This is a genomic window from Microbacterium sp. NPDC090003, assembly GCF_044748385.1.
Classification (GTDB): Bacteria; Actinomycetota; Actinomycetes; order Actinomycetales; family Microbacteriaceae; genus Microbacterium.
Window position 1 is genome coordinate 1,920,450 of the sequence record NZ_JBIVFW010000001.1, and the last position, 111,860, is coordinate 2,032,309.

A 111,860-nucleotide genomic window follows, 5' to 3' on the forward strand; every position below is an offset into this window, starting at 1 on the left:
CCGATCATCGCGAGGGCGGTCAGTTCGAAGGGCCGGTGCGCGCCCTCGGAGCGTTCCCAGTCGGCGGGCCCCCAGTTCTTCGCGCGGATGCCGGTGGGCGGCGTGATGTCGCGACGGGCCACCCCGACGCGCAGCGCGCTACGCGGGATGCGGATGCGGTCGCCCAGAACGGTGGTCATCGACGATGCTCCCGTCGTTCGGCCGGCGCACCGGCAGATGCCATAGCATCGGTGCGAGCGTGCGATCTCGGAGACCCGGCCTCCGCCGACCGCCGCCCGTTCGGAAGGACTCCCCCGATGCGCACCGTGTCAGACCAGAACATCGCCGAGCAGGTCGCCGACGAGCTGCGCGCCGCGATCCACTCCGGCGAGCTCGCCCCCGGAGAGCGCCTGGTCGAGCGCAGGCTCGCCGACCGCCTCGGCGTCAGCCACATCCCCGTGCGCGAAGCCCTCACGCGGCTCGCCGAGGAGCGGCTCATCGTGCGCGAACCCCGCCGGGGTGCACGGGTCGCGGAGTTGACGGCATCCGATCTCGACGACATCTCGAGCCTGCGCATCGTGCTCGAGCAGTTCATGGCGATCCGAGTGCAGGAACGGTGGACCGCGGATGCCGCGGCCCGCCTCGAGGCGATCGTCGCCGCGATGGGCGCTGCGGCCCCGGGCGATGTCGATGAAGTGCTGCGGCAGGACCGACTGTTCCACGAGACGCTCGCTGATCTGGCGGAGCACCGCTTCCTCGACGAGGTGAGCGCGCAGCTGCGCGGACGCATCGCCGGGTTCATCCGCGCCGCGAACGCCGCCCTCGACGTCGACGAGAAGGAGCAGCACGTGCGCAGCCACCAGGAGATCGTCGACGCGCTCGCGAGCGGCGACCCCGAACGGGTGCGCACGGTCGTCGCCGGGCACATCACCCGCGCGGTCGAGCGCATCACACCCACGACAGGAGCAGACGCATGACCGGCAGAACGATCGTCCTCACCGGGGCATCCGACGGCATCGGCGCGGCCGCCGCTCGCCAGTTGGCCGCGACCGACCACCGGCTGATCCTCGTCGGACGCTCCCCCGAGAAGACGAAGGCCGTCGCCGACGACACCGGCGCCGAGTACTTCTTCGCCGACTTCGCCCGCCTCGACGACGTGCGCGAACTGGCCGGGAAGCTGACGGATGCCGTGGGCGCCGACGGCATCCACGTGCTGGCGAACAACGCCGGCGGCATCTTCGGCGACCGCACTCCCACCGTCGACGGCTTCGAGAAGACCATCCAGGTCAACCATCTCGCGCCGTTCCTGCTGACGAACCTGCTGCTGCCCACGCTGCTGGCGTCGAAGGCGGCGGTGATCAACACGTCGAGCGTGGGGCACCGCCTCTTCGGACACATCGACGTGGACGATCTCGACAACTCGAAGAAGTTCAGCGCCAACAAGGCCTACGGCGACGCCAAGCTCGCGAACGTGCTCTTCACGAAGAGCCTGCACACGAAGTTCCACCCCGACGGACTGAGCTCGGTCGCCTTCCACCCCGGCACCGTGCAGACGAACTTCGCCTCGGACTCGTCGAGCATCATGCGGCTGATCTACCGGAGCTTCCTCGGAAAGCTGATGCTCACGAGCACCGAGGAGGGCGGCGCGATCCTGCGCTGGTTCATCGAGGGCACCCCCGACGAGACCTGGTTCTCGGGTGCGTACTACGACGAGCGCACACTGTCGTCGAAGACGAACCCGCAGGTCGACGACGCCGCCCTCGCCGAGGCCCTCTGGCAGCGCAGCGCCGAGCTCGTCGGACTGTAGGGGTCGCGCAGGCCAGAGCCCTTCGACGAGCTCAGGGACCCCGTGGCTGGACCCGCCGACGAGCTCAGGTACCCCGTGGCTGTGCCGAGAAACTGGGTCGCTGAGCCGAGAAACTGGGTCGCTGAGCCTGTCGAAGCGCCCCCCACACGCGGCAGGAGGAGAACTCCGCGTTGGGCGGAAGCATCCGCCCAAAATCTCCGCCCCACGACGAGAACTCCGCCCGACACGGTGCCCGGGATCGGACCCTTCGACAAGCTCAGGGACCCAGTGGCTGAGCCGAGAAACCGGGCCGCTGAGCCGAGAAACTGGGTCGCTGAGCCTGTCGAAGCGCCCCTCGCCCGCACGCTCCGCTAACCTTCCGGAATGCCTCTCGCACTCGTCACCGGAGCCGCACGGTCGAACAGCATCGCCGCGGGGATCGTGCCGCGCCTCCGCGCCGACGGCTGGACCGTCGTCACCAGCGACCTCGACAGCGGCGACCACCCCGCCGACCTCTCCGATCCGACCGCGCCCGATGCCCTGATCGAGCGCGTGCGTCGCGAACACGGCGAGCTCTCGGCGCTCGTCCTGAGCCATGCCCACGACGTGGAGTCGGGCATCCTCGACACGACCGCCGAGAGTTTCGACCGGCACGTCGCGGTCAACGCGCGCGCGAGCCTGCTGCTCATCGCGGCCTTCGCGCGTCAGATCGGTGCCGACGGCGGTGCGGTCGTGGCGTTCACCAGCGACCACACCACCGGCAACCTCCCCTACGGCGCGTCGAAGGGGGCGCTCGACCGCATCGTGATCTCGGCGGCGCGCGAGCTCGGCCCGCGGGGCATCTCGGCGAACGTCGTCAACCCGGGGCCGATCGACACCGGATGGATGGACGACGAGATCCGCGATGCGCTGACCCCGATGCATCCGCTCGGCCGTGCGGGCACGCCGCGAGACATCGCCGGCATCACCGCCTTCCTGCTCTCGCCCGAGGGCCGCTGGATCACCGGGCAGCTCCTGCACACCGACGGCGGCTTCTCGGCCCGCTACTGACGCGGATGCCACGGGGCGGGGCCCCTCGACAAGCTCAGGGACCCAGTCGCGAGAAACTGGGCCGCTGAGCCAAGAATCTGGGTCGCTGAGCCAAGAAACTGGGTCGCTGAGCCTGTCGAAGCGCCCCCCACGCACGACGGGAGGAGAACTCCGCGTGGGGCGGAAGCATCCGCTCGAAATCTCCGCCCAACGAGGAGAACTCCGCCCGACACGGTGAGCGGGGCGGGGCCCTTCGACAAGCTCAGGGACCCAGTGACAAGAAACTGGGTCGCTGAGGCTGTCGAAGCGTCCCCCGCGCACACGCTCCGCAGGAGAACACGCCCTCTGCAGGAGCGGATGCTGCATCCGCTCCTCCGCAGCGAGAGATCTCCTTCGCACCGTGCGCCCCTCAGACCGCGACGTTCGCGGTGTCGACGACGCGAGCGCCCGCCGCCGGGAACGCCGTGCGGGTCACGCCCGTCTCGACGTTGGCGGTGTGCACGAGTGTGGAACTCGACCCGAAGGCGCCGTCACCCAGCTCGATCGACCCGCCCTCGAACCGGTTGCCCACCGCGCGGTAGTGCGTGGCGCCGGTCGTGATCGACACGTGCGTCGCCGCCCCCTCGGCGCGGAACGTGCTGTCGGACAGCGCCACGTGCAGCTCGCCGGCCCCGGTACGGGCGAGGCCCGTGCCGCCGACGTTCACGACCTCCGACCCCGACACCTCGACGGTCTGCCGCTCGCCCCGCGCCGCCGCGATCCGGGCGTTGCGCAGGGTCGACCCCTCGAACCGCAGCCGCTGCGACTGCGACACGATCGGCGCGGCATCATCGGCCCCGATCAGCGTCGACCCGCGGAACGTGACCGCCCCCGGACCCGTGATCTTCAGCCCACCGACCCCGTTCAGCACGGTGTCGACGAAGGTGACCGGGGTGGTGACGGCCGCACTCGTGAGCTCCCCGCCGGCCGCGACGAACGTGAAGTGCGAGCCCTCGATGAGATTCGGCCGCGACGAGGCATCCGACTGCTGGGTGATGATGAGCGTGTCGGATGCCGTGCACCCGCGCAGCTGCGCCCCGTCGGCGTTGATCCACAGCATTCCGGAGCCGGCGAGCGAGGGCTTGCCGATCACCTGCACGTCCTCGAGCGTGAGGTCGGTGATGCGCACCCGTGCCACGAACCACGAGCACACGTGCTTGCGCACCGTGATGCGCTTGGCCGCCGATCCCCAGGCCGCCCCCGAGTTCGCGAACGTCATCAGCCCCGAGTTGCCCGTGTAGGTGAGGTCGTGCTCGTACTGGCCGTGGGTCACGAACGGGCCCTGGTCGTCGCCGTCGCCGTGGCAGTTCTCGACCAGGCAGTAGGCGCTCGCGGTGAAGTCGTTGAGATGCCGCGCATTGGCGGTGTGGCAGTTGGCGACGTAGCCGTAGAGGCAGTAGATCTGCTGCGTGAGGTAGCCGGCGCCGCCCCACGTCACCGAGGTCGGGTTCTTGAGCGTGCAGCTCACCGTCGAGTAGTAGGTGTTCCAGCGCCTCTGGATCAGCGGCCAGAACGTGCCGGTGCCGTCGATGTGGTCGACGTCGCAGCGCACCGCGTACTCGAAGGCGAGGGGGTGCGACCCGGTGTACTCGTCGGTCCCCGTGCCGAGGAATTTCAGATTCGACACCGTGACGTCCTGCACCGGCAGCACGTGACGCCACGTCATCGTGCGATCGGCGCCGAGCGGCCAGCCGTTCTTGTAGTTGATGCGGATGTGCGTGCCGTCGACGATCTGCGTCACCTGCACCAATCGCTGCAGCTCGCGCTCCCAGCGGCCAGCGAGCGCGTTCACCTCGGCCGCGTACCAGTCGCCCACCGTGAAGAACGACGAATCGGCGACCGGGAAGACGTCGCCGAGGTCGGGCACCGGCTCGTTCAGGCGCGCCTCCTGCACGGCATCCGTCACCTCGCCCTGGAAGAACATCACGGCGGCGAACGGGTCGTCCTTGCCGGCGTTCTCGATGCCCACGGTCGTCATCAGGTGGCTGCCGAAGTCGAAGGCGATGCCCGAACGGCGGAAGATGTGCCGACGCACGAAGTTGAGGTCGCTGTGCGCCTCGATCCGGCGGATGCTCGGATCGTTCACCATCGCATCGAGCGCGTCGTCGGCGTTCACGCTCGCGTCCATGATCCCGAACGCGCGGAAGTCGACGACGCCGTGGTGCACGAGCACCCAGACCCCTTCCTTGCGCGCGGCGAGGACGGTGCCGCCGTTCACGGCCGGGGCGTCCTTCTTCACGTAGCGGTAGAGCCCGTGTCCGCCGTCACCCGGCGCCGCATACCCGCTCGTGCGCACGAGGTCGCCCGTCTTGCCCTTGAGCGAGGGCAGGTCGGTCCCGAGACCGGCGTTGCCGACGTCCTTCGAACCCGCCGAGGCCATCGGCGCCACCGGCCCGGCGGCCTGCGCGGGTGTCTGCACCGCGACCGCCGCCACACCGCCGAGGGCGGCGGCGCCGAACCCGGCGAGCAGCATGCGCCTGCTGCGCAGCGCGGCGGTCGAGGTGGTGCTGTCGGTGTCGTGCGTGATCGTCATGTCGTACCTCCTTGCGGCAGCGTGGCCGCGGTCGGGCGTGCGGCCTGATGGTCGTCACGCAACATCCGGTTCAGTCCCCAGATCCCCCAGAGGTCTTCGGTGTCATGCCATCGACGCCAGGTGCGCGCGGTCGATGGCGTGTGCGAGCGGTCGGCCTGCGGCGAACTCGTCGAGTTCGTCGGCCACGATGCGCCCCTGACGCAACCGGCCCTCGGTCGTGCCGGCCGCGCGGTGCGGCGTGAGCAGCACTCCGGGCAGGGAACGCAGGGGATGCTCGGCCCCGAACGGCTCTTCGTCGAACACGTCGACCGCCGCGCTGAGCCGCCCCGCACGCACCTCGTCGATGAGCGCCCGCTCGTCGACGAGCCACGAGCGCGCGGTGTTGACGAGCCCCGCGCCGTCGGGCATCCGGGCGAGTTCGCGACGACCGATCAGGTGGTGGGTCTCGGGCAGCGTCGGCGCGTGCACGGCGACGATCCGCGCACGCGCGAGCGCATCGTCGAGCGCGACGAGTTCGGCGCCCAGAGCGGATGCCGCGGCCCGATCGAGCGTGGGGTCGACGAGCAGTGGACGAGCCCCGAGCACCCGGATCAGTTCGAGGTAGGCGCGGCCCGTGCGCGAGGCCCCGATCACGGCGATCGGTGCATCGAGGATCTCGTGCTGCGCGCCCACCGCCGGGGCGTACCACCCGCCGTCGCGCAGACCGTTGTGCAGCTCGGGCACGCGGTGCAGCAGCGCGAGCGTGAAGGCCAGCGACACCTCCGCGACGGATCGCGCCATGCCCGCCCCCGCCTGCGTGACGGCGACGCCCCGGTCGAACAGCTCCGCGGTCGCGAACGCCTTGATCGAGGCACCCGTGTGCGCGACGAGCTCGAGCCGCGGCATCCGTTCGAGCACGGCGGCGTCGAAAGGCTCGATGCCCCAGCTCGTGATCACGACGCGCACATCGTCGAGCGGAGCGTCCGTCAGACGGTCCACCCGCGCGAACGAGCCGCCGAGCCGCTCGGCCGCCGCCGCGAGGCGTCCCGCGTCGGCGGGCGAGAAGAACTCCGCGAACAGCGCCTCGGGCACCACCGCGATCACGACCGGACGCACGCTCATCGCAACCAGTCCTCCCGGTGGTCGGCGATGAAGGCGTCGTCGTTCAGTGCCGGATACGCCCGGCGCACCCGCTCGATCTCCTCGGCCTGCCCCGGCGAGAGCCCCTCGGCGGGGTCGAGGCACCAGGTGCCCTCGAGCAGACCCTGCTGGCGCAGCATCTCGTGCACTCCCGCGATCACACCGTGGAAGTCGTTGCCCGGGTCGAACACCGCCTGGTTGACGTCGACCATGTCGGAGGCGAGCAGGCTCAGCTCGCGGTAGGCCGCGGCATCGCCCGCCATCGCCCGGTGCGCCTTCTCGAGGAGCGCCACCGCGGCGCGCGTGCCGACCGCCCACTGCCCCAGCAGTCCGCCGACGAAGCGCAGCGTGCGCGGGCCGTCGGGCGACTCGACGTGGAACTCCGCGAGCAGGTCGGCGACGATCGCATCGTCGTTGCCGGTGTACAGCGCGATCTCGTCGGCACGACCGGATGCCGCGACCCCGCGCACCAGTTCGAGCGTGCGATAGCGATCGAAGGGCGCCGCCTTCACGGCCACGACCGCGGGGATCGCCGCGAATTCGCGCCAGAAGTCGCGGTCGAGCACCGGACCGCCGATCGCGGTCTGCAGGTAGAAGCCCACGAGCGGCAGCACCTCGCCCACGGCGCGTGCACGGTCGAGCAGTGCGCGCTCGTCGGCACCCGCCACGCGCGGGCTGATGAGCACGGCGTCGTAGCCGAGCGAGCGGGCGAGCTCGGCCTCGGCCACCGCCTGCGCGGTGTCGCCGGCCACGCCCGCGATGCGCACGAGACTCGGGTCGTTCCGGGCATCCATCTCCTCGGCCGCGAGCGCGAGCACCGGCTCGAAAAGGGCGTGCTCGGGGTCGCGGATCTCGAACTGCGTCGTGTGCACTCCGACGGCGAGGCCCCCGGCCCCGGCGTCGAGGTAGTAGCGCGAGAGGGCGCGCTGGCGGCGCTCGTCGAGCGCGCGATCCGCAGTCAGGGCGAGCGGATGCGCGGGGATCACCGCGCCGCGGGCGAGAGTGGCCGCGGCTTCGGGACGCAGCGACGGCACGGTCGCGGTGCGCGCAGAGGACGACACCATCAGAACTTCCCGTCCCGCACGGCCCACTTGGTGGGCTTGGCGATCATCGGCAGTCCGCCCGCGATCCAGTCGGCCTGCATGCCGATGAGCGTCTCGGCCGAGACGCTCGGGTAGCCGAACAGCGCCATGCAGCGACGTGCATCGCTGAGCAGCGCGGTCGGCTGGGGCTCGTCGACGAGGTCGACCTCGCGGTCGAACAGCGCTCCGAAGCGGCGGGCGATCGACTCGACGCTCAGCAGCTCGGGGCCGGTGAGGTTGATCGTGAACGGGTCGGTGGAGGCGTGGTTCAGACTGCGCAGCACCACCTCGTTCGCGTACCCCTGCCAGATCACGTTGACGTTGGCGGTGGCGACCGACACCGGCTCGCCCGCGTTCACCGCGCTGCCGATGTCGGCGAGCACGCCGTAGCGCAGATCGACGGCGTAGTTGAGGCGGATGATCGCGACCTTCGTCCCGCGCTCCTGCGCACCGAACTCGAACACCCGCTCGCGTCCGAGGCACGACTGCGCGTACTCGCCGATCGGTGCGGGAGCGAGCTCTTCCGATGCTCCGCCCGACGACGCCGGCACGAACGGGTAGACGTTACCCGTCGACAGCACCGAGATCGCGCTGTCGCGGTAACGGCGGGCGACCCGATCGGGGAGCGCCGCGTTGACCTCCCAGGCCCACGAGGCGTTGGTCGCGGCGCCGAACTTCGCGCCCACCATGAACACCACGTTCGGGGCATCCGGGAGCGACGAGAAGTCGTCCTCCTCGATGAGGTCGAAGGGCACGACCTTCACGCCTGCGCTCTCGAGACGCTCACGGATCGCGGCGTCTCCGAAGCGCGAGACGGCGTAGACGGCATCCGCCTGGCGACCCGCGGCGTCCATCCCCCGCCGGGCGAGCATCGCGAGCGTCGGACCCATCTTGCCGCCGGCTCCGAGGATGACGAGGTCGCCCGAGCCGCTCGCGAGGTCGTCGACGAGCGCGTCGCTCGGTGTCGCGAGGGCCTCCTCGAGGTCGGCCTCGGAGGTGAAGTGACGCTGAGGCATGTGGTGCTTTCCCTTCTTCTCAGCTGGTTTTCGTCTCGGCGGGCTCTAGCCCTTGATGCCGGTGCCCGTCACGCCCTCCTGCACGTAGCGCTGAGCGATCAGGTACGCGAGGAAGATGGGCAGCAGCGCGACGACCGACCCCGCGAGCATGGTGCTCAGCGGAACGTTCTGCTGCTGCAGCGACGAGATGCCGACGGTGAGGGTGAACATCGAGTTCGATTTGGCGATGATGAGCGGCCACAGGAAGTCGTTCCAGTGCCACAGGAACACGAAGATGCCGAGGGTCGCGAGGATCGGCTTGCACAGCGGCAGCACGATGCGCAGGAAGATACGGAACTCGCCCGCGCCGTCGATGCGCGCGGCCTCGAACAGCTCATCGGGCAGTCCCTGGATGAACTGGCGCATGAGGAAAACGGCCTGCGCGTTCGCGAGCGTCGGCAGGATGAGGCCCCAGTAGGTGTCGATGCCGCCGAGGTTCGCCATCAGGATGAACGTCGGGATGAGGGTGACGTGGAACGGCACCATCACCATCGCCAGGAACGACCAGAACATCACCTCCTTACCGCGGAAGCGCTTCTTGGCGAACGCGTACCCGGCGAGCGCCGACAGGAACAGCACCGCGACGACCGACACGAGCGAGTAGACGAGCGTGTTGAACAGCCAGCCGAGGATGTTCTGCCCGCCGAGCACCTGCTCGTACGACTCGAACGAGATGTCGGTCCAGGGGATCAGCGAGCCGGGCAGATCGACCACCATGCCGGGCTTGAGGCTCAGCACGACCATCGCGTAGAAGGGGAAGAAGCTCAGGATGCCGGCGAGGCTCAGCCAGATCCACCGCACGACCACGCCCATGCGGGTGGGTTCGAGGGCGCGGAACGAGCGGTGGCGACGCGGGGCGGCCGGCTTCTGCGGCGGCGCCGACACCGGCGTCTGCGTGGGCGGCTGGATCAGGGCGGTCATTTCTGCTTTCCGATCACGAGGCGCTGGATGAGGGCGACCACGAGGGTCATGACGAAGAGGGCGACGCCGACCGCGGCCGCGTAGCCGTAGTCGAAGTACCGGAAGCCCTGGTCGTAGAGCAGGTAGACGAGCGAATAGCTGGCGTTCGCCGGCCCGCCCTGGGTCATCACGTAGATGACGTCGAACACCTGGAAGGCGGCGGTCGTCTCGATCACCGCGAGGAAGAAGAACGTCGGGCGCAGGTACGGCAGCACGATGTAGCGGAAGCGTTTCCATGCCCCGGCCCCGTCGACCAGCGCCGCCTCCTCGAGCTCGCGGGGGACGTCCTGCAGGGCCGCGATGATGATCATCATCCCGTAGCCGAACCGCGACCAGACGCCCACGACGACGATCGCCGGGATGACGAGCACGGTGCTGCCGAGCCACGAGCCGCCGAGCCCGAGCGGGGCCATGAGCTGCGACCAGGGCCCGTTGCTCGAGAAGATCCAGACGAAGATGCTGCCCGCGAGCACGAGCGAGGTGATGACGGGGAGGAAGAAGATCGACCGGAAGAACCGCGCCCCGCGGAACGCGCGTCGCACCCCCAGCGCCATGATCGTCGACAGCGCCAGCGAGATCGGCACGGCGAAGACCGTGTAGATGAGCGTCGTGCCCATCGCCCGCCAGAAGAGCGGATCGGCGACGAGCCGCTGGAAATGGTCGAGACCCCGCCACGCGATCTCGCCCGAGATGTCGTAGTCGAAGAAGCTTAGCGCGACGCCGGCGATGCTGGGGCCGAAGCGGAACGCGATGAAGAGCAGGAAGGCGGGGAGCACGAAGAGGAACGCCACCCGCGCTTCGCGCCGGGCGAGCAGGCGGGTCACCGTGCCCTGCGGCTTCTTCGGCATGGTTGCCGTCGTCATGAGAACCTCACGTCGGGTCGGGAAGCGGCGGGGGTGCGCAGCGGATGCCGCGGCGCACCCCCGTGGTCACTACTTGATGAGCGGGGCCGCAGCGGTCGCGGCATCCTTCAGCGCGTCGGCCGGGGACTTCTGCCCCAGCAGCGCCGCCTGGATCTCGGGCGCGAGCACGCCCATGAGCGCGCGCGAGCTCTCGTTCAGCTCGCCCACCGTCGTGTCGGGCACGTACTTCTCGACCTCGCCGAGGAGCGGGTCGTCGGCGTACAGCGGCTCGGTGGTGCTGAGCGCCGAGAAGTAGCCGGCGGCGGTGAGGTAGGGCTCGACGACCTCGGCACTGGTGGCGTACTCGGCGAACTTCGCCGCGGCATCCTGCGCCTTCGATCCCTTGAGCACCGACAGCGACCCGACCGTGCCGTAGGCCACCGACTCCTCGTCGGTGAGGGGAGCGAGCACGGTGACGTTCTCCTCGCCCCAGAACGGAGCGACCTCGGTCACGCCGTTGTTCCAGGTGCAGGCGACCTTGCCCTGCGCGATCGCGGTCTGCTCGAGCGGCACGTTGGTGGTGAGTGCCTCGGGGTCGAGCGCCCCCGCCTCGGCCAGATCGGTGATGAAGGTGAGCGCCTCTTCGCCGGCCTTGCTGTCGAAGCCGACCTCGCCGTCGTCGTAGACCTGTCCACCGGCCTGCCAGAGCAGCGGGTAGAAGGTGAGGTTGAGGGTGTTCTCGGCCGATGCCGGGTAGTTCAGCACGTACATGTCGGCCGCCGTGAACTTCGGCGCGATGTCGATGATGTCGTCCCACGTCTCGGGGTACTCGGTCACGCCCGCGGCCTCGAAGGCGGCGGCGTTGCAGATGAGCGGCTGGGCGCTGGTGAGGATCGGAGCACCGAGGATGTCGCCGTCGATGGTGACGGATTCCTTGACGTTGGGGAGCAGGTCGTCCTGACGCTGCTCGCTGAGCAGGTCGTTGAGCGGGGCGATCGACGACTGGTACGCCGAGAGCTGGTCGGGGATGAGGTACACGACGTCCGGACCCTTGCCCGCGGCGATCGCCGTCTGCAGGGACTCGTCGCGGTTGGCCCACGGGAAGATCTCGTAGTTCACGTCGATGCCGTCGTTCTCGGCTTCGAAGGCCTCGATCGTCGAATCCCAGAAGTCCTTGTGCACCGCCTCGTCGGCGATGACCGGGTAGAGCCAGACCGTGATGCTCTGGTCTCCTTCAGCGGTGCTTGCTCCGCCGGCCGAACATCCGGCCAACAGGGTGGCGGTCGCGACTCCCGCGACGACGCCGATGGTCTTGCTGACGCGCATGGTGCTCCTTTGCTTGAACCGTGCTGAGTACGGTTCATTATGACACTGGGCTGGGATAATTCGTCAAGGACAAGTTCTCAGACAGTTGTTTCCGCCGTGTTTCCGGCTCGATAACGTCCGAGCCTGATCTGCGAATCGGGTGTGCTAACTTGTTCGCACACCGACGCCGTCGATGAGAGAGGACCGCACATGGGCGTGTCAGGCCAGCTGTCGATCGTCGCGCGATCCGCGCTGCAGCTCCGCGACGGAGGCCCCTCGACGGTCAACGACCTCTCGCGGTCGCTCGAGATCTCGCGCACCTCGGTCGAGAACGCCGTGGCCGTGCTGAGCGATTCCGGTCTGATCGTGGATGCTCCCGTCGCGAGCGTCGGCGGAGCCGGCCGCCCCGCACGGCACTACTCCTTCCACGCCGAGGCGGGCGCCGTCGTCGGCGTCGACATCGGTGTCGCGAGCGTGCGCGTCCTCCTCTCCGACCTCGCCGGCCGGGTGATCGCCCAGCGCACCTTCCCCGGTGTCGAGGCGCACTCCGACGGGGCCGCCAAGCTCACGGCCGTGATCGACGACGTGCGGCAGACGCTGGGCGGAGCATCCGTCGCCCCCTCCCGCGTGCGGGCCATCGGCGTCTCGCTGCCCGGCCTCGTCGACGACGCCGGACGCGTCGTGCTCTCGGTCGTGATCCCGGAATGGTCGGGAGCCGACATCGGCGCGCAGCTGCGTCAGGCGTTCGGCTGCCCCGTCTCGGTCGACAACGGCGTGCGGCTCGCCGCGGTCGCCGAGCACCACCTCGGAGTCGCGCAACTCGTCGACGACGTCATCTACCTCTCGGTCGGCAACCGCATCTCGATGGGCCTCATCCTCGGCGGGCGCCCACGGCGCGGGATCCACAACGCGGCCGGCGACATCGGCCGCCTCGCCTTCCGCGGTCTCAACACCGAGACCGGGCAGATCTCGTGGCGCACCGCCCCGACGGCCGCGGAGGTGTTCGCCGCCGCGCGGACCGGGGACCGCGCGGCGCAGGACGAGCTGGATGCCTTCATCGACGAACTCGCGCACGGCATCGCGACCCTCACGATGACCGTCGACCCCGCCATGATCGTGATCGGCGGCGGCCTCTCGGCGGCGCACGAACAGCTGCTCGATCCGCTGCGCCAGGCGCTCCCCCGCCATCTCGGGTTGCCGTTCCAAGTGCCCCTCGCCGAAGCACGCCTGGGTGGCGAGGCCGCAGCTCACGGCGCGGTCGTGCACGCCTTCCAACGGCACGCCGCCGACATCTACGGCATCGACGACATGCCTGTCCCGCCCATCACCCCGCTGCCGCACGATACGGCCATCCCCGAGGAGACGAAGTGAGCACCCTGAAGGTCGGACTCATCGGAGCCGGCGGCATCTCGCGCGTGCACGCCGACGCCTGGCGGGCGCTGGGTGTGCGGGGTCACGTGACCTCGCTGGCGGGTGCCGAGGAGATCGCCGAGGAGTACGGGTTCGAACTCATCTCCGATGTCGACGAGCTGATCGGCCGAGTCGATCTCGTCGACATCGTGACCCCCAGCAGCACGCACGCCGACTTCGCGCTCCGCGCCATCGCCGCCGGCCGCGACGTCGTCTGCGAGAAGCCCCTGGCGGCGACGTCGATCGACGCCGCCCGGGTGGCGGATGCCGCGGCCGCCGCGGGCGTGCGCCTCTTCCCCGCGCACGTCGTGAGGTACATGGGCGAGTACGCGCAGATCAAGGCCGCCATCGACGCCGGGCGCATCGGAACGGTCGCCGTGCAGCGGTTCAGCCGGGCCGGTGCCGCACCGCAGTCGCCGTGGTTCTTCTCCGAGAGCGCGGGAGGCGGGCTGATCCGCGACCTCATGATCCACGACATCGACCAGGCCCTGTGGTTCGCCGGCGACGTCTCGCAGGTGTTCGCGGTGCAGAACCCGCCGACGGTCGACGACCGCGTGCCCGCTCCCGTCACCTCGCACATCGTGCTCACCCACGCGAACGGGGTCATCAGCCATATCCACGGCAGCTGGGTCGCCCCCGGCATCCCGTTCCGGACGAGCGTCGAGGTCGCGGGGTCGGACGGACGCCTGCGCTACGACAGCGCCGAGGACCGCACGCTGCGCACGGATGCCGTCGCCGACCCCGGTGCCACCGATTACCTGCCGCCGATGTCGCCGCAGGACAGCCCCTACTACGCCGAGATCGCCGACTTCGTGGCTGCGCTGAGCGAAGGGCGCGAGGCGCGGGTCACGCCGGGAGACGGCATCCGCGCGGTCGCCGTCGCCGAGGCCGCGATGGCGTCGATCACCGCCGGGACGCCCGTCTCCCCCGTTCCCTCGCATGCCCAGGAGGTCGCCCGATGACTACTCCCCTGCGGATCGCCGTGCTGTCTTTTGCGCACACGCACGCCCTCAGCTACGTGCACGCGCTGTCGGCCATGCCCGATGTCGAGCTGATCGCGACCGACCCCGACGGGGCGGCGGCGACGGATGACGCCCCGCGCGGGGCCGCGCTGGCCGCCGAGCTGGGCGTCGCGTACGTCGAGACCTACGACGAGGCGTTCGCCTGGAAGCCGGATGCCGTCGTCGTCGCGGCCGAGAACTCCCGGCACCGGGCCCTGGTCGAGCGCGCCGCCACCGAGGGGGTGCACGTGCTGTGCGAGAAGCCGCTCGCGACGACGGTCGAGGATGCCGTGGCGATGCGCGATGCGTGCGATGCAGCCGGAGTGATCCTCATGGTCGCCTACCCGGTGCGCTTCGCGCCCGCCGTGCGCGATGCGATCGCCGAGCTGCGCAGCGGGCGCCTCGGCCGGGTGCTCGGTGTCACCGGCATCAACAACGGCAAGCTGCCGCAGGATCGCGCATGGTTCACCGACCCGTCGTCGGCCGGCGGCGGGGCTCTCGTCGACCACGTCGTGCACTGCGCCGACCTGCTCGACGACCTCTTGGGCGAGCGCGCCGCGTCGGTGCGGGCCGTGTCGAACGGCATCCTGCACGGCCAGCGCGACCTCGCCGTCGAGACCGGAGGTCTCGTGACGCTGCAGTACCCGAGCGGCGTGATCGCGACGATCGACTGCTCATGGAGCTGGCCGATGAGTTCGGCGACCTGGGGCGGACTCACCCTGCAGGTCGTCGCCGAGCGCGGCACCGTCACCGTCAGCCCTTTCGCGAAGGGGGTGGCCGGTCACGACGCGGCGGGCGAGACCTGGGACCCCATCGGCGCCGACCTCGACGCCCTTCTGCTCGAGGAGTTCGTCGCGGCCGTGCGCGCGGGGCGCCAGCCGCAGCCCGACGCCGGTGTCGGCATCCGCACCGTCGAGATCGTGAAGGCCGCCCAGGCGTCGGCTCTGCGCGGTGGCGAGGTCGTCGCGCTGTAGTCACTGGCGGCTGGGATGCTTCGACAAGCTCAGCAACCCAGACTTCCTTAGCCCCCGCACTGGGTCCCTGAGCCTGTCGAAGGGCCCCACCCCGAGACACCCCAACGGAGGAGATCTCACACAACACAGCAGCCCAGAGTTGCGCTGGCCCCCTGAGCCTGTCGACGGGTCCCATCCCCGCAGAAACCTGCCAGATCCGAGGAGTAAGCTCTCTCCGTGGGTCGAGTGACCCGAAGAGTCCCGAAAGGCGGTGATGGCGATGTCCGACGATAGTAACGACGCCGCCCTCGCTGCGTCGCGACTCCCTGCGCTCGCGCGTTGAGCATCCGCTCCGCGTCCGCACGTCGGTCTCCGCAGTCCAGGGTGGCGTCCTCCGCATCCTGACGAACCCGCGCACCCGGCCCCGGTCGGTGTGCGCCTGCGAGAGAAGAAGCACTCCCATGGCCCTGATCGACAACGGCGTGTACGTCCACGGACGTCGCGTGGAGACCCCCCAGAACCTCGACGAGACCTACCGCATCCTCGACTCCGTCGGCGGCATCGCGTGGATCGGCCTCTACCGACCGAGCCCGGAAGAGGTCGCCTCGGTCGCGCGCGAGTTCGACCTGCATCCGCTCGCCGTCGAAGACGCGCTCTCGGGCCACCAGCGCTCCAAGGTCGAGCGCTACGGCGACACGCTCTTCGCCGTGCTGCGGCCGGCGCGCTACCGCGACGAGCAGGAGTCGGTGGAGTTCGGCGAGCTGCACCTGTTCGTCGGACCCGACTTCGTCGTGACGATCCGGCACGCCGAGTCGCCCAACCTCGCGGCGGTGCGGCGGCGGATGGAGGCGAACCCAGAGCTGCTCGCGATGGGGCCCGAGGCGGTGCTCTACGCGATCCTCGACGAGGTCGTCGACGAGTACGAGCCGATCGTCGCCGGGCTCGAGAACGACATCGACGAGATCGAGGACCAGCTCTTCGGCGACAGCGACGACGACGCGCTCTCCCGGCGCATCTACGAGCTCTCGCGCGAGGTGATCAACTTCCAGCGAGCGGTGCACCCGCTGACCGGCATGCTCGAGTGGCTGCGCCGTGGGTCCGACAAGTACCGCATCGACGAGGAGCTGCAGCGGTCGCTGCGCGACGTGCTCGACCACACGATCCGTGTGAACGAGCGGGTCGACTCGTTCCGCGCGATCCTCGAGAACGCCCTGCGCGTGCACTCCGCCCTCGTCGCCCGCCGTCAGACCGACACGAGCATCGCGCAGAACGACGAGATCAAGAAGATCTCCTCGTGGGCGGCGATCATCTTCGCCCCCACCCTCGTCGGCACCGTCTACGGCATGAACTTCGACGTCATGCCCGAGCTGCACTGGGCGTTCGGCTACCCGCTCGCTCTCGGCGCGATGGCCGCGTTCGCGGTCGGTCTCTTCGGGGTCTTCAAGTACAAGCGCTGGCTCTGAGCGCGGCGGGACTGGCTACGGGCCGGACGAGGGACCCGGCGATAGGGTCGGAGGCGTGTCCGACACCACCACCCCCAGCGCCGCATCCGATCTCGCCCGTCTCGCCGACCTGCTCGCGGGAGCCGACCCGCTCAACTGGGTGATCACCGGAGACTCGATCACCCACGGCCTCGTCTTCACGCAGGGCGGCCGCAGCTACGCCGAGCACCTGCACGAGCTGATCCGCGGCGAACTCGAGCGGGTGCGCGACATCGTCGTGAACTCGGCGATCAGCGGACACCGGATCGTCGACATCCTCGGAGACTTCGACCGCCGGGTGTCGTCCTGGCGCCCCCACGTCGTGACCCTCATGATCGGCACGAACGACCTGTCGACGGGTGGGCCGCAGCCGGTCATCACGCCCGCGGAGTACGCCGCATCGCTGCGCGAGTTCGTCACCCGCGTGCGGGCGCTCGGCGCGATCGCGGTACTGCAGACCCCGCCGCCGATCGACGTCGCCAACGCTCCGGAGCGTGCGCGGGTCGCGGAGTTCGCGGATGCCGTGCGACAGGTCGCCGCGAGCGAAGACGTCATCCTCGTGGATCAGTACACCCGGCTCATCGAGCTCGGCGCGGGCGGCGTCCCGTGGGGGCTCATGGGCGATCCGTTCCACCCGAACGCGGCCGGGCACGCCGCCCTCGCGCTGGAGCTCGCGACGGTGCTCGGCCTCCGCCCGCGCCCCGAGCGGTCGCGCACTCTGCCCCTGCTCGAGGCTCAGGTCGGCGCGGCGCGCATCTACAGCTGACCGGTCGCGCGAGGCGGGACCCTTCGACAAGCTCAGGGACCCAGCAGGCACGACGGGGGACCCTTCGACGAGCTCAGGGACCCGGTCACTGGGTCGCTGAGCCTGTCGAAGCGCCCCCGGACCGGGCTCAGGCGTCGTCGCGGCTGATGTGGTCGAGCAGTGCGTCGGCCGAGGCGAAGGACTTCGTCTCGACCCCGTCGTCTTCGGCGACCTCGACGCCGTCGACCTCGAGGTCTTCGTCGAGCTGCACGAGGATGCGCGAGTCGGGGAACTGCCGCGGCGCATCGAACGACACCAGCACGGCATCCTCGAAGACCACGACCGACGCGGCCTCCATGTCGTCGCGCAGATCGATGCGCTCACTGACCTCGGACTCGCCGACCGCCTCCTCGATGTCGGTCGCGGCCTCGTCGACGATCGCGCGCCAGCGCTTCTCGGTGATCGTGAGGATGCGGGCGACGCCCGCGATCAGCTCCTCGACGTCGGCCTCGGCATCCGCATCGCCGTCTTCGATCTCGGGGTCGATGTTGACGGTCACGTCGGTGCCGGCGGCTTCGAGGTGGGCGCGGCCGTGCACGATGCCGTCCTCGGCGACCGGTTCGTCGAGGTGGCCACTCTCGATGACGGCGGCCAGGAGTTCGTCGAGTGCAGTGGTCATGTTCCCATCCTCGCCGACAACTCCTCGCTGCGGTCTGGCTATGATTAATTCATGTCGTCAAGTAACCCCGTTCCGGACAGCGTCGTTCCGGAAGCCACGCACCTGCGCAACGGAGGCGTGAGCCTCGTCGTCACGACCGACCTGTTCGGCGCCCCGACCATCGCGCACTGGGGTGCACCGCTGACGGATGCCGACATGCCCGGCCTCCTCGCGACCGCCACCCCGGCCGTGATGAACAGCTCGCTCGACATCGCCCGCTCGTTCTCGATCGCGCCCGGCCGCGCGCACGGATGGTCGGGCACCCCGGCGATCGAGGCGACAGCGGCGGATGCCGTGATCGACGGGTTCACGCTGACGCGGACGGTGCAGACGGATGCCGCGAGCGCGAGCTTCGTGCTGGTGGACGCCCGCGCCACCGTCGAGGCGACGTTCACATTCTCGATCGACGAGGCCGGCGTGCTGCACTCCTCGGTGATCCTCGAGAACATCGGCGCCGAGCATCCGGTCGACGTCGCCGCCGTGCGCTCGCTGCTGCCGCTGCCCGCCCGCGCCGCCGAGGTCGTCGACTTCACGGGCCGCTGGACGAACGAGAAGGTGTCGCAGCGCGCCGCGATCCACGACGGCACGTGGCTGCGGTCGTCGCGCCGAGGACGACCCGGCCACGACTCCTCGTTCCTGACCCTCACCGGCACCGAGGGCTTCCGCTTCCGTTCGGGGGAGGTCTGGGCCGCGCACCTCGCGTGGGGCGGCAACCAGGAGATGCTGGTCGAGCGGCTGCCCGAGGGTGCCGGCGCCCACCGCTCGGTGCTCGGAGGCGGCGAGCTCGTCGATGCGGGCGAGGTGCGTCTGCAGCCCGGCGAGACGTACGGCTCGCCCGAGCTGCTCTCGGCCTGGAGCGACGAGGGGATCGACGGCGTGACCGCCCGCTTCCACGCGTCGATCCGGTCGCGCCCGAGCCACCCGACGACTCCGCGGCCGCTCCTGCTCAACACGTGGGAGGCGGTGTACTTCGACCACGACCTCGACACCCTCACCGCGCTCGCGACGACCGCCGCCGAGCTGGGCGTGGAGCGCTTCGTGCTCGACGACGGCTGGTTCCGCGGACGACGCGACGACCACGCGGGCCTCGGCGACTGGTTCATCGACGACGACGTGTGGCCCGACGGGCTCGCACCGCTGTCGGCGCGCGTGCACGATCTCGGCCTCGAGTTCGGCCTGTGGTTCGAGCCCGAGATGGTGAACCCCGACTCCGACCTGGCGCGACAGCATCCGGACTGGTTGCTCGGCGAGAACCCGCTGCTCGCCTCGCGTCATCAGTTCGTGCTCGACTTCTCGCGCGACGACGTCGTCGACCACATCATCGAGCGGCTCGACGACGTGATCACCCGCGCCCGCGTCGACTTCGTCAAGTGGGACCACAACCGCGACCTGCACGCCTCGCTCGACGCCCGCGGCCGCCGCCGGGTGCACGCCCACACGCTCGGCGTGTACCGGGTGCTCGACGAGATCCGCCGTCGGCATCCGCGCCTCGAGATCGAATCGTGCGCCTCTGGCGGAGGCCGCACCGACCTCGGCACCCTCGCCCGCACCGACCGCGTCTGGGCGTCGGACTGCAACGATCCGATCGAGCGCCAGAGCATCCAGCGCGGCACGCAGACGCTTCTGCCGCCCGAACTCATCGGCGCGCACGTCGGCCCGACCGTCTCGCACACGACCGGGCGGCACGCGTCATTCGCGTTCCGCGCCGCGACCGCGCTGTTCGGCCACGCCGGCCTCGAGTGGGACCTGACGACGGCATCCGACGACGACCGTTCGGCGATCGCCGCCTGGACCGCTCTGTATCGCGAGCTGCGCGGACTGTTGCACTCGGGCGTCACGGTGCGCGGCGACGACGTCGACCCGGGCACCCTGCTGCACGGCGCGGTGAGCCATGACCGCAGCGAAGCCGTGTTCGCGTGGGTGCGCACCGAGACCAGCGCCACCGCGCAGTCGCCGCGCGTGCCGATCCCGGGCCTCGACCCCGCGGCGACCTACCGCGTGCGGGTGCGCGACGAGATCGGCGGCGCCCACCGCCATCAGGTCGCCGACCCGGCCTGGGCGGCCGCCGGCGACCTCATCGTCACGGGCGCGGTGCTCGCGCAGGGCCTCCCCCTGCCGGTGCTGAACCCCGGCAACGCCCTGCTCCTGCACCTCACGCGCGTGTAGTCCGCGGCATCCGCCTGCGCCATCCGACCCGTCACGCCCCGGCCCGGCACAACTTCGGAGATCGCACCACGACACCCCGCGACGGATGCCGTCACTGCGGCGTGCCTCCTCCGATCTCCGAAGTTGTGCCGACGTGCCTCGGCACACACCCACCCGGTGCGAAGAGGGGCTGGCGCTCCCCCCGCCGCACCGATAGCTTGGCCGCATCTGCAGTCGAGAGCGGGGTGGCTCATGTCTCATGTGGTGGCGACCGGAGCGGGCAAGGCGATGATGGAGCGCCGGAATGATCCGACGCACGACTACATCCTCGGCCTCACGCGCAAGAAGAGACCGAGGGTTCTCTTCGTGGGCACGGCGACCGGAGACGACGCCGCCTACATCCTGAGCTTCTACTCGACCTACGACTCCGATCGCTGCGCGCCGCACCACCTTCCGCTGTTCCACCGAGCGGTCGACGATCTCGCCGGCTTCGTGAAGGGCTTCGACGTGATCCACGTCGGCGGCGGCAACACCGCCAACATGCTCGACGTGTGGAAGCGGCAGGGTCTCGACGAGATCCTGCGCGAGATGTGGGAGGACCCCGGCTCGAACGTCGTGTTCACGGGCGGCAGCGCCGGCGGCATCTGCTGGTTCGAGGGCGGAACCACCGACAGCTACGGCCCGACGCTCCAGGCGCTCCCCGAAGGACTCGGGTTCTTACACGGCAGCTTCTGTCCGCACTACGACGCCGAGGACCAGCGGCGCCCGCTCTTCCACGAATCGCTGCTGAGCGGCGAACTCGCGACGGGCTACGCGGTCGGCAACCTGCAGTCGCTGCACTTCGAGAACGCCGACTTCGTCACCGCGATCAGCCCGGTCGAGAACCCCCTCGCCCTGCGGGTCGAGGCCGTCGACGGACGCATCGTCGAGACCGAGCTCGCGACCGAGATCCTCACGGGGTCCGGCCCCCTCACGCGCGGGCCGTCGTCGTGAACGACAGCGTGTGGATCCTCGTCGCGCAGCTGATCGTCGTCATCCTCGCGATCTACATGGGCACCCGCACGAGCGGGATCGGCCTGGGCGTCTGGGGACTCGTCGGCGTCGCCGTGCTGATCTTCGTCTTCGGCGAAGCGCCCGGCAATGCCCCGGTGGATGCCGTCTTCATCGTCATCACGGTCATCACCGCGGCATCCACCATGCAGGCAGCCGGAGGCATCGACTGGATGGTGTCGATCGCAGCGAAGGTGATCCGGCGCAAGCCGAAGTCGGTGGTGTTCCTCGCCCCTGCCATGTCGTTCCTGTTCACGGTCGGCGCGGGCACCGGCAACATCTTCTACCCGCTGCTCCCCGTCATCTACGACGTGTCGTATCAGCAGAAGATCCGCCCCGAACGGGCGCTGTCGGTCTCGGCGGTGGCCTCGCAGGTCGGCATCCTCTGCTCTCCCGTCTCGGCCGCGACCGCGTCGATGGTCGTGCTGCTCGCACCGCAGGGCGTCGACCTCGGTGGACTGCTGCTCATCATGTGGCCGGCCTCCATCGCCGGCCTGTTCGTCGCCGCGCTCGTCATGCTGCGCCACGGCAAGGACCTGGACGACGATCCCGAGTTCCAGCGCCGTCTCGCCGAGAAGCAGATCAAGCCGCCGACGGTGGATGCCCACGAGGAGAAACTCCCACCGACAGCGGTGCTCTCGGCCGCGCTGTTCCTCCTCGGGGTCGGCGTGATCGTGTTCTTCGGACTCTTCGAGGGGCTGCGCCCGGTGATCGGCACCGACGACGCCGGCGACCCGGTGCGGCTCAGCGTCACCGTCATCATCGAGGTCGTGATGGGTGTGATCGCGGCCCTGATCTTCGTGTTCTGCAAGGTCACGGCATCCGACGTGCCGAAGCAGCCGACGTTCCCCGCCGGTCTCGTCGGTGCGATCGCCCTCTTCGGTATCGCCTGGCTCGCCAACACCTTCGTCGCCGCGAACCAGACCCTCATCGTCGACGGCCTCGGCTCGGTGGTCTCGGGATCGTCGGCGTTCCTCGGGGCGCTGCTGTTCGCGCTCGCGCTGTTCGCAGTCGCCATGCTCACGACCAGCCAATCGAGCGCGACCAATGCGATCGTCCCGATCGGCATCACTATCGGACTCCCCGCACCTCTGCTGGTCGGGCTCTGGCCGTCGACCATGGGAATCTACACGCTGCCCGCCAACGGCAGCCAGGTCGCGACCGTCGCCTTCGACCAGACCGGCACGACGAAGATGGGCAAGTTCGTGTTCGACCACTCGTTCCAACTGCCGAACCTCGTGTACGTCGGGGTCGCGATCGTCGTCGGTGTGACGCTGTCGTTCCTGTTCGCGTGAGCTGACCGCGCACGCGCAGGGCGGACCGCCGGCACGGCGTGCCCTGGCGGAGGCCCTGGCGGCTCAGCCCGAGCGTGGTCGTGCGGCCGCACGCCAACTCAGGACCGACTGCGCCCGAGCCGACCGAATCGGCCAGATTCGGTCCTCATTGCGGGATCCGTCTTGAGTTAGTGCCGGACGTCGCGTTCGTCACTCCGGAGGAACGGCCGCCGAACGGCGCGAGACCTCGGGTTCTGGGCCCTCGGCGCCCTTTTCTCCGGAGTTGTGAACCCCCCTCCTCCGCGTAGCCGCACGTCGCATCGACGGGTACCGCGGTCGCCGTCTGATCTCGCTCCCGGTATTCGGTGTTGCTAAGTACCGGTACCTAGTGTTACTTTGTACCGGTACCCAGCATCACTGAGTACCGAAGGACGAGAAGGAGGCGAACCCGATGGGCAAGCAGATGACCGAGATGCTCAAGGGCACCCTGGAGGGCATCGTGCTGGCGCTCCTCGCCGAGCAGCCGGCCTACGGATACGACATCACCGCACGCCTGCGCGAGCACGGCTTCACCGACACCGCCGAGGGCACCGTCTACGCCCTGCTGGTGCGGATCGAGCAGCGCGGGCTCGTCGACGTCGAGAAGGTGCCGAGCGAGAAGGGGCCGCCCCGCAAGGTCTACACGCTCAACGCGCAGGGCACCCACGAGCTGGCGGAGTTCTGGAAGACCTGGAACCTGCTCGCCCGACGGATCGAAGAACTGAACGACACGAATGAGGAGAACTGACATGGCCGCGAAGTGGATCGAAGCGCTCACCGGATCGCTCGAGCAGAAGAAGCAGTACCGCGACGCCAAGAAGCGGATCGACGCCCTCCCCGAGCCCTACCGCTCGGTGGCGAACGCCCAGCACCGCTACTCGATGTACTACGGCGGCATCACCGACGGCGACACCCTGGTGCAGATCTTCCTGGGCCTCGCCGACCTGTGGGAGCGGGCCGCGATCGACGGCACCCCGGTCGCCGCGATCGTCGGTGACGACCCCGTCGAGTTCGCCGAGAGCTACGCCGAGTCGTACGGCGGTGTGCAGTGGATCGACAAGGAGCGGGCACGCCTGGTCAAGGCCGTCGATGAAGCGAAGGACCAGGAGAAGGAGTCATGACCGCAGCCATCACCGTCACCGGGATCGAGAAGTCCTACAGGGACCTCCACGTTCTGCGCGGCGTCGACTTCGAGGTCGAGGCGGGCAGCATCTTCGCCCTGCTCGGCTCGAACGGCGCAGGCAAGACCACCATGGTGCGGATCCTCTCGACGCTGCTGACGGCGGATGCCGGCACGGCGACCGTGCGCGGACACGATGTCGCGAGCGAGCCGCTGAAGGTGCGCGAGACGATCAGTCTGACCGGCCAGTTCGCCGCCGTCGACGAGTTCCTCACGGGGCGCGAGAACCTCGTGCTCGTCGCGAAGTTGCGGCATCTGTCCGGCGCAGCACGGATCGCCGACGATCTGCTCGCCCGGTTCCGGTTGACGGATGCCGGGGGCCGAAAGGTCGGCACCTACTCCGGCGGCATGCGCCGCCGCCTCGACATCGCGATGAGCCTCATCGGCGACCCCGCGGTCATCTACCTCGACGAGCCCACCACGGGCCTCGACCCCGAGGCCCGTCTCGAGGTGTGGCAGGTCGTGAAGGACCTCGCCCACACCGGCACCACCGTGCTGCTCACCACCCAGTACCTCGACGAGGCCGAGCATCTCGCCGACCGCATCGCGATCCTGCACGAGGGGCGCATCATCGCGAACGGCACGCTCGCCGAGCTGAAGGCACTGCTGCCTCCGGCGAAGGTCGAGTACGTCGAGAAGCAGCCGACGCTCGAGGAGATCTTCCTCTCGCTGGTCGGACCGAGCGCCCCGAAGGAGGACGCAGCATGAGCACGCACATCGTCGCCGACACGGCGACCCTCACCGGCCGGTCGATGCGGCACATCTTCCGCAGCGCCGACACCATCATCACTACGGCGGTCACCCCGATCGCCCTGATGCTCCTGTTCGTGTACGTCTTCGGTGGCGCTCTGCGTCAGAGCACCGGGCAGGAGAACTATGTGAACTATCTGCTCCCCGGCATCCTGCTCATCGCGATCGCGTCGGGCATCGCCTACACGGCGTTCCGCCTCTTCACCGACCTGCAGAGCGGCATCTTCGAGCGCTTCCACTCCATGCCGATCGCCCGATCGAGCGTGCTGTGGGCGCACGTGATCACCTCTCTCGTCGCGAACGGCATCACTCTGGCGATCATCTTCGGCGTCGGATTCGTGATGGGCTTCCGCACCGGGGCGAGCGTGGGGGCGTGGTTCGCCGTCATCGGCATCCTGCTGCTGTTCACCCTCGCGCTCACGTGGCTGGCGATCATCGCCGGACTCAGCGCCAAGACGGTCGACGGGGCGAGCGCGTTCTCGTACCCGCTGATCTTCCTGCCGTTCATCAGCTCGGCGTTCGTTCCGACCGACACGATGCCGGGTCCCGTGCGCTGGTTCGCCGAGAACCAGCCGGTCACGTCGATCGTCAACACGATCCAGGCGCTCTTCGCCGGCGAGCCCGTGGGGTCGGAGATCTGGGTCGCCCTCGCCTGGTGCGTCGGCATCCTCGTGGTCGCCTACGTCTTCGCGATGCTCGCCTACCGCCGCAAGGTGCGGTGAGCGGGTCTCGGCCCCGGCCCCGTACCCAACTCAGGAACATTCGACCGAAACCGCCCCGGAACACCCCTCCGGGGCGGTTTCGCGTGCGGTCTTCCTGAGTTGGGTACGCGTCGCCGCGGAGACCGGGGCATAACTCCTCAGAAACGCGCCGAATCCGGCCGTTTCGGCAGATTCAGCCCGGTTGCGGACCGAATCTCCGGAGTTATGCACATCCGGCAGGACAGACGGCGGATGCCGGCGGATAGACTCCGCGCATCATGACTGCTTCCCCGGACTACGCCTACCTCGGGCGTTGGAACTACAGCCTGCAAGAGCCAGTACCCGACGAGTCCTGGATCCCCGAGGCCGAGGCGAAGGCCGACTACGACTCTTGCACGGTCGCTTTCGACATCGTCGACGGCGACGTGAACAGGTTTCGCGAGGAAACCCGACTGATCCCTCCGTGGGTGATCACGAGCTTCGGAGGCGTATTGAGCGGCTTCCGCGTGAACCATCTCACTGCCCAGGGCTCGGTGCGCCTGGACATCCACTTCGAGCATGTCCAGGGCCGGCTCTTTCTCGGCACCCTCCTCGACTACACCTACCCCGACGACGATCGCTACTACCGGCGGTCCGACAGCACCCAGATCCTCTACGGGATCATGAACCCCGACGGCACCGGCTTCCTCACGATCGACGACAAGTCGCGCCCCACGGTCGAGCGGCTCTCGATGGATCAGGTCGACGTCTCAAATAACTGGCTCGACCGCCCCGGCTTCGGCGACTGGCACGTGCTCCTCGGCCCCGACGCCGGCACCCGACTCACCTCGCCCTCCCCAGCCGCCGCCCCCACCGCACGCAGGTCGCTCGTCTCGCGCCTGCTGCGCCGTGCATAACTCCTCAGAAACGCACCAATTCCGGCCCGATCAATCGTTTCGGCCCGGTTCCGGCGCGAATCTCCGGAGTTGTGCACACGCGCCCCGTCACCGCAGCGCAATCGGACCGAGCACGACCCGCTGCCGCTCGCGCACCCACACCGCACCGCCCGTCCGCTTCTCGGCCCGGGGCGCGAAGCGGTACCGGTACGTCACCGCCCGCACCCACCGCGGCGGCTCCCCGTCGAACGGGTCGACGCGCAGCAACGCGAGGGTCGCGGCATCCGCCTCCAACAGCCGGAGCAGGAACACCGTGAACCAGTCATCGAGCGAGCGCCCGAGCGGCAGGAACCACATCAGCCAGTCGAGCCGCAGGTGGTACGGGGCGAACTGCCGCGGTATCCGTCGCACGTCTCCCGGCTTGCCTCGGAACTCGTACTCCATCCAGCCGCTCTCGCCCTCGGCATCTGCGGTGCCCTCGACGACGATCTCGATGCGCTCCTTCGTGACCGTGCCGAAGGCGCCGTACGCGTTGGCGAGCTGGAACCGGTTGAAGCTCGCGTTCATCAGCTGTCGCCGTGCGAAGAGATTGCGCAGAGCCGGCCAGCTCAGCACGACATACAGCGCGCCCACCACCGCGGTGATCACGAACCAGTACAGGGGGATGCCGGGCCACGCCCCCGCGTCGACCGTCGCGCTGCCGACCCCCGGAAGCCCGATCGCCGAGAACGCGATGACGATGGTCGCCCAGTTCAGCCACGCGAAGTTCCCGGTGGCGACGAGCCACGCCTGCGTCGCGACCACGATCAGGGCGGCGACCGTGCCGACGATCTGCGGCACCGGACCATCGACCGCGAGGGAGAGAAGCGGGACGAACAGGAGGAAGGGCACCACGAGCTGCGCGACGTGGTTGCCCACGACCTCCCCGCGATGGAACCACGCGGGCAGCAGGTGCGCCTGCCGGCTGAGCGGACCGGGCATCGGTTGCGTCTCGTGGTGGTACATCAGCGCGGTGAGGTCGCGCCACTCGCGTCCGCCGCGGATCTTGATCATGCCCGCACCGAACTCGAGCCGGAACACCAGCCACCAGAACAGCACGATCACGACCGTCGGCGGCGGCTGATCGTTCGACCCGAGGAACGCGGCGAGGAAGCCCGCTTCGAGCAGCAGCATCTCCCATCCGAAGGAGTAGAAGGTCTGCCCGATGCTCACGACCGACATGTACCCGAGCCACAGCGCGAGGAAGCACAGCATCGGCACCCACGGCGGACCGAGCTGCGGGATGCCGACGACGAGCGTCGCGGCGACGACGATGCCCGCGATACAGAGGATGGCGAGGCGGCGATCGGTGTAGCGCAGGTGCAGGAACAGCGTCGGATGCAGCATCCGTCGCCGTTCCTTCTTCTCGCCGACCCAGTCGAGCAGCGCCGGAGCGGGGAGCAGTCCACGTGCGCCCGCAAGTGGGCGGAACTGGTTCAGCGTCGAGACGAAGGCGACGAGGTAGAGCGCCGCGATGCCCCGCTGCAGGACCTCGCGGGCGAACCCGTAGTCGACCGCCGCGAACCCGTCCACCCCGCCAGGGTACGCCCGGGGCTCGGTGGGCCCGGGAGGGGGTTGCGCGGGGTCCCGCTGACACCCCGTCCGGCGGAGAGAACACCGATGGGCGGAGGATTCGAGAGGAATCCTCCGCCCATCGGCGAGAAGTCCGCCCCTCGCGGGGCGAAGAGAAAGCGTCAGATCAGCTGACGACCCAGTCGAAGTCCGAGCCGTGCTCCTCGAGCCAGGCGTCGACGGCCTCGGCTTCCTTGCCCTCGCCGTACTCGTTCACGACGAGGTCCTCGAGCGAACCGTACTGGGCGTCGTCGAGCTTGATCTGCTCGATCAGCTCTGCGGCCTCCGGAAACTCCTCGGCGAAGCCCTTCGTGCCGAGGAAGTGCAGCGCCTCGGGGTCGCCCATGGCACCCTGGGGGTCTTCGAGGTCCTTCACGGGGAAGGCGTCGTTGGCCCAGAACGGACGCCACAGCGTCACGACGATGTCCTCCTGCTTGTCGGTCGCCGACTTCAGCTCGGTGAGCATCGCGGCGGTCGACGAGGTGACGAGCTCGTACTCGCCGTCGAGGCCGTACTCGGGCAGCATCGACTGGGTCTGCGCGGTGAGGCCGGCACCCGGCTCGATGCCGTAGATCTTGCCGTCGAGCTCTGCGCCCTTGCCCGCGAGATCCTCGATCGAGTTCAGCTCGGAGTACTCCGGAACCGCGATCGTGAGCTTGGCGTTGTCGTAGTAGGCGCCGAGGTCTTCGATCTTGTCGCCGTACTCGTCCATGTAGGACTTGTGGGTGAGCTCGGGCCAGGCCGACGGGTAGATGTCGACGTCACCCTGCGCGAGGCCGGTGTAGAGCGGGCCCGCCTCGGTGAGCGTCTTCATCTCGACGTTGTAGCCGATCTTCTCGAGCTGGTCCTGCAGCAGGTACGCGGTGCTGAGACCGTCGGTCCACGAGGGCAGGAATCCGAGCGTGATCGTTCCCTTGTCGCCCGAACCGGCGTCGCCGCTGTCGGAGCCGCCTCCGGTGCCTCCCATGCCGTCGCCGCTGCAACCGGCGAGGGTCAGGGATGCTGCGGCGCCGATCGCCGCGATGGTCAGGAGCTTCTTCTTCATGTGTATCTCTCTCGTCACGTATGGATGTGTGCTGTGTTGCGGGTACTGCGGTGGTGCTGCGGAAGGGAGGTCAGGCGGTGGTGATCGGGGCGCGGTGGGGCGAGGCGACGTGGCGCTCGGCCTCGTCGGCGGCATCCGTCGCGTCCGATGAGCCGGTGGGCGCGGAAGCGGATGCCGCGACACCCCGCTGCGTCGCCTTGCGCCGTGCGAGCATGCCGATCAGCGACGACGGGTTCTCACCGAGCGTGCCCAGCGCCGCCGTCACGCGGTCGAGGAACACGGCGATGAGCACGACGCCCAGACCCGCCTCGACGCCCTTGGCGATGTTGATGGTCGAGATCGCTTCGACGACGAGCTTTCCGAGGCCGTCGGCGCCCGCCATACCGGCGATGACCGCCATCGACAGGGCGAGCATGATGACCTGGTTGACACCGGCGAGGATGGTCGGCATCGCGAGCGGCAGCTGGATGCCGCGCAGGATCTGCCCCGGCTTGGCGCCGAAGGCCTGTCCGGCCTCGACCGTCTCGGAGTCGACGCCGCGGATGCCGAGCTCGGTCAGTCGCACGCCCGGGGGCAGCGCGAAGATGACCGTCGCGACGAGGCCCGGCACGACACCGATGCTGAAGAACACGATCGCGGGGATCAGGTAGACGAAGGCGGGCATCGTCTGCATGAAGTCGAGCACCGGCTTGAGGATCGCGCGCACGGTGGCGTTGCGTGCCGACCAGATGCCCAACGGGATCGCGATGACGACGGCGATCACGGCGGCGACGAGCACCAGCGCGAGCGTCTGCATCGCCGGAACCCAGAGGTTCATGGCGACGATCAGACCGAACGACACGACCGTGCCGATCGCGAGCTGCCACGAGCGCACCAGCCACGCGATGAGCGCGGCGATCACGATGATGACGATGAAGTGCGGGCTGAGCAGGGTGCGCGTCAGACCGTCGACGAGGAACGACACGACGAACGAGATCGCGCCGAGGAGACCGTCGAGGTTGTCCTTGATCCAGTCGACGCCGGCAGCGACCCACGTGCCGAGAGGAATGCGGAAGCCGTCCATCAGCGCACCTCCTCACTCGTGGGGGCGTCTCCGTAGACCTGGGTCCCTGAGCCTGTCGAAGGGTCCGCCGTCCACCCGTCGTTGAGCACCGCGTCGACCTCGGCCTGCGGCATGGGCTGCAGCGGCAGCGTGAGCTCGCCGGTGGCGTTCGGCCCGGGGCCGAGCGCTGCGAGCAGGGTGATCCGCGGGATGACGCCGACCAGGCGGCCCTCGGCATCCGTCACGGCGAGGGGGAGCGGCGACTCGACAGCGGGGACGAAGAGGTTCATCAGCACCTCGTCCTCGCTCACGCTCTGCGGCACCGGCTTGATGATGTCGCGCAGGCTGGCGGTGCCCTTGCGCACCAGCTTCACGGCATCCCGGTCGGTGACGATCCCGACGAGTTTGCGGTCGCGGCCGACGACGTAGGTCGCCGACATGAACGCGTCGCGCATCTGGCGGAGCGCGGTACGCGGGCCTGCGCCCTCGGCGACGACGGGGCGCGGGCGCTCCATCACGTTGCCGGCGGTGAGCACGCGTGCGCGGTCGACGTCCTGCACGAACTGCTCGACGTAGTCGTTGGCGGGGTCGGTGAGGATGTCTTCCGGCGTGCCGATCTGCACGATGCGGCCGTCGCGCATGACCGCGATCCGGTCGCCCAGGAACATCGCCTCGTTGAGGTCGTGCGTGATGAACACGATCGTCTTGTGCAGCTTCTGCTGCAGTTCGAGCAGCTGCTCCTGCATCTCGCGGCGGATGAGCGGGTCGAGCGCGCTGAACGCCTCGTCCATGAGCAGGATGTCGCTGTCGGCCGCGAGCGCGCGGGCGATGCCGACGCGCTGCTGCATGCCGCCCGAGAGTTCGGACGGCATCTTCTCGCCCTGGCCCTCGAGACCCACGAGCGACAGGATCTCGTCGGCCTTGGCCAGGCGCTCGGCCTTCGCGACGCCCTTGAGTTCGAGCGGGTAGGCGACGTTCGCAGCGACCGTGCGGTGCGGCAGCAGGGCGAAGTGCTGGAAGACCATCGATACGCGGTCGCGGCGGATCTCGCGCAACTGCTGGGCCGGGATGCCGGTGATCGGGTCGCCGTTCACCGTGACGGATCCGTCGGTGGCGGGGTGCAGGCCGTTGAGCATGCGGATGATGGTGGACTTGCCGGAGCCGGAGAGCCCCATGATGACGAAGATCTCACCGCGGTTGACGGTGAAGCTCGCGTCGATGACGGCGGCGGTTCCCGCCTCGGCGACCTGGGTTCGGCTCTCGCCCGCCTTCAGACGACGGACGGCCTGGTTCGGATTCTTCCCGAACACCTTGAAAAGATTGCGCGCTTCTAGAACGGTTTCGGACACGTTTCCCCTGCGGCTCGCCTTCGGGTGGCTGAGCCTGCTTCGGTTACGCCCGGGTGATGCTCTCGAGGCCGTTCGACATGTCTGCTGTGGCGGCACGGACGGCGGATTTCGGATCCACCGCGATAGAGCAACGACCGTACGTCCACGCCTCTTCGCAGCACAGCTCATCGAAAGAAGGACGTGGTCGCGGACTGGTCTTCGGGCCGTCAGGCCCACAGACCAACGTAACGAAATGGCCGGTCAGGGGCAAATCCGGTCTATCGGCATACTCATAGAATGGCGTGCTGACCGGGGAATTGCTCGGGCACCTAGCGAATCCTGGGCGGGCGTGCCGCGAACGATTCTCGAGTCCGCTGAGGGGTCAAGACACGCCGCGCACCGGCATCCGATCGCGGCGTGTCCTGACCCCTCGCGGGGTCCATTTCAGGTTCGACGGATGCTGCGCGTCACCGTGAACTTCGGCGTGCGGTGCACCTGCTCGGTCGGCCCGATCAGCCGGGTGAGTTCGGCCCGGTAGCCGAGGGATGAGTTGAACACCGTGAAGAGCTCGCCGCCGGGGCGGAGCACACGAGCGGATGCCTCGAACAGGCGTGTCGCGGCACCGGCGTGGACGCTCGTGCCGAGGTGGAACGGAGGGTTGAGCAGCACCACGTCGATCGAAGCATCCGGCACCGCGGAGGCCGCGTCGTCGTGGGTCACCGTGACCCGGTCGTCGACCCCGTTCGCGACGACGGTCGCGCGCGCGGAGGCGACGGCTGCAGCCGAGCGATCGGTGGCGACGATACGGGCCTCGGGGTGGGCGAGAGCGTACGAGACGGCGAGGGCGCCGGTGCCGCACCCGAGGTCGAGGACGGTCGGTCTCATGGGGGACGCTTCGACAGGCCCAGCAACCCCGCGGTTGGGTCCCTGGCCGGAGCCGGGCCCCCGACCGGAACTGGACCCCAGGCCGGAACGGGGTCCCGGACCGGAACTGGGTCCCTGAGCCTGTCGAAGGGCCCCACCCCGCGCCACCCCGAGCACGTCGAGCAGCACCCGCGTCCCGATGTCGAGCTTCGACCCGGCGAATGCTCCGCCGTGTGCGACGAGCGTCACGTCATCGTGCGTCGCGCTCACCGGGAAAGGCGGTGCGACCGGCACGTCCTTCGCCTCTGAGGCGACGATGAGCCGCGACTTCCGTTCGGCCCGCTGCGGCTGCACGACCCCGAAGCTGCGACCGAGCACCTCGTTCTGCGCGAGGGTCATGTGCTTCACGCGCCCGCCGGCGACGAGCACCGCGTCGGGCGCCGCCCAGCGGGCGACGGCATCCGCGATCTCCTCGAGCTCGGCGAGCGCCTTCGGCAGCTGCAGCAGCACGATCCGCGCGCCGTCGAGCAGTTCGTGATCGAGCTCGTGCGCGAAGAAGCCGTCGATCCCCAGCTCGGCGGCGTTGCGGTCGAGCGCTCGGCGCCCCGTCGCCAGGTCCTGGTGCACGCGGATGCCGCGCAGCCCGGCATCCGTCAGGGCGAGCGTGATCGCTCCGTACTCGTCGCCGATGACCGCGATCTCCGAGCCGTCGACTCCGCGCTCCGCGACGAGGGCGAGCGCCCGCTCGACGAGGAGCAGATCGGTCGCGTCGTGCGCCTGCAGGTTCGCGGCCTCGACGTCGGGCCACCGACGCAGGCGGCTATAGGGGAACTCCGGCACCCGTTCACTGTACGCGGGGCGGGCCTCTCCTCCGGGTCCCTGAGCACGTCGAAGGGCCCCGCCGCGCGCACGCCCCTAGGGTGAGGTCATGGCCGAGTCGAACGAGTTGATCATCATCTCGCTCGCGGTCGTGTTCGCCCTCGCTCTCCCGCTCGTCACGCTCTGGCGGCTCCGCACCCCTGGGCGACGCCGTGACGAGTGGCTGGGAGCGAACGCGCAGCCCCGATTCGCGCGGATGTCGTTCGCGATCGGACTCGCTCTGACGCTCGTGGGCGCCCTGGCCTCCGCTTTGATCGCCATGGCCGGCTACCGACTGGCCTGGGCAATCGTCGCGCTCTCGCTCGGACTTCTGGCCACGACGATCATCTCGGCCGTCGCCGCATTCACGGCTCCCCGCGATCTCGAGTGAGTCGGGGCCTGCGACACGTCGACAGGCTCAGCGACCCAGGGTCCTCGACGACTCCCTGAGCTCATCGAAGGGCCCCCGCGGGGCCTCAGAAGAACGTGCGCACGAGCTCCACGACGCGGTCCGAGTCCGCCGATTCGACCACCGGCAGGAAGTGCCACTTGTCGAATGCGGTGCACGGGTGCGAGAGTCCGAGGGCGACGACGTCGCCGATCGCGACGTCCGCCCCGCGCAGGAAGGTGTGCTGGTCGTTCATCGCCGTGACGGATGCCCCGGCGAGCGCTTCGAGCGGCTCACCGAGGTCGCGGGCGACCCCGTGTACCACGGGCAGACCCTCGTCGAAGGGGAAGTCGCGCTTGCCGCCGTCGAGCAGGGCGAGCGCAGGCTCGGGGTGCGAGACCACGCGCGCGTATCCCCGCATCGCCGAGCGGAACGCCCCGGCCGCCTCCGCGCCGGGGAACGTCTCGTCGAGCGGGGAGATGCCGCGGTAGAACCCGTCGTCGTGCACGATGTACGCGCCCGAGCGCAGCGTGAAGCGCGTGCGGGAGTCGCGGGCGATCGCGGGCGCGTAGACCTCGGCGACCAGATCGAAGTAGGCGCTGCCGCCGGCGGTGACGAACACGTCGCCCTCGTCGTACAGGTCGCCGAGCGCCTCGTGCACGACGAGCTGGTCGACGAGGTAAGCGCGCACGGCGGCGAGCGCGGCATCCGATCGGTCGTGGCCCAGGGCGCCTTCATACCCGCCGACGCCGGCGAGCCGGAGCACATCGGATGCCGCGATCCGACGCCCGATCTCGATCGCCGCCTCGACGCTCCGGGCGCCCGTGCGCCCGCCCTCGGCACCCAGCTCGACGCAGACGTCGACCCGACGCGGCAGGTCGGTCTCGCGCAGGGTGCGCTCCATCGCGTCGACGGTCTCGAGGGAGTCGGCCCAGCTCACGAAGCGGAAGTCGGGATCGGCGAGCTCTCCGGCGAGCCACTGCAGCGAGCGCGCGTCGACCACGGCGTTCGCGAGCATGACGCTGTCGAGCCCGAAGGTGCGCGCGGTGCGCACCTGGCCCATGGTCGCGAGGGTGATGCCGTGGCATCCGATGTCGAGCTGGCGCTGCCAGAGCGCCGGGGCCATGGTCGTCTTGCCGTGGGGCATGAGCTGCAGGCCCCGGGCCTCGGTCCACGCCGCCATGACGGCGAGGTTGTGGCGCATCGCGGCGTCGTCGAGCGCGATGATCGGCGTCCAGAACTCCGACAGCCGCGGACCGGTCGCGAGGAACTCGTCGACGGTCAGCCCGATCGCTCGCTCGGGGAGCCCCTTGTCGCGTGCGGTGAGGGGCTCGTCGCCCCATCCGTCCTGAAGCCGTGCCATGGGGTGTCCTTCGCGTGGGTTCGTCGGGGGTCCTTACGAATCTACGCGACCGAGGGGTTGACAGCGTTCGTGGTTATGGGGTTAGTTAGTCATGTAAGTAACCCCATAACCCACGGAGGACGCGTGATCGAAGAAGGCAAACCCCTCTTCCTCCAGATCGCCGAACAGATCGAGGACTCGATCGTCGACGGCTCACTGGCCGAGGAGGCCCAGGCGCCCTCGACCAACGAGCTCGCCGCGTTCTACCGCATCAACCCCGCCACCGCCGCGAAAGGAGTCGCGATGCTCACCGACAAGGGCGTCATCTACAAGCGCCGCGGGATCGGCATGTTCGTCGCCGAAGGCGCCCGCGAACGCCTCCTCGGCGAGCGCCGCGCCGCGTTCGCGGACAGGTACATCGATCCGCTGATCGTCGAGGCCCGCACGCTGGGACTCGACGCCGCCGACCTCGCCGCGCTGCTCGCCGAGCGCGCGGCCCGCACCCCCACCGCACGAGAAGGGAAGACCCCCGCATGACCACCGTCATCGAGGTGCAGAACCTCACCAAGCGTTATAAGGACACTCGGGCGCTCGACGACGTGTCGCTCTCGCTCGAGGGCGGGCACATCTACGGGCTCCTCGGCCGCAACGGTGCCGGCAAGACGACGCTCATGTCGCTCCTCACCGCCCAGAACTTCGAGACCTCGGGCTCGGTGCGCGTGTTCGGCGAGCATCCCTACGAGAACTCCCGCGTACTGAGCCGCATCTGCTTCGTGCGCGAAAGCCAGAAGTACCCGGACGACGCCTCCCCGCGGCACGCCTTCACGGCCGCCCGCCTGTTCTTCCCGAACTGGGACCAGGCCCTCGCCGACGACCTCATCGCCGAGTTCGAGTTGCCGATGAAGCAGACGATCAAGAAGCTCTCGCGCGGCCAGCTCTCGGCGGTCGGAGTCATCATCGGGCTCGCCGCACGCGCCGAACTGACGTTCTTCGACGAGCCGTACCTCGGTCTCGATGCCGTCGCCCGGCAGATCTTCTACGACCGCCTCATCGAGGACTACGCCGAGCATCCCCGCACCATCATCCTGTCGTCGCACCTGATCGACGAGGTCTCGAACCTCATCGAGAAGGTCATCGTGATCGACCAGGGACGCATCCTCCTGAACGACGACACGGATGCCGTGCGCGACCGTGCCGTGACCGTCGTGGGCGACGCCGCTGCGGTCGACTCCTGGGTCGGCGACCGGGAAGTCCTCCACCGCGAAGCTCTCGGACGCGTGGCATCCGTCACCGTGCTCGGCGCCCTCTCGCCGGCCGAGCGAGCCGAGGTCACCGGACTCGGGCTCGACCTCGCGCCCGTCTCTCTCCAGCAGTTGATCGTCCGACTCACCCAGAAGGCCGAGCACCCCTCGGCCGTGAAGGAAGGGGCACTCTGATGCGACGCACGCTCAACGTCGTCCGCCTGCAGCTCATCAACCGACAGACCTTCGTCTGGGTGCCGCTGATCATCCTCGGATCCGCCGTGGTGATCTCTGTGCTGATCTACACGATGATCCCCGGCGACGAACCGAAGTACGGCGGCGGCGGCCAGGCCCCGCTGTGGTATTTCTTCGCGATCGGGATCTCGGCGATGACCATGACCTTCCCGTTCTCGCAAGCCATGAGCGTGACCCGCCGGGAGTTCTTCACGGGCACGATCCTCACCGCGATCCTCGGCAGCGCGTTCCTCGGCGCGATCTTCCTGCTCGGCGGCGCGATCGAGACCCTCACGAACGGGTACGGAATCAACGGCTACGTCTTCTACCTGCCGTGGCTGTGGCACGCGGGACCGTTCGGCGCGTTCATCGTGTACTTCACGTTGGCACTGCTCCTCTTCGTGCTCGGCTTCACCGGCGCGACGATCTACAAGAGCTGGGGACCGACGGTGCTCACGATCGTGGGCGTGGGGCTGTCGCTCGTGCTGATCGGCCTGGTCTTCCTCACCACGCGACTCGAGCTGTGGGAGCGCGTGTGGGTGGCGATCCTCGAGGCCGGCGCCCTCGGTCTCGCGCTCTGGGGTCTACTCGGGGTCGCGGTGCTGTCGGCGGTCTCGTTCCTCGCCTTCCGACGCGCGAAGCCGTAGCCACTCACACGCGGGGGATGCTTCGACAGGCTCAGCAGCCCAGAACTGGGTCGGACCCGGAACCGGGGTCGGACCCGGAACTGCGGTCGGACCCGGAACCGGGGTCGGACCCGGAACTGGGGTCGGACCCGGAACTGGGGTCGGACCCGGAACTGGGTCCCTGAGCCTGTCGAAGGGCCCCACCCCGCGGTACCGATCAGATGGTGTCGTCGGCGCCGATCACGTCGATCTGCCAGTGGCGGCCGGCGGGGTCGGCGTCGTCGTGCGCGTTCTGCGCCTCGTCGAGCACGCCGTTCACGCGGAGCATGGCCGTCTCGAACTCGGCTTCCGTGAGCCGGATCGTGCGCTGCGAGAAGGTCGCGTGCACCTCGGCCGTGCGACCGGCGACGTACTCGGGCGTCCACGCGATCACCCGGCGGAACAGGTCCTGATGCTCCTCGGCGATGGCCGAGATCACGGCGGTTCCGAGCGCCTCGTCCACGACGGGGTTCTCGGGGCCACCGACGTTGAGCGCACCCTTGCGACTCGTCCACACGCGGTCGCGGCGGTCGCGTGCGTGCTCGGGCGCTTCGACGATGAGCCCGGCATCCGCCAGCGCCCGCAGGTGGAAGCTGACGCTGTTGGCCGGCACCTCGAGCTCGGCGGCGATGTCCGCGGCTCGCAGGTGCTCGTGGCGTGAGAACAGGCGCAGGATGCGTCGGCGCAGCGGGTTCGCGAACGCCTTGAGCATCGCCGAGGTCATCCACTCGGCATCCGCCGGGGTCTCGTCGTCAGCCATGCGCCGAGTCTATCCGCACGCCAAGTTGCGCAATATTAGTTGCGCAACTGTTCTTGCGGATCTACCATCGAGCCATGACCACCGCGATCGCCCCGCACCGCCTCTGGCGGAACACCCGCTATCTCACCTGGCTCGTGAGCGACACGAGCAAGGGCCTCGCCGCCGCACTGTCGGGCTTCGCGATCCCTCTTCTCGCCCTGATCGTCACCGACGATCCCGCACAGGCCGGCATCATCGCCGGGGCCGGCCTCGTCGCGCGACTGCTCACGACCCTGATCGGCGGGGTGCTCGCCGACCGCCACCGCCGCGTCGTGCTGATGCTCGTCGGCGCACTGCTCGGCATCGCGCTCGCCGCGGCGTTCACCCTGCTCGCGGCGAGCGATGCGCTGACCTTCACCGCACTGTTCGCGATCAACCTGCTGCTCGCGGCACGCAGCGGGCTCTTCGACGTGGCCGGCGAGAGCGCGCTCAAAGAGATCGTCCCCGACGACGCGATGGGACGCGCGCAGGCCGCCAACCAGGGGCGGGATGCCGCGCTGCAGCTCGCGGGCGGGCCTCTCGGCGGCGTGCTGCTCGGCGTCGGAGGGTGGCTGGTCGGCCTCGTCATGACGCTGTGCCACCTGATCTCCGCAGGTACCGCGTGGGTGCTCGCGCGGGGCGGGTCGCGCACGACGCGCGAAAACGGAGACGAACAGACGGATGCTCGGCGCGTCGGGCCCGAACACGCCGAGGATGCCGCGGGCGATCCGGGTTTTCCCACCCGCCCGACCCGCACCCGCCCGACCGGCGCCCGCCCGACCGGCGCCCGCCCGAACGCCCTCGCCGAGCTGGGCGAGGCGTTCCGCTGGTTGTTCTCCCGTCCGGACCTCGGCGGCGTGCTCGCGATCACCACGATCGTGAACCTCGGCTTCAACGCCGCGATCACCACGACCATCTACGCGCTGCAGCAGGCGGGGCACTCCGAACTGCTGATCGGAGCACTGAGCGCCGGAGTCGGGGCCGTGATGCTGGTCGGCGCCGTGATCGCACCGCTGCTGGTTCCGCGCATCGGCGCCGGCATCCTGACCATCACCACCCTGTCGGTGGTCGCGGTCGCCACCGTCGCGCTGTCGTGGATGGTCGAACCGTGGGCGATCATCGCCGTGCTCGGCGCGGCAGTGCTGCTCGTGCCCGCCCTCAACGCCGGGATGATGGGCTACTTCATGGTCGCGACTCCGAGTCGCCTGCTGGGGCGCGCGAACAGCGCCGCCGGAGTGCTGGGCATGGGGGCGATGCCGCTCGGACCGCTGATCGCCGGGTTCGGGCTGGCCTGGGTCGGCCGCCAGAACACGATCCTGGTGTGCGCGGCGCTCTGCGCAGTGGCGGCGATACTGGCGATCGGCAACCGCGCACTGCGCGCCCTGCCCGTCGAGGCGCGGTGGGCCGGTCACGCCCGCCGGTACGAGGCCTGACCCGTCGGCATCCGCCCCCGACCTCCGCGACTGCGCACCTGACCCTGCCGAACAACCCCGGCCCGCACAACCTCGGAGATTCGAGCACGGCACCCCGGTAACGGATGCCGTCGCCCGGCAAGTCGCCGCGGATCTCCGAAGTTGTGCCGGGTGAGCGGTGCCGGGTGAGCGTCCCGAGTGGGCGGCGCCGAGGCACCGGGTCGGTCGAGCCCTGAGCTACAGCGCGCCCGTGAGCGCGGCGATGCCGGCGAGGAGCGAGAGCAGCGCGAGGGTCAGCGCGATCGAGATCAGCACGATGTGCACGATCAGGAACTTCGTGGCCTTGCCGTTCGCATCCTTGGCACGCGGATCCTTCGCGACGCGGCGGAGGAACTGCGGCCACGCGATCGCATTGAAGGCGGCATTGAGGAAGAGGATGACGGCGAGAAGAGTCACCCCTCCACCGTATCGGCCCGGCATGACGGCATCCGCTCCCCGAATTCCTGGACTCCGACCAATCACGTCATGTATCAGAAACCTCTTGCCGTGCTCCTGGTAGGTGTGCTCACAATGTCTTTCATGATCGACGGTGCTCCCGGCACCGCGCTCGATCCTGCGTCGGACGACGGTCCCCCTCGCTGGCAGCATGCGGCGAATCTGTTCGACGCATGGCGCGAGGGCGACGGTCGCGCGATGGACGGGCTCGTCCGCTTGATGACGCCCGTGCTGTGGCATGTCGTCCGGGCCTATGGACTCGAGCGCACACTCGCCGAAGACGTGGTGCAGACCACCTGGATGCGTTTGGTGCGCGGTCACGCCACGATCTCCGATGCGCAGGCGGTCTCGGCCTGGCTCACCACGACCGCCCGGCGCGAGGCCTGGCGGGTGGGCAAGGCCCAGGCAAGGGTCGACACGACGGATGCCGACGACCTCGACGCCCTTCTGCCGGTGCAGGACTCCGCCGAAGCGCGGGCGGCGATCGCGGATGAGCGGCGGCAGCTCTGGGACGCCGTTCGACGACTGGCCGAACGCTGTCAGCGCCTGCTGCGGGTGGTCGCGTTCGAGGACCGCCCGGACTACGCCCGCCTCGCCCAGGATCTCGCGATGCCGGTGGGAAGTATCGGCCCGACCCGGCAGCGGTGCCTGGCGAAGCTGCGCTCGCTGCTCGACACCGCCCCGCGGACGGAGGGGATCGCATGAGTGCCCACGACGACGCCCTGTTCGCCGAGCTGCGGGCGATGTGGATCGATGCCGACCCCGTACCCGACACGCTCGTCGATCGGATGATCGCAGCGGTCGCCGCCGACGGGCTGAACCAGGAGTACGCGCTGCTGACGCTGATCGAGCACCAGCTCGGCGCGGTACGCGGAGACGCGGACGCCCTGACGTTGCAGTTCAGCGACGGCACGACGAGCATCCTCCTGCACGTCACGACGAGCGCGGGTGGCCTGCGCCGCGTCGACGGGTGGGTCGACTCGGCGGCCGCCGAGATCGTGCTCGCGCAGGGCGAGGAGGGCTCGGCGGGCGAGACGATCCGAGCGACCGCACCCGCCGAGACCGGACGCTTCGTGTTCGACGATGTGCCCGCGGGCATGACCACGGTGCGCCTGACCACCACGGTCGGCGGCGAGGCGCGCACGCTCGCGACGCCGCGGTTCGAACTCTGACCGCCGTTGCGCCGTGACCGCCGTATCGCCGCGACCGCTGTACCGCAGTGACCGCTGTACCGCAGTGACCGCTGTACCGCTGTAGATCGATGTGACCGCTGTGAGCTGTGGCGGTGCCCGCCGACCCGACGGGCACCGGGGATGGAACGCGGGGAAGGACCCGCGCAGGAAGGGATGACGCATGGAGCAGCCGAGAGGGTGGAGTTGGCAGGACCGGGCGGAGGGATCGATCAGGCGCGGCACAGCCCTGGATCCGAGCGTGGAGCCGGTCGACGGCATCCGCGCGTTCCCCACCGCGTACCTGCCCACGCGCCTGTTGATCACGCAGGACTTCGAGAACGGGGAGGAGTACGACCGCGAGCTGCGCACACTGCGCGATGCGGCCGACTCGTTCGGATGGACGCTCGAGATCGAGGCATCCGATCGTGAGAACGCGGGCGAGCTGCTGCCCGGCGTCCCCGGCTTCCTCCGCGCGCGCCTGACCACCCCCGAAGAACCGACGGGCGGCGAATCCCCGGTCGCTCCGGATGCCTGGCGCGTGCTGCAGCGCGCCCGCCGCATGTCGCGCTCGACCATGCCGCGCACGAGTCTCGAACACGTGCTGTCGATCGACCCGGTGGGTCTCAACCCGTTCAGCCGCACGAATCCCTTCAGCCGCACCAACCCGTTCAGCCGCACGAACCCCGTGCGCGGGGCAGCCGGCGGCAGCGACGACTACCTCGAGCCGGGTCGCGGCGCGCGCCAGCCGGTGAGCTGGCTGGGTCCGGGGCCGCGGCGCGGACCCGACCCGACGACGGGGCGGCGCCCCGTGGTGGCGGTGCTCGACACCGGCTGCGGGGTGCACGACTGGCTTCCCGACGACATCGTCACCCGGCACGTCGAGCTCGACGGCGTGCCGATCGGCCTGACCGACGACGCGGATCCCGAGCGCTACCCCGACCTCTACGGACAGCTCGACGGCGAGATCGACGCGGTCGCGGGGCACGGCACGTTCATCGCGGGCATCGTGCGCCAGGTCGCGCCGGATGCCGACATCCTCTCGGTGCGCGTCGCCGGGGCGCTCGGGGTGGTCGACGAGAGCGACCTGCTGACGACGCTCGCGCAGGTGATCGAGTTGCTGCGGCGGTATCGCGAGAACCCGGAGACGGGGCATCCGATCGACGTGCTCAACCTGTCGCTCGGGTACTACCACGAGACCCCGGAGGACGGCCTCTACAGCCGCACCCTCTACGCGCTGCTCGCCAAGGCGCGGGAGCTCGGCTGCGTGGTGGTGTGCTCGGCCGGCAACGATGCGATCGACCGCCCGTCGTTCCCGGCGTCGCTGTGGGCGTGGCCGGGCGCCGACAACGGCATCACCCGCGACCGTTGGGCACCGCTCGTCTCGGTCGGGGCGCTCAATCCCTCCGCGCGTTCGGTCGCGCTGTTCTCGAACGTCGGGCCGTGGGTGCGGCTGTATGCCCCGGGGGCGGCGGTCGTGAGCACGTCGCCGGCGTTCGTGGGCGGTCAGCAGGCGATGACGCGGGCCGACATCGACGGGCTGCGGCGCGAGACCATCGACCCCGACGACTATCGCGGGGGTTTCGCGGTGTGGAGCGGAACGTCGTTCGCGGCGCCGTACGTCGCCGGCCGGATCGCGGCACTCCTGGGCGAGATCTCGGAGGCGGATGCGGATGCCGTCGATGCCGCCGTGACGTCGGTGGTCGCCGACCTGCCCTCCCCGGTCGACTGACCCGCCCGTGGCGCATCGGCTGGGTCCCTGAGCCTGTCGAAGGGACCCGGCCCACCGCCGGCGACATCGCGGATGGTGGGTCTGGACGGGACCGACGGGTTTCGGCGGGCCCTGCGCCGGGCCTTCCCCCGGGGTGCCGCGAACCGGCATTCTGGGGGGATGCCCCTGTCCGCGAGCGAACTGCACCGGCGCGGGGTCGAAGCGGCCAACGCCCGACGGTTCGCGGCGGCCCGTCGCGCCCTCGACGACGCAGCGTCCCGCGCCGACGACGTCGACCTGCGGGCGCGGATCGACGGCACCCGGGCCTACGTGCAGGCGCAGACCGGGCATCCGTCCGAGGCCGAGCAGCTGTGCCGCGAGGCGCTCGATCGCGCGGGCCTGAGCGCGGCGACCGTCGCGCTGCTCAGCGGGCAGCTCGGCACGCTGCTCATGCACGGCGGCGCCCTCGCCGAGGCCGAGGTCATGCTCAGCCGCGCGATCGACGCGCTGGGGGCGACCGGCGACGAGAGCACCGAGCTCGCGAACTGCCTCATGAACCGTTCGATGGTGCGGATGCAGCGGCACGAACTCGCGGCATCGACCGACGATCTGCACCGGGCCGTCGCGGTCTACGAGGCGAACGGCGACGAGGAGCCCCTCGCCGAGGCCCGCCACAACCTCGGCTACGCAGCGCTGCTCGGCGGAGACCTGGTGACCGCGCTGTCGCTCATGACCGCCTCGCGCCCGGTGTTCGCGGCGACCAGCGACCTCGCGACGGCGATCAGCGACCTCGACCGCGCCGAGGTGCTCCGCGATGCCGGGCTCACGACCGAGGCCGAGGCCCTGCTCGCCCGGGTGGCCGCGCAGTTCGGAGCGCAGCGGATGCCGCAGGCCCGGGGAGAGGCGGAGTTCCACCTGTCGCGTTCCCTGATGCGGCACGATCCGGTGGCGGCCGAGCGCATGGCACGCACCGCGGCCCGCCGCTTCGCCGCCCTCGGCAGTGCGGGCTGGGCGGCGCGCGCCGACGCCGTGCGCCTCGAGTCGCGGTTGCGCACCCGCCCCTCGGGCCGCAGTGCGCGCATCGACGACGACATCGAGCGCACGGCATCCGCTCTCGCGCACGGCGGCTTCCGCACCGAGGCGACCGCCCTGCGCCTCGACGCGCGCCGCGACGGCAGCGGACGGATGCCGCGCGTCGATGCGAGCGCCCCCACACCGCTGCGGCTGAGGGCGCACGAGGTGCGCGCAGCCCGGGCGGCGGCGGGCGGTCGCCATACGGCGGCCCTGCGCGCGGCGACCGAGGGACTCGACCTGCTCACCTCGTGGCAGCAGTCGTTCGGCGCGCTCGACCTGCAGGCGTCCGTCGCGATGCACGGCACGGATCTGATGTTCGCGGGGCTTCGGGCGGCGGCGAGGACGCGCGACCCCGCCGTGCTGTTCGAGTGGGCGGAGCGCGCCCGTCACCTCAGCCACCAGGTCGCGCCGGTGCGTCCGCCGGTCGACGACGCACAGGCATCCGATCTCGCCGAGCTGCGGATGCTGCGCGCCGACCTCGCCGGTGCCGACTGGACGACCGACGCCCGCGTGCGCGTGCTGCGCGACCGGGTGCGCGAGCGGCAGTGGGCGGCGACCGGCGCCGGTGAGACCCGCGGGCGTCTCGATCTCACCGGCGCCCGCGCGCACCTCGACTCCGGCACGGCGCTTCTCGCGTACCTCTACACGGGCGACGAGCTGCTGTGCGTCGCGACGACGGCATCCGGAGCGTCGGTCGTCGAACTGTCGTGGCCGCGGGTGCGCGCCGCGATGGACGGGCTCCGCGCCGACCTCGACGTCGCCGCCCTCACCCGAGGCGGCCCCCTCGCCGCGCTGATCGAGCGCTCGCTCGCCGCGCGCCTGCAGACCCTCGACGACGAACTCCTCACCCCCGTGCGCGCCGCCGTGGCCCCGGCGGATTCCCACCGCATCGTTCTCACCCTGCCCGGCGTGCTCGCCGGTGTGCCGTGGGCGATGCTGCCCGGCATGCACGGCGTGCCCTTCACGGTCGCGACCTCGGCGTCGCGCTGGGCCGAAGTGCGCACCCGCCGCCCCACGGGTCGTCACCCGCAACGCATCGGCTTCGCCACCGGCCCGCGCGTGCCCCGCGCCGTCGAAGAGGTGCAGCGAGCGCGCGAAGCCTGGGCGCCGACGGATGCCGCGACCCCCGCCCTCCTCGGAGGCGAGGCGACGGTGTCGGCCGTGACCGAGCTGGCCGGGGCATCCGATCTGCTGCACATCGCCGCGCACGGGCGGCACTCCGCCGACAACCCCCTGTTCTCGGGCTTCGAGCTCGCCGACGGCACGCTGTTCGGCTACGACGTCGACCTGATCCCCACGGCCCCCGAGACGGTCGTCCTCTCGGCGTGCGAGCTCGGGCGATCGGCGGTGCGCTGGGGCGAGGAGGCGCTCGGCATGACGCGGGTATGGCTGCACGCCGGCACCCGCTGCGTGATCGCCGCCCCTGTCACCGTGCCCGACGACGTCGCGTGCGAGCTGCTCGCCGCGGTGCACGGGTACCTCGCCGACGGCATGGAGCCCGCGCCCGCCCTCGCCGTCGCCGCGCAGGAGACCGGCCACCGCGCACCGTTCCAGTGCCACGGCGCCGGGTTCTGACCTCTCGACGAACTTTTTCTCGACACGATGTATCACGAGGGGCGCGAGGCGCTCCTGATCTTCGGAAGGTGTCGAACGCGGGAGGCTCCGAGCACCGGGGTCGGGAGGACGCGGTCGAGGGGGGGTTCATCCGTGCACTGGGGAGTGCGGGAGAGCGACGACCGGCACCGACTGCTCAGAGATCACCGCGGCTCGGCTCCGCGATGGCCTCGGAAGGGCCCGGCGGACGGGGAACGCCGGGCCCTTCGTCCGTCTGCGGTGGAAGACTGAGGTCATGAAGATCGTCGTCATCGGAGCATCCGGAAGCATCGGCCGCGTCGTCTCGGACACGCTGGAGTCCCGCGGGCACGAGGTGATCCGCGCGTCGCGCAGCGGCGAGGTGGGCGTCGACCTGTCGGATGCCGCGTCGATCGCCGCCCTGTTCGACGGGGTGAAAGACATCGACGCCGTGGTCGTGGCGGCGGGCTCCGTGCCGTTCAAGCACCTCACCGACCTCGATCGCGACGACTACACGGCGGCGTTCCTCGGCAAGACGCTGCCGCAGATCGAGGTCGTGCGTCAGGCGATCGCGCACGTGCGCGACGGCGGTTCGATCACGCTCACCACCGGCGTGCTGTCGCGCGACCCGATCGCCACCGGGGCTGCGGCGGCGATGGCGAACGGCGCGCTGGAGTCGTTCGTGATCACAGCGGCCGCCGAGGCGCCCCGCGGCATCCGCATCAACGCGGTCTCGCCCGACGTGCTCGAGAACTCCCCCGGCTACCACCCGCTGTTCGCCGGCCACCGCCCGGTCGGCGACGACGAGATCGGTCGCGCCTACACGCTCGCGGTCGAGGGCCTCGTGACCGGCCGGACGATCACGGTCTGACCCGCGACGCGTGAAAACCGAGACGGATGCCGGTGCGCGCGGCGTGTCCGTCGTCGGCACGCCACGCGGCGCACGATGCCTCTCCGTTTTCTCGCGCCCGCGGCGCCCCCGCAGGGGTCAGCGCGACTCGGCCGCCGCGGTGTGGTGGCGGATGACCTCGGCCACCACGAAGTTGAACCACTTCTCGGCGAACTCGGGGTCGAGGTGCGCTTCCTCGGCGAGCGCGCGCAGGCGGGCGACCTGCTGCTCCTCGCGGCCGGGGTCGGAGGCGGGCATCTCGTACTCGGCCTTGAGATGACCGACCTGCTGAGTCGCCCGGAAGCGCTCGGCGAGCATGAAGATCAGCGCGGCGTCGATGTTGTCGATGCTGGCGCGCAGGCGCAGCAGCTCGGCCTTCGGGTCCTGGGGCGCGGTCATGCCTCCACTCTAGAGCGCACGGCAGCGCCCGTGATCAGAGGCCGTGCACCGCTATCGTGAGCACATGAGCAACGAGAAGCCGCCGGCATCCGCGCCCTCCGACGACGCCGCATCGGCCGCCGAGCAGCAGCCGGCTTCGTCGACGGGATCGGCTTCCTCCTCTGCGCCGGAACCTGCTCCTCCGGCGTCGTCGGCTGCTTCCGGGGAGTCGCTCGCCTCGGGCCCGCCCCGCGCGGGGGTCACCGAGCCGATGACGCCGAGCCGCTCGTTCTGGACGCGGATCGACCGCCCCTTCGTCTTCGGCTTCCTCGTGACCCTCGGCGGTCTCGGCGCGATCGTGCTGGGTCTCGCGGTCACGAGCCTGTCGACCGTGCTCATCTACATCGCCCTTGCCCTGTTCGCGGCGCTCGGACTCGATCCGTCGGTGCGCTTCCTCGAGCGACGCGGGCTCTCGCGCGCGATCTCGGTGGTCATCGTGATCCTCTCGCTCATCGTGGTCGTGGCGCTGATCCTGTGGATGGTGCTGCCGATCGTGATCGAGCAGATCGCGAGCTTCGTGCGCTCGGTGCCCGGGATGATCGCCGACTTCCAACGCAGCGATCTCTACGCCACGCTCGACGATCAGTTCGGCGACCAGTTCCAGGGCCTCGTGGCCGACGTGCAGAAGTTCCTCACCGACCCCGGCAACATCGCCAGCATCGGCGGCGGGGCGCTGCAGGTCGGGGCATCCATCGCCACCGGGATCTCGGGCGTGATCGTCGTGCTCGTGCTGACCCTGTACTTCGTGGCGACGCTCCCCGGCATGAAGCAGAGCATGCTGCGTCTGATCCCCGCCCGCGACCGCGCTCGCGCCGGTGACATCACCGACCAGATCACCGACTCGGTCGGCGGGTACGTGATGGGCATGGTCGTGCTCGCTTTCTTCAACGCGATCCTCGCCCTGCTTCTCTACACGTTCCTGGGCCTGCCCTTCCCGCCGCTCATGGCCACGGTCGCGTTCTGCATCACCCTGATCCCCCTCGTCGGATCGGTGATGTTCTGGATCATCGGCACGGGCCTCGCGCTCTTCACCGATCCGATCGGTGCACTGATCTTCGCGGCGATCTACCTCGTCTACATGCAGATCGAGGCGTACGTCATCACCCCGCGCGTCATGAACAAGGCGATCGCGATCCCCGGCTCGCTCGTGGTGATCGGTGCTCTCGCGGGCGGCACGCTGCTCGGCCTGCTCGGGGCCCTCGTGGCGGTGCCGGTCGCAGCATCCATCCTCATCGTCATCAAGCAGGTCCTGGTTCCGAAGCAGGACGCGCGGGTGTAGTCCGCCTCCCCCCGTCCGTTCTTCTCGCGCCCTCACGCGTCGAGACCCACCAGTCGCGTCGAAGCCCACCGCCCGCGACGTCGGCGCTGATGGGCCTCGACGCGCGTGATGGGTTTCGATGCCTCCCGGCTTTCGGATGCCGACCGGACGCCGAGTGGAACGCCGAGCGGACGCCGGGTGGAACGCCGAGCCGACGCCGGGGCCGCACGCAGAAGTGCCCGGACCCCTGCGGGCCCGGGCACTTCTGGAGATGCGGTCAGGAGGTCAGATCAGGCCCTGGTCCTCGAGCCACTTCTTGGCGATGTCCTTCGACGACTGCTGGTCGACCGTGCTGAGCACGTTCAACGACACGAGCTCCTCGGCGGTGAGCTTGGCGCTGACCTCGTTGAGCACGTCGGAGACCTCGTCGGCGATGTCGCTCGACACGATCGGCACGACGTTCGACGAGATGATCAGGTTCTCGGGGTCTTCGAGCGCCACGATCTCCTCGGTCTCGAAGGCCGGGTCGGCGGTGTAGATGTCGGCGACCTGGATCTCGCCGGCGAGCAGCGACTCGAGCGTGCTCGGGCCGGTGGCCGAGAACTGCAGGTCGACGCCGTAGACCTCCTTGGCGGCGGCCGGGTTGTACGGACGCTGCTCGAACTCGGGGGCCGCACCGATGGTCACGGGCGCGGGAGCCTTCGACAGGTCGGCGATCGAGGTGATGCCGTTCTCCTCGGCGAAGCTCTTGAGCACCGTGTAGGTGTCCTGATCGGACGCCTCGGCGAAGTCGAGAGCCGTCAGGCTGTCGGGCAGGGCGTCCTGAAGGGCGGCGTAGACGTCGTCCGGGCTGGTGACGTCGATCTCGTCGTCCGACAGGTACTCGAGCAGGCTGCCCGTGTACTCGGGGAACACGTTGATCGCGCCGGACTCGACCTCGGGCATGTACGCGTCGCGCTGGCCGATGTTGAGCTGCGTCTCGACGTCGAAGCCGGCGTTCGACAGGGCCTGGGCGTAGATCTCGGCGATGATCTCGTTCGAGTAGTACGCCTGCGAGCCGACGACGATCGTGTCGCCGCCGCCGGAGCCGCTGGAGTCGGACGGCTCGTCGAGCGGGTTGCTGCCGCCGCAGGCCGACAGGGTGAGCGCGGCCGCGGCGACAAGGCCGACGGCGAGGACGGAGCGCTTGCCTCGTGCTGTGAACATGGATTTCCTCTTCTCTGGGAAGTGCGGGGACTTCGGTGCTGTGGATTCAGGTGGACGACGCCGAGCGGACGCTCAGGCGGTGGCGGGTGCGGGTTCGGAGGCGGATGCCGTGGCCGAGCTGCGGCCTGAAGCCGCGGCTGCGGTTCGTCTCGGTCGCTTGCCGTCGGTGCGCGGCCCACCCCCGCGGAGTCCCGCGGGAACGGCGGCGCGCTGCGCGGTGGCGAGGAGCAGATCGACGATCAGGGCGAGCACCGCGACGATGATCGCGCCCGCGAGCACCTGGTCGAACCGGCGCAGCGGGATGCCCTGGATGATCGGCCAGCCGAGCCCGCCGAGGTTCACGTAGGCGGCGATCGTGACGGTCGCGATGACCTGCAGGAGCGCCGAGCGGATGCCGCCGACCAGCAGCGGCAGCCCCAGGGGAACTTCGACCTTCCAGAACACCTGCCACCCGGTCATGCCCATCGCCTTGGCGGCATCGAGCGTGCGGCGGTCGATGGCCTCGAGCCCTGTGTACGCACCGGCGAGCAGTGAGGGGATCGCGAGGAGAACGAAGGTGATGATCGCGGCCTCGGGGATGCGGAGCACCCCGAGGAGGAGCACGAGCAGCACCATGAGTCCGAACGAGGGGATGGCGCGGGCGGCGCCCGAGACGGCGACGGCGATCTCGCGGCCGCGGCCCGTGTGCCCGATCAACCAGCCGATCGGGATCGCGATGGCCGCGGCGATCAGCACCGAGATGGCGGTGAGGGCGAGGTGCTCGCCGAGGAGTTTGGGCAGCGCGTAGGTGCCGGTCCACTGCGCGGGCGCGAAGATCCAGGCGAAGGCTTCGACGAAGAGGTTCATGCGGGAGCCCCCACGGCGATCGCGCGGCTCGCGGTGGCCTTCGAGGCCGCCCGGGTCCACGGCATGAGCGCGCGGCCGATCAACAGCAGGATCAGATCGATCACGAGCGCGATGATCACCACCGCGATCACGCCGGCGAAGACCTCGGCGATGATGCGGCGCTCGAGACCGTTCGTGAAGAGGTAGCCGAGGTTCGTGACGCCGATCAGGATGCCGACGGTGGCGAGCGAGATCGTGCTGACCGCGGTCACCCGGAGGCCGGCGAGGATCACCGGGCCGGCGAGCGGGAACTCGACCGCCCAGAAGCGACGGAAGGGCGCGAACCCGGTGGCCGTCGCCGCCTGGCGTACATCGTCGTCGACCGAGTCGAGGCCGTCGGAGACGGCGCGCACGAGGATGGCGATCGCGTAGATCGTGAGGGCGATCACGAGGTTCGTCTCGCTGATCGCCGAGTAGCCGAGCGTCGCGGGCAGCAGGATCAGCAGCGCGAGAGAGGGGATCGTGTACAGCAGGCCGGTCAGCACGATGATCGGACCCCGCACCAGTCGGTACCGCCAGGCCACCCAGCCCAGCGGCAACGAGAGGATGAACCCGAGCACGATCGGCACGATGCTCTGCCGCAGGTGCACCGCGGTCAGCTCGAGGATCAGCCCGAAGTTGTTGACGACCCAGTTCACGGCTGGCCGCCCTGCACGGCATCGAGGGCAGCGGCATCCGGCCCCGCCAGCGGACCGTCGGAGTGCTCGGTCTCGGCGACCAGCGCCCCCTGAGTACGCCCCTCGGAGTCGACGACCACGGTGCCCTGCGGCGTCTGCTTGAGGTGCAGCGCGCGACGCCCGCGATCCGCCCCGATGAACGAGGCGACGAAGTCGTCGGCCGGACTCTCGATGATCTCGCTCGGCGAGCCCACCTGCACGACGCGCGCGCCCTTGTCGAGGATGACGACCTGATCGCCGAGCAGGAATGCCTCGTCGATGTCGTGCGTGACGAACACGACCGTCTTATCGAGCTCATGCTGCAGGCGCAGGGTCTCCTGCTGCAGATCGGCGCGCACGATCGGATCGACGGCACCGAACGGTTCGTCCATCAGCAGGATGTTCGGGTCGGCGGCGAGACCGCGGGCCACGCCCACGCGCTGCTGCTGACCGCCCGAGAGCTGGCTGGGGTAGCGCTCGGCGAGCTTCTGGTCGAGCCCGACGGTATCGAGCAGCTCACGGGAGCGCGCATACGCCTCGGACTTCTTCACGCCGTTCAGACGCAGCACGGTCGAGACGTTGTCGATCACCGTGAAGTGCGGCATCAGTCCCGAGTTCTGCATGACGTAGCCGATGCGGCGGCGCAGCTGCACGGGGTCGCCGCCGAGCACGCTCTCCCCGTCGATCTCGACGTCGCCCGAGGTCGGCTCGACCATCCGGTTGATCATGCGCAGCAGCGTCGTCTTGCCGCAGCCCGACGAGCCCACGAACACGGTCGTCTTGCGCGACGGCAGCACCAGGCTGAAGTCGTTCACGGCGACGGTGCCGTCGGGGAACTGCTTGGTGACGTTGCGGAATTCGATCATGGGTGGTCTCCCGTCGGGGGATCGATGCAGGGCGCGACGATGGCGGGCATGTGTGCGGCGGGTTTACGACGACGAGCGGATGCCGCCGGTCAGGCCGAGACCTCGACGCTCGGGTCGAACGCGACGTAGCCCGAGAAGTCGCCGCCGACGCGCTCGAAAGCGGTCGGGTACGGCGTCGGGTACGACCACGCGAGGTCTTTGTGCAGCTCTCCGTCGGCCTCGACCGAGAAGTACTGCGCCGCACCCTTCCACGGGCACGTGTACGGCGTCGGGCTCTCGACGAGCGCACCCGGCGTGATCGACGCCGGCGGGAAGTACCAGTTGCCCTCGATGCGGAAGAGGTCGGCTTCGTCGGCCTCGGCGATCACGGTTCCTGCGAGTACAGCCTTCATGGTTCTGCCTCCTGGGATGTGGGTTAGAGCGTATAAGAGGTCGCCGACATTGCGGCAGGGGTTGTGCGCGCGACCGTCAATGTGAGAAATAAAGCGCGCGCCGAAGCATCCGACGTCTCTCTCTGTTCGGAGCGTCGGCCGATTCGGATCGGATGCCGGCGCGCCGTCGTCGACGCCCCGGCCCGGTAGCTCACGCCGAGGCCCGCCCGTAGCCCTCCAGCAGGCGCAGCCAGACCTCGCTCACCGTGGGGTACGAGGGCACCGCGTGCCACAGCCGCTTGATCGGCACCTCGCCGACGACCGCGATCGTCGCGGCCTGCACCAGCTCCGCGACCTCCGGGCCGACGAACGTCGCACCGAGCACGACGTCGCGCGCGGTGTCGACGACGAGCCGGGCCTGCCCCTCGAAGCCGTCCTCGTAGAGGCTCGCTCCGGCCACCCAGCCCAGGTCGTAGTCGACGACCTCCACCTCGTGGCCCGCGTCGCGCGCGGCCTTCTCGGTGAGCCCGACCGATCCCACCTCGGGGATCGAGAACGTCACCTGCGGAACCGCGGCCTGGTCGGCGGTGGCGGCATGGCGCCCCCAATCGTCGGCATCCACCGGCTCGTCCTTCGCGCGTGCGGCGATCACGTCGCCCGCCGCGCGCGCCTGGTACTTGCCCTGGTGCGTGAGCAGCACCCGGCCGTTGACATCACCCACCGCGTACAGCCAGTCCGAACCGGGAACCCGCAGCGTGTCGTCGACCTCGATCCATTTCCCGGGCTCGAGGCCAGCCGTCTCGAGGCCGATGTCGCCGCTGCGCGGCGAACGACCGGTCGCGACGAGCACCTCGCTCGCGGTGATCTCGCTGTCGTCGTCGAGGGTGATCGTGACGCCGGAATCGTCGCGGCGCACCGCCGTGGTGCCCGTGTTCAGCCGCACGTCGACGCCGAGCTCGCGCAGCCCCGCCGCGACCCGCTCGCCCGCGAACGGCTCCATGCCGCCCAGCAGATCGCTGCGTGCGATCAGGGTGACAGTCGATCCGAGCGCGGCGTAGGCCGTCGCCATCTCGACCGCGACCACGCCGCCGCCGATCACGGCCAGCGACTCGGGAAGCTCCTCGGCGCTGGTCGCCTCGCGGCTCGTCCAGGGCGATGCCTCGCGCAGGCCGGGGATCGGCGGCACGACGGCATCCGAACCCGTGCTGATCGCGACCGCGTGGCGGGCGTGCAGCACGCGCGTGCCGCCGTCGGAGTCGGTCACCGTGACCTCGCGCTCGCCCGTCAGCCGCCCGTGCCCGCGCGCCAGATCGATGTGCGCCGATTCGAGCCACTTCACCTGGCCGTCGTCCGACCAGTTGCTCGTGAAGGAGTCGCGGCGTGCGAAGACCGCGCGCACGTCGAGAGCACCGGTCACCGCCTCCTTCGCGCCGGCCACGTGCTGGGCTGCGCGCAGCGCCTGAGCCGAGCGCAGCAGCGCCTTCGACGGCATGCACGCCCAGTACGAGCACTCCCCGCCGACCAGCTCGCTCTCGACGATGATCGCCGTGAGACCCTCTTGCACCGCGCGGTCCGCGACGTTCTCGCCGACCGGACCTCCGCCCAGCACGATCAGGTCGTATTCGTCCGTCTTGTCTGCAGTCATCGCTTCGCACCTCTCCGCGCAACAGTCTCGCTGAACAGCAACGTCGTGTCACGGGGTGGTTGTTCCCCGACGCGCCGGGTACGGTGTGCGCCGCCGTGGGTTCGTAACTCCGGAGATCGTGTGTCGAACGGCGATCGGCGGCGCTGCATCCACCCGATCGGCAGGAATCTCCGGAGTTCTGCGCAGGGGCTTCGGGCCGCGACCCGACCGGGTCAGCGCACGGGCAGGATGTGCGTCGGCGTGGCGGCCGGCGCCTGGTGACGGATGCCGAGGGGCGCTCCCGTGCGCTCGTCGAGGTCGATCAGGCTGATCGAGTCGGACCGCTGCCCGGCCACCACCAGCTTGCCCTCGAACACCAGGTGGTGGCGGGGCCAGACGACGCCGGAGTCGGCGAGCGCGATGGATTCGAGGCGCTCACCGCCGCCGAGCACGCGCAGCGCCGCGATCGTGTTGCTTCCGCGCAGAGCCGTATAGAGGAAGGCGCCGTCGCGGGTGCGGGCGAGCTCGGCGGGGAAGTCGACGCCGACCTCGGCGATGGGGCTCGACAGCGTCGACGACACGACGGCCCACGCCCCGCTCGGGGTCTCGGCGAGCGTGAACACCTCGCACGAATACTCGGTGACGATATGCAGGTGCCCGCTCGGGTGCACCACCATGTGCCGCGGCCCGACGCCGAGCGGCAGGATCACCTCATGGTCGAGACGCAGCCCGGTGCCCGACGGCCGCCAGAAGCGCACGAGGTCGAAGCCGAGGTCGCAGGTGACGATGCGCCCGTCGGGCAGGAACGCCGCCGAGTGGGCGTGCGAGGCACGGTCCGGCAGACCGTACGGATCGGATGCCGCGGCCCCCACCCCCGGTTCCTCGCGCACCGCGTCGGGGTCTTCGTCGTCGCCGAACAGAGCCGCGCGCAGCGCCGCCGCGGCATCCGCCTTCGCCGGCACGATGCGCCCGTCGGACGCGAGGCCGAATCGCACGACCCGACCGTCGCCGTAGCAGCTGGCGATCAGCGTCGACCCGTCACGCGACACGGCCAGGTGGCACACGGCCTCGCCCGCCGGCACCGGCCCGCCGAGCGGGGAGAGCGATCCCTCACCCGATCGCACGAAGGCCTGCACCGCGCCGTCGTGCTCGAGCGCCGCGTAGACGACGTCGAGAGACGGATGCTTCGCCAGCCACGACGGTGAGGATGCCGTCGCCGCCAGGTCTCGGTAGCCGAGCGTCGTGGCCTCGCGGCCGTCGTCGCCGGCGAGGTATCCGATCCCCTCGGCCGAGCCGTCCATCTCGGGGCCGTAGCCCCCGAGCCAGAAACGGGTCACGGGGTCAGTCGACGAGGTCGTGGCGCACGACGACCTGGTCGCGCTCCGGGCCCACGCCGATCACCGAGATGCGGGTGTTGCTCATCTTCTCGAGCGCGAGCACGTAGTCCTGCGCGTTCTTCGGCAGGTCTTCGAACGTACGGGCGACCGAGATGTCTTCGCTCCAGCCGGGGAAATACTCCAGGATCGGCGTCGCGTGGTGGAAGTCGGTCTGGTTGACCGGCACCTCGTCGAAGCGCTCACCGTCGACGTCGTAGGCCACGCACACGGGGATCTGATCGAGTCCGGTGAGGATGTCGAGCTTGGTGAGCACCAGGTCGGTGATGCCGTTCACGCGCGTGGCGTAGCGCGTGATCGGGGCGTCGTACCAACCGACGCGGCGAGGACGGCCGGTGGTGGTGCCGAACTCGAAGCCGCGCGAGCGCAGCCACTCGCCCTGCTCGTCGAAGAGCTCAGTGGGGAACGGACCCGATCCGACGCGGGTCGTGTACGCCTTGACGATGCCGACGATGCGGTCGAGCGCCCCGGGTCCGACGCCCGAACCGGTGGCCGCGCCGCCCGCGGTCGCCGACGACGACGTCACGAACGGGTACGTGCCGTGATCGACGTCGAGCATGGTGGCCTGGCCGCCCTCGAACACGACGACTTCGCCGCGGTCGAGCGCCTCGGCCAGCAGGTAGCCGGTGTCGGCGACCAGCGGGCGCAGCCGCTCGGCGTACGAGAGCAGGTCTTCGACGATCTCGTCGACCGTGATCGCACGGCGGTTGAAGATCTTGACCAGCAGGTGGTTCTTCTGGTCGAGGGCGCCCTCGACCTTCTGACGCAGGATGTTCTCGTCGAAGAGGTCTTGCACGCGGATGCCGACGCGATTGATCTTGTCGGCGTAGGCGGGGCCGATGCCGCGGCCGGTGGTGCCGATCATGCGCTTGCCGAGGAAGCGCTCGGTGACCTTGTCGAGCGTGCGGTGGTACTGCGTGATGATGTGCGCGTTGGCGCTCACCTTGAGGCGCGAGACGTCGATGCCGCGGGCGCCGAGCGCCTCGAGCTCGTGGAACAGCACCTCGAGGTCGACGACGACGCCGTTGCCGATGACCGGCGTGACGCCGGGGGAGAGGATGCCGGAGGGCAGCAGGTGCAGTGCGTACTTCTCGTTGCCCACCACGACGGTGTGCCCGGCGTTGTTGCCGCCGTTGAACTTCACGACCCAGTCGGTGCGGTCACCGAGCAGATCGGTGGCCTTGCCCTTTCCTTCGTCGCCCCACTGCACGCCGACGATAACGATTCCTGGCACGGGTGTCCCCCTTGCTTCCGCCGGGTTTGCACCGGCTGATGAGCTGGCCCGTCTCGGGCGCTCCCATCCTATCGAAGGGGCCGACACCGCCCTTCGTGCGCGGTTTCCGCGGGAAGGAGAGCCTCTTCTGCGGGAGGAGATCTCCTCTTGCGCAGGAGCGGATGCTGCATCCGCTCCTGCATTTCGAGAGTTCTCCTCCGAAACGTGCGCGACCTGGCGAGGGACCTGGCGGAATAGCGACGGATGCTGTCGCTCTCCCGCATCGCGGATGTCGGTGGCCCCTGACACCATCGGAGGATGTCGAAGACCGCTCCCCTCACCGGCGACCTGCCGGGCACGAGGCCCCGGCAGGGCCCGCTCGTGCTGATCGCCGCCCTGGTGACGGTCGTGCTGTGGGCGTCGGCGTTCATCGGTATCCGCGGTGCGGGCCCGCACTTCGACCCGGGCGCGCTCGCGCTGTTGCGCATGGCTGTCGGGAGCCTCGTTCTCGCGATCATCGCGGTGCGCCACGGCATCCGTCTTCCCGCGCGCCGGCACTGGTGGCTGGTCGCGGTGTGGGGCGTCGGCTGGTTCTGCGTCTACAACCTGGCGCTGAACGCCGCCGAACGCACTCTCGACGCCGGCACGGCGGCGATGGTGGTGAACCTCGCTCCACTCATGGTCGTGGTGTTCAGCGGACTGTTCCTGCGCGAGGGCTTCCCCAAGCCGCTGATCATCGGGGCGCCGATCGCTTTCCTCGGCGTCGTGCTGATCGGCATGAACTCGCAGGCGGCCGAGGGAGAGGGGCCCGATCTCACCGGCCTGCTGCTGGCCCTGCTCGCCGCCGTCATGTACGCGGGGTGCACGCTTCTGCAGAAGCACCTGCTAAGCGCCGGGTCCGATGCGACCACGCTCACCTGGCTCGGCGCGATGGCCGGCACCGTCGCTCTGCTGCCGTGGACGGGCAGCCTGATCGGTGCACTGCAGACGGCACCCCTCGGCTCCACCCTCTGGGTCGTCTACCTCGGCATCTTCCCGACGGCGATCGCCTTCACGACCTGGGCCTACGTCCTCCAGCGCAGCACCGCGGGCCAGACCTCCGCCACGACGTACGTCGTTCCGGCGGTCGCGATCCTGATGTCGTGGGCGATCCTCGGCGAGGTACCCACCCCGCTCATGTTCCTCGGCGGGGCGCTGTGCCTCTTGGGCGTGCTGGTGACGCGGTTGCGGTGGGGGCGGCAGGGTTGACCCAGGCGTATTGATATACCGATCGCCACAGCAGATCAGCCCGAATCTGACGCACTGCTGAACGATATTCCGAGAAGCCCGGCTCGAGAGTGGGAAACCACCCGGAGAAGCCCGGCATCCCCCCGATCACCGGCTACGGTGTCCGACGGTTCGACCGCCAGAGCGTCGAGCACGCAACGTCGGAGGAACGATGAAATCTGTGTGGCCCTATGTGCGGATCGTCGCCGCCCTGCTCGCGCTCGTGGCACTCGCGCGGCAACTCACTCGCGAGATCGCAACCGCGCAGGCGGCGACGACGGAGTGGGGTCGCGACATCCCCACAGCGGTGTCGAACTTCTTCAGCTTCTTCACCACGCTCTCGGGCCTCATCGCGGCGATCGTGCTGCTGATCGCCGCCGGGTGGATGTTGCGCACGAAGCGCACCGACAGCACCGAGCCCCGATGGCTCGCCGTGCTGCTCGCGTACGCCAGCACCTACATGATCACGACCGGCGTCGTCTACAACCTGCTGCTGCGCGGCATCCCCTCCCACAGCGCGACCGAGCAGTGGACGAGCGAGACGCTCCACGTCGTGCTCCCGATCGTGATGCTGCTCGACGTGCTGATCGCGCCCCGCCGTCGCGCGCTCGGATGGGGCACCGCGCTGCTGGCGGTGGTCTTCCCGCTCGCATGGGGCGCCTACACGCTGGTGCGCGGACCGTTCATCACCAACCCGTTCACCGCCACGCCCTACTGGTACCCGTACCCGTTCCTCAACCCGAACACCTCGAGCTGGGCCTCAGTGGGCCTCTACGTCGCCGCCATCGCGGCCGCGATCGTCGTCATCTCGCTCATCGTCGTCGGGGTCGGGCGTCTCCGCGGCGCCCAGCGACCATCCTGAGTACGGCGACTGCCCCGCGCGGAACGGCATCGATATACCAACTCCGTACATGCGGTTTTTTCGCCTGATGTCATCGGACTTCTCCCGATACATTGGCGGCGGAGGAAACATGACGACTTGGTGGCCCTACCTGCGGATCGCCGCAGCTCTTCTCGGCGCAGCAGCGCTCGTGCGGCAGATGACGGTGTCGATCACGAACGCGCAGGCGTCGACCACCGAGTGGGGTTCGCACGTGCCGACCGTCGTGGCGAACTTCTTCAGCTTCTTCACCGTGCTGTCGAACATCGGCGCCGTCGTCTCGCTGACGATCGCCGCGATCTGGATGCTGCGCACGCGCCGCGACGACACCCCCGAACCCCGCTGGTTGGCCACGCTGCTCGTCTGCACCAGCACCTACATGATCGTCACGGGTGTCGTCTACAACCTGCTCCTGCGGTACATCAACCTCGACGGCGTCTCGGAGGTGTGGACCAACGAGACGCTGCACGTGATCGTGCCGCTCGTCATGCTCCTCGACGTGCTCTTCGCGCCGCGACGGCGCGCACTGCCGTGGAGCGCGGCCCTCGTCGCCGTGATCTTCCCCCTGGTGTGGACCGTCTACACGATGGTGCGCGCGAACTTCATCACCGGCCCGATCACCGGCAACCCGTGGTGGTACCCCTATCCGTTCCTCGACCCGAACGGTCCCGGCGGGTGGGGCTCGGTCGTCGTCTACATCATCGGGATCGCGATCGGAATCGTCGCCGTCGCCGCCGGTGTGGTCTGGGTCGGTCGGCGCCGCGGCATCCGCGTTCCCTGATCACGACCTCGATGGGGACTCCTCCCCATCGGCTCCGAACCGGCGTGTCGGCGGATGCGGTTACCCTGGTGCGGGGGAAGGACGCGATGTTTCCCCGCGTGATCGAGGAGACTGCAGATGAACGAGCCCTACGCGCCGGACCCGTCGACGAACACGGCCCCTCCGCCCCCGCCCGCTCCTCCCGCGCCGGCGCCCGTGCTGCGCAGCGAGCTGCGCGATGCGCCGACGCCTCCGCCCCCTGCCGCCGCGCCTGCGGCCTCCGCGCCCGCTGCGGGATCGGCGCCCGCTCCGGCTCCGAAGACGGATGCCGCGCCCCGGACGGCCCCGTCCGACGCCGAGATCTCGCGGGCGAGCGACGTGCTGAAGGTCGTCTCCGGCGCCTACTCCGCGAAGATGGTGGGCCAGGAGCGCCTGCGCATGAGCCTGCTCATCTCGCTCATCGCGGGCGGTCACATCCTGCTCGAGAGCGTGCCCGGCCTCGCCAAGACGACCGCCGCGAGTACGCTCGCCGACACCGTCAAGGCGCAGTTCAAGCGCATCCAGTGCACGCCCGACCTGCTGCCGAGCGACATCACGGGCAACCAGATCTACGACGCGGCGACCGGTTCTTTCCGCACCGTTCTCGGGCCCGTGCACGCCAACTTCGTGCTGCTCGACGAGATCAACCGATCGAGCGCCAAGACCCAGAGCGCCATGCTCGAGGCGATGCAGGAGCACCAGACCACGATCGGCGGCGAGGTGCACCACCTGCCCAAGCCCTTCCTCGTGATCGCGACGCAGAACCCGATCGAGCAGGAGGGCACCTACGAGTTGCCCGAGGCGCAGATGGACCGCTTCCTGCTCAAGGAGATCGTCGAGTACCCGAGCCCCGCCGAGGAGTTCGAGATCCTCGGCCGCATCGACTCCGGTGTGCTCGATCCCGACCGTCACGTCTCGAGCGCGATCTCGCTCGACGACGTGCACATGCTGCAGGACGTGGCCAGCCGCATCTATGTCGACCCCGCGATCCGCAACTACATCGTGTCGATCGCGTACGTCACGCGTAACCCCGCGCCGTACATCGGCGACGACCGCGCCCGGTTCATCAAATACGGCGCGAGCCCCCGTGCGAGCATCGCGTTCCTGCAGGCGTCGCGCGCCCTCGCACTGCTCAAGGGCCGCTCGCACGTGCTGCCCGAAGACATCCGCGAGCTGCGCCACCTCGTTCTCCGCCACCGCGTGCTGCTGACCTTCGAGGCCGACGCCGAGGGCATCCGCAGCGAAGAGATCATCGACCAGATCTTCGCCGCCGTCCCCACTCCCTGACCCGGTCGCCGAGCCAGCAACCGTCGCCCCGCACCGGAACACGAGCCCATGCCCAGTCTGATCACGCAGGTGAAGAGCAAGCTCTTCCTGCACTCGTCGCGCAAGTCGATGCACGCGCTCGACGGTGCGCACGCGTCGCTGCTGCGCGGGCGGAGCCTGGACTTCGAAGACCTGCGCAAGTACGAGTACGGCGACCAGGTGCGCGACATCGACTGGCGCGCGACCGCCCGCCTGGGCACGCCTCTGGTCAAGCGATCGCGCGCGATGCGCATGCAGACGGTGCTGTTCGTCGTCGACACCGGGCGCTCGATGACGGCCCTCGCAGCCGACGAGCGGCCGAAGAAAGACCTCGCGATCATGGCGGCCGGCGCCCTCGGCATCCTCACCCTGCGCCACGGCGACGACTTCACCACGGTGCACGGCGACTCCTCAGGCGCGCGTCGACTGCCCCCCGGTCGCAGCGAGGGCGCGCTCGAGCATGCCCTGCGCACGATCAGTCGGGCGACCGACGAGAGCGCGGTTCCCAACGACCGCGACGGTCTGCTCTCGTACGTCACCCGCACGGTGTCGCGGCGCATGATCGTCGTCGTCATCACCGATGAGGCGCCGATCACCGACGAGACCGAGCGGATGCTGCGCCGGCTGCGCGTGCAGCACGACGTGCTGTGGCTCACCCTGCGCGACGCGGATCCGGTGCTCGACCACGCGACCGGGCGCATCCGCAGCGACGTCGACAGCAGCTGGGACGTACCGGACTTCGTGCAGGGCGACGCGGCGATCGTGCGCCAGCTCACCGCCCAGGCGCAGGCCGAGGAGGCGCACCTCGCCGAGACCCTGAAGCGGCTCGAGATCGGCCACGCCGTGCTCGAGGGCCAGGAATCGGCCGTCCCGCAGCTGCTGCGCCTGCTCCACGGGGCGCTCAGCCGATCCGGTGGGAGGTCGAATGCCCGGGTCTGATGAGCTCTATCCTCCGGCGCAGTACGGCTGGGGCTGGGTGCTGCTGGCGTTCGGCATCCTCGCCCTGCTGATCGTGGGCGCATGGCTCGTCATCGCGTTCACCAAGCAGCGCCGCCCCGCCGACCGGCTCGGCATCGAGCAGCCGCAGCTGATGACGGGTGACGTGCTCAGCCAACTGCGCGTGGAGTACCTCGACCGCGTGCAGCAGATCGAGACCGACTACCGCGAGAAGCGGCTCTCGCCCCGCAACGCCAACCTCGAGCTGAGCCGTGTGGTGCGCACCTTCGTCAACGAGTACAGCGGTCTCGAGGCCCCGGTGCTCGCCCTCGACGATCTCGTCTCCCGCGGAGTGCACCCCGCCCTGATCGACGCGATGCGCCGGCACTACTACCCGAGCATCTTCCGCCAGGGTCCGCCGATCGATCCTCTCGCCGGTGCCGAGGCGGCGCGGACGGTGGTGCGCTCATGGCACTAGCGAACGGCTGGCTCATCATCGTCGCGGCCGCGGTCGTGATCGCCGCCCTCGGCGTCGGACTCGCGCTCGGTCTGCGCAGCCGCGGGCAGTCCACGGGAGCCGACCGCGCCCGCATCGCCCGGGCCGAGCGCCTGCGCGCGCTGCCCGCCTTCCGCGAAGCGCTCTCCCGACGGATCGTCGCCCTGAGCGGCATCCTGCTCCTGGGTGCGCTCACGGTCGTCACGGCCGGTGTCGTGGCCGCCCGGCCGATGTCCTCGCAGACGATCCAGCCCGTCAACACGAGCCGCGACATCATGCTCTGCCTCGACGTCTCGGGATCGATGTCGGAGGTCGACGTCGAGGTGCTGACGGTGTTCGAAGAGCTGCTCGACGGCTTCGAGGGCGAGCGCATCGGGCTGACGATCTTCAACAGCTCGCCCGTGCAGATCTTCCCGCTCACCGACGACTACGACTTCATCCGCACGCATCTCGAGAGCATGCGCGAGAGCTTCGACTACGTCGATCAGATCCCCGAGCACTGGGTCGGCACGCTCAACGGGAACGGTGCCTCGCTGATCGGTGACGGGCTCGCCGCCTGCGCGATGGGTTTCGACCATCCCGACGATGAGCGCTCGCGCTCGGTGATCTTCGCGACCGACAACGAGATCAACGGCGCGTCGATCGTCACGCTCGAAGAGGCGGCGAACTACGCCGCGTCGAACGGCGTGCGCGTGTTCGCCCTCAACCCCGTCGAGGGCAAGGACGCCGATGTGAGCGCCGAGCTCGCTGCCGCGGCCGAAGCGACCGGCGGTCAGGCCTACGGATTGCGCGACACGACGACGGTCGGCGACATCGTCGAGCAGGTGCGCGAGCAGGACGCGACCGAGCTGCGCGGCGAGGCGCAGGTCGTGTGGACCGACGCCCCCGACCTGTGGATCGTGGTCGTCTCGATCGCCCTGTTGTCGTTCGTGGTGCTGCTGTGGAGGGTACGACTGTGATCTTCCAACCCGCCATCAACGTCTTCCTTCTCCTGCTGCTGTTCGCCCCGATCGCCGCACTCGTGGTGTGGGTGCTCGTGCGCGCGCCGAAGGACGCGGGGCGTTCGACCGTGCAGACGCGCAATCACCGCGTGCTCTGGGCGCTGCGGTTGGCCGCGGTGCTCGCCTGCTTCGTGATGCTGCTGCGCCCCGGCATCCCGGGCGGCGCCACGCAGACGCTGGCGACCGACACCGACATCGTGCTGGTAGTCGACACGACCGCGAGCATCGTCGCCGAGGACTGGGCAGACGGCGAGCCGCGCCTCGACGGCGTGCGCGCCGACGTGCGCTCGATCATCGCCGAGTACCCCGGCGCGCGCTTCGCCCTGCTCACCTTCGACGCCGCCGCCGAACTGCGGATGCCGTTGACCACCGACACCACGGCGCTGGTCGGGTCACTCGACGTGCTGCGCCCCGAGGTCACGAGCCAGTCCCGCGGAAGCTCGATCGGCATCGCCGCGACCCTGCTCGAGCAGACGCTCGCGTCGGCGGCCGAGTCGTCCCCCGACCGCTCGCGCATGGTGTTCTACTTCGGCGACGGCGAGCAGACCGTGTCGTCGGACCCCGAGTCGTTCGCGGCGAGCGCGCCCTACACCGACGCCGGTGCGGTGTTCGGTTACGGCACCGCCGAGGGCGGGCCGATGCGCATCACCAGCGGCGGCGTCGACGGCACGGATGCCGGATACATCCAGTACCAGGGCTCCGACGCGCTGTCGGTCGTCGACGAGCAGAATCTGCAGGCGCTGGCCGCCGAACTCGGCGTCGAGTATGCGCACCGCACGGCCGACACCGAGCCGCAGTTGCCCGAGGCGCCGACCACCACCACGAACTACGCCGACTCCGGCGAGGTCGGCAACGTCACCGAGCTCTACTGGATCGCGGCGCTCGTGCTCATCGTGCTGCTCGGTGTCGAACTGGCGCGCGCGGCCATGCTGATCGCCCGTCTGCGCGGCCTCCGCACCCCGACGGCTGGGGCTGGGTCGCCGAGCCCCAGAACCGCGTCGCCGAGCCCCGATACGGGGTCGCTGAGCCTGTCGAAGCGCCGCCGCCCCAAGAACGGAGGCGACTCATGACCGACCCGCAGACCGCGGCCGCCGATCTCCTCGCCGCGAACCGTCGGCGCCGCAGCATCCGGAAGTGGATCGCGATCGGCAGCATCCCGCTCGTGCTCGCATCGCTGTTCTTCGTGGGCAAGATCCTCAGCATGTACGCGTTCGCACACCAGGCGATCAGCGCCTACGTCGTCGACGACTACGCGGGGTCCGAGGCCGCGGCCGAGGGCCAGGAGTTCCTCAACTGGTTCGAGCCGTACAAAGCCCCCTTCAACATCGGCACCGCGCTCGCGGGCGCCGAGGAGCTGCCCGAGGCGCGCACCAAGCTCGAGGAGGCCCTCGACCTCGCGACGGGTCTGGAGGTCTGCGACGTGCGCATCAACCTCTCGCTCGTGATCGAGCGCATGGGCGACGCGGCACGGGAGGGCGGCGACGGAGCCGGGGCTGCCGCGCTCTACGCCGAAGCCCTCACGATCACGGTCGAGACGCCCGAGGAGTGCAACAGCGAAGAGGCCGAGAACCAGTCGTCCGACCCGGATCGCGATATGGGCGAGAGCCTCGACGATTCCGAGGAGCGGCTGAAGGAGAAGCAGCAGCAGGAGCAGGAGCAGCAGCCCGACCCGCAGGAGGGGGAGGACGAGCAGGAGCAACCGCAGCAGCCCGACGAGCAGAAGCTCGACGATCTCAAGGACAAGCTCGACCAGGGCACACAGGAGCGCGACCAGCAGCAGGGCGGCGACGAGCCCGGCTCGGGAACGGACAAGCCATGGTGATGGACCACGAGAGCCAGCGCGCCCGCTACCTCGCGGGCGCCGAGGGCGCGCCGCCTGTTCCGCCGCCCGGCGGCTACCGGGGCGCGCGCCGCGGCACCGGGCCGCAGGAGGCTCCGGCGTTTCCGACGTTCGTGTCGGTGGCCGACGGCGACGACGAGCGCCGGTCGGCGAACGCGATCGGATGGGTCGCCCTGCTCGCCAGCATCCTCTTCGCCATCGTGCTGCTGGGCACGATGCTCGCCGGCGGCACCGACCTGCTCTACGGCGTCACCCTGCTCGCCGTGCAACTCGTGCTCGTCGCGGTCATCATCGCGGCGATCGTCACGAAACGGGGGCGGATGCTCGGCGCGATCGCCCTCGTCATCGCGGTGCTGTTCAATGTCGCCACCGTGGGCGGGCTCAGCGCCCTGCAGTCGTCGGCCAGCGGCAACTACGACGGATCGAAGTCCGACGAGCAGAAGCACGCTGAGGCGTACCCCGGGATCAAGGGCACCGACAACCAGGACGTGCTGAACCAGCAGTCGCTCGAAGAGGTGCGCACCGAGGCCGACAGCCTCTTCGCGGACGTGCGCCAGCGCCTCAGCGACGAGTTCGGCTACACCTGGACGCAGTTCACCGACGAAGACCTGCGGCCCGAGCGCAACGGCTACGGCGGGGAGTCGATGCTCTACGAGTACGGGTCGGCGGGCTGGGCGACCAACGAGCCCATCCAGGACTACGCGCGCAAACAGCAGGTCATGGCCGTGATCGATCAGGTCGTGCAGGAGCACGGCATGTACGGGCTGTACGCCTTCAACGACCCGACCGGATCGGGCATCGACCCGACGATGATCGCGAAGCTCTACGGCAGCGACGACCCGCGCACCCAGCACACGTGGGAGTCGTACACCGAGAACTACCCCGATCCTCTGCGCTTCTATTCGACGATCTACGACCTGTCGAACGATTCGACGGGAGGATTCACGACCGAGCGCGAGGCGCAGAACGCCCGCACGGGCGAGCCGGTGGAGGGTCTGCAGCTGTTCGTCATCGCGAGCGCCGTGCTCAGCGACGACGACCGTGACGAGTTCGAGAAGAAGATCCAGGAGTACCCCGGGTTCTGACACTCCAGGGCGCTGAGCCCATCGAAGCACCCGCCCGAGGCGGTGTCCTCAGTCGCGCAGCCTCAGCAGCAGGCGGGCCGCGACGAAGCGGGCCTGCCCCAGAGGCGTGCGCGGGTCGTACCCGAGCACCTCGACCAGCGACGCCAGCCTCTCCTGAACGCTTGAGTGGTGCCGCCCCAGGCGCACGGCCGCCGCACGGACGCTCTGCCCGTCGACGACCGCATTGAGCAGCTCGCGACTGCGGTTGTCGAGGCTCGCCAGAGCGACGGCATCCGGATGCTGTGCACCGCCCGCGGTCTGAGCGATGAACAGCAGCGCGCCGAGGTCGTCGGCCACCAGCACCGGTTCGGACGGGGTCGTCAGACGGGCCGCGATGAGAGCGGACTCCCAGGAGTCGGCGAGGTGCTCGGTCAGGGCGGCACCCCCGACCCCCAGACGCACGCCCCCGGTCTCGGCCCAGGCATCTTCGGCCCGCTCGTCCGCTCCGATGAGGGTCGCCCGCACGAGACCCTGCCGTGTCGCGACGACGGCGGACGGATGCTCTTCCGCGGGCGCTGGGTCGGGCGGCGAGGCGACCACCCGCAGCCGCCCCGCGGGCAGACGTAGTCGGGCGGCCGCCGCAGCGCGCTCCTCGGCGGCCGAGAACGCGCTGATGACCAGTTCGACCGCGCTCTCGGCACCTCCCGCGCGACGCGCGCGGATGATTCCGAGCGCCAGGGCGAGCCGCTCGAGGATCATGCCGTCGTTCGCGTGCGCGGCTCCGTCGCGTTCGATCCAGACGACGGCATCCGGTGCGCTCTCGCGCAGGTTCCACGCATCCGATGGTTCCACCGGCTCGATGCGCACGCCGTCTGCCCGCACCCGCACGCACCGGCGGGAGTCGCGGTGCCCGACTGTCGCACCGCTCAGAACCGCGGCCCCGCGCAACATGCTCTCGACACCCACCGAACGCGCGACGAGCGCATCGAAGTAGGACACGACCTTGAGGGTCTCGCTCGCATCCGGGTCGAGGGCGGTGAGCCGCCCCAGCAGATCTTGCATCTCGGGCTCCATCGCGCGGGGATTCCACCCTAGGGGGTCGCGGGCTCGACCCCCTAGGAGCGGCATCACCCGAGCAGGCGGTTCACCCAGTCGTCGCGGGCCGCCAGCATGGCCTGCGAGACAGCAGCGTGCGGGGCGAACATCTCGAACCCGTGGAAACCTCCGGCCCAGACGTGGAGTTCGGCCTGAACGCCGGCCGCCCAGAGCGACGTCGCGTACGCGACGTCCTCGTCGCGGAAGACCTCGGCGCTGCCGCAGTCGATGAAGGCGGGCGGGAGGTCGGCCAGGTCGGTCGCGCGGGCGGGCGCCGCATAGATCGAGACGTCATCGGTGCCCACGCGGTCGCCGAGCAGAGCCGTCCAGCCGGTGATGTTCGAGCCGCGATCCCAGACCCCGACACCGTCGATCTGCCGGGTCGAGATCGATTCGTCGCGGTCGTCGAGCATCGGGTAGATCAGGAGCTGGCCGATGAGCGCGGGACCTTTGCGGTCGCGGGCGAGCAGTGTCGTCCCGGCCGCGAGACCGCCGCCGGCGCTCGCCCCTCCGATCAGCAGACGGCTCGGATCGATTCCGAGCTCTGCGGCGTGGTCGGCGGTCCAGACGAGGGCCGCGTAGCAGTCCTCCACGGGCGTCGGGTCGGGGAACTCGGGGGCGAGCCGGTACTCGACTGTCACGATCACCCCGTTGAAGCGATCGGCCCAGTCGAGGAAACCGACCACTCCGAGCCAGCGGTTGCCGATGATCATGCCCCCGCCGTGCGTGTGGAAGAACCCGGGACCGGTGCCGGTGCGCCCCTCCTTCTCGACGACGGAGACGATGATCTCGCCGCCCTCGTGCGCGGGGATGGTGACGTCGCGGTGCGTGAATCCGCGGTCGGACAGCGCGGCGAAGACCTCGTCCTCCCCGCCGATCGGCGATTGGCGCAGCAGCGGGATCATCTCGGCGGTGAGCGTGGGCGGCATCTGGTCGCCGACGAGCGCGAGCGCGGCCTCCAGCTCCGGGTCGAACGGCGGGCGGCGCAGGGTCGTCTCAGTCATCGGAACTCCTTCGTTCTCGGTCGCCACAGCGGCGTCCCGCCAGCATCCTGCAGTCTGCGATCTGCGGTAACCCGCCAGTCGGGGCCGATGGCCGGGCGGGATGCCGCCGGATGGCGGGTCCCGCGGCGAAGGGTCAGGACACGCCCCACGCGGCGACGAGCATGAGGCGTATCGTGACCCTTCACCGTCGTCGCGGGACCACTCAACTCGCGAGCGCGAGTCCTGCGGCGAGCGCGAACCCGAGCACGGTCGCGAGACCGGTGGACTCCTTGGCCTTGGACTGCGCCTCGGGCACCATCGAGTCGACGAGCATCACGAGCAGCGCGCCGGCCGCGAATCCACTGGCCGCCGTGCGGAACGCGTCGCCGGTGATGCTCGCGAGGCCGAAGCCCGCAACGGTCGCGGCGGCGCAGATCACGGCGACGCCGGCCCAGAGCAGCAGCACGCGCGAGCGCTTCATGCCGCCGTCGAGCAGGTCGGCGGCCGAGCCGATCGACTCGGGCAGGTTGGAGACGAGGATGGCGACGACGAGCGCGATGCTCACCGGTTCGCCCGACGCGAGCCCGATACCGAGCACGAGCTGTTCCGGGATGCCGTCGAGCAGGGCACCCACGGCGAGCTGACCCCCGCCCGCCTCGCCCTTCTTCTTCGCGGCACGCGCATCGAGGATGCGAGCCGCGACGTAGTAGCTGATCGCGCCGAGGGCGACGCCGATCACCAGGGGGAAGGGGCCTCCGCGATCGAGGCCTTCCTCCCACAGCTCGAAGGCGATCGAGGCCATGAGCGCGCCCGCACCGAAGCCGAGCACGATGCCCAGCCAGCGCGGCGGCCACTTCCGCAGCAGCGCGAGCACGGCGCCGACGAACAGCGGCGCCGCCGCCACCACACCCCACAGCACCGCTCCACCCATGAGCACACTCTCCCACCTCACTCCTCCTGCACAAAAGTGCGCGACGCGGCATCCGTTCGTCGGCACGGGCGGATGCCGTCACGCATTCGGGAGCGACACGCCGCCCGCCGTAGACTGGAGGGCATGTCCAAGGTCCTCCAGTCCCTGCCCGTCGGCGAGCGCGTCGGCATCGCCTTCTCCGGAGGACTCGACACCTCCGTCGCCGTCGCGTGGATGCGCGAGAAGGGCGCCGTCCCCTACACGTACACCGGCGACCTCGGGCAGTACGACGAAGACGACATCGAGTCGATCCCTGGCCGTGCGCTCGAGTACGGCGCCGAGGCCTCACGCCTGGTCGACGCCAAGACCGCGCTGGTCGAAGAGGGCTTCGTGGCGCTCTCGTGCGGAGCGTTCCACATCCGCTCGGGCGGCAAGACCTACTTCAACACCACTCCCCTCGGGCGTGCGGTGACCGGCACGATGCTGGTGCGCGCCATGAAGGAGGACGGCGTCGACATCTGGGGCGACGGCTCGACCTACAAGGGCAACGACATCGAGCGGTTCTACCGCTACGGTCTGCTCGCCAACCCGCGTCTGCGCGTCTACAAGCCGTGGCTCGACGCCGACTTCGTGACCGAGCTCGGCGGCCGCAAGGAGATGAGCGACTGGCTCGTCGCCCGCGACTTCCCGTACCGCGACTCGGCCGAGAAGGCCTACTCGACCGACGCCAACATCTGGGGCGCGACGCACGAGGCCAAGACCCTCGAGCACCTCGACGTCTCGCTCGAGACCGTCGACCCGATCATGGGTGTCAAGTTCTGGGACCCCTCGGTCGCGATCGACACCGAAGACGTCACCGTCACGTTCGAGGCCGGTCGCCCGGTCGCCCTCAACGGCGTCGAGTTCTCGGATCCGGTCGCTCTCGTGCGTGAGGCGAACACGATCGGCGGCCGCCACGGCCTCGGCATGAGCGACCAGATCGAGAACCGCATCATCGAGGCGAAGTCGCGCGGTATCTACGAGGCGCCCGGCATGGCGCTGCTGTTCATCGCGTACGAGCGCCTGGTCAACGGCATCCTCAACGAAGACACCCTCGCGACCTACCACGAGCAGGGGCGTCGCCTCGGTCGCCTCATGTACGAGGGGCGCTGGCTCGAGCCGCAGTCACTCATGCTGCGCGAGTCGATCCAGCGCTGGGTCGGCCTCACCATCTCCGGCTCGGTGACGATCCGCCTGCGCCGTGGCGACGACTGGACCATCCTCGACACCGTCTCGCCGAACCTGTCGTACGGCCCCGAGAAGCTGTCGATGGAGCGCGTCGGCGACGCGGCCTTCGGCCCGGTCGACCGCATCGGACAGCTCACCATGCGCAACCTCGACATCGCCGACTCGCGTGCCCGCCTCGAGCAGTACGCGGGCCTCGGCCTCGTCGGCGGCGCCACGGGCGAGCTCGTCGGTCGCGTCACCGCGGGTGAGTCGGGCGAGATCACCGGCGCGGTCGAAGAGGTCGACGAGAACCTCGCCGACGCGGTCGACACGGCCTCCGAGGGCGCGGCCTTCGACTCCGGCACCGACTGACCCTCACGGGTTCGATCGAGGGGGCGGATGCTGCGGCATCCGCCCCCTCTTTTCGTCCGCTCCGCGGATGCTGTGAGTCGGTCGAGTTATCTTGCACACAACTGTGCACATTAAGTACACTCGAATCCATGACCACCCGCGCACCCCGCCGCGATGCCGTCGAGAACCGCGCCGGCATCCTCGACGCCGCCCGCTCCGCGCTCTCCGTCGACCCCTACGCCTCGGTCGACGTGATCGCCCGCAGCGCCGGCCTCTCGCGCCGCACCCTCTACGGCCACTTCGACGACCGCGAAGCCCTCATCCGCGAGCTCATCTCGACCGGCGCACAGCGCTTCAACGCCATCGCCGAGTCGGTGACCGACGCCGACGCCCGCCTCGCCCTCGCCCGTCTCGCCGCACGCCTCTGGCACGAGGCGGCGCACGTGCAGGTCGCCGCCGCGCTCGCGCTCGACGAGGCGCACGTGCAGCACACGGCCGACGCGCTCGCCCCGTTGCGCCGCACGGTCGCGGCCCTGGTTCGGCGGGGCCAGGGCGACGGCAGCTTCCGCAGCGACCTCGCCGCCCCCACCCTCGCCCGCCTCATCGAGGAGATCGCACGTACGGTCATCTCTCGCACGGATGCCGCGAGCACGGGCGCCGCGAACCTCGCCGTGCGCGCGGTGCTCAGCATCGCCGGACTCTCGTGGCGCGAAGCCGACGAGCTGCTCGCCGCCCACCCCGACATCGTCACCGGCCCGACGGAGGCCCCCGCATGAGGATCACCCTGCACGACGTGAGCAAGGGCAAGAACGGCCAAGCCCTCCCTCCCACCACTCTCGAATTCCACACCGGCGAGGTGCGTTACGCCCTCGCCGAGACCGAGCAGCGCCCCACCGTTCTCGGCCTGATCGCGAGCGGACGCATGCGCCCCGAGACCGGTCGCGTCACGATCGACGACTCCGAGAGCGCCAAGGAGCTGCGCCGCCGGGTCGCCCTCGTCGACGCCCCGGATGTCAGCGACCCGCATCCCGACATCTCGCTCGCGGGCGTGGTCGGTGAGGAATTGATGTTCGCCGGGCTCGGCGCGACACCGCTGCACGCCAAGCGCTGGCTGTCGCAGCTCGGGTACGCCGAGCTCGCCTCGGTGCCGATCGGCAACATCGACCCCTCGGCGCGGGTGCGCATCCTCTGCGAGCTCGCCGTGCTGCGCGACGGAACGGATGCCGTCGTGCTCGTGTCGCCCGATCGGCACGGCGGCTCGCCCGACGGCTGGTGGCGCATCGCCGCCGAGTTCGCCGAGCGCGGGTTCGCGATGCTCGTGATCCTCGGCGGTTCGGCCGCCGTGGCGCTCGAACGGATGCAGGAGCTCGGCGCGGTCAACGCCTCGGGGCCGGTCGAACCGCTCGTGCTCGAGCCGGAAGCGGATGCGGAGCCGGACGCGGAGGCAGAGGCAGACGCGGATGCCGCGGCGAGCGCTGCGGACGAAGGTGAGGTCGAGCGCGGCGGGACCCTTCGACAGACTCAGGGACCCGGTGATAGCGACCTCGCACCCGAGACCGACGATGGAAGCTGGGTCGCTGAGCCTGTCGAAGCGCCCCCCGCCCCAGACTCCAGCCCCGAAGACGACACGAACGAAGACGACACGAACGGAGCCGCATCATGAAGGTTCCCGCGATGATCGCCGCCGAGCTGCGGCGGCTGACGGCGAGCAAGATGGGCATCATCGCGCTCATCGCGCTCGTGTGCGTGCCGATCCTCTACGGCGGCCTCTACCTCTGGGCGAACCAGGACCCGTACGCCAAGTTCCCCGAGGTGCCGGTGGCTCTCGTCGTCGACGATGCGGGCGCGCCGTCCACGGCATCCGACGCCGCCGACGGCGACACCGTCAACTACGGCGAAGACGTCGCCGACAACCTCATCGAGGGCAACGCCTTCGACTGGCAGCGGATGACGGCCGACGAAGCGGCAGACGCCCTGCGCCACGGCACCGTCGACTTCACCGTGACCATCCCCTCCGACTTCTCGACGGCGTTGACCTCCGCCGCGGGTGACGACCCGCACCAGGCCCGCATCGACCTCGAGACCAACGACGCGAACAACTACCTCGCGTCGTCGATGGGCACACAGGCGGTCGAGAAGATCCGCAGCTCGGTGGCCGAGATGGTCGGCAGCGAGGCGGCCGAGCGGCTGCTCACCGGGCTCAGCGACATCCGCGACAGCCTCGTCACCGCGACCGATGGCGCGACGCAGTTGACCGACGGCGCGAACACCGCGGCCACGGGCAGTGCGACACTCGCCGACGGCACGGCCCAGCTGGCCGACGGCACCGCGCAGCTCGCATCCGGGGCCCAGACCCTGGCGACCGGGGCGCAGTCCCTCGCCGACGGCGCCGCACAGGTGAGCGAAGGCAACCGCCAGCTCGCCGACATCGCCGACCGGGCGGGCTCCGTCGTGCAGCAGGCGACGGACGCCCTTCCCCAGGTGCGGACCGACATCACGACGATCCTCACCGATCAGGGCCTCACCTCCGAGGAGATCGACCAGGTGCTCGCGAAGCTCGACCCGCTCGCGACCCGGCTGCAGGACGGCAATGCGACCGTGCAGGCCGACGTCGGCAAGATCGATCAACTGGCGGATGGCGCCCAGCAGGTCGCCTCCGGAGCGGCGACGCTCTCGACCGGCGCCGCGAGTCTCGCCACCGGTGCGGGCACGGTCGCCGAGGGCGCGGCATCCGCCAACGACGGCGCGGCGCAACTGCGCGACGGGCTCAGCACCCTCGCCAGTGGCGCGGCCGAGCTGCGCGACGGACTGGCGGCGGGCGTCGATCAGATCCCGGCATCCACCCCCGAACTGCGCTCCCTGCAGGCCGACACGATCGCCGACCCGGTGAAGGTGTCGAGCGACAAGGTCGCCTCCGCCGAGGACTACGGCGCCGGGCTCGCCCCGTTCTTCGCCGCGCTCTCGGCGTGGATCGGCATCTACGCGCTCTTCCTGATCGTGAAGCCGATCTCGCGACGCGCGATCACCGCGCTCCACTCCCCGATCCGCATCACGCTCGCCGGGTGGCTGACACCCGCGGCACTCGGTGCGGTGCAGATGTTGGGACTCATGGGCATCCTCGCGCTCACCCTCGGGTTCACGTTCAACCATCCGGTCGGAACCCTCGGCGTGCTGATGTTCGCCTCGGCGACGTTCGCGGCGATCATCCTCGCGCTCAACGTGTGGTTGGGGTCGGTGGGGCAGTTCCTCGGGCTCGTGCTCATGGTGCTGCAGCTCGTGACCGCGGGCGGCACGTTCCCCTGGCAGACATTGCCCGCCCCGCTCGCGGCACTGCATCACGTGCTGCCCCTCGGGTACGTCGTCGATGCGATGCGCCAGCTGATGTACGGCGGTGACCTCGCCCGAGCGGGCGGCGATCTGATCATGCTCGGCATCTGGCTGGTGGGGGCGCTGCTGTTCGCGATGATCGGCGTGACGCGCATGACCCACCGGCGCACGCTGCGCGACCTGCAGCCCAGCCTCATCGGCTGAGGCCAGGCGCGGCGCGAGAGTCCGTCTCTCCTCGAGTTGTGAGGGGCGGGGCGGCCGCATAACTCTGGAGATTTCCGCGGTAGTCGCCTCTGAACCCCCGATCTAGGTTGCGCACCGCACTTCTTCCGGAGTTGTGAACGGCAACCGGCACCGACTCGCGGCGGGCGACCATCCTGCGAGGCCGCCCCGCCCGATCTCGGAGTGTTCACAACTCCGAAAGACCGCCCCACCCACGGCCTTCCCGAGCCGCATGTGCCCCTCTGCGCCTCAGATCTCCGGAACTATGAACGGTGACCGCGCTGGCCGCGCGCGCCGAGGGCACCCAATACCTCCATCACCGCGACCCGCACGACGTCCGGCCTGTCCATGAGGTCGGCCGCGAGCGGCCTGATCGTGACGAAGCCTTGTGCGGCGGCGGCCAGGTCGCGTCGCCTGTCCTCGACCTGAGCGTGCCAACCCTCGTGGAACGCCCGGCTGTCGCATTCGATGATCAACCACCCGTCGACGAGGAAGTCCACCCTCCCGACGCCGTGAATGCGAACTTGCGTCGTGAAGTCCGCACCTATCGCCTTCAGGATGAGGCGCATGAAGGTCTCCGGTCCCGACTCCGCGGTCGAATCGACGAGGGTGAGAAGGCGGGCGTAGCGCTGCGGCAAGCCGTCGAAGAGCATCGCGAGTTGCCCCCGATTCAGCAGGCCGTGGTGGAGCAGGCTGTCGAGTGTCGCCAGGGCGGCGCGGGGTGATTGACATCTGACGGCATGTCGGACGACATCCTCGAAAGCCGCCGCATGGAGGGGTGCCGGTACGCGCGACGGTGCGCTCCAGTGCAGACGGGTACCTGCCGAACCGGGCGGTCGCACGCGCGAAGCGTCGGGGGCAAGTTGCACGTGCAGGACCGAAGACTGATGCACGAAAACTCCGATCGCTACGAGAAGCGACAGGCAGGACAGCCGTCCGCCGATGCGCACGGCCTCTGCGACGTCCGTCGCGACATCCGGATACGCATAGCGATCTCGTCGCAACCGGAGCAGCGCTCCAGCCTCGACGGCCCGCGTGATCGAGCGCCCGTTCAGTCCCCTGGCGTGCAGCTCCGAACGAGTGAACACACACGGGGTGTACATGTCCACGGCTCGATCTCTGACTGTTCTTCGGACGTTTCTCACCAGAGCAGTGTGTGCGACGGGAACCCCGCGATGTACTCGTACCGCGGCCATCGGAATAAGCCGGGACCACAGACGCACCGTGCAGGAGTAGTGGCATCCTTCCGACCGTGTTCACAACTCCGGAAAAGCTTCCGGGATGGCGCGCGCAGCAGCAGGTTAAATCGGAAAGTAGGCAATCCTCCGGAGTTGTGGACCACCAGCGCCCCCCGACCCCCGCCCTACCCCGCGGCTGGCGGGGTCTGCTTGGCGTCGGCCAGCTCGTCGACGACGAGGTGGCGCTGATCGGCGGAGCCGTTGCGGTAGGCCTGACGGCCGACCATGTGCGCCGAGAGCGGGGCGGTCGCGAACTGCATGAGCACGATCGGGGCGACCAGCAGCATCCCCAGCAGGATGCCGCCGACACTGCGCTGCGCGAGGGCCACCGCGAGGCAGATGAACACGAGTCCGAGCACCTGCGGCTTGGTGGCGGCATGGAGACGCGACGGCACGTCGCGGAAGTGCAGCAGTCCGACCGCGGCCGAGAGGCAGAGCAGAGCGCCGAGCAGGATGAGCACGAGCACCGTGACGTCGATCACGGCGTCGGGGATGACGAGACCGAAGATGTTCATGGCGTCGTGTTGTCCCTTCGTGCGACGAAGCGGGCGACCGAGATCGACCCGAAAACACCGATCGCGGCGATGATGAGCAGCACCGGGATGCTGCGCGTATGGCCGTTGATCGCCATCTCGGCACCGAGCACGCACATGACCTCGGTGAGCAGCACGTCGGAGGCGACGGCGCGGTCGAGGATCGTCGGCCCGCGGAAGATGCGGATGACGGTGAGGATCGCCGCGATGCCGAACACCACCATGATCACGAGCAGCAGGATGTTCATCGTGCACCGCCCTTCGTCGCAGACCCGTCGGCGTTCGCGCGTGCCCGCACGTCGGCCTTGAGCGCACGATACTGCGCGGGATCGCCGAGCGCACGCACCACCCGCTGCTCCCAGCGCAGCACGATGCGGCGCTGCTTCTCGACGTCGTCCATCCCGTTCACGCCGATCACGTGCATGTACAGAACGCGGCGATCACGATCGGCCTCGACGACGAGCGAGCCCGGCACGAGCGATGACACGACCGCGACGTGCGTCATGACGAGGTCGTCGGCGTAGCGCAGCGGCACCGCGATGATGGCGGTGCCCGGCTGCTTGCGGAAGTCGAAGACCTGGATGGCGACGGTGACGGCTCCGCGCAGCAGCGCCCAGAGGAACTGCACCACGAACAGCGCGGCGTAGAACACGTTCACCCGCCCCGACAGCTCGACCGTCGGCAGGCGGAACACCCGGGTCACGAACACCGCGACGATGAGTCCGGAGACGAACGCCAGCAGCGTGAACTGACCCCACAGCAGCATCCACAGCACGACCAGCCAGGCGAGGAACGGCAGCTGGGCACGCAGGTCGCGCCAGAAGTGGCGCTTGCCCTCGGGACTCATCCGCCCACCTCCTCTTCGAGCTGCACGAGGTTGACGGGCTGCAGGAGACCTGCCCCGATCCGGTCGCAGAGCTCGTAGAGCGGGCCCGCGAACACGGTGAGCGCAACGGTGACGGCGACCATGCCGGCGGTCGCGAGCGTCATGATCCTGGGGATGCGGCGACGCTCCTGCTGCTCATCGGCGGCGGGCGCGTTGCCGAGGTACGAGATGCGCCCCTCGGTCTCGGTCGAGTCCTCCTCCTCGCGCCAGAACGCCAGGTTCCAGGCGCGCATCAGCGCGTAGAGGGTGAGGAGCGAGGTGAGGATACCGCCCATGATGAGCACGATCATGAGGGGGGTGCCGACGGATGCCGCGGCCTCGAAGAGCGCGAACTTGCCGATGAACCCGGAGAAGGGGGGCAACCCGCCGAGGTTGATGGCGGGGATGAAGTAGAGCACGGCGATGACCGGAGCGATCTTCAGCAGCCCCTTGACCCGCAGGATCGAGGTGCTGCCGGCTCTTCGCTCGATCAGCCCCACGGCGAGGAACAGAGTGGTCTGCACGACGATGTGGTGCACGATGTAGTACACCGTGGCGCCGATCGCCGCGGGCGTCGCGATCGCGAGACCGAAGATCATGTATCCGACGTGGCTCACGAGCGTGAACGACAGGATTCGTTTGAGCTCGGCCTGCGCGACGGCGCCGAGCACGCCGACGACCATGGTCGCCAGGGCGATGATCAACAGCAGCGTGTCGATGCTGTTCGAGGCGAACAGCTGCGTCTCGGTGCGGATGAGCGCATAGACGCCGACCTTGGTCAGCAAACCGGCGAAGACGGCGGTGACGGGGGCGGGCGCGGTCGGGTAGGAGTCGGGCAGCCAGAACGACACCGGGAAGATGGCGGCCTTGATGCCGAACGCCACGACGAGCATGAGATGCAGCACGAGCTGCGTCTCCTGCGGCAGCTCGGCCATGCGCTCGGCGATCTGCGCCATGTTGACCGTGCCGACGGCTCCGTAGATCATCGCGATCGACGCGAGGAACAGGATCGACGACACGAGCGATACGACGATGTACACGGCACCGGTGCGGATGCGCGACTCGGTACTGCCGAGCGTGATCAGCACGTACGAGGCCACGAGCAGGATCTCGAAGCCGACGTACAGATTGAACAGGTCGCCCGCGATGAAGGCGTTGAAGATGCCCGCCGCGAGGATCAGGTACGAGGGGTTGAAGATCGAGATCGGGGTCTCGTCGGTGCCGTCGGCGGCACCCTGGCCGATCGAGAAGAGAAGCACGGCGAGCAGCACGATGCTCGAGATCAGCACCAGGAGGGCTGCGAGCCGATCCACGTAGAGCACGATGCCGAACGGCACCGGCCAGCCGCCCACCGACACCGCCATCGGGGTGTCGCCGGCATCGACCGCGACGAGCAGCACGGCCGCGATCACCGAGACCGCGGCGAGCGTGACCACGGTGACGAGCACCTGCAGGCGCGCGTTGCGACCGAAGACGAGCGTGATCGCAGCACCCAGCAGCGGGAGCCCGACGAGGAGGGGGACCAGAACGCTCATCGGCGATCCTCCTCATCGGTGTGCTCGGGGGCGTTGTCGTCGGATGCCGGATCGAAGGCCGTGTCCCGGGCCGCGTCCGCGGCATCCGTTTCGTCGGCATCGGCGGCGTGGGTGTCGGCATCCGTCCGGAAGGAGGATCCCTCGGCATCCGCTTCGTCGACGGACTCGGTCTCCTCGTCGTCGTCGGGAGGCGCCGATTCCGCATCGAGGACGCCCGCGGAGGCATCCGTCCCGTACGAGCCGTAGGCACGATCGACGGGCGCGTCATCTTGGATCGACGCGTGGTCGCGCATGTGGAGCACCGTGATGGGCGCGGTCTGCACGCCGACGAAGTCGGTGGTGGCCTCGTCGTCGTCGGTCTCGGACTCGTCGTCCATGAGGTCTTCGTCGGCATCGGTGCGCGCGCGCAGGGCGATGTCGGCCTCGTCGTCCTCGACCGTGTCGGCCTGGCCCAGCTGCCAGGAGCGGTAGATGAGGGCGAGCAGGAACGCCGAGACCGCGAACGTGATGACGATGGCGGTGAGGGTGAGCGCCTGCGGGAGCGGGTCGCTGATGTCGCCGTCGACGCCGTAGAACGGCGCGCGTCCGGGCACGCCCATGACGATGAGCAGCAGGAGGTTCGTCGCATTGCCGAGCAGCAGGAAGCCGATGAGCACGCGGGTCAGGCTGCGCTCGAGCATCGCGTACACACCGCACGCGAAGAGCACGGCCATGATCACGATGAGGGTGAGCGAGACGTCCATCAGTTGGCACCCCGCCTCTCACGCGAGACCATCGGCGCATCGCGCAGCGCCTGGGTCTGACGGTCGACCTCGGCACCGAGGCTGCGCAGCACGTCGAGCACGAGGCCGATCACGACGAGGTAGACGCCGACGTCGAAGATCGTCGAGGTGACGAACTCCATGTGGCCGAAGCCCGGGATCTCCCACTCCCAGAACGTGCTGGTGAGCGGCGCCTGGCCGAAGAACAGGGGGATCAGCGCGCTGCCGACCGCGAGGATGAGGCCCGCGCCGAGCAGACGACCCGCGTCGGTGGGGGCGGCGGCGCCGAGTTCCCAACGGCCGCCCGCGATGTAGCGCATGACGAGCGCCATGCCCGCGACGAGACCGCCGGCGAATCCGCCGCCGGGGAGGTTGTGGCCGGAGAAGAGCAGGAAGATCGACACCACGATGATGGTGTGGAACAGCACGCGCACGATCACCTCGAGCAGGATCGACCGGTTCTCGGGCTTCATCTTCGTTCCGCCGACGAGCCAGGCCCGCGGGCTGCTCTCGTTCTCGGTCGTCTGGAAGCGGATGCCGTCGGTCGTCTCGACGAGCGGGCGGCTCTGCGTGCGGCGGCGCTTGGAGCGCGGCAGCTTGAGGGTGGCCGCGAGCATGTCGGCGCGATGGGTGACGAACACGAGCGAGGCCACGCCGGTCGCGGCGAGCACGAGCACCGACAGCTCACCCATCGTGTCCCACCCTCGCAGGTCGACCAGGGCGACGTTGACGACGTTCTTGCCGTGGCCGATCTCGTAGGCGAGCTGGGCGAACGAGGCGGAGATGGGCTCGTGGATGCGCGACTGCGTGGCGACCACGGCGACGAGCGCCATCGTGAGACCGACGCCGACCGCGAGCAGCGCGCGCGGGATGCGCCCGACCGAGGCGTTGTGCTCGCCCATCTTCGACGGCAGACGCCGCAGCACGAGCGCGAAGGTCACCATCGTGACGGTCTCGACGAGGATCTGCGTGAGCGCGAGGTCGGGGGCACCGCTGGTCGCGAAGAGCACCACCATGCCGAGGCCCGTGACCGACACGAGCACGACCCCGGTGTAGCGCTTCTGCGCCCGCACCGCGAACAGACCGGCGGCCGCCATGATCGGGGCCACGACGATCTGCACCGGTGTGTGCCAGGCCGACAGTTGGAAGCGGTCGATGTCGGTCGCGACGAGCGCCGTGACCTCGGCCGCGACGAACACCACGAAGATCGTGCCGACGTACACGGGCAGCGAACCGCGCTGCGTGAGGGTCGTGCTGAGCACCGACAGACGGTCGACGCCGCGCATGACGAAGTAGTAGACGTCGGCCGCGGTGAACGGCAGCAGACGGGCCTTGCGATCCCAGCCGGTGCGCCGGGAGAGCAGGAAGATCCCGACGCCCAGCACGATCGACAGGATCGAGATGCCGAGCGCCGGCTCGAAGCCGTGCCAGAGGGCGAGGTGCCCCGGGCCTTCGACGGCCAGTCCCTCGGCGTCGAGGCCGGGAGTCGCCGTTTTCGCGTACCCCTGCAGCGCGACGTCGAGCGCGGGGGCTCCGATGCCGGCGGCGAGAGTGACGCCCGCGAGGATGATCGGCGCCGAGAGGAAGCCGACGGGCGGGTCGGGCCAGGGGGTGTCCGGCATCCGATCGCCCTGCGCGTCGCGCTTGGTCCAGAAGGCTCCCCACAGGAAGCGCACGCCGTATGCCGCGGTGAGCATGGACCCGAGGATGACGCCGATCAGGGCGACGAGACCCCACGGCGATCCGCCGATCGCATCGTCGAGCAGAGCGCTGAGCGTCGACTCCTTCGCCACGAAACCGAGGGTCGGGGCGATGCCTGCCATCGAGGCGATGGAGATGAACGCCGCCGTCGTCATGACCGGAGCCTGCCGGCCCACGCCCGAGAGCTCGTTGATGTCACGCGTCGAGAGCTGGCGGTCGATCACACCCACGATGAGGAACAGCGCCGACTTGAACAGCGCGTGGCCGATGACCAGCGCGAGCCCCGCCAGCGCGGCGGCCTGCGTGCCGTAGCCGACGACCACGGCGAAGAACCCGAGCTGGCTGACGGTGCCGAAGGCCAGGATTCGCTTGAGGTCGGTCTCGCGCAGCGCCTGGACCCCGCCGATCAGCATGGTCAGGATGCCGAGGCTGATCACGATCGGACGCCAGGTGGCGCTCAGCGCGAAGATCGGCGCGAAGCGCGCGATGAGGTAGATGCCCGCCTTCACCATCGCGGCGGCGTGCAGGTAGGCGCTCACCGGAGTGGGAGCGGCCATCGCACCGGGCAGCCAGAAGTGGAACGGGAAGAGCGCCGACTTGCTGATCGCGCCGATCAGGAGCATGACGATCGCGGCATCGATCATGGGGCCGGTCGGCACCTCGGCGAGGATCTCGCGGATGCTCGACGTACCGGCGTCGACCACCAGCAGCACGACGCCGACGAACATCACGAGTCCGCCGAGAGTGGTGACCAGCAGCGCCTGCAGCGCGGCACGACGGCTGGCCGCACGACGGCGGTAGTGACCGATGAGGAGGTACGAGAGGATGCTCGTCACCTCCCAGAACATGACCAGCATGACCAGGTCGTCGGTGAGCACGAGGCCGTACATCGCTCCGGCGAAACCGAGGAGCACGCCCGCGAACTGGCCGATCCCGGCCGAGTCATCGTGGAAGTACCAGCGGCAGTAGAGGAGCACCAGCGAGCCGACACCCGTGACGATGAGCGTGAGCACCCAGCCGAGCACGTCCATGTTCATCGACAGGTTCAGCCCGAGCTGCGGGATCCACGACACCGAGACGAACGGGGAGTCGCCGTCGATCACCTGCGGCGTCATCACGAGCGCGTGGACGAATGCCGCCGCGGGAATGAGAGCGGCGACCGCGAATGCCTGAGACCCCAGCCAGCGCACCAGAACGGGCATCAGGAGAGACCCGAGGAGGAACACGGCGAGGAGCGTCAGCATATACGCGGCTCCTCAGGGCTCGTCGGCCGGGGGAAAACGGCACAGGCGGGCGGGTGTCTGGTTCTATTCTACCTGCCGTTAGGGAACCGTTAGGCCGCGAGGTCGGATGGCGCCCTTCGACAGGCTCAGGGACCCACCGGCCGCGGCACAGGAACTGGGTCGCTGAGTCTGTCGAAGCGTCCCGCCCCGCCGCTACTCCGCCGTGTCGTCCGAACGCGCCGCGAGCACCGGGCCGAGGCGGGCGTAGGAGTTCGTGATGTGGGTGAGCATGGCGGATGCCGCAGCATCCGCATCGCGGTCGCGCAGCGCGGAGAGGATCTTCTCGTGCTCGCTGACCGTGTCGTCTTCGAAGTCGTGGCGGAAGTTCAGCCGGTAGAGGTGCATGTGCGAGCGCAGCCGCACGATCGCCTCCGAGAGCAGCGGGCTCTGCGCGTGCTCGGCGATGAGGTGATGGAAGTGCAGGTCTTCGTCGATGAAGCGGCGGTAGTTCTCGAAGTGCTCGTCGTCGTCGGGAGCGGATGCCGTGCGCATCTGCGCCACGGACGCGGCGAGCTCGGCCTCGGTCTCCACGTCGATGTGCGCCGTGGCGCGGCGGGCCGCCTCGGGCTCGAGGAGTTCGCGCATGTCGTAGAGGTCGCGCAGGCCGCCGGCGTCGAGCAGCGGGGTGGCGACGTACCCCTTGAGCGCCCGCTTGATCACGAGCCCCTCGGACTCGAGACGGGTGAGTGCCTCGCGCACCGGGGTCGGCGAGACGTCGAGGTCGCGGGCGACCGCGTCGATGTTCACGCGGGCACCGGGTTCGATCACCCGGTCCATGAGCAGCCCGAGCACGGCGTCGTAGACGTCGTCGACGAGCGCGCGGCGGGCGGGCAGAGCCCGTGGTCCCCGGGCTTCGTCGTCGCTGAACATGAGTCTCATCGTACGGGTTGCTCTTCTCGCGCCCGCGGCTGCCGCGCGGAGGCAGCGGTTCCGAGCAGGCCCTGCTCCTGCAATTCCGCCCACACCTCCTCCGGCACCGGCCGGTCGGCGAGCGCGCTGTTCTGCGCGAGCTGGGCGGCGCTGGCCCCACCGAGCACGACGGCGGCGACGGCCGGATGCATGAGCGGGAACTGCACCGCGAGCTCGGGCAGGGTGCTCCCGTGTCGGTGCGCGACGTGGGCGATCGCCTGCGCACGCTCGATGACGGCTCGGTCGGCGGGCCCGTAGTCGAACAGGCTCCCCGCACCCGGGGCATCCGTCGCGAGGATCCCCGAGTTGAAGATCGCCGCGGCGAGCACCGACACGTCGCGCTCCGCGGCGAGGGGCAGCAAGTCGTCACCCGCCGACTGATCGAGCAGCGTCCAGCGCCCGGCGACCATCATGACGTCGGCATCCGTCTCGCGGACGAACCGGGCGAGCATCGCGCTCTGATTCATGCCCGCCCCGAACGACGTGATCACGCCCTGATCGCGCAGCTCGCTGAGCGCCGGGAAGGCGCCGTCGAGCGCCTCGGCCTCGAAGTCGTCGGGGTCGTGCACCAGCACCAGGTCGATCCGGTCGAGGCCGAGCCTCCTGAGCGAGTCCTCGATCGAGCGCAGCACCCCGTCGCGCGAGTAGTCGCGCACGCGCCGATGATCGGCGGGCACGGCGAACAGGTTCTCGATGTCGGTGCGGCCCGCGGCATCCTGCGGCACGAGCAGACGCCCGACCTTCGTCGAGACGATGAACTCCTCGCGCGGCAGCGCGCGCAGGCTCTCGCCCAACCGCCGCTCGGCCAGACCCAGACCGTAGTGCGGGGCGACGTCGAAGTAGCGGATGCCGCCGGCCCACGCCGCGGGCACCACCTCAGGCCAGTCGTCCTCGGCGAGCGCGCTGTAGAGGTTGCCGAGCGCGGCCGCGCCGTATCCGATCGGCGGGGCCGAGAGTCCGCCGCGACCGATGCGCACGGAAAGGGGAGCGGTCACGAGACGATCAGCCGTCCGAGCGCCTCGTCGTCCCACGCGATGCCGAGGCCCGCCGTGGTCGGCGCCCATCCCCGCCCGCCCTCGATGCGCAGCTCGTCGGTGGTGACGGCGCGGAGTTGCGGGATGTGCTCGAGGTAGAGCGCGTTCGGGATGGCGCATACGAGCGACACGTGCAGCTCCATGAGGAAGTGCGGCGCGACGGGCGCGTTGAACGACTCGGCCAGGTGCGCGATCTTGAGCCAGGGCGTGATGCCGCCGACCCGGGCGACGTCGGGCTGCACGATCGACGCGCCGCCGCGCTGCAGGTGCTCACGGAAGTGCCCGATCGAGTACATGCTCTCGCCGACCGCGATGGGCACCGACGTCGAGCGGGCGAGCTGCCGGTGCCCCTCGATGTCTTCGGCGGGCAGCGGCTCCTCGAACCAGAACACGTCGACCTGCTCGAACAGTCGCGCACGGCGCACGGCCTCCGAGACCGTGAACGACTGGTTCGCGTCGACCATGATGTCGAGGTCATCACCGACGGCATCGCGCACGGCGCGCAATCGCTCGAGGTCCTCGTGGCCGCGGGGCTTGCCGACCTTGATCTTCACCCCACCCATGCCGCGCTCCTTCGAGGCGACGGCGTGCGCGACCAGCTCGTCGGCGGTGAGGTGCAGCCATCCGCCCTCGGTGTCGTACATCGGGATCGACGGTGATGCCCCACCGCCCGCGACCCAGAGCGGCAGGCCCGCACGTCGCGTCTTGGCATCCCACACCGCCGTGTCGACCGCGGCGAGCGCGAGCGCGGTGATCGGCCCGACGGTGGTTGCGCGGGTGATGCCGAACAGCGCGAGCCACACCGCCTCGGGGCGCTCGGCCTCGAGACCGATCAGCGCGGGCAGCAGCGTCTCGCGCAGCAGACTCAGCACGGCGCCGCCTCCGGTGCCGATCGTGTAGCTGTAGCCTGTGCCCTCGGTGCCGTCGGCCGTGCGGATTCGCACGAAGATCGTCTCCTGCTTGACGAAGGTCTGCAGCGCGTCGGTGCGCACGGTCTCGACCGGCAGGTCGACGAGCTGCGCCTCGACGTACACGATCCGACTGCCGGCCGTCACGTCGGCGATGGCCGTGGTGGTGGCCGTGGTGGTGGCGTCGAGGATGCTCGAGCCGGTGTTCTGCGATGCGTTCATCATCGTCCTCCGAGTCCGCCCAGGGTGACCCCCTTGATGAGCTGCCGTTGCAGCAGCAGCACGAGGATCAACGAGGGGATGACGGCGAGCGTCGACGCCGCCATGAGTAGCGACCATTGCGTGCCGAACTGGCCGGTGAACATCCCCAGCCCGAGCGGCACGGTCGCCATGTCCTGTGTGTTGATGATGATCAGCGGCCACAGGTACGAGTTCCAGTAGCCGATGAATGAGAAGACCGCGAGCACGCTCAGCGGCGCGACCAGCTGCGGCAGCAGCACCGACCACAGGGTGCGCAGGCGCGAAGCGCCGTCGATGAGCGCCGCCTCCTCGTACTCGATCGGGATCGTGAGGAAGAACTGCCGCATGAGGAAGGTGCCGAACGCGGTGAACGCGAACGGAATGATGAGCGCGCCATAGGTGTCGTTCCAGCCCCAGCTGTTGATCATGATGAACAGCGGCACCACGAGCACCTCCTGCGGCAGCACGAGCGTGAGCACGAACAGCAGGAAGAGCTTGTCGCGGAATCTGAAGCGCAGCCGCGAGAAGGCGTAGGCCGAAAGCACGGCGACGACCACCGAGAGCGCGGCCCCGGCGATCGCGACGAAGAGCCCGTTGAGGATGAAGCGCCCGAACGGCACGACGGTCCACGCCTCGACGAAGTTCGCCCAGCGGATCTCGGAGCCGAAGATCTGCGGCGTCGCCGTGAACACCTCGTTCTCGGGCTTGAGCGCCGTGAGGAACATCCAGATGAAGGGGAAGGCGAAGATCAGCGCGACGAGCGCGATCGCCGCCGTGTTCAGCCACTCCTTGACGGATGCCCGGCGCTGATGGCGACGACGCGGAAGGATCAGCAGCGCGGTCGCCGAGAGGTTCTGGTCACTCATAGTTCACCCACTTGCGCTGGCCGACGAACTGCAGAGCCGTGATGAGCATCACCACGACGAACAGGATCCACGCGAGGGCGGAGGCGTAGCCGAGCCGGTCGAAGACGAAGCCGTTGCGGTAGAGGTACAGCACGAACGTGTTGGTGCTCTCGCCCGGGCCGCCCTGCGTGAGGAACAGCGGTTGGACGAAGACCTGGAAGGCGCCGATCATCGTCATGGTCGAGCAGAAGAAGAGCGAGGGCGAGAGCAGCGGAAGGATGATGTATCGCAGTCGCTGCCAGGCGCTGGTGCCGTCGATGCGGGATGCCTCGAGCAGCTCCTTCGGGATGGCGCTGAGTCCCGCCGACAGCACGATGACGTTGTAGCCGAACGACTGCCACACCGACATCGCGATCACCGAGGGCAGCGCCCAGGCCGAGTCGGAGAGCCAGTTGGGTCCGTCGATGCCGACGGTCGCGAGCATCGAGTTCACGAGCCCGTCCTGCGAGAGCATCAGGCGCCAGACGAGGGCGTTCGCCACCATCGGGGTGATGACCGGGAGGAAGAAGACCACGCGCCACGCGCCCGCGGCCTTCATGCGGGTGTTGAGCCACAGCGAGATGGTGAGAGCGACGAACAGGTTCAGCGCCGTGTAGACGACGGCGAAGATGACCGTGTTGCCCAGCACCGTGTAGAAGGTCGGGTCGCGGAACAGCTTGACGTAGTTCTCGAGACCGATGAAGTCCGGGTTCCCGAACAGCTTCCAGTCGAAGAGGCTGATGAAGGCCGACCCGAACAGCGGGGTGAGGATGAAGAGGACGAACCCGATCATCCCGGGGGCGAGGAACGCGAGCGCCACCCACCCGTTCCCGCGCCGGCGCGGCAGCCGCGGCCCCGGCGGGGCGGGGGCGCCGACCGGCACCCCCGCCACGCCGGGCATCGCGGAGGAGGCCGAGGCCTCGCTCCGGTCGCTCATGATCGCCATCGACTCAGCCGCCCACCGAGTTCGTGATCGTCTCCATGATCTCCTCGGCCGTCAGCTCACCCCGGTAGCCCTGCACGCCGTACTGCGTCATCAGGGTCTCGACCTGGTTCCAGGTCGGGGTGGTGCGCTGCGGGGTCGCGTTCGAGAGCAGCGCCTCGACGACCTCCGACGAGCCCTCGGTCTTGCCCTCGGCCCAGGCCGGGAGCGCCTCGATGCGGGCGGGCACGATACCGCGGGCCTCGGCCTGCTTCTCCTGCACCGACAGCGAGGTGAGCGCCTCGATGGCCGCGAAGGCCTCGTCGGGGCGGTCGCAGTTCGCGGCGATGCCGAAGCCGGATCCGGCCGTCATCGCCGCAGCGTCACCGCTGGTCGACGGAACGATCGAGACGCCGAGGGTGAAGTCCGCGGCCTCGGCGAAGCTGCCGTACATCCACGGACCCTCGATGAGCATCGGCACCTCCCCGCTGGTGAAGGCCTGCTGCGAGACCTCCGAGCCATCGGCGGCTTCGGGTGCCTTCGCGACGCCGTCGACGGCGACGAGGTCGAAGAAGCTCTGGATCTGCTCGACGAATTCGGGGTTGGTGAGGTCGAGCTCGCCGTCCTCGGTGACCGCCGGCACGCCGTCGGCCAGCGACCACGCGTTCGGGATGAAGATGCCGGGCGCGAGCGCGAGGCCCTTCTTGTCGCCGTCGGTCAGCGCCTTGGCATCCGACACGAACTGATCGCGCGTGTACGTCGCACCCGGCAGCTCGAGGCCGGCGGCCTGGAACGCCTCGACGTTGTAGAAGAGCACGATCGGCTCGGCGTCGTAGGGGATCGCACGGATCGTGCCGTCGACCGTCATACCGCTGAGCATCGACTCGTCGATGTTCTCGATGTCGAAGCCGCTCTTCTCGATCAGGTCGTCGAGGGGCATGAGCAGGTCGCCGAGCTCCTGTGCGCGGGCGGCCTGGGTGGTGAGCAGGCAGGGCGGGTTGGCGCCCGAGAGGCGGGTCTTCACCTTGGTCCAGTAGTCGGAGAAGCTCGGCCCCTCGACCGAGATGTCGAGGTCGGGATCCTCGGCCTTCGCACCGTCGATGAAGTCGGCCCACTGGGCCTGGTCGCCCTCGCTCGCGGCCCAGGTGTAGAGCACGAGCGGGCCGCCGGCCTCGCCGCCGCCTCCCCCACCGCCGCTCGCGCACCCCGCGAGGGCCAGGACGCTGAGACCGGCGACGCCGGTGAGGATGAGGCGCTTCGCGCGCCGGTTCGAGACTGCATTCATACTGACTGCCTCCTTCATTGGATGCTGCAACTGATGCGTTGTTGTTGAGGGGGTACTGCTCGGGTTACTCGGATTCTTCGGTGGAGAAGTCGATGGCGATGACGTCGATGAGGGCACCGCTGGGGGATGCCGGTGCGACGATGCGCAGCTCGCCGGAGTCGTCGCCGGCGGTGGATGCCTCGTGCACCTCGAAGCTGGCGTCGTGCTGCAGCTCGAGACCGTCGGCGAGCCGGTGCACGCGGGTGATCCGCCGCACGGGCAGGCCGCGCACGATGATCTCGTCGACCGGGATCGCGGTGAGGTGCAGGTAGAGGCGGCCCTCCCGTGCGGTGGTCGGTCCGTGGAAATCGATGCCCTGGGTGGGCTGCACGCCGATCACGGACTCGGCGTGCGAGTGCATCCAGTCGGCGAACTCCTGCAGGCGCTCGTTCTCGACGTCGGGCAGGGTGCCGTCGGGGCCGGGGCCGACGTTGAGCAACAGGTTGCCGCCGCGCTCGACGACGTCGATGAGGGTCACGAGCAGCGAGCGCGCCGACTTCTCGTTGTCGGGGTGCGTGCGCCAGGCCCAGTGGTCGCCGATCGTGAGGCACAGCTCCCACGGGCCGGTCGGCACCGTGAGCGGGAAGCCCTGCTCGGGCGTGCGGTAGTCGCCCTGGCCGGGCAGTCGGTCGTTGATCACGACGTCGGGCTGCAGTTCCTTGATCAGGCGGCGCAGGCCCGGGGCGGTCCACTCGGCGGCCGAGCGCTCCCAGTCGCCGTCGAACCAGAGCAGGTCGATCGTGCCGTAATTCGTCAATAGCTCGCGCAGTTGCGCGCGCACGTACTCGAGGTAGCGCGACCACTCCTCGGGGCTCGAGCGGCGGTGACGATCCGTGGCATCCGGGGTGTCGGCGAACTCGGGCATGCCGGCGGCGGGCCAATGCTCGAGCTTGTAGGGCAGATCCTCGTCGCGGAACGCCGGGTAGTCGGGGTGATTCCAGTCGGGGAGGCTGTAGTAGATGCCGACCTTCATGCCCTCGGCGCGCACGGCGTCGACGAACTCGCGAGTGATGTCGCGACCGAACGGGCCGTGCTCGACCCCGAAGTCCGACTGCTCGGTGAAGAACATGTTGTACCCCGCGTGGTGGCGCGCGGTGAAGACGACGTAGGTCGCGCCGGCCGCCTTCGCGCGACGTGCGAGGTCGGCGGCATCCCAGTTCTGCGGGTCGAAGGTGGGCGCGGTGGCCTGGTATTCGGCGACGGTCACCCGGTCTTCGACGGCATCCTGGCCCGGGATGATCGAGCGGCCGACGAGCGGCCAGGAGATCTCGATGCCCTGCTGGGATGCCTGATCCCAGTGCACGAAGATGCCGAAGCCCGCGCCGCTGAACCACTCACCGCCGGGGATGCGTGTGGTGGGGCGTCGGAAGTCTGCCGTTGTCATTGAAGCTCCTCGTCGAGTTCCAGATTTCCTATAGGATAGGTGATAGTCGAAGCAGTTCACAAGGGTGTGACGAAAGGTGCCGATGATGGCCATGTTCAAGACCGATCCTGTTCGCCCCGCGGAGTACCGCGCCTTCGAGCGGCCGCTACCTGAGTGGTTCCGCGGTGCCGCACTGGGGATCTTCGTGCACTGGGGGCCGTACTCGGTGCCAGCGTGGGCCGAGCCGACCGGGGAGCTCGGCGCGGTGCCGCGCGACGAGTGGTACGCGCACAACCCCTATGCCGAGTGGTACGCGAACACGATCCGCATCGAGGGGTCGCCCGCGCAGCGGCACCAGCAGGAGGTGCACGGCGGAGCCCCCTATGACGACTTCCTCGACCAGTGGAAGGCCGAGCACTTCGACGCCGACGACGTGCTCGCGGTGGTGGCCGCCACCGGCGCCGGGTACTTCATCCCCACCACCAAGCACCACGATGGGGTCACGCTGTGGGATGCTCCGGCGACCGACGGTCGCAACACCGTCGCCCGCGGGCCGCAGCGCGACCTCATCGCCGAGTTCGCCGAGGCGACCCGCGCGAAGGGACTGCGCTTCGGCGTCTACTACTCCGGCGGTCTCGATTGGCATTTCTCCGACCTGCCGCCGATCGACCGCGATGACGCCCCGGCCGCCGACGACCTCGCCTACGCCGAGTACGCACACGACCACGTCGTCGACCTCATCGACCGGTATCGCCCCGACATACTCTGGGGCGACATCCGCTGGCCGCAGGCCGGGATCGAACCCGGTCCGAAGAGCCTCGCGCACGCCTTCCAGACGTTCTACGACGCCGTGCCCGAGGGCGTCGTCAACGACCGGTGGGGCGAATCGCACTGGGACTTCCGCACCAGCGAGTACGTGCACGGCACCGCGGTCGAAGTCGGCGAGGCGTGGGAGAACTGCCGCGGCATCGGACTCTCGTTCGGACACAACCGCAACGAGGGTCCGGAGCACCTGCTCACCGCCGACGAGGCCGTGCGCCTGCTCGTCGACGTCGTGTCGCGCGGCGGCAACCTGCTGCTGAACATCGGGCTCGAGGCATCCGGTCGCATCCCCGACGCGCAGCGGCAGACGCTCGAGGGGCTGGGCGAGTGGAACCAGCGGTTCGGGCATGCCGTCTTCGGTGCCCGGCCCGAGCCGCGCCTGCAGCCGTCCGACGAGCCGTGGGTGCGCTGGACCCGCACCGACGACGCGGTGCACGCCGTGACCGATCAGCGCGGGAGCATCCGCCTGCCCGATCCCGACGGCCTGCTCGACGAGACGAGCGCGCGCATCGGCGACGAGCCGGTCTCGGCGTCGCGCGATGGAGATGCCATCGTGGTGGAGGTGGCGGATGCCGCGACCCCCGTCGCGATCTCCTTCCGCCCGCGCGACTGACGAAAGGCCCTCACATGCGCATCGCCCTGCACTCCGAGATCCGCGACGGAGCGATCGACGACTACCGCACGCACCACGCCCGGATTCCGGATGGTCTCGCCGCGACGTTCGCGCGCATCGGCATCCACGACTGGACGATCTGGCGGTCGGGTCAGCGCCTGTTCCACCTGGTCGAGTGCGACGACTGGGATGCCGCGATCGCCACTCTCGATGAGGATCCGGCGAACGCCGAGTGGCAGAAGGACATCGGCCGCTTCGTCGAGCTCTTCCGCGGCTCCGACGGCACGGAGGGCTTCACCCCGATCGAGGAGGTCTGGGACCTGCGCACCCAGGTCTCGTAGTTCCGCGGGGCGGGCCCTTCGACAGGCTCAGGGACCCAGTCTCCGTTCACGCACCCGGGTCGCTAAGAGGAACTGGGTCGCTGAGCCTGTCGAAGCGTCCCCCACGCGCACGCTCCCTAATCCCAGGCGAACGATCCCCATCACGCCGAAAACGATCATGCACACCCCGAGCCCGACAAACCCTCAACCGATGACCCCATCATCGTCGGCGTCTGACGACCCGCTGACATCTACGCCAACCGACGCCCGAAGAACTCCGTCTGCTTGTCGAACACGAGCCTGTTGAGCGCCTTGCGATACCGCACGATGAGCACGCCGATGACGATGGTGAGCGACCCCACCACGAGGTTGTCGATGATGCCGGTCAGATCCATGATGCTCCTCAGGACAACCCGATGAACGCCGTCACCAACATCACGCTGCCGGCGACGATCATGAACGCGCCGACCAGGGCGATGCGCACGAGCGGGCGTCCGCGAATCGAGTCGTCAGCCACGGGCTCTCCATAGAACAGGCGGAGACCGCGATAGATGAGCTGCATGAAGCGCCGCCGCACGAGGATGGCGATGATCCCGACGGCGACGAGCACTCCCCCGATGATGAAGTCAGGATTCACGGTCGCGTCTTCACCCACCCGCCGATGCGCGCACGAACGCGACCACGCACGCGGCGATGAGCACGATTCCCATAACGGATGCTCCCACACCCACGACTGCGATCCAGAACGGACTCTGCAGACGCTCGAGGGCCCGGGAAGTTGGCCTGCCGACGAGCCTGCGCTGGACCTTTACGGTCTCCTCGAAGAACGACCTCCGATACCTGATGAGGAGCAGCCCTCCCGCCAATGCGACGATTCCCGCAACAAGCGGCACCAAAAGGCTCGGCTCGAAGTCACTCATCGTCGTTGTCCCCTTCATACTCAGGCTCATTCTGGCGTAGCAGCCGCATCTCACGTTTGAATCGCTTGAATTGCGGTTCTCGAGCCGCAAGAGCGACAAGGTGCGCGATTCGAAACGGGGTCGTGGCAGAGTTGGCCCGTGCAGCGGACGTGGGTGCGGGAACTCCTCGGGTGGATGCTCGCTGCCGCCGTCGCGCTCATCGTCGCGGCATCCGTCGCCTCCACCCCCCGGTCTGAACTGCTGTTCCGTGATGGGGACTCGCTCGTCGTCGCGATGTTCGCGCAGTCGGTGCTCGCCGGCACGCCGCTCGACTGGGCGATGTCGAGCGTGCTGTTCCTGCCCGAGAGCGCCCTGTTCACGGGGCTCGATGCGCTGCTGCCCGTCGGGATCAACGGTCTCTTTGCCGTGAGCGCGGTCGTGAACGTGCTCGCCCTCTACGGCGCGGTGCGCCTCGTCGCCGGCCGTCGTCAGGAGGGCCGGGCTCCCGTCGCCTGGTCGGTGATCGCGATCGGCGCGTTCGGTGCGCTGGCGATGACCGAGATGTCACCGTCGCGCGATGCGCTCGAGCTCGCCTCACTGCAGCTCACGACCACGTACTACTCCGCCACGGTCGTCGGGGCGGTGCTCGCGATCGGAATCATCCGACGGATGCTCGACGGAGCGCGTCTCGTACCGATGGTGTTCGCTCTCGCCGCGATCGCACTCGTGTCGACTCTCTCGAACCCGCTGTTCGCCGCATGGACGACCGTGCCGCTCGGCCTCATCACCGCGATCGGGGCGCTTCGGCGCGCGTCGCGGGGGCGGATGCTCGTCGCCCTCTCGGCACTGCTCACCGGCACGATTGTCGGTCTCCTCGCTCGCATTCCGTTCGCGGGATGGATCACCAACACGGGCGCGGGGTACGCGCAGCCGGACCTCTGGCAGGACTCGATCGGCTATTACGGCGAGATCTTCGGCGAGCGGCTCGCGAACCCGCTGGGCATCCTCGCTCTCGTGCTGACGGTCGCACTACTGGCTCTCGCCGTGTGGCGCACCTTCCGCAGCGATGACGACGGGGCGCGATTCATCGCCGTCGCCGCGTGGGTCGTGCCCCTGCTCGTCGTGATCGGCGCGATCGCGCTGGGCACGCACGCGGCGAGATACCTGCAGCCACTCGCCTTCGCGCCGATCCTCGCGCTCGTCGCTCTGCCCCGGGCGCTCCGGATTCCCGGAATTCTGCGTCGACAACTCGCGGCCGTCGTCGGTGTGGCCCTCCTCGTGGGCGGAGGCATCAGCATCCCTCGGCTGGCGAGCGCCGCGAACGCCCCCGATGCGGATGCCGCGTGCGTGACCGACTGGGTCGACGCATCCGCCCGCACCGGCGCCGGGCAGTTCTGGACCGTTCGCCTGCCCAAGCTCCACCTCGACGATCCGTCGCAGCTCGTGCAGGTCGACCATCAGCTCAACGGCTACGCCTGGCTCGTGAACCGCGCGGACTTCGACGCCGGCACCGTGTCATTCCTCGTCGAGGATGCGCAGACGGTCGAGTGGGACCTGCCGATCCAGGCGATCCCCGACGACATCATCGAGTGCGGCCGCTACCGGATCCTCGACTTCGGCGAGACGGAGCTGCCGCTGGGTCCGCAGCGCAGTTGAGGCGTTGCGGGGCGGGTGCTTCGACAGGCTCAGCAACCCAGCTTCCGGCTCAGAATCCAGCCTCCGCTACTTGGTCCCTGAGCCTGTCGAAGGGCCCCACCCCGAGAAGCCCCTCAGCGACTCGGAACCCCGGTCGTCGTTCCCGGACGGAACACGCACACGAGGTTCTGCGTCTCCCCGGCCTCGCCCCGAAGCATCCGCGCGACCTGCTCGCCCGCGGCACGCCCCTTCTCGACAGCCGGCTGCACGGTGGTGGTGAGCGACTGCCCGCCGAGCCCGTCGATCGCAATGCCGTCGAAGCCGGCGACCGAAACGTCCTCCGGCACCCGCAGTCCGAGTTCCTCCGCGGCGCGAATCACACCGACCGCGAGCAGGTCGCTCTGCGCGAGCACGGCGGTGGGCCGGGTCGCGGCATCGGCGAGCAGCATCCGTCCGACGACGATGCCCTCGTCGATGAAGCTGCCGGACGCCGAGATCGCGGGAGCACCGGGGAAGACCCGACGCATGCCCTCGAGACGGTCGACGGTCACCCCGACGGTCGCGGCGGCGAGGCGCTCGGCGGTGACCGGACCGCGCTCGCGATCGGGTCCGAGAGTGAGCGTCACGATCGCGACGTCGCGGTGGCCGAGATCGTGCACGTGCTGGGCTACGGCGGCCGCGGCATCCGCGTTGTCGAGCGCGATGCGGGGGATCGTGCCATCGCCCGGGTCGCCCTCGATCACGACGACCGGCAGCCCGCGTCCTCGCACCACCTCGACCGACTCGCGCGTGCGACCCGACCATCCGATCAGCACGTAGGCGTCGACCGGGGCGCTGGCGAGGCCGGGGCCGTCTTCGCCCGGCTCGTCGCGCATGAGAAGGATGCCGGCGCTGAGCTCGGCGAGACCGTCGGCGAGGCCGTCCATCATGGCGGTGGTGACGGGGTCGAGGAAGGCGTTGCGCAGGTGCCCCTCGAAGACGACGGCGACGATGCCGCTGCGGCCCAGCCGCAGGGAAGCGGCCCGGGGATCGGGGCCTGCGTAGCCGAGAGCGCCGGCGGCGGCGAGCACGCGTTCCCGTGTCGCGTCGGCGACCTTGGCCTTGCCGCTGAAGACGACGGATGCCGTTGATGTCGCGACCCCTGCCTCACGCGCGACGTCGGCGATGGTCGCACGCCGAGGCGGCTCCTGACTGCTCATGCTTCGAGAATAGCCCGCCCGCCTTTCCGCGTGTCGAATCGATTCGATACACTCTCGATCATGGAAACCGCCCTCACCCGCTCGCAGTTCGTCCGCTGGCGCGCTGCGATCTTCGCGATCTTCATGGCCAGCGGCCTCTCGATCGCGACGTGGGCGTCGCGCGTGCCGAGCATCAAGGCCGACCTCGATCTCGACAACGCGCAGGTCGGACTCATCCTCCTCGGCATGGGCATCGCCTCGATCATCGGCATCTCGACCAGCCCCGCCGTCATGGCCCGTACCGGGGCCCGCGTCGGCATGCTCGCCACCATGTTCATGTTCTCGGCCGGCATCGCCCTCGTCGGCTTCGGGTCGACCGTCTTCGCCTCGGTGCCGGTCGTGCTGATCGGCATGGTGCTGTTCGGGTACGGCAACGGATGCCTCGACGTCATGATGAACGTCGAAGCGACGGCGATCGAGCAGCAGATGGGCAAGACCGTGCTGCCGGTCTTCCACGCCTTCTTCAGCTTCGGCACCGTGATCGGCGCGGGCATCGGTGCCCTCGCCGCCTGGCTGCAGCTCACCGTCGCCACCCATGCCGGCATCATGGGGATGCTGCTGGCTCTGGTCGCGGTCGCGACGTTCCTGCAGGTTCCCGTGCGCGAAGCCGCGCTCGACCCGGAGCCCGCCGAGAAGCCGGCCTTCCGCGAGCGCCTGCACGCCTCGCTCGAAGCCTGGCGCGAACCGCGAACCTACCTGCTCGGCGTCGTGATGCTCGGCATGGCCTTCGCCGAGGGCGGAGCGAACGACTGGATCGCACTCGGCACCGAGCAGGGCCACGGCTTCACCACGGGCACCGGCGCCATCGCCCTCGCCGTCTTCTCGGTCGGCATGACCGTCGTCCGCCTGTTCGGCGGTCCCCTCGTCGATCGCTTCGGCCGGGTCGTCGTGCTGCGCGTGCTCTCGGTGTCGGCCGCGGCCGGCGTGCTCCTCTTCATCCTCGCGCCGAACCTGCCGCTCGTGCTCGTCGGCGCAGCCCTCTGGGGCATCGGCGCATCGCTCGGCTTCCCGATCGGCATGTCGGCCGCCGCCGACGACCCCGCCAAGGCCGCCGCCCGCGTCAGCGCCGCCGCGACCATCGGGTACGTCGCCTTCCTCGGCGGCCCTCCCGTGCTCGGCTTCATCAGCGAGCACATCGGGTTGCTCAACACGCTGTTCATCCTGGTCGTGCTGATCGTGGCATCCGGTCTGTTCTCCGGCGCCGCCCGCCCGCTCCGCGCCGATGAGAAGGTCTCGGCGGAGAAGTAGGCGCGTCGGTCGCGCGGCATCCGCCCGCATCCGCGCTTCGTTCGTCGAGACCCACCATCCGCGCCGAAACCCATCGTCCGCGACGTCGCTCGCGGTGGGTTTCGACGGTAGTGGTGGGTTTCGACGAGGGTGGCGAGAGCAGTCCGGCCCGACGAGACCCCCGCAACGAAGTAGGCTCGTCGGGTGCGTCTCGTCATCGCCCGCTGCTCGGTCGACTACACCGGTCGGCTCAATGCCCACCTTCCGCTTGCCACGCGTCTGCTCGTGCACAAGGGAGACGGGAGTCTGCTCGTGCACTCCGACGGCGGCAGCTACAAGCCGCTGAACTGGATGAGCCCGCCGTGCACCCTCACCACCGAGGAGCCCGGCGAAGAAGAAGCGAGCGCCGGCGTCGTCGAGGTGTGGCGGGTCACGCACAAGAAGACCGGCGACGCGCTGCGCGTGCAGATCTACGAAGTGATCAGCGACACCTCGCACGAACTCGGCATCGACCCCGGCCTGCAGAAGGACGGCGTCGAGGCCGACCTGCAGCGGCTCCTCGCCGAGCAGGTCGAGCGCATCTCCGAGGGCGCGACGCTCGTGCGCCGCGAGTACCCGACGGCGATCGGGCCCGTCGACCTTCTGGTGCGGGATGCCGACGGCGCCGCCATCGCGGTCGAGATCAAGCGCCGCGGCGACATCGACGGCGTCGAGCAGCTGACCCGCTACCTCGAGCTCCTCGGCCGCGACCCGCACCTCTCTCCCGTGCAGGGCGTGTTCGCCGCGCAGGAGATCAAGCCGCAGGCCCGCGTGCTCGCCGAGGACCGCGGCATCCGCTGCCTCGTGCTCGACTACGACGACATGAAGGGAATCGAGTCGGGCATCCCCCGCCTCTTCTGACGTCGTCCTCGCGCGCGAAAACGGAGACCATCGCGCCGACGCACGGAGTGTCGGATGCCGACGCGCCGGGCCTCGCGCGAATGGTCTCCGTTTCCTCCCCTGCACGTCCGTGCACGGCGCGCGATCACGCGCCCCGCGCCCCATAGGCTGGAGGGTATGGCCTCCTCCCCTTACTCCTGCGTGCTGTGGGATGTCGACGGCACGATCGTCGACGCCTCGGTCGGCATCCTGCGCCGTCTGAACGTCGCCCTCACCCACTTCGGGCACCCGGCGCCGACGCGCGAGCAGCTCGTGCACTGGATCGGGCCGCCCATGTTCCAGTCGTTCCAGGACCAGGCGGGCATGACACCCGAGCAGTCCGCCGAGGCCGTGTCGTTCTATCGCACGCTCGGCAAGGCCGACGGTTACACGACCGACGTCACCACGTACCCCGGGGTGACCGAGCTGATCCATGACGTGCACGCCGCGGGCATCCCGCAGGCCACCGCGAGCTCGAAACCCGAGAACCAGGTCGACGCCCTGATCGATCACTTCGATCTGCGCGCCGACTTCGTCACGACGGTCGGAGCGACGCCCGACGAGTCGACCCTCGCCTCGAAGACCGACATCGTGGCCGAGGCACTGCGCCGCCTCGAGGAGCGCGGCGCCGACGTATCGCGCCCGGTGCTGATCGGCGATCGTCACCACGACGTCGAGGGCGGCAACGCCAACGGGGTCCCGGTGATCTTCGTCGAGTGGGGTTTCAGTGACGCGCACGAGGGCGACGACGCGGCGTTCCGCGCGGCATCCGTCGACGAACTGCGCGCTCTGCTGCTGTCGAACTGACGCCCGTCGGCGCATACGTCCGGAGAATCGTGCGGGGGCGGGACCCTTCGACAGGCTCAGGGACCCAGTGTCGAAGCCCCAACCCTGGGTCGCTGAGCTTGTCGAAGCGTCCCAGCCACGCACGGTCTTCCGGATTTATGGACGCGGATGTCGGCGAGACGCAGCCGTGACCACCCGAAACGCACAAAGCTCCCCGCCGGATGTCACCGATGGCGACGGATCCGGTCGGGGAGCGATGCTCCTGCCCCGTTCAGAGGGGGCGGATGTTCTCTGCCTGCAGGCCCTTGGGGCCCTGCGCCACGTCGAACTCGACTCGCTGGTTCTCTTCGAGAGACCGGTAGCCGGAGGAATCGATTGCGGAGTAGTGCGCGAAGACGTCAGCGCCTCCGTCGTCGGGGGAGATGAAGCCGAAGCCCTTCTCCGAGTTGAACCACTTGACCGTGCCCTGGGTGCTCATGTACTGCCTGTTCTGCTGGAAAAGATAGCCGACGCAGGGATGCACCGACATCGCTAACGCTAGTGGAGGAGACCCCGCGGGCAATAGGCGCAATCAGAAGGTAACCCAAATGTTGCACGAGCGATGTTGCGGGGGCGCCGCCGCCCGACGCCCCCGAGGACGGACCCTCGCTCGGAAAATGGTGTGGCCCTCACCGCGGGGGGAGCGATGAGGGCCGAAGACGACCGGAGGGTGCGTCAGATTCCACTGTACCTCTTTTTTCGGACTCTTGTCCCCCATTTGGGGGACAAATCTCAAAAAGAGTGCAATCATGTCGATAGCGGCCCCCTCGAGTAGCCCATTGGGGACTGACCTACTCGAGAGGGCCCAATCGCATGCACGGATCGTCTTGCCTCTGGGGAAGGCTTCCCGTCTTCTGGGGAAAGACGGAGACGATCGATCCCCATGTGCATGCATCTTCACCATAGGGGAGGAAGCACGAACACGCCACGGGCGGGGGCCAGTGGCGGAAGCGGCAAGGGTGGGGAGATTTGATCCGCAAGGATCGCAGGTTTCGGGAAGAGGCGGGGCGAACAGCACGGGGGCATCTCCGGCGTTCCGCCTCTCCCGAATCCGCGAGGCGCTCGAAGCTGAGTAGCCTGAGCGGGTGACCATGCTGAACAAGGACATGACGCTGTGCATCTCGCTGTCTGCTCGACCGAGCAACAACGGCACGCGCTTCCACAACTTCCTCTACGAGGCGCTCGACCTCAACTGGATATACAAGGCCTTCGCTCCCACCGATCTCGCCCAGGCGATCGCGGGCGTGCGCGGCCTCGGCATCCGTGGATGCGCGATCTCAATGCCCTATAAAGAAGACGTCATCGCGCTGGTCGACCGCATGGACGCGTCCGCGTCGGCGATCGACTCGGTCAACACGATCGTGAACGACGACGGGGTGCTCACCGCGTACAACACCGACTACTCGGCCATCGCCCAGCTCATCGAGGAGAACGGGCTGGATGCCGCGGCATCCGTGCTGCTGAAGGGATCGGGCGGCATGGCCAAGGCGACCGCGGCCGCCTTCCGCGACGCCGGATTCGCGAACGTGACGATCATCGCGCGCAACGAGCGGGCCGGGCGCGGCCTCGCCGACCTGTACGGCTTCGGCTGGCAGGCGGATGCCGGCGACAGCACAGCCGACATCATCGTGAACATCACCCCGATCGGCATGGCCGGAGGGGCCGACGAGCACACGCTGTCGTTCTCGGAGGAGGCGGTGGCTGCGGCATCCGTCGTCTTCGATGTCGTCGCGCTGCCCGCCGAGACTCCGCTCGTGCGAGCCGGGCGCGCGGCCGGGAAGACGGTCATCAGCGGCGCCGAGGTCGCGACCCGGCAGGCGTTGGAGCAGTTCGTGCTGTACACGGGGATCCGCCCGTCGGCCGAGCAGGTGCGCCAGGCCGAGGAGTTCATGCGGGCGCAGTAGTCGCGCGGGGGGGCGCTTCGACAGGCTCAGCGACCCAGGAGACTGCTCCCTGTCGGGGACGCTTCGACACGCTCAGCGACCCGGGAGACCTGGGTCCCTGAGCCTGTCGAAGGGCCCCACCCCGAGATTCAGACCGCGACGGACTCGCGCACCTCGACCGGAGTCTGCGCCCGCCGCGCGGCGGTTGCGGCGAACACCATGATCACCAGGGCGGATGCCGTGATCGCCGCGCCGATCCAGATGGGGGAGGTGTAGCCGAGCCCGGCGGCGATCCCCACCCCGCCCGCCCAGGCGCCGAGCGCGTTGCCGACGTTGAACGCGCCGATGTTCGCGCCCGAGGCGAGCGTCGGTGCACCGCCGGCGAACTGCATGATGCGACTCTGCAGCGCGGGAACGGTGCCGAAGCCGAAGCCGCCCATCGCGACGAGGATCACCATCGTCGCGGGCTGCGACCACGCGAGCAGGGCGAACGCGACGAGCACGACGACGAGGGCCGCGATGAAGATCAGGAGCGTGCGGTCGATCGAGCGGTCGGCGAGTCGTCCGCCGATCGCGTTACCGGCCACGAGTCCCACGCCGAAGAGCACGAGCAGCCACGGCACGGCCGCGGTGTCGAAGCCGGAGACCCCGGTGAGCGTATACGCGACGTAGGTGAAGGCGCCGAACATGCCGCCGAAGGCGAGGATGGTGACGACGAGCGACAGCCACACCTGGCCGGAGCGGAAGGCGGAGAGCTCCTGCCGCAGGCTCACGGCGGCGCCGTCGGCACGCGGAGCCTTGACGACGGCGGCGATGCCGACCAGGGCGACGACACCGATGACGGTGATCACCCAGAATGTCGCTCGCCAACCGAACTGCTGGCCGATGAACGTGCCGAAGGGCACGCCCAGCACGTTCGCCGCGGTGAGGCCGGTGAACATGATTGAGATCGCGCCCGCCTTCTTGTCGGGGGCGACGAGCTCGGAGGCGACGACCGAGCCGATGCCGAAGAACGCTCCGTGGCAGAGGGCTGCGACGATGCGCCCGATCATGGCGCCGGTGTAGTCGGGGGCCATCGCCGTGAGGGCGTTGCCGGCGATGAACAGCACGAGCAGTCCGATCAGCACGGCCTTGCGCGGCAGCCGCACCGTCGCGGCGGTCACGACGAGCGCGCCGACGGCGACACTCAGCGCGTAACCGGAGATGAGCCAGCCCGCCGTCGCCTCGCTCACGGCGAAGTCGGCGGCGACCTCGGGCAGCAGGCCCATGATCACGAACTCCGTGAGTCCGATCCCGAAGGCGCCGAGGGCGAGTGCGATGAGTCCGAGTGGCATGGTGGTGCTCCGTGGTGCTCTGATAAGGTAGTTGCAGACGCGGGATATTGCGTCCGGAACACAATGATTGCACGCGCAAGTATTTTGCGCAAGCAACGACTTTCGGAGGTCACCATGGGCATCTCGGACGACGCCGTCGAGATCCGCGCACGAGGCTGGCGCACACTCGCCGCCCTGCACGGGATCATCGAAGCCGAGCTCGAACGCGCACTCGGGGCATCCGTAGGCCTGTCGGTCGTCGAGTACACCGTGCTCGACGCGCTCAGCCGCCAGGACGGCTGGCACATGCGGATGCAGCAGCTCGCGCGCGCGACCGCCCTCAGCCCGAGCGCCACCACCCGCCTCGTGACGCGCCTCGAAGACCGCGGGTTGCTGACCCGCATCCTCTGCGCCGACGACCGCCGCGGTATCTACACCGAGCTCACCGCCGCAGGGCGTGCGCTATACGACCAGGCGCATCCGATCCACGACGAGACCCTCGAGCGCACGCTCGGCGATGCCATGGACCAGCCCGAGCTCGCCCCGGTCGTGCACGCCCTGCAGGGGAGTTCCGCGCTGGCGTAGCTCTCGCGGCGGGGCGCTTCGACAGGCTCAGCGACCCAGTTTCCGAGACGGGGTCCCTGAGCCCGTCGAAGGGTCCCTACCGCGGATACGCTGAACGGATGAAGACCATCGGCGTTCTCGGCGGCATGAGCTGGGAGTCCTCCCTCGAGTGGTACCGCCTCGCGAACGAGCGGGTCGCCGCACGACTCGGCGGCTACCACTCGGCCCGCATCCTGCTCGACTCGCTCGACTTCGCCGAGATCGAGGCGCTGCAGGCGCAGGACGACTGGGAATCCGCGGGCACTCTCCTCGCCGATCGCGCCCGCGCCCTCGAATCGGCCGGCGCCGAGATCCTCGTGCTCGCGACCAACACCATGCACCTCGTCGCCGACCGGATCACCGATGCCGTCGGCATCCCCTTCCTGCACATCGCCGACGCCGCCGGCTCCGCGGTATCGGGCGCGGGGCTCGCCACCGTCGGCCTGCTCGGCACCGCCTTCACGATGGAGAAGCCGTTCTATGCCGAGAAGCTCGCGGCGCACGGCATCCGCACGATCGTTCCGGATGCCGACGACCGCCGCACCGTCCACGCCGTGATCTACGATGAGCTCGTGCACGGCGTCGTGCGCGACGCATCGCGGCAGGCGTACGTCGACGTCGTCGACCGGCTGATCGCGCACGGGGCGGAGGGCATCGTTCTCGGCTGCACCGAGATCGAGCTGCTGCTGTCGGCCGGCGACGTGCCGGTGCCGGTGTTCCCGACGACCTCGCTGCACGTGGATGCCGCGATCGCGGCGGCGCTGGCGGAGTAGGACCTCAGTCGCGAAGCCCGAGCCCCTCGACCACGGCGACCACCCGTGCGCGCTCGACGCCGTCGAGTCCGCGCAGGGGTCGGGGCAGCGAGGGCGCGGCGACGAGACCGAGATGCTCGGCGATCGTCGCGGTGACCCGCGCGCTTCCGTGCAGGGCGAAGAGATCCCAGAGAGGTTGCAGGCGGGCGGATTCCGCCAGCGCCGCCTCTTCCCCGGCGAGCGCGGGGCGAGCGATCGCGAGCATCGACTGCGGCAGCGTTCCCCCCACAGCGGTGAACCACGTGTCGCACCCGCCGAGCAGACCGGCAGCCCCGACGCCGTCGCCCGAGATCCCGAGGCGCACGTGCTCCGGCACCACCGCGCGGATCTCGGCGACGCGGGCACGCGACGCCTCGACCCCTCCGACGGGCGGGATCTTGATCGCGGCGACCTGCGGCAGCTCCGCGATCCGCGCGTAGAGGTCGAGCGAGAACGTGAACCGCGTCGTACCGGGGTTGTCGTAGACGACGAGCGGCACCGAGAGGCCCGCGGTGACATCGGCGTACAGCCCGAAGACGTCGTCGTCGGTGAGGGGCTGGTAGCTCACCGGGGCGAGGAGCACGGCGGATGCCCCGGCATCCTGCGCGTCGTCGGCGAGCGCCTGTACGTGTGAGGTGCGCGTCGCGCCGATCCCGACCACCACCGGGATCCCCCGGGCATGCGCCACGCTGACGCGGGCGACAGCACGACGCTCCTCCCGATCGAGATAGGCGTACGAACCGGTCGAACCGAGCGCGCCGATGGAGTCGACGCCCGCATCGACGAGGCGGTCGATCAGCCCCGCGTAGGCGTCGAGGTCGACCCGATCGCCGCGGATCGGGGTGAGCGGAAACGCACTGAGACCGGTGAGCATCCTTCCAGCGTATTGCGAGAGAACCCCCTGCGGATCCCGACCGAACGCCCGCCGGGCGGCCTGTCAACCCGGTAGGCGGATGCCGTGGCACCGACGACCGTGGAGTCACCACCACGACCATCGACACGGAGCGGAGACGACGATGAAGGCATTGACCTGGCAGAAGACGCACACGGTGACGGTCGAGGAGGTTCCGGATCCCGTCATCCAGGAACCGACAGACGCCATCATCCGCGTGACCTCGTCGGCGATCTGCGGTTCCGACCTGCACCTGTACGAGGTCTTCGGCCCGTTCATCGATCGGGGCGACATCCTCGGGCACGAGCCGATGGGCGTCGTCGTCGAGGTGGGAGCCGGCGTGACGACGCTGAAGGTCGGCGACCGCGTCGTGATCCCCTTCAACATCTCCTGCGGGGAGTGCTTCATGTGCCGCCGCGGACTCCAGTCGCAGTGCGAGACGACGCAGGTGCGGGAGTACGGCAGCGGCGCCGCGCTGTTCGGCTACACCAAGCTGTACGGCCAGGTGCCGGGCGGACAGGCCGAGTATCTGCGCGTCCCCCTCGCCGATTACAACCACATCGCGGTCGGATCGGACCTGCCCGACGAGCGATACCTCTTCCTGAGCGACATCCTGCCCACCGCCTGGCAGGGGGTGGAGTACGCCCAGGTCCCCGAGGACGGCACCCTCGCCGTGATGGGTCTGGGCCCGGTGGGGCAGTTCGTCGCACGGATCGGTCGCCACCGCGGATACCGTGTGCTCGCCGTGGATCCGGTGCCCGAGCGACGTGCGATGGCCGAGCGGCACGGCATCGAGACCTTCGACCTCACCGACACCGTCGTCGACGAACTGCGGGATCTCACGGACGGCCGGGGTGCCGATTCTGTGGTGGATGCCGTCGGCCTCGAGGCGCACGGCAGCGGCGGAGTCGAGTTCATCCAGAAGGCCGTCGGCCTGCTTCCCGACGTCGCCGCACGTCAATTGCTCGACAAGGCCGGAATCGACCGACTCGCGGCCGTCTACGCGTCCATAGACGCGGTGCGACGCGGCGGAACCGTATCGCTCAGCGGCGTCTACGCCGGCGACGCCGACATCCTGCCCATGAAGACGATGTTCGACAAGCAGCTCAGCCTGCGGATGGGACAGTGCAACGTGAAGCACTGGACCGACGAACTGCTCCCCCTCGTCGAAGACGCGGCCGACCCGCTCGGCGTGATGGATCTCACGACCCATCACGCCCCGCTCGACGACGCCCCCGAGCTCTACCGCACCTTCCAGAAGAAGGAGGACGGCTGCATCAAGGTCGTGCTGCATCCCTCGGCCGGGTGATCAGGCGGGCCGCTCCTGATCGCCCGATCAGGAGCGGCGGTTGCCCACACCGGGCTCGTCGTTGTGCTGCGAGTCGTACGACTTCGCCTCCGCGGAGGCCGCCTCGTCGGTCGCATCGTCGACGCCGACGGCTCCCGTGCCGCCCGAGTCCGCGCCCGCGCCACCCGCGGGCACGTCGTTCAGACCGGCATCCTCGCCCTGTCGCTGCTCGAGAAGCTCCGCGATGTTCTCCTCGGCGTCGGCGCCGGCCGGCATGCCGACGACCGAGGCGTCGTCCGCGGAGCGCTCGGCACCGCTCACTGCGCTTCTCCCGGATAGTCGGCGGCGGAGACATCCGACGGCGAACTCGCGAGTCCGAGGTCGGGATCGGTGTTGATGCCGCCGCCGATCGCGTCCTGACCGGCGATGCGTTCTTCCGCCGACACCTCGTCGTCGGACTCGGCGTGCGCTTCCTCGATCAGATCTTCCTCTTCGGGACGGATCGCCGATTCCTCGGCGCCGAAGGAGTTGATGAGACCCTCGGGATTCGACATGACGTGCTCCTCTCGTCGGTGATCCCTCCAGGGTGCCCGCAGCGGCGCCCGAGCGGATGCCCGTTGACAGGCATCCGTCCGGCACGTAGACGCCGGCGTGATCACGCAGATCTGCGGGATCTCGACGCCGCGCTCAGTCGATCGACGCGCGCACGGTCTGCGGATCGGCGCCGATCTGGCCCCAGGCGCTGCCGGTGAGGGTCTGGTCGCCGATGACGGCCGAGACCTCGAGGCGGTAGTCGCCGATCTGCGTGGTCCGCTCGTCGCTCAGCACGAACAGACCGTTCGGCTGCCCCTCGACCGTGCAGACGAGCGCGGCATCCGCCGGCCGGCACTCCCACCCGGTCGGCGCCGCGGTCACCGCGAGCCCCTCGGGCAGGGTGAGCGAGACGGTCGTCGACTCCTCGCGCCCGGTGAGCGAGACGCCGACGGTCGCCACCCCCTCCCCGGTGATGTCGGAGGTGACGACGAGTTCCGACACGACCGGCGCGGGGGCCGCGATCCGCTCGATGAGGGGCGGCACGACGACCACGCCCAGGATGCCGAGACCCGCGACGATCGCGAGCACCGGCCAGAGGTCGCCCAGCACCTGGCGGACGGATGCCGCAGCCCCATCCCCCGAGCCGGGCGCGCTCGATCCGGACGGCGGTGATCCGTCCGACGACGATCCGGCCGACGGGTCGGCGTCACTCGCCGGCTCCTCGGAAGCTTCGGCGCTGGAGGGGCCAAGCACGATGTTGCCGATGAGCAGCACGGTGGCGACGCCGAGCAGCGAGGCCGTGGTGCCGAATCGGCCCCACGCGGAGCGGCAACGGGGGCAGTCGCGGATGTGCTCCATGCCGACCGAGTCCGCCGCGTCGTCGACGTCTTCGGTCACCACCCGGGGAAGGCGCGTGGCCGCGTGACGGCACTCGGCGGGCGGATCGTCCTCGTCGAGGATCACCCGGAGCATGGCGCGGCGCAGTCCCTTGCGAGCGCGCAGGCTCAGCGCGTAGATCGATGCGGCCGATCGGTCGAGCTCGCCTTCGAGTTCGGCCGGCTTGCGTCCGTCGATGATCGTGGCCCGCAGCACCTGCTGCTGGTCGGCCGGGAGCAGGAGGAGCGCTGCGCGCACGCGGCGGTACTCGGCGTCGAGTTCGATGTGCCGCGTATCCTGCATCACCGTCGGCAGGTGATCTTCGGCATCGACGAGAGGCAGCACGCGAGACCGCGGCGAGCGGAACTCGTCGATCATCCGGTTGCGCATGGAGCGGATCACGTACGCCCCCGCCTTCTCCTTCGGTCCGTTGCCGCTCTTCCAGAGCGAGAGCAGACCGACGAGCGCATCGGCGAGCAGGTCGTCGGCGTCGATGCCGCGGCCGGCGAGGCGTCGGGCCGTGGCGAGAAGCATCCGCTGGTTGCGGAGCAGGAACACGCCGGCCGCCGCGCGATCGCCCGCGTTGGCGGCCGCGCTGAGCCGGTCGTCCTCCGCGTACTCGAGCAGGCGCTCCGGGTCGACCGCGCGCTGCCGTGCCCGTCCTGCCATCTGACGACCTCCCCGATCATCATCGCCCTGCACGTTTCGCCACTCCCCACGGCGGCCTCCCCCGGTGGGCACGACAGCGCGCCGCACGACGGATCCCCTCCCCTCGGTCGGCAGGGTGGGCCGACCAGGTCGGCCCGGGTAGCCGACACATCAGGAGCAACGGATGAGCGCAGGGAATCTGACGCACCGTCGTGTCGGAGGCTATCGGGATTCTGACGGTGTATGCAACTGAATACTTCATTTGCCACTGAAGGTAGGTGCAGTGGTACTGACAACCGAGAAAGAGAGCGCTACCAGACGAGCGGCAACCCCTGATCTCACGGCCGCCGCAGGTGCATCCGGCGCACCCGACGACGAAGCGAATGCCGAAACCCCGGTACGGTGAGTGCGATGGCCGCTCTCCCTCGTCGTCGCCTGACGACCCGCGTGCTCCTGATCTGCGGAGCGCTCGCCGCTGTGCACCTGCTGATCCACTTTGCGACCGCTCCCCTGCTCACCGCGCTCGCGCCGCTCGCCCCGCCGCTGTACGCGCTGGTGGCCGGAGTGCACAGTCTTCTGCCGTTCCTGGCTCGGCGTGTGACCGACGTTCCGGGCACGGCCGTACTCACCAGCGCGATCGCCGCCGTCTTCATCGCCGTCGCCAATACCGCGGGCGTGATCGTGATCGTCCCGCTGGTGCTGGCCGGAGCGATCATCGATCTCGTGGTCTGGCGCACGCGCGGCACGGCCGCACCGGCTCGCAGACGGTACCTGCTGGCTGCGGCGTGTGCCGGGACGGTGCTCTTCGGGGTCTCCGTCGTCGTGTTCTCCCCCGAACACCTCTCGCTGGGGATCCTGCTCGGGTCTTTCCTCGGACGCATCGCCGGTGAGGTGCTGGCGTCGGAGATCTCAGGAGCGCTGGCTTCCGCCCTCCATCGCGCCGGCGTCGGACGCGGCAGTGCCGAGACACCTCACAGCAGCCCCAGCTCATAGGCGCGGCCGACGACCTCGTCCCGGGTGGTCGACTCGAGGCGTCGATAGAGCGCACGCGCGTGCGACTTGACCGTGTTCGTCGACAGGTGCGATTCGAGCGCGATCTCTCGCACGGTGAGCCCCCGTTCGAGCCCGAGGAGCACGTGCTGCTGCTGGGGCGTCAGGCGCACACGATCGGCCGGCTCCCGCAGCGCCTGACGCGCACCGTGATCCGACGGCAGGAGCGCGTCGAGCGTTCCGCGCACATCGGCCGGCACCGCGAGTGCGGCGAACAGCAACCCGCGCTCACTGATCGCCGCACGGAGATCCGAGTAGCTCTCGGACGCACTCGCTTCGCGGGAACGGCGGTCGGAGGCGAGGGCGTGCACCGTCAAGGCCGACACACGTGCGCGAATCGTCTGCTTCTCCCCGAGAGCCGCCGCCGCACGACGTGCAGCTCCGATGACATCACCCTCGACAAGAGCCAGTTGCGCTCTCGCCACACGGCTCGTGGGGTGGTCGTCCTGCGCGTCGAGGACGACGCGGGCCTGTCGGGTCTGTCCCAGGGAGAGCAGGAGATCGACCTCTCCCTGAGCGAGCAACGGCCCCATCGTCGACCCCTCGTCCAGCCAATCCGCATACCGGACGCGGTCCGAGCGCAGCGATTCCAGGGCGCCGAGCCGATCCCCCCAGGCCAGCGCGTACCGCAGCCGAGCGTACGAGACCGTCGGACCCCAGCTCTGTTCCGCGTTGACGGGTTGCTCGAGCAGGCGCAGCGCGGCCCGGGCATCCGACGGACGAAGACTCTCGACCGCGATGATGCTGCGGGCGACCTCTGCGGTGAGCGCGATCGGAGAGCGGTACCAGCCGCGCGCGGGCGGCGCGTCGTCATGACGCGTGAGCCAGGAGCGCGCCTGTTCGATATCGCCCTCCAGGGCGTGGAAGAGAGCCGACTTCCCGGCCGCATCCCGCTCGACGTACGCCGCCCGGGACTGATGAGCGCGTTCATAGGCATCGCGCAGCCCGACGGTGGCTCCGGACAGGTCGTCGGCGAGTCCCCGGGTGATCCCCGCCTGCAGAAGCGCGGCGGGAAGACGGTCGTGAACGAGCGCGGGTTGATGCACCGCGGCGATGCGCCCGAACATCTCCACCAGTCGGGCGAGCTGGATCGCGCGCGACATCCGGCCCCGCACGCGGAGCGCGATCATGCGTGAGGAGGCCACGCTGAGCAGGCTGAGCGCGCGCTCCGATCGCGCGAGGGATTCCAGCTTCGCGGTGTCATCCGCATCGGGGAGGGACGCGGCGCCCAGCATCCGGTCGACGGCGTCCGCCGAGGAGTGCAGACGGATGTCGCGCACCGCCGCCGCGCGGGCGTCGTGTTCGAAGGCTCCGAGCGGCACCACCTTCAGGGCGAGGTCGAGCAGATCCCGGTGCTCGTCCATCAGCAGGGACCAGTGCGTGCCGAGCAGCTGCACGGCCGACGACCAGTCCTGTTCGCCGATCGCCCGCCGCAGGCCGCGCTCGACTTCGTCGAGAGGGGGCTGCAGGCGCTCGTCGTCCAGAGATTGAGTGCTCATGGGGGGAGGGGATCGCTCTCTTCGCTCCTATCCAATATACCGAGCCGTGCGCAGCGGCGGCCGACCTTCGGGTCGTCGGGCCGCCGCCGCGCACGCGGATACGACGCTAACCTCGCCGCACCCGCTGCCGTCGCGAGACCACGACCAGTCCCGCGCCGACGAGCATCACCAGGAGGGCGACGAGCGTCGCCGCGCCGGGGTCACCACCGGTCGTCGCCAACGGACCCTCGGGATCCGCCGACGCGGGAGGGGCGGGAGCGGGAGCGACGACCACCACGGTCGCCGTAGCCTCTGCGCCCGCCCGAGCGTCGCCCGCACCCGACGCGGTCGCCACCGCCACGTTGACGACTTCCCCCACCGCCGCCTGTGCGGCCGTGACCTGATACTCCTCCACCGCCGCGCACGCCACCGTCTCACCGGGGGCGAGCACGTCGGCCTCGCACTCGACGACGCCCGCCATCGGGTCCGACACCTCGAGACCGGAGAGCGTCGCCCCGCTCGGGTTGGTGACGGTGAAGGTCCAGCGGATGCGGTCGTTCACCGTCATCCTGTCGTCCCAGTCGACGTCTACCGGGGTACCGACCTTCTCGAGGGCGAGGGAGAGCACTCCCAGGAACGGTAGATCGCTGGTCGACGGATCGGCGTCCACCGTCGCATCGCCGAACACGCTCGCCGTCGCGGACGCCGTGTTGGTGATGCCACCGGCATCCACGTCGTCCTGCGTCACCTCGTACGCGGCGAAACAGTCGACGTGCTGACCGGGCAGCAGGCTCCCGGTCTCGCAACCGATCTCGGAGAGCTCGCCCGTTCCCGAGAACGCCCCCTCCTCGATCTCGACGCCCGAGACCGTCACGTTTCCGGTGTTCGTCACCCGGAAGCGGTACTCGATCTCCTGGCCCGCCCTCTCGATACCCGCGACGTCGGCGGTCTTGACGATCGCCAAGCCCGGGATGCGCTCGAACGAGAGGTCTTCGCGCGACGGGGCCGACGTGATCGGGCCGCCGGGTGCGGTGCCGGTCGCGGTGGCCGTGTTCGAAAGCTCACCGGCGTCCACGTCGTCCTGCGTGATGACGTACGTCGCCTCGCAGATCAGCTGGTCATCGGGGTCGAGCGTGCGCGAGGCATCGCCGCAATCGACGGCCGAGAGCTCGCCCGATCCCGTGAAGAGGCCCTCGACGACCGCGACCCCCTGCAGCGTGACGTTGCCGGTGTTGGTGACGACGAAGGAGTAGGTGACCTCCTCGTCGACGGCCAGGTCGGTCGGCGCCGCGGTCTTGACCACCGTGAGGCCGGGAGCCGCGTCGATGAGCACGGGTGCCGACGACGGGTCGCTCGACACGACGACGTCCGTCGGGCTCGTCGCATGGGCGACTGCGGTGTTGTCGATGCGTCCGGTGTTCACGTCGGCCTGCGTGACCTCGTAGGTCGCGGTGCAGTCCGTCGAATCGCCCGGTGCGAGCGGTGCGTCGCTGCAGGTCGGGATCACGTCGTCTCCCGTGCCGGTGAACGCGGTCTCCTCGATGTCGACCGCATCGACGGTGACGTTGCCCGTGTTGGTGACGGTGAAGGCGTAGTCGACGACGTCGCCGGCGGCGACGATGTTCTCCGACCTGACCTCCTTCACGAGGCTGATCGCGGGAGCGGCGGTCGCGGTCACCGTCGCCGACGACGGCTCGGACTCGGGGTCCTCGACGCCGTCGAGGGCGGATGCCGTTGCGACGGCGGTGTTCGTGATCGTGCCCGCGTCGAGATCGGCCTGGGTCACCACGTACGACGCCGTGCATGTGATCTCCGCTCCCGGTGCGAGGCTCGCGGCCTCGGCCGGGCAGGTGACGACGGGCGTCGTGCCCGTCCCCGAGAACGCCGTTTCGTCGATCTGCACGTCGGAGACGGTCACGTCACCGGAGTTCGTGACGGCGAAGGAGTACGCGACGGTGTCACCCACCGCGTCGACGGTCGTCGGCAGCGCGGTCTTCTCCAACGACAGCGCCGCGGTGCGGATCAGGTCGTCGGTGTCGGAGTCGTCAGCCGTGAGCGTGACACCGGGCAGTGCCGGGTCGCCGGCTGAAACCTGCGCCTCGTTGACGATCTCGCTCGCCGACTCGGCCGCCTGAACGACGCGCACGGTGACCGTGACCTGCTGGGTCGAGCCCTCAGCACCGGTCGCGGCATCGCCGTCACCGAGGCGACCGGCCGCCGCGAGCGACGCGATGTTCCACGTCACCGTCCCGCCGGGGCGGAGGCCGTCGGCATCCGCTTCTCCCTGGTCGGTCACCGCGCCGCCGGCGCTGGCCGACACGAATGCGAGCGTGGCGGGCAGCGTGTCGGTCACGACGACATCGGCGAGCGCCTCGCCCGTCAGCAGGTTGGCGACGTCGATCGTGTAGGTGAACTCCTCGCCCATCGCGACGCTGTCACGACCGTCGGTCTTGGTCAGGCCGATGAGCGATTCGCCCTGCGCCACGACGAAGCAGGCCTCGGTGGTGTTGTTCGCATCGACCGGGTCGGACATCAGGCCCGAGACCTCGGCGCCGAAGCACGCGTCCTCGCCGACGAGCTCGTCGTCAGGGATGACGGCGGGCAGATTCAGTGCGTTCGGCTCGTCGAGCGCGAGCATCCGCGATGCTCCGTCGGCGGTCACCGGGTCGCAGGTGAGCGTCACCGGCCCCAGCACCGAGCCGTCGGGGGCGACGTCGTCGGCCTCGCAGACCCAACCCTCAGGGGTGAGGCTGGTGATGCGGATGCCGGCGGGCACCGCGATGTCGACGCTGGCCGGAGCGTTGACCGAGCCGCCCAGGTTCGTCACCAGGAAGGGGACGAGGCCGGGACGACCGGCCTGCAGCGGCAGACGATCGGGAACCTCGACCGAGAGGTCGGCCTCCTGCGTCGTCGCGCAGACGGGCCGAGGCTCGGCCGGCAGGGTGCTGGCGCTGTCGATCGCGACGGAGTTGCAGGCGATCGCGTCGGCGGGGGCGCCCGGTACGACGTTGGCGGTGAAGATGAAGCTCGATGACGCTCCCGGAGCAAGGTTGCCGCTCACCTGTGCGCGGATCGCCGCAGCCCCGGACGCGCTGGCGGCCCACCCCGTCGTGCACCCGGGGTTCGTGGGAAGAACCTCGGCGCGG

The 111,860-nt window shown here is 69.5% G+C and carries 106 protein-coding genes and 1 pseudogene (2 of these 107 cut by a window edge); 52 read left to right on the plus strand and 55 right to left on the minus strand.

Annotated features, from left to right (window positions below; translation table 11 throughout):
• Nucleotides 1–179, minus strand: the start of a protein-coding gene (locus tag ACIPVN_RS09235; RefSeq protein ID WP_400442273.1) for a hypothetical protein. 1,273 nt of this gene lie to the left of the window's left edge; 179 of the gene's 1,452 nt are visible here — the first part of the coding sequence; the start codon lies at nt 177–179; its stop codon lies off the left edge, out of view.
• A 117-nt stretch (nt 180–296) separates the two neighbouring features.
• Between ACIPVN_RS09235 and ACIPVN_RS09240 the strand changes: the two genes are divergently transcribed.
• The 3 genes from ACIPVN_RS09240 to ACIPVN_RS09250 all read left to right on the plus strand — a co-directional run bounded on the left by ACIPVN_RS09240 (nt 297) and on the right by ACIPVN_RS09250 (nt 2,815).
• Nucleotides 297–956, plus strand: a complete 660-nt coding sequence (locus tag ACIPVN_RS09240; protein ID WP_400442274.1) for a GntR family transcriptional regulator — start codon at nt 297–299, stop codon at nt 954–956.
• Nucleotides 953–1,786, plus strand: coding sequence for an SDR family NAD(P)-dependent oxidoreductase (locus ACIPVN_RS09245; RefSeq protein WP_400442276.1), 834 nt, complete (start codon nt 953–955; stop codon nt 1,784–1,786). Before ACIPVN_RS09240 ends, ACIPVN_RS09245 begins: the two co-directional genes overlap by 4 nt.
• Before the next feature lie 363 nt (nt 1,787–2,149).
• The gene (locus ACIPVN_RS09250; protein ID WP_400442277.1) at nt 2,150–2,815 is read left to right on the plus strand and encodes an SDR family oxidoreductase; all 666 of its coding nucleotides are present in this window, start codon (nt 2,150–2,152) and stop codon (nt 2,813–2,815) included.
• Between the two features lie 388 nt (nt 2,816–3,203).
• Here ACIPVN_RS09250 and ACIPVN_RS09255 read toward each other — a convergent pair whose 3' ends face one another.
• The 7 genes from ACIPVN_RS09255 to ACIPVN_RS09285 form a co-directional block, all read right to left on the minus strand.
• A complete protein-coding gene (locus ACIPVN_RS09255; RefSeq protein ID WP_400442279.1) occupies nt 3,204–5,366 on the minus strand; it encodes a peptidase C14 in 2,163 nt (720 codons plus the stop codon).
• Between the two features lie 102 nt (nt 5,367–5,468).
• Entirely contained in the window at nt 5,469–6,467 is a 999-nt protein-coding gene (locus ACIPVN_RS09260; protein ID WP_400442281.1) for a hydroxyacid dehydrogenase, read from the minus strand.
• Nucleotides 6,464–7,549: a dihydrodipicolinate synthase family protein gene (locus ACIPVN_RS09265; RefSeq protein WP_400442283.1), complete on the minus strand. Its 1,086-nt coding sequence runs from the start codon at nt 7,547–7,549 to the stop codon at nt 6,464–6,466. Before ACIPVN_RS09265 ends, ACIPVN_RS09260 begins: the two co-directional genes overlap by 4 nt.
• A complete protein-coding gene (locus ACIPVN_RS09270) occupies nt 7,549–8,583 on the minus strand; it encodes an NAD-dependent epimerase/dehydratase family protein (RefSeq protein WP_400442285.1) in 1,035 nt (344 codons plus the stop codon). The genes ACIPVN_RS09265 and ACIPVN_RS09270 overlap by 1 nt, the downstream gene beginning before the upstream one ends.
• A gap of 45 nt (nt 8,584–8,628) precedes the next feature.
• Nucleotides 8,629–9,543 carry a carbohydrate ABC transporter permease gene (locus ACIPVN_RS09275; RefSeq protein ID WP_247623874.1) on the minus strand — a complete coding sequence of 305 codons (915 nt, stop codon included), beginning with the start codon at nt 9,541–9,543 and terminating at the stop codon, nt 8,629–8,631.
• A complete protein-coding gene (locus ACIPVN_RS09280) occupies nt 9,540–10,445 on the minus strand; it encodes a carbohydrate ABC transporter permease (protein WP_400442287.1) in 906 nt (301 codons plus the stop codon). The genes ACIPVN_RS09275 and ACIPVN_RS09280 overlap by 4 nt, the downstream gene beginning before the upstream one ends.
• A gap of 69 nt (nt 10,446–10,514) precedes the next feature.
• The gene (locus ACIPVN_RS09285; protein ID WP_400442289.1) at nt 10,515–11,750 is read right to left on the minus strand and encodes an ABC transporter substrate-binding protein; all 1,236 of its coding nucleotides are present in this window, start codon (nt 11,748–11,750) and stop codon (nt 10,515–10,517) included.
• Nucleotides 11,751–11,939: 189 nt separating this feature from the next.
• Here ACIPVN_RS09285 and ACIPVN_RS09290 point away from each other — a divergent pair, with 189 nt between their 5' ends.
• From ACIPVN_RS09290 to ACIPVN_RS09310, 5 genes are all read left to right on the plus strand, one after another.
• Nucleotides 11,940–13,100, plus strand: a complete 1,161-nt coding sequence (locus tag ACIPVN_RS09290) for an ROK family protein (protein ID WP_400442291.1) — start codon at nt 11,940–11,942, stop codon at nt 13,098–13,100.
• On the plus strand, nt 13,097–14,101 hold the full coding sequence (locus ACIPVN_RS09295; RefSeq protein WP_400442293.1) for a Gfo/Idh/MocA family protein: 1,005 nt from the start codon (nt 13,097–13,099) through the stop codon (nt 14,099–14,101). The genes ACIPVN_RS09290 and ACIPVN_RS09295 overlap by 4 nt, the downstream gene beginning before the upstream one ends.
• On the plus strand, nt 14,098–15,114 hold the full coding sequence (locus tag ACIPVN_RS09300; RefSeq protein WP_400442294.1) for a Gfo/Idh/MocA family protein: 1,017 nt from the start codon (nt 14,098–14,100) through the stop codon (nt 15,112–15,114). The genes ACIPVN_RS09295 and ACIPVN_RS09300 overlap by 4 nt, the downstream gene beginning before the upstream one ends.
• Nucleotides 15,115–15,554: 440 nt before the next feature.
• Nucleotides 15,555–16,556 (plus strand): magnesium/cobalt transporter CorA, encoded by a 1,002-nt coding sequence (corA, locus tag ACIPVN_RS09305; RefSeq protein WP_400442296.1) that lies wholly within the window; start codon nt 15,555–15,557, stop codon nt 16,554–16,556.
• Between the two features lie 55 nt (nt 16,557–16,611).
• The gene (locus ACIPVN_RS09310) at nt 16,612–17,340 is read left to right on the plus strand and encodes an SGNH/GDSL hydrolase family protein (protein WP_400442298.1); all 729 of its coding nucleotides are present in this window, start codon (nt 16,612–16,614) and stop codon (nt 17,338–17,340) included.
• 127 nt (nt 17,341–17,467) lie between these two features.
• On the opposite strand, the gene ACIPVN_RS09315 is transcribed toward ACIPVN_RS09310, so the two are convergent.
• The gene (locus ACIPVN_RS09315; RefSeq protein WP_400442300.1) at nt 17,468–17,998 is read right to left on the minus strand and encodes a cytochrome C5; all 531 of its coding nucleotides are present in this window, start codon (nt 17,996–17,998) and stop codon (nt 17,468–17,470) included.
• Nucleotides 17,999–18,049: 51 nt separating this feature from the next.
• Between ACIPVN_RS09315 and ACIPVN_RS09320 the strand changes: the two genes are divergently transcribed.
• The 8 genes from ACIPVN_RS09320 to ACIPVN_RS09355 all read left to right on the plus strand — a co-directional run bounded on the left by ACIPVN_RS09320 (nt 18,050) and on the right by ACIPVN_RS09355 (nt 26,072).
• Nucleotides 18,050–20,203 (plus strand): alpha-galactosidase, encoded by a 2,154-nt coding sequence (locus ACIPVN_RS09320; protein WP_400442302.1) that lies wholly within the window; start codon nt 18,050–18,052, stop codon nt 20,201–20,203.
• A gap of 231 nt (nt 20,204–20,434) precedes the next feature.
• Complete coding sequence (locus ACIPVN_RS09325) at nt 20,435–21,175, plus strand: Type 1 glutamine amidotransferase-like domain-containing protein (protein ID WP_400442304.1); 741 nt, start codon at nt 20,435–20,437, stop codon at nt 21,173–21,175.
• Nucleotides 21,172–22,527: an anaerobic C4-dicarboxylate transporter family protein gene (locus ACIPVN_RS09330; RefSeq protein ID WP_400442306.1), complete on the plus strand. Its 1,356-nt coding sequence runs from the start codon at nt 21,172–21,174 to the stop codon at nt 22,525–22,527. The genes ACIPVN_RS09325 and ACIPVN_RS09330 overlap by 4 nt, the downstream gene beginning before the upstream one ends.
• Before the next feature lie 430 nt (nt 22,528–22,957).
• Nucleotides 22,958–23,293, plus strand: a complete 336-nt coding sequence (locus ACIPVN_RS09335; protein WP_400442308.1) for a PadR family transcriptional regulator — start codon at nt 22,958–22,960, stop codon at nt 23,291–23,293.
• A 1-nt stretch (nt 23,294) separates the two neighbouring features.
• Complete coding sequence (locus ACIPVN_RS09340; protein WP_400442309.1) at nt 23,295–23,666, plus strand: DUF1048 domain-containing protein; 372 nt, start codon at nt 23,295–23,297, stop codon at nt 23,664–23,666.
• Entirely contained in the window at nt 23,663–24,433 is a 771-nt protein-coding gene (locus ACIPVN_RS09345) for an ABC transporter ATP-binding protein (RefSeq protein ID WP_400442310.1), read from the plus strand. Before ACIPVN_RS09340 ends, ACIPVN_RS09345 begins: the two co-directional genes overlap by 4 nt.
• Nucleotides 24,430–25,197, plus strand: coding sequence for an ABC transporter permease (locus tag ACIPVN_RS09350; RefSeq protein ID WP_400442312.1), 768 nt, complete (start codon nt 24,430–24,432; stop codon nt 25,195–25,197). The genes ACIPVN_RS09345 and ACIPVN_RS09350 overlap by 4 nt, the downstream gene beginning before the upstream one ends.
• 257 nt (nt 25,198–25,454) lie before the next feature.
• Complete coding sequence (locus ACIPVN_RS09355) at nt 25,455–26,072, plus strand: hypothetical protein (RefSeq protein WP_400442314.1); 618 nt, start codon at nt 25,455–25,457, stop codon at nt 26,070–26,072.
• A gap of 87 nt (nt 26,073–26,159) precedes the next feature.
• Here ACIPVN_RS09355 and ACIPVN_RS09360 read toward each other — a convergent pair whose 3' ends face one another.
• From ACIPVN_RS09360 to ACIPVN_RS09380, 5 genes are all read right to left on the minus strand, one after another.
• Nucleotides 26,160–27,623, minus strand: coding sequence for a lipase maturation factor family protein (locus ACIPVN_RS09360; RefSeq protein WP_400442315.1), 1,464 nt, complete (start codon nt 27,621–27,623; stop codon nt 26,160–26,162).
• Nucleotides 27,624–27,789: 166 nt separating this feature from the next.
• Complete coding sequence (locus ACIPVN_RS09365) at nt 27,790–28,707, minus strand: glycine betaine ABC transporter substrate-binding protein (RefSeq protein ID WP_400442317.1); 918 nt, start codon at nt 28,705–28,707, stop codon at nt 27,790–27,792.
• Nucleotides 28,708–28,777: 70 nt separating this feature from the next.
• The gene (locus ACIPVN_RS09370; RefSeq protein WP_400442319.1) at nt 28,778–29,770 is read right to left on the minus strand and encodes an ABC transporter permease; all 993 of its coding nucleotides are present in this window, start codon (nt 29,768–29,770) and stop codon (nt 28,778–28,780) included.
• Nucleotides 29,770–31,098 (minus strand): glycine betaine/L-proline ABC transporter ATP-binding protein, encoded by a 1,329-nt coding sequence (locus ACIPVN_RS09375; RefSeq protein WP_400442321.1) that lies wholly within the window; start codon nt 31,096–31,098, stop codon nt 29,770–29,772. The genes ACIPVN_RS09370 and ACIPVN_RS09375 overlap by 1 nt, the downstream gene beginning before the upstream one ends.
• Nucleotides 31,099–31,521: 423 nt before the next feature.
• The gene (locus ACIPVN_RS09380; protein ID WP_400442323.1) at nt 31,522–32,781 is read right to left on the minus strand and encodes a class I SAM-dependent methyltransferase; all 1,260 of its coding nucleotides are present in this window, start codon (nt 32,779–32,781) and stop codon (nt 31,522–31,524) included.
• Nucleotides 32,782–32,869: 88 nt separating this feature from the next.
• Between ACIPVN_RS09380 and ACIPVN_RS09385 the strand changes: the two genes are divergently transcribed.
• Complete coding sequence (locus ACIPVN_RS09385) at nt 32,870–33,190, plus strand: hypothetical protein (RefSeq protein ID WP_400442325.1); 321 nt, start codon at nt 32,870–32,872, stop codon at nt 33,188–33,190.
• 85 nt (nt 33,191–33,275) lie between these two features.
• Here ACIPVN_RS09385 and ACIPVN_RS09390 read toward each other — a convergent pair whose 3' ends face one another.
• Nucleotides 33,276–34,550 (minus strand): hypothetical protein, encoded by a 1,275-nt coding sequence (locus ACIPVN_RS09390; protein WP_400442327.1) that lies wholly within the window; start codon nt 34,548–34,550, stop codon nt 33,276–33,278.
• Nucleotides 34,551–34,673: 123 nt separating this feature from the next.
• Between ACIPVN_RS09390 and ACIPVN_RS09395 the strand changes: the two genes are divergently transcribed.
• From ACIPVN_RS09395 to ACIPVN_RS09405, 3 genes are read left to right on the plus strand one after another with little or no spacing between them, the layout of a single operon-like run.
• Complete coding sequence (locus ACIPVN_RS09395) at nt 34,674–35,066, plus strand: GntR family transcriptional regulator (RefSeq protein WP_400442329.1); 393 nt, start codon at nt 34,674–34,676, stop codon at nt 35,064–35,066.
• Nucleotides 35,063–35,965, plus strand: a complete 903-nt coding sequence (locus ACIPVN_RS09400; protein ID WP_400442331.1) for an ABC transporter ATP-binding protein — start codon at nt 35,063–35,065, stop codon at nt 35,963–35,965. Before ACIPVN_RS09395 ends, ACIPVN_RS09400 begins: the two co-directional genes overlap by 4 nt.
• Nucleotides 35,965–36,651 carry a hypothetical protein gene (locus tag ACIPVN_RS09405; protein ID WP_400442333.1) on the plus strand — a complete coding sequence of 229 codons (687 nt, stop codon included), beginning with the start codon at nt 35,965–35,967 and terminating at the stop codon, nt 36,649–36,651. Before ACIPVN_RS09400 ends, ACIPVN_RS09405 begins: the two co-directional genes overlap by 1 nt.
• A gap of 196 nt (nt 36,652–36,847) precedes the next feature.
• Here ACIPVN_RS09405 and ACIPVN_RS09410 read toward each other — a convergent pair whose 3' ends face one another.
• Entirely contained in the window at nt 36,848–37,429 is a 582-nt protein-coding gene (locus ACIPVN_RS09410) for an ArsR/SmtB family transcription factor (RefSeq protein WP_400442335.1), read from the minus strand.
• 74 nt (nt 37,430–37,503) lie between these two features.
• Here ACIPVN_RS09410 and ACIPVN_RS09415 point away from each other — a divergent pair, with 74 nt between their 5' ends.
• Entirely contained in the window at nt 37,504–38,880 is a 1,377-nt protein-coding gene (locus ACIPVN_RS09415; RefSeq protein WP_400442337.1) for an MFS transporter, read from the plus strand.
• A 216-nt stretch (nt 38,881–39,096) separates the two neighbouring features.
• Here the strand turns inward: ACIPVN_RS09415 and ACIPVN_RS09420 are convergent, their stop codons facing one another.
• Nucleotides 39,097–39,315, minus strand: a complete 219-nt coding sequence (locus ACIPVN_RS09420; RefSeq protein WP_247623906.1) for an SCO4848 family membrane protein — start codon at nt 39,313–39,315, stop codon at nt 39,097–39,099.
• A gap of 123 nt (nt 39,316–39,438) precedes the next feature.
• Here ACIPVN_RS09420 and ACIPVN_RS09425 point away from each other — a divergent pair, with 123 nt between their 5' ends.
• The 5 genes from ACIPVN_RS09425 (at nt 39,439) to ACIPVN_RS09445 (ending at nt 45,751) form a co-directional block, all read left to right on the plus strand.
• On the plus strand, nt 39,439–40,059 hold the full coding sequence (locus ACIPVN_RS09425) for an RNA polymerase sigma factor (protein WP_400442340.1): 621 nt from the start codon (nt 39,439–39,441) through the stop codon (nt 40,057–40,059).
• A complete protein-coding gene (locus tag ACIPVN_RS09430) occupies nt 40,056–40,526 on the plus strand; it encodes a hypothetical protein (protein WP_400442342.1) in 471 nt (156 codons plus the stop codon). Before ACIPVN_RS09425 ends, ACIPVN_RS09430 begins: the two co-directional genes overlap by 4 nt.
• 181 nt (nt 40,527–40,707) lie before the next feature.
• Nucleotides 40,708–42,255, plus strand: coding sequence for a S8 family peptidase (locus ACIPVN_RS09435; RefSeq protein WP_400442344.1), 1,548 nt, complete (start codon nt 40,708–40,710; stop codon nt 42,253–42,255).
• A gap of 159 nt (nt 42,256–42,414) precedes the next feature.
• A complete protein-coding gene (locus ACIPVN_RS09440) occupies nt 42,415–44,883 on the plus strand; it encodes a CHAT domain-containing protein (protein WP_400442346.1) in 2,469 nt (822 codons plus the stop codon).
• Nucleotides 44,884–45,157: 274 nt separating this feature from the next.
• Nucleotides 45,158–45,751 carry a short chain dehydrogenase gene (locus ACIPVN_RS09445; RefSeq protein ID WP_400442348.1) on the plus strand — a complete coding sequence of 198 codons (594 nt, stop codon included), beginning with the start codon at nt 45,158–45,160 and terminating at the stop codon, nt 45,749–45,751.
• A 117-nt stretch (nt 45,752–45,868) separates the two neighbouring features.
• Here the strand turns inward: ACIPVN_RS09445 and ACIPVN_RS09450 are convergent, their stop codons facing one another.
• Nucleotides 45,869–46,168 carry a chorismate mutase gene (locus ACIPVN_RS09450; RefSeq protein WP_391476155.1) on the minus strand — a complete coding sequence of 100 codons (300 nt, stop codon included), beginning with the start codon at nt 46,166–46,168 and terminating at the stop codon, nt 45,869–45,871.
• Nucleotides 46,169–46,232: 64 nt separating this feature from the next.
• Between ACIPVN_RS09450 and ACIPVN_RS09455 the strand changes: the two genes are divergently transcribed.
• On the plus strand, nt 46,233–47,486 hold the full coding sequence (locus ACIPVN_RS09455) for an AI-2E family transporter (protein WP_400442350.1): 1,254 nt from the start codon (nt 46,233–46,235) through the stop codon (nt 47,484–47,486).
• Between the two features lie 264 nt (nt 47,487–47,750).
• Here the strand turns inward: ACIPVN_RS09455 and ACIPVN_RS09460 are convergent, their stop codons facing one another.
• The 8 genes from ACIPVN_RS09460 to ACIPVN_RS09495 form a co-directional block, all read right to left on the minus strand.
• Nucleotides 47,751–48,671 (minus strand): ABC transporter substrate-binding protein, encoded by a 921-nt coding sequence (locus ACIPVN_RS09460; protein ID WP_400442352.1) that lies wholly within the window; start codon nt 48,669–48,671, stop codon nt 47,751–47,753.
• Between the two features lie 72 nt (nt 48,672–48,743).
• Nucleotides 48,744–49,517, minus strand: coding sequence for an ABC transporter permease (locus ACIPVN_RS09465; protein WP_400442354.1), 774 nt, complete (start codon nt 49,515–49,517; stop codon nt 48,744–48,746).
• Nucleotides 49,514–50,194, minus strand: coding sequence for an ABC transporter permease (locus ACIPVN_RS09470; RefSeq protein ID WP_400442356.1), 681 nt, complete (start codon nt 50,192–50,194; stop codon nt 49,514–49,516). Before ACIPVN_RS09470 ends, ACIPVN_RS09465 begins: the two co-directional genes overlap by 4 nt.
• Nucleotides 50,191–51,078: an ABC transporter ATP-binding protein gene (locus ACIPVN_RS09475; RefSeq protein WP_400442357.1), complete on the minus strand. Its 888-nt coding sequence runs from the start codon at nt 51,076–51,078 to the stop codon at nt 50,191–50,193. Before ACIPVN_RS09475 ends, ACIPVN_RS09470 begins: the two co-directional genes overlap by 4 nt.
• Before the next feature lie 89 nt (nt 51,079–51,167).
• Nucleotides 51,168–51,470, minus strand: coding sequence for a DUF427 domain-containing protein (locus ACIPVN_RS09480; RefSeq protein ID WP_400442360.1), 303 nt, complete (start codon nt 51,468–51,470; stop codon nt 51,168–51,170).
• A 190-nt stretch (nt 51,471–51,660) separates the two neighbouring features.
• Nucleotides 51,661–53,094 carry a dihydrolipoyl dehydrogenase family protein gene (locus ACIPVN_RS09485; protein WP_400442362.1) on the minus strand — a complete coding sequence of 478 codons (1,434 nt, stop codon included), beginning with the start codon at nt 53,092–53,094 and terminating at the stop codon, nt 51,661–51,663.
• A 212-nt stretch (nt 53,095–53,306) separates the two neighbouring features.
• The gene (locus tag ACIPVN_RS09490; protein WP_400442364.1) at nt 53,307–54,410 is read right to left on the minus strand and encodes a lactonase family protein; all 1,104 of its coding nucleotides are present in this window, start codon (nt 54,408–54,410) and stop codon (nt 53,307–53,309) included.
• Between the two features lie 4 nt (nt 54,411–54,414).
• Complete coding sequence (locus ACIPVN_RS09495) at nt 54,415–55,701, minus strand: adenylosuccinate synthase (protein ID WP_400442366.1); 1,287 nt, start codon at nt 55,699–55,701, stop codon at nt 54,415–54,417.
• A 297-nt stretch (nt 55,702–55,998) separates the two neighbouring features.
• Between ACIPVN_RS09495 and ACIPVN_RS09500 the strand changes: the two genes are divergently transcribed.
• From ACIPVN_RS09500 to ACIPVN_RS09545, 10 genes are all read left to right on the plus strand, one after another.
• Nucleotides 55,999–56,928 carry a DMT family transporter gene (locus tag ACIPVN_RS09500; protein ID WP_400442368.1) on the plus strand — a complete coding sequence of 310 codons (930 nt, stop codon included), beginning with the start codon at nt 55,999–56,001 and terminating at the stop codon, nt 56,926–56,928.
• Between the two features lie 190 nt (nt 56,929–57,118).
• Nucleotides 57,119–57,808, plus strand: a complete 690-nt coding sequence (locus tag ACIPVN_RS09505; RefSeq protein WP_400442370.1) for a Pr6Pr family membrane protein — start codon at nt 57,119–57,121, stop codon at nt 57,806–57,808.
• 109 nt (nt 57,809–57,917) lie between these two features.
• On the plus strand, nt 57,918–58,607 hold the full coding sequence (locus tag ACIPVN_RS09510) for a Pr6Pr family membrane protein (RefSeq protein ID WP_400442372.1): 690 nt from the start codon (nt 57,918–57,920) through the stop codon (nt 58,605–58,607).
• Between the two features lie 117 nt (nt 58,608–58,724).
• Nucleotides 58,725–59,912: an AAA family ATPase gene (locus tag ACIPVN_RS09515; protein WP_400442374.1), complete on the plus strand. Its 1,188-nt coding sequence runs from the start codon at nt 58,725–58,727 to the stop codon at nt 59,910–59,912.
• Between the two features lie 48 nt (nt 59,913–59,960).
• On the plus strand, nt 59,961–60,869 hold the full coding sequence (locus tag ACIPVN_RS09520; protein WP_400442375.1) for a DUF58 domain-containing protein: 909 nt from the start codon (nt 59,961–59,963) through the stop codon (nt 60,867–60,869).
• Nucleotides 60,856–61,344, plus strand: coding sequence for a hypothetical protein (locus tag ACIPVN_RS09525; RefSeq protein WP_400442377.1), 489 nt, complete (start codon nt 60,856–60,858; stop codon nt 61,342–61,344). The genes ACIPVN_RS09520 and ACIPVN_RS09525 overlap by 14 nt, the downstream gene beginning before the upstream one ends.
• Complete coding sequence (locus ACIPVN_RS09530; protein ID WP_400442379.1) at nt 61,335–62,321, plus strand: VWA domain-containing protein; 987 nt, start codon at nt 61,335–61,337, stop codon at nt 62,319–62,321. Before ACIPVN_RS09525 ends, ACIPVN_RS09530 begins: the two co-directional genes overlap by 10 nt.
• Nucleotides 62,318–63,433 carry a VWA domain-containing protein gene (locus tag ACIPVN_RS09535; RefSeq protein ID WP_400442381.1) on the plus strand — a complete coding sequence of 372 codons (1,116 nt, stop codon included), beginning with the start codon at nt 62,318–62,320 and terminating at the stop codon, nt 63,431–63,433. Before ACIPVN_RS09530 ends, ACIPVN_RS09535 begins: the two co-directional genes overlap by 4 nt.
• A complete protein-coding gene (locus ACIPVN_RS09540) occupies nt 63,430–64,185 on the plus strand; it encodes a hypothetical protein (protein ID WP_400442383.1) in 756 nt (251 codons plus the stop codon). Before ACIPVN_RS09535 ends, ACIPVN_RS09540 begins: the two co-directional genes overlap by 4 nt.
• Nucleotides 64,179–65,288: a DUF4064 domain-containing protein gene (locus ACIPVN_RS09545; protein ID WP_400442385.1), complete on the plus strand. Its 1,110-nt coding sequence runs from the start codon at nt 64,179–64,181 to the stop codon at nt 65,286–65,288. Before ACIPVN_RS09540 ends, ACIPVN_RS09545 begins: the two co-directional genes overlap by 7 nt.
• 48 nt (nt 65,289–65,336) lie before the next feature.
• Here the strand turns inward: ACIPVN_RS09545 and ACIPVN_RS09550 are convergent, their stop codons facing one another.
• From ACIPVN_RS09550 to ACIPVN_RS09560, 3 genes are all read right to left on the minus strand, one after another.
• Entirely contained in the window at nt 65,337–66,329 is a 993-nt protein-coding gene (locus tag ACIPVN_RS09550) for a hypothetical protein (protein ID WP_400442386.1), read from the minus strand.
• Nucleotides 66,330–66,394: 65 nt separating this feature from the next.
• Nucleotides 66,395–67,366 carry an alpha/beta hydrolase gene (locus tag ACIPVN_RS09555; RefSeq protein ID WP_400442388.1) on the minus strand — a complete coding sequence of 324 codons (972 nt, stop codon included), beginning with the start codon at nt 67,364–67,366 and terminating at the stop codon, nt 66,395–66,397.
• A 202-nt stretch (nt 67,367–67,568) separates the two neighbouring features.
• The gene (locus ACIPVN_RS09560; protein WP_400442390.1) at nt 67,569–68,297 is read right to left on the minus strand and encodes a ZIP family metal transporter; all 729 of its coding nucleotides are present in this window, start codon (nt 68,295–68,297) and stop codon (nt 67,569–67,571) included.
• Nucleotides 68,298–68,399: 102 nt separating this feature from the next.
• Between ACIPVN_RS09560 and argG the strand changes: the two genes are divergently transcribed.
• The 4 genes from argG (at nt 68,400) to ACIPVN_RS09580 (ending at nt 73,343) form a co-directional block, all read left to right on the plus strand.
• Complete coding sequence (gene argG / locus ACIPVN_RS09565) at nt 68,400–69,833, plus strand: argininosuccinate synthase (protein ID WP_400442392.1); 1,434 nt, start codon at nt 68,400–68,402, stop codon at nt 69,831–69,833.
• A gap of 128 nt (nt 69,834–69,961) precedes the next feature.
• Complete coding sequence (locus ACIPVN_RS09570; protein WP_400442393.1) at nt 69,962–70,588, plus strand: TetR/AcrR family transcriptional regulator; 627 nt, start codon at nt 69,962–69,964, stop codon at nt 70,586–70,588.
• Entirely contained in the window at nt 70,585–71,475 is an 891-nt protein-coding gene (locus ACIPVN_RS09575) for a hypothetical protein (protein ID WP_400442395.1), read from the plus strand. Before ACIPVN_RS09570 ends, ACIPVN_RS09575 begins: the two co-directional genes overlap by 4 nt.
• Nucleotides 71,472–73,343, plus strand: coding sequence for a YhgE/Pip family protein (locus ACIPVN_RS09580; RefSeq protein ID WP_400442396.1), 1,872 nt, complete (start codon nt 71,472–71,474; stop codon nt 73,341–73,343). Before ACIPVN_RS09575 ends, ACIPVN_RS09580 begins: the two co-directional genes overlap by 4 nt.
• Before the next feature lie 281 nt (nt 73,344–73,624).
• Here the strand turns inward: ACIPVN_RS09580 and ACIPVN_RS09585 are convergent, their stop codons facing one another.
• From ACIPVN_RS09585 to ACIPVN_RS09650, 14 genes and pseudogenes are all read right to left on the minus strand, one after another.
• Entirely contained in the window at nt 73,625–74,464 is an 840-nt protein-coding gene (locus ACIPVN_RS09585) for a hypothetical protein (RefSeq protein WP_400443346.1), read from the minus strand.
• A gap of 260 nt (nt 74,465–74,724) precedes the next feature.
• A complete protein-coding gene (gene mnhG, locus ACIPVN_RS09590; protein WP_400442397.1) occupies nt 74,725–75,114 on the minus strand; it encodes a monovalent cation/H(+) antiporter subunit G in 390 nt (129 codons plus the stop codon).
• On the minus strand, nt 75,111–75,380 hold the full coding sequence (locus ACIPVN_RS09595; protein WP_247623942.1) for a monovalent cation/H+ antiporter complex subunit F: 270 nt from the start codon (nt 75,378–75,380) through the stop codon (nt 75,111–75,113). Before ACIPVN_RS09595 ends, mnhG begins: the two co-directional genes overlap by 4 nt.
• Nucleotides 75,377–75,979, minus strand: coding sequence for a Na+/H+ antiporter subunit E (locus ACIPVN_RS09600; protein WP_400442399.1), 603 nt, complete (start codon nt 75,977–75,979; stop codon nt 75,377–75,379). Before ACIPVN_RS09600 ends, ACIPVN_RS09595 begins: the two co-directional genes overlap by 4 nt.
• The gene (locus tag ACIPVN_RS09605) at nt 75,976–77,532 is read right to left on the minus strand and encodes a Na+/H+ antiporter subunit D (protein WP_400442401.1); all 1,557 of its coding nucleotides are present in this window, start codon (nt 77,530–77,532) and stop codon (nt 75,976–75,978) included. Before ACIPVN_RS09605 ends, ACIPVN_RS09600 begins: the two co-directional genes overlap by 4 nt.
• Nucleotides 77,533–77,771: 239 nt before the next feature.
• Nucleotides 77,772–78,275 (minus strand): annotated as a pseudogene (locus tag ACIPVN_RS09610) (Na(+)/H(+) antiporter subunit C); the annotation flags it as partial.
• Nucleotides 78,275–81,238 (minus strand): Na+/H+ antiporter subunit A, encoded by a 2,964-nt coding sequence (locus tag ACIPVN_RS09615; protein WP_400442402.1) that lies wholly within the window; start codon nt 81,236–81,238, stop codon nt 78,275–78,277. The gene ACIPVN_RS09615 and the pseudogene ACIPVN_RS09610, both read right to left, overlap by 1 nt.
• A gap of 192 nt (nt 81,239–81,430) precedes the next feature.
• A complete protein-coding gene (locus ACIPVN_RS09620) occupies nt 81,431–82,147 on the minus strand; it encodes a GntR family transcriptional regulator (RefSeq protein WP_400442404.1) in 717 nt (238 codons plus the stop codon).
• A gap of 5 nt (nt 82,148–82,152) precedes the next feature.
• On the minus strand, nt 82,153–83,181 hold the full coding sequence (locus tag ACIPVN_RS09625; protein WP_400442406.1) for an aldo/keto reductase: 1,029 nt from the start codon (nt 83,179–83,181) through the stop codon (nt 82,153–82,155).
• Complete coding sequence (locus ACIPVN_RS09630) at nt 83,178–84,350, minus strand: mandelate racemase/muconate lactonizing enzyme family protein (protein WP_400442408.1); 1,173 nt, start codon at nt 84,348–84,350, stop codon at nt 83,178–83,180. The genes ACIPVN_RS09625 and ACIPVN_RS09630 overlap by 4 nt, the downstream gene beginning before the upstream one ends.
• Nucleotides 84,350–85,234, minus strand: a complete 885-nt coding sequence (locus ACIPVN_RS09635) for a carbohydrate ABC transporter permease (protein WP_400442409.1) — start codon at nt 85,232–85,234, stop codon at nt 84,350–84,352. Before ACIPVN_RS09635 ends, ACIPVN_RS09630 begins: the two co-directional genes overlap by 1 nt.
• The gene (locus ACIPVN_RS09640; protein ID WP_400442411.1) at nt 85,227–86,189 is read right to left on the minus strand and encodes a carbohydrate ABC transporter permease; all 963 of its coding nucleotides are present in this window, start codon (nt 86,187–86,189) and stop codon (nt 85,227–85,229) included. The genes ACIPVN_RS09635 and ACIPVN_RS09640 overlap by 8 nt, the downstream gene beginning before the upstream one ends.
• A 13-nt stretch (nt 86,190–86,202) precedes the next feature.
• Nucleotides 86,203–87,459 (minus strand): ABC transporter substrate-binding protein, encoded by a 1,257-nt coding sequence (locus ACIPVN_RS09645; RefSeq protein ID WP_400442413.1) that lies wholly within the window; start codon nt 87,457–87,459, stop codon nt 86,203–86,205.
• A 64-nt stretch (nt 87,460–87,523) separates the two neighbouring features.
• Nucleotides 87,524–88,882, minus strand: coding sequence for an alpha-L-fucosidase (locus ACIPVN_RS09650; RefSeq protein ID WP_400442415.1), 1,359 nt, complete (start codon nt 88,880–88,882; stop codon nt 87,524–87,526).
• 85 nt (nt 88,883–88,967) lie between these two features.
• On the opposite strand from ACIPVN_RS09650, the gene ACIPVN_RS09655 reads away from it, so the two are divergent.
• A complete protein-coding gene (locus ACIPVN_RS09655; protein WP_400442417.1) occupies nt 88,968–90,296 on the plus strand; it encodes an alpha-L-fucosidase in 1,329 nt (442 codons plus the stop codon).
• Nucleotides 90,297–90,310: 14 nt separating this feature from the next.
• Entirely contained in the window at nt 90,311–90,637 is a 327-nt protein-coding gene (locus tag ACIPVN_RS09660) for an L-rhamnose mutarotase (RefSeq protein WP_400442418.1), read from the plus strand.
• A gap of 230 nt (nt 90,638–90,867) precedes the next feature.
• Here the strand turns inward: ACIPVN_RS09660 and ACIPVN_RS09665 are convergent, their stop codons facing one another.
• From ACIPVN_RS09665 to ACIPVN_RS09675, 3 genes are read right to left on the minus strand one after another with little or no spacing between them, the layout of a single operon-like run.
• Nucleotides 90,868–91,011, minus strand: coding sequence for a hypothetical protein (locus tag ACIPVN_RS09665; protein WP_400442419.1), 144 nt, complete (start codon nt 91,009–91,011; stop codon nt 90,868–90,870).
• Between the two features lie 8 nt (nt 91,012–91,019).
• Nucleotides 91,020–91,253, minus strand: a complete 234-nt coding sequence (locus tag ACIPVN_RS09670) for a hypothetical protein (RefSeq protein WP_400442421.1) — start codon at nt 91,251–91,253, stop codon at nt 91,020–91,022.
• Between the two features lie 10 nt (nt 91,254–91,263).
• The gene (locus ACIPVN_RS09675; protein WP_400442423.1) at nt 91,264–91,536 is read right to left on the minus strand and encodes a hypothetical protein; all 273 of its coding nucleotides are present in this window, start codon (nt 91,534–91,536) and stop codon (nt 91,264–91,266) included.
• Nucleotides 91,537–91,674: 138 nt separating this feature from the next.
• Between ACIPVN_RS09675 and ACIPVN_RS09680 the strand changes: the two genes are divergently transcribed.
• A complete protein-coding gene (locus ACIPVN_RS09680; RefSeq protein WP_400442425.1) occupies nt 91,675–93,171 on the plus strand; it encodes a hypothetical protein in 1,497 nt (498 codons plus the stop codon).
• Nucleotides 93,172–93,284: 113 nt separating this feature from the next.
• Here the strand turns inward: ACIPVN_RS09680 and ACIPVN_RS09685 are convergent, their stop codons facing one another.
• The gene (locus ACIPVN_RS09685) at nt 93,285–94,349 is read right to left on the minus strand and encodes a LacI family DNA-binding transcriptional regulator (RefSeq protein ID WP_400442427.1); all 1,065 of its coding nucleotides are present in this window, start codon (nt 94,347–94,349) and stop codon (nt 93,285–93,287) included.
• Nucleotides 94,350–94,409: 60 nt separating this feature from the next.
• Between ACIPVN_RS09685 and ACIPVN_RS09690 the strand changes: the two genes are divergently transcribed.
• The 3 genes from ACIPVN_RS09690 (at nt 94,410) to ACIPVN_RS09700 (ending at nt 97,340) form a co-directional block, all read left to right on the plus strand.
• The gene (locus ACIPVN_RS09690; RefSeq protein WP_400442429.1) at nt 94,410–95,636 is read left to right on the plus strand and encodes an MFS transporter; all 1,227 of its coding nucleotides are present in this window, start codon (nt 94,410–94,412) and stop codon (nt 95,634–95,636) included.
• 183 nt (nt 95,637–95,819) lie between these two features.
• A complete protein-coding gene (gene nucS, locus ACIPVN_RS09695; protein ID WP_400442431.1) occupies nt 95,820–96,515 on the plus strand; it encodes an endonuclease NucS in 696 nt (231 codons plus the stop codon).
• 156 nt (nt 96,516–96,671) lie between these two features.
• Nucleotides 96,672–97,340, plus strand: a complete 669-nt coding sequence (locus ACIPVN_RS09700; RefSeq protein ID WP_400442433.1) for an HAD hydrolase-like protein — start codon at nt 96,672–96,674, stop codon at nt 97,338–97,340.
• A 250-nt stretch (nt 97,341–97,590) separates the two neighbouring features.
• Here ACIPVN_RS09700 and ACIPVN_RS09705 read toward each other — a convergent pair whose 3' ends face one another.
• Nucleotides 97,591–97,797 carry a cold-shock protein gene (locus ACIPVN_RS09705; RefSeq protein ID WP_247623963.1) on the minus strand — a complete coding sequence of 69 codons (207 nt, stop codon included), beginning with the start codon at nt 97,795–97,797 and terminating at the stop codon, nt 97,591–97,593.
• Nucleotides 97,798–98,443: 646 nt separating this feature from the next.
• Here ACIPVN_RS09705 and ACIPVN_RS09710 point away from each other — a divergent pair.
• Nucleotides 98,444–99,262 carry a shikimate 5-dehydrogenase gene (locus tag ACIPVN_RS09710; protein ID WP_400442435.1) on the plus strand — a complete coding sequence of 273 codons (819 nt, stop codon included), beginning with the start codon at nt 98,444–98,446 and terminating at the stop codon, nt 99,260–99,262.
• A 128-nt stretch (nt 99,263–99,390) separates the two neighbouring features.
• On the opposite strand, the gene ACIPVN_RS09715 is transcribed toward ACIPVN_RS09710, so the two are convergent.
• Nucleotides 99,391–100,575, minus strand: coding sequence for an MFS transporter (locus tag ACIPVN_RS09715; RefSeq protein WP_400442437.1), 1,185 nt, complete (start codon nt 100,573–100,575; stop codon nt 99,391–99,393).
• Nucleotides 100,576–100,689: 114 nt separating this feature from the next.
• Here ACIPVN_RS09715 and ACIPVN_RS09720 point away from each other — a divergent pair, with 114 nt between their 5' ends.
• Nucleotides 100,690–101,139 carry a MarR family winged helix-turn-helix transcriptional regulator gene (locus tag ACIPVN_RS09720; protein WP_247623965.1) on the plus strand — a complete coding sequence of 150 codons (450 nt, stop codon included), beginning with the start codon at nt 100,690–100,692 and terminating at the stop codon, nt 101,137–101,139.
• A gap of 98 nt (nt 101,140–101,237) precedes the next feature.
• Nucleotides 101,238–101,930: an aspartate/glutamate racemase family protein gene (locus ACIPVN_RS09725; protein ID WP_400442439.1), complete on the plus strand. Its 693-nt coding sequence runs from the start codon at nt 101,238–101,240 to the stop codon at nt 101,928–101,930.
• A gap of 4 nt (nt 101,931–101,934) precedes the next feature.
• On the opposite strand, the gene ACIPVN_RS09730 is transcribed toward ACIPVN_RS09725, so the two are convergent.
• A complete protein-coding gene (locus tag ACIPVN_RS09730; protein WP_400442441.1) occupies nt 101,935–102,822 on the minus strand; it encodes a dihydrodipicolinate synthase family protein in 888 nt (295 codons plus the stop codon).
• 142 nt (nt 102,823–102,964) lie between these two features.
• Between ACIPVN_RS09730 and ACIPVN_RS09735 the strand changes: the two genes are divergently transcribed.
• Entirely contained in the window at nt 102,965–104,149 is a 1,185-nt protein-coding gene (locus tag ACIPVN_RS09735; RefSeq protein WP_400442443.1) for an alcohol dehydrogenase catalytic domain-containing protein, read from the plus strand.
• Nucleotides 104,150–104,176: 27 nt separating this feature from the next.
• Here ACIPVN_RS09735 and ACIPVN_RS09740 read toward each other — a convergent pair whose 3' ends face one another.
• From ACIPVN_RS09740 to ACIPVN_RS09750, 3 genes are all read right to left on the minus strand, one after another.
• Nucleotides 104,177–104,449 carry a hypothetical protein gene (locus ACIPVN_RS09740; protein ID WP_400442445.1) on the minus strand — a complete coding sequence of 91 codons (273 nt, stop codon included), beginning with the start codon at nt 104,447–104,449 and terminating at the stop codon, nt 104,177–104,179.
• Nucleotides 104,446–104,682, minus strand: a complete 237-nt coding sequence (locus ACIPVN_RS09745; RefSeq protein WP_400442447.1) for a hypothetical protein — start codon at nt 104,680–104,682, stop codon at nt 104,446–104,448. The genes ACIPVN_RS09740 and ACIPVN_RS09745 overlap by 4 nt, the downstream gene beginning before the upstream one ends.
• A 133-nt stretch (nt 104,683–104,815) precedes the next feature.
• On the minus strand, nt 104,816–106,207 hold the full coding sequence (locus ACIPVN_RS09750; protein WP_400442449.1) for a sigma-70 family RNA polymerase sigma factor: 1,392 nt from the start codon (nt 106,205–106,207) through the stop codon (nt 104,816–104,818).
• A 390-nt stretch (nt 106,208–106,597) separates the two neighbouring features.
• Here ACIPVN_RS09750 and ACIPVN_RS09755 point away from each other — a divergent pair, with 390 nt between their 5' ends.
• Entirely contained in the window at nt 106,598–107,179 is a 582-nt protein-coding gene (locus tag ACIPVN_RS09755; protein WP_400442451.1) for a hypothetical protein, read from the plus strand.
• Here ACIPVN_RS09755 and ACIPVN_RS09760 read toward each other — a convergent pair.
• Together ACIPVN_RS09760 and ACIPVN_RS09765 are read right to left on the minus strand one after the other, a co-directional pair.
• Entirely contained in the window at nt 107,158–108,735 is a 1,578-nt protein-coding gene (locus tag ACIPVN_RS09760; protein ID WP_400442452.1) for a response regulator transcription factor, read from the minus strand. The two genes, ACIPVN_RS09755 and ACIPVN_RS09760, sit on opposite strands and share 22 nt — an antisense overlap.
• A gap of 106 nt (nt 108,736–108,841) precedes the next feature.
• Nucleotides 108,842–111,860, minus strand: the 3' portion of a protein-coding gene (locus ACIPVN_RS09765; protein WP_400442453.1) for an isopeptide-forming domain-containing fimbrial protein. Its footprint extends 2,525 nt past the window's final position; the window shows 3,019 of its 5,544 coding nt (coding positions 2,526–5,544); its start codon lies beyond the right edge, outside the window — the gene reads right to left on this strand; its stop codon occupies nt 108,842–108,844.

What these genes read in the sequence shown, in the direction of transcription:
- ACIPVN_RS09240 (WP_400442274.1), top strand. Translation starts at nt 297, where the DNA reads ATGCGCACCGTGTCAGACCAGAACATCGCCGAGCAGGTCGCCGACGAG.
- ACIPVN_RS09245 (WP_400442276.1), top strand. Translation starts at nt 953, where the DNA reads ATGACCGGCAGAACGATCGTCCTCACCGGGGCATCCGACGGCATCGGC.
- ACIPVN_RS09250 (WP_400442277.1), top strand. Translation starts at nt 2,150, where the DNA reads ATGCCTCTCGCACTCGTCACCGGAGCCGCACGGTCGAACAGCATCGCC.
- ACIPVN_RS09255 (WP_400442279.1), bottom strand. Translation starts at nt 5,366, where the DNA reads ATGACGATCACGCACGACACCGACAGCACCACCTCGACCGCCGCGCTG.
- ACIPVN_RS09260 (WP_400442281.1), bottom strand. Translation starts at nt 6,467, where the DNA reads ATGAGCGTGCGTCCGGTCGTGATCGCGGTGGTGCCCGAGGCGCTGTTC.
- ACIPVN_RS09265 (WP_400442283.1), bottom strand. Translation starts at nt 7,549, where the DNA reads ATGGTGTCGTCCTCTGCGCGCACCGCGACCGTGCCGTCGCTGCGTCCC.
- ACIPVN_RS09270 (WP_400442285.1), bottom strand. Translation starts at nt 8,583, where the DNA reads ATGCCTCAGCGTCACTTCACCTCCGAGGCCGACCTCGAGGAGGCCCTC.
- ACIPVN_RS09275 (WP_247623874.1), bottom strand. Translation starts at nt 9,543, where the DNA reads ATGACCGCCCTGATCCAGCCGCCCACGCAGACGCCGGTGTCGGCGCCG.
- ACIPVN_RS09280 (WP_400442287.1), bottom strand. Translation starts at nt 10,445, where the DNA reads ATGACGACGGCAACCATGCCGAAGAAGCCGCAGGGCACGGTGACCCGC.
- ACIPVN_RS09285 (WP_400442289.1), bottom strand. Translation starts at nt 11,750, where the DNA reads ATGCGCGTCAGCAAGACCATCGGCGTCGTCGCGGGAGTCGCGACCGCC.
- ACIPVN_RS09290 (WP_400442291.1), top strand. Translation starts at nt 11,940, where the DNA reads ATGGGCGTGTCAGGCCAGCTGTCGATCGTCGCGCGATCCGCGCTGCAG.
- ACIPVN_RS09300 (WP_400442294.1), top strand. Translation starts at nt 14,098, where the DNA reads ATGACTACTCCCCTGCGGATCGCCGTGCTGTCTTTTGCGCACACGCAC.
- corA (WP_400442296.1), top strand. Translation starts at nt 15,555, where the DNA reads ATGGCCCTGATCGACAACGGCGTGTACGTCCACGGACGTCGCGTGGAG.
- ACIPVN_RS09315 (WP_400442300.1), bottom strand. Translation starts at nt 17,998, where the DNA reads ATGACCACTGCACTCGACGAACTCCTGGCCGCCGTCATCGAGAGTGGC.
- ACIPVN_RS09320 (WP_400442302.1), top strand. Translation starts at nt 18,050, where the DNA reads ATGTCGTCAAGTAACCCCGTTCCGGACAGCGTCGTTCCGGAAGCCACG.
- ACIPVN_RS09325 (WP_400442304.1), top strand. Translation starts at nt 20,435, where the DNA reads ATGTCTCATGTGGTGGCGACCGGAGCGGGCAAGGCGATGATGGAGCGC.
- ACIPVN_RS09335 (WP_400442308.1), top strand. Translation starts at nt 22,958, where the DNA reads ATGGGCAAGCAGATGACCGAGATGCTCAAGGGCACCCTGGAGGGCATC.
- ACIPVN_RS09340 (WP_400442309.1), top strand. Translation starts at nt 23,295, where the DNA reads ATGGCCGCGAAGTGGATCGAAGCGCTCACCGGATCGCTCGAGCAGAAG.
- ACIPVN_RS09345 (WP_400442310.1), top strand. Translation starts at nt 23,663, where the DNA reads ATGACCGCAGCCATCACCGTCACCGGGATCGAGAAGTCCTACAGGGAC.
- ACIPVN_RS09350 (WP_400442312.1), top strand. Translation starts at nt 24,430, where the DNA reads ATGAGCACGCACATCGTCGCCGACACGGCGACCCTCACCGGCCGGTCG.
- ACIPVN_RS09355 (WP_400442314.1), top strand. Translation starts at nt 25,455, where the DNA reads ATGACTGCTTCCCCGGACTACGCCTACCTCGGGCGTTGGAACTACAGC.
- ACIPVN_RS09365 (WP_400442317.1), bottom strand. Translation starts at nt 28,707, where the DNA reads ATGAAGAAGAAGCTCCTGACCATCGCGGCGATCGGCGCCGCAGCATCC.
- ACIPVN_RS09370 (WP_400442319.1), bottom strand. Translation starts at nt 29,770, where the DNA reads ATGGACGGCTTCCGCATTCCTCTCGGCACGTGGGTCGCTGCCGGCGTC.
- ACIPVN_RS09385 (WP_400442325.1), top strand. Translation starts at nt 32,870, where the DNA reads ATGGCCGAGTCGAACGAGTTGATCATCATCTCGCTCGCGGTCGTGTTC.
- ACIPVN_RS09390 (WP_400442327.1), bottom strand. Translation starts at nt 34,550, where the DNA reads ATGGCACGGCTTCAGGACGGATGGGGCGACGAGCCCCTCACCGCACGC.
- ACIPVN_RS09400 (WP_400442331.1), top strand. Translation starts at nt 35,063, where the DNA reads ATGACCACCGTCATCGAGGTGCAGAACCTCACCAAGCGTTATAAGGAC.
- ACIPVN_RS09405 (WP_400442333.1), top strand. Translation starts at nt 35,965, where the DNA reads ATGCGACGCACGCTCAACGTCGTCCGCCTGCAGCTCATCAACCGACAG.
- ACIPVN_RS09410 (WP_400442335.1), bottom strand. Translation starts at nt 37,429, where the DNA reads ATGGCTGACGACGAGACCCCGGCGGATGCCGAGTGGATGACCTCGGCG.
- ACIPVN_RS09415 (WP_400442337.1), top strand. Translation starts at nt 37,504, where the DNA reads ATGACCACCGCGATCGCCCCGCACCGCCTCTGGCGGAACACCCGCTAT.
- ACIPVN_RS09425 (WP_400442340.1), top strand. Translation starts at nt 39,439, where the DNA reads ATGATCGACGGTGCTCCCGGCACCGCGCTCGATCCTGCGTCGGACGAC.
- ACIPVN_RS09430 (WP_400442342.1), top strand. Translation starts at nt 40,056, where the DNA reads ATGAGTGCCCACGACGACGCCCTGTTCGCCGAGCTGCGGGCGATGTGG.
- ACIPVN_RS09435 (WP_400442344.1), top strand. Translation starts at nt 40,708, where the DNA reads ATGGAGCAGCCGAGAGGGTGGAGTTGGCAGGACCGGGCGGAGGGATCG.
- ACIPVN_RS09440 (WP_400442346.1), top strand. Translation starts at nt 42,415, where the DNA reads ATGCCCCTGTCCGCGAGCGAACTGCACCGGCGCGGGGTCGAAGCGGCC.
- ACIPVN_RS09445 (WP_400442348.1), top strand. Translation starts at nt 45,158, where the DNA reads ATGAAGATCGTCGTCATCGGAGCATCCGGAAGCATCGGCCGCGTCGTC.
- ACIPVN_RS09450 (WP_391476155.1), bottom strand. Translation starts at nt 46,168, where the DNA reads ATGACCGCGCCCCAGGACCCGAAGGCCGAGCTGCTGCGCCTGCGCGCC.
- ACIPVN_RS09455 (WP_400442350.1), top strand. Translation starts at nt 46,233, where the DNA reads ATGAGCAACGAGAAGCCGCCGGCATCCGCGCCCTCCGACGACGCCGCA.
- ACIPVN_RS09460 (WP_400442352.1), bottom strand. Translation starts at nt 48,671, where the DNA reads ATGTTCACAGCACGAGGCAAGCGCTCCGTCCTCGCCGTCGGCCTTGTC.
- ACIPVN_RS09465 (WP_400442354.1), bottom strand. Translation starts at nt 49,517, where the DNA reads ATGAACCTCTTCGTCGAAGCCTTCGCCTGGATCTTCGCGCCCGCGCAG.
- ACIPVN_RS09475 (WP_400442357.1), bottom strand. Translation starts at nt 51,078, where the DNA reads ATGATCGAATTCCGCAACGTCACCAAGCAGTTCCCCGACGGCACCGTC.
- ACIPVN_RS09480 (WP_400442360.1), bottom strand. Translation starts at nt 51,470, where the DNA reads ATGAAGGCTGTACTCGCAGGAACCGTGATCGCCGAGGCCGACGAAGCC.
- ACIPVN_RS09485 (WP_400442362.1), bottom strand. Translation starts at nt 53,094, where the DNA reads ATGACTGCAGACAAGACGGACGAATACGACCTGATCGTGCTGGGCGGA.
- ACIPVN_RS09500 (WP_400442368.1), top strand. Translation starts at nt 55,999, where the DNA reads ATGTCGAAGACCGCTCCCCTCACCGGCGACCTGCCGGGCACGAGGCCC.
- ACIPVN_RS09505 (WP_400442370.1), top strand. Translation starts at nt 57,119, where the DNA reads ATGAAATCTGTGTGGCCCTATGTGCGGATCGTCGCCGCCCTGCTCGCG.
- ACIPVN_RS09510 (WP_400442372.1), top strand. Translation starts at nt 57,918, where the DNA reads ATGACGACTTGGTGGCCCTACCTGCGGATCGCCGCAGCTCTTCTCGGC.
- ACIPVN_RS09515 (WP_400442374.1), top strand. Translation starts at nt 58,725, where the DNA reads ATGAACGAGCCCTACGCGCCGGACCCGTCGACGAACACGGCCCCTCCG.
- ACIPVN_RS09520 (WP_400442375.1), top strand. Translation starts at nt 59,961, where the DNA reads ATGCCCAGTCTGATCACGCAGGTGAAGAGCAAGCTCTTCCTGCACTCG.
- ACIPVN_RS09525 (WP_400442377.1), top strand. Translation starts at nt 60,856, where the DNA reads ATGCCCGGGTCTGATGAGCTCTATCCTCCGGCGCAGTACGGCTGGGGC.
- ACIPVN_RS09530 (WP_400442379.1), top strand. Translation starts at nt 61,335, where the DNA reads ATGGCACTAGCGAACGGCTGGCTCATCATCGTCGCGGCCGCGGTCGTG.
- ACIPVN_RS09540 (WP_400442383.1), top strand. Translation starts at nt 63,430, where the DNA reads ATGACCGACCCGCAGACCGCGGCCGCCGATCTCCTCGCCGCGAACCGT.
- ACIPVN_RS09545 (WP_400442385.1), top strand. Translation starts at nt 64,179, where the DNA reads ATGGTGATGGACCACGAGAGCCAGCGCGCCCGCTACCTCGCGGGCGCC.
- ACIPVN_RS09550 (WP_400442386.1), bottom strand. Translation starts at nt 66,329, where the DNA reads ATGCAAGATCTGCTGGGGCGGCTCACCGCCCTCGACCCGGATGCGAGC.
- ACIPVN_RS09555 (WP_400442388.1), bottom strand. Translation starts at nt 67,366, where the DNA reads ATGACTGAGACGACCCTGCGCCGCCCGCCGTTCGACCCGGAGCTGGAG.
- argG (WP_400442392.1), top strand. Translation starts at nt 68,400, where the DNA reads ATGTCCAAGGTCCTCCAGTCCCTGCCCGTCGGCGAGCGCGTCGGCATC.
- ACIPVN_RS09570 (WP_400442393.1), top strand. Translation starts at nt 69,962, where the DNA reads ATGACCACCCGCGCACCCCGCCGCGATGCCGTCGAGAACCGCGCCGGC.
- ACIPVN_RS09575 (WP_400442395.1), top strand. Translation starts at nt 70,585, where the DNA reads ATGAGGATCACCCTGCACGACGTGAGCAAGGGCAAGAACGGCCAAGCC.
- ACIPVN_RS09580 (WP_400442396.1), top strand. Translation starts at nt 71,472, where the DNA reads ATGAAGGTTCCCGCGATGATCGCCGCCGAGCTGCGGCGGCTGACGGCG.
- ACIPVN_RS09585 (WP_400443346.1), bottom strand. Translation starts at nt 74,464, where the DNA reads ATGTACACCCCGTGTGTGTTCACTCGTTCGGAGCTGCACGCCAGGGGA.
- mnhG (WP_400442397.1), bottom strand. Translation starts at nt 75,114, where the DNA reads ATGAACATCTTCGGTCTCGTCATCCCCGACGCCGTGATCGACGTCACG.
- ACIPVN_RS09595 (WP_247623942.1), bottom strand. Translation starts at nt 75,380, where the DNA reads ATGAACATCCTGCTGCTCGTGATCATGGTGGTGTTCGGCATCGCGGCG.
- ACIPVN_RS09600 (WP_400442399.1), bottom strand. Translation starts at nt 75,979, where the DNA reads ATGAGTCCCGAGGGCAAGCGCCACTTCTGGCGCGACCTGCGTGCCCAG.
- ACIPVN_RS09605 (WP_400442401.1), bottom strand. Translation starts at nt 77,532, where the DNA reads ATGAGCGTTCTGGTCCCCCTCCTCGTCGGGCTCCCGCTGCTGGGTGCT.
- ACIPVN_RS09615 (WP_400442402.1), bottom strand. Translation starts at nt 81,238, where the DNA reads ATGCTGACGCTCCTCGCCGTGTTCCTCCTCGGGTCTCTCCTGATGCCC.
- ACIPVN_RS09620 (WP_400442404.1), bottom strand. Translation starts at nt 82,147, where the DNA reads ATGTTCAGCGACGACGAAGCCCGGGGACCACGGGCTCTGCCCGCCCGC.
- ACIPVN_RS09630 (WP_400442408.1), bottom strand. Translation starts at nt 84,350, where the DNA reads ATGAACGCATCGCAGAACACCGGCTCGAGCATCCTCGACGCCACCACC.
- ACIPVN_RS09635 (WP_400442409.1), bottom strand. Translation starts at nt 85,234, where the DNA reads ATGAGTGACCAGAACCTCTCGGCGACCGCGCTGCTGATCCTTCCGCGT.
- ACIPVN_RS09640 (WP_400442411.1), bottom strand. Translation starts at nt 86,189, where the DNA reads ATGAGCGACCGGAGCGAGGCCTCGGCCTCCTCCGCGATGCCCGGCGTG.
- ACIPVN_RS09645 (WP_400442413.1), bottom strand. Translation starts at nt 87,459, where the DNA reads ATGAATGCAGTCTCGAACCGGCGCGCGAAGCGCCTCATCCTCACCGGC.
- ACIPVN_RS09650 (WP_400442415.1), bottom strand. Translation starts at nt 88,882, where the DNA reads ATGACAACGGCAGACTTCCGACGCCCCACCACACGCATCCCCGGCGGT.
- ACIPVN_RS09655 (WP_400442417.1), top strand. Translation starts at nt 88,968, where the DNA reads ATGGCCATGTTCAAGACCGATCCTGTTCGCCCCGCGGAGTACCGCGCC.
- ACIPVN_RS09660 (WP_400442418.1), top strand. Translation starts at nt 90,311, where the DNA reads ATGCGCATCGCCCTGCACTCCGAGATCCGCGACGGAGCGATCGACGAC.
- ACIPVN_RS09665 (WP_400442419.1), bottom strand. Translation starts at nt 91,011, where the DNA reads ATGGATCTGACCGGCATCATCGACAACCTCGTGGTGGGGTCGCTCACC.
- ACIPVN_RS09675 (WP_400442423.1), bottom strand. Translation starts at nt 91,536, where the DNA reads ATGAGTGACTTCGAGCCGAGCCTTTTGGTGCCGCTTGTTGCGGGAATC.
- ACIPVN_RS09685 (WP_400442427.1), bottom strand. Translation starts at nt 94,349, where the DNA reads ATGAGCAGTCAGGAGCCGCCTCGGCGTGCGACCATCGCCGACGTCGCG.
- ACIPVN_RS09690 (WP_400442429.1), top strand. Translation starts at nt 94,410, where the DNA reads ATGGAAACCGCCCTCACCCGCTCGCAGTTCGTCCGCTGGCGCGCTGCG.
- ACIPVN_RS09700 (WP_400442433.1), top strand. Translation starts at nt 96,672, where the DNA reads ATGGCCTCCTCCCCTTACTCCTGCGTGCTGTGGGATGTCGACGGCACG.
- ACIPVN_RS09705 (WP_247623963.1), bottom strand. Translation starts at nt 97,797, where the DNA reads ATGAGCACCCAGGGCACGGTCAAGTGGTTCAACTCGGAGAAGGGCTTC.
- ACIPVN_RS09715 (WP_400442437.1), bottom strand. Translation starts at nt 100,575, where the DNA reads ATGCCACTCGGACTCATCGCACTCGCCCTCGGCGCCTTCGGGATCGGA.
- ACIPVN_RS09720 (WP_247623965.1), top strand. Translation starts at nt 100,690, where the DNA reads ATGGGCATCTCGGACGACGCCGTCGAGATCCGCGCACGAGGCTGGCGC.
- ACIPVN_RS09725 (WP_400442439.1), top strand. Translation starts at nt 101,238, where the DNA reads ATGAAGACCATCGGCGTTCTCGGCGGCATGAGCTGGGAGTCCTCCCTC.
- ACIPVN_RS09730 (WP_400442441.1), bottom strand. Translation starts at nt 102,822, where the DNA reads ATGCTCACCGGTCTCAGTGCGTTTCCGCTCACCCCGATCCGCGGCGAT.
- ACIPVN_RS09735 (WP_400442443.1), top strand. Translation starts at nt 102,965, where the DNA reads ATGAAGGCATTGACCTGGCAGAAGACGCACACGGTGACGGTCGAGGAG.
- ACIPVN_RS09745 (WP_400442447.1), bottom strand. Translation starts at nt 104,682, where the DNA reads ATGTCGAATCCCGAGGGTCTCATCAACTCCTTCGGCGCCGAGGAATCG.
- ACIPVN_RS09750 (WP_400442449.1), bottom strand. Translation starts at nt 106,207, where the DNA reads ATGGCAGGACGGGCACGGCAGCGCGCGGTCGACCCGGAGCGCCTGCTC.
- ACIPVN_RS09755 (WP_400442451.1), top strand. Translation starts at nt 106,598, where the DNA reads ATGGCCGCTCTCCCTCGTCGTCGCCTGACGACCCGCGTGCTCCTGATC.
- ACIPVN_RS09760 (WP_400442452.1), bottom strand. Translation starts at nt 108,735, where the DNA reads ATGAGCACTCAATCTCTGGACGACGAGCGCCTGCAGCCCCCTCTCGAC.